96 protein-coding genes and 1 tRNA gene (1 of these 97 running past the window's edge) are annotated in these 115,343 nt (G+C 43.9%); 50 read left to right on the top strand and 47 right to left on the bottom strand.

Annotated elements, in window-relative coordinates:
- Positions 1–196 carry the 5' end (the start) of an NAD(P)-dependent oxidoreductase gene (locus EGI32_RS15765; protein WP_255156316.1) on the bottom strand. Its footprint begins 440 nt before the window's first position, so 196 of the gene's 636 nt are visible here — the first part of the coding sequence; its start codon is at positions 194–196; its stop codon lies beyond the left edge, outside the window.
- 377 nt (positions 197–573) lie between these two features.
- Between EGI32_RS15765 and EGI32_RS15760 the strand changes: the two genes are divergently transcribed.
- From EGI32_RS15760 to EGI32_RS15725, 8 genes are all read left to right on the top strand, one after another.
- Positions 574–2,004, top strand: coding sequence for an anthranilate synthase component I family protein (locus EGI32_RS15760; protein WP_255156315.1), 1,431 nt, complete (start codon positions 574–576; stop codon positions 2,002–2,004).
- 10 nt (positions 2,005–2,014) lie between these two features.
- Positions 2,015–2,584 (top strand): aminodeoxychorismate/anthranilate synthase component II, encoded by a 570-nt coding sequence (locus EGI32_RS15755; protein ID WP_255156314.1) that lies wholly within the window; start codon positions 2,015–2,017, stop codon positions 2,582–2,584.
- Positions 2,585–2,655: 71 nt separating this feature from the next.
- Entirely contained in the window at positions 2,656–3,645 is a 990-nt protein-coding gene (trpD, locus tag EGI32_RS15750) for an anthranilate phosphoribosyltransferase (RefSeq protein WP_255156313.1), read from the top strand.
- Positions 3,642–4,427 (top strand): indole-3-glycerol phosphate synthase TrpC, encoded by a 786-nt coding sequence (gene trpC / locus EGI32_RS15745; protein WP_255156312.1) that lies wholly within the window; start codon positions 3,642–3,644, stop codon positions 4,425–4,427. Before trpD ends, trpC begins: the two co-directional genes overlap by 4 nt.
- A 2-nt stretch (positions 4,428–4,429) precedes the next feature.
- Positions 4,430–5,059 (top strand): phosphoribosylanthranilate isomerase, encoded by a 630-nt coding sequence (locus EGI32_RS15740; protein WP_255156311.1) that lies wholly within the window; start codon positions 4,430–4,432, stop codon positions 5,057–5,059.
- Positions 5,060–5,211: 152 nt separating this feature from the next.
- Positions 5,212–6,411, top strand: a complete 1,200-nt coding sequence (gene trpB, locus EGI32_RS15735; RefSeq protein ID WP_255156310.1) for a tryptophan synthase subunit beta — start codon at positions 5,212–5,214, stop codon at positions 6,409–6,411.
- 7 nt (positions 6,412–6,418) lie between these two features.
- Entirely contained in the window at positions 6,419–7,192 is a 774-nt protein-coding gene (gene trpA, locus EGI32_RS15730; protein ID WP_255156309.1) for a tryptophan synthase subunit alpha, read from the top strand.
- A 78-nt stretch (positions 7,193–7,270) separates the two neighbouring features.
- Positions 7,271–8,389 carry a TlpA disulfide reductase family protein gene (locus EGI32_RS15725; RefSeq protein WP_255156308.1) on the top strand — a complete coding sequence of 373 codons (1,119 nt, stop codon included), beginning with the start codon at positions 7,271–7,273 and terminating at the stop codon, positions 8,387–8,389.
- Between the two features lie 241 nt (positions 8,390–8,630).
- Here the strand turns inward: EGI32_RS15725 and EGI32_RS15720 are convergent, their stop codons facing one another.
- A complete protein-coding gene (locus tag EGI32_RS15720; RefSeq protein WP_255156307.1) occupies positions 8,631–9,353 on the bottom strand; it encodes a pyridoxine 5'-phosphate synthase in 723 nt (240 codons plus the stop codon).
- Between the two features lie 118 nt (positions 9,354–9,471).
- On the opposite strand from EGI32_RS15720, the gene EGI32_RS15715 reads away from it, so the two are divergent.
- Genes EGI32_RS15715 through EGI32_RS15700 form a run of 4 tightly spaced genes read left to right on the top strand, consistent with a single transcriptional unit; the run spans position 9,472 to position 14,313 of the window.
- The gene (locus EGI32_RS15715) at positions 9,472–10,146 is read left to right on the top strand and encodes a response regulator transcription factor (RefSeq protein WP_255156306.1); all 675 of its coding nucleotides are present in this window, start codon (positions 9,472–9,474) and stop codon (positions 10,144–10,146) included.
- The gene (locus tag EGI32_RS15710) at positions 10,143–11,423 is read left to right on the top strand and encodes a HAMP domain-containing sensor histidine kinase (RefSeq protein ID WP_255156305.1); all 1,281 of its coding nucleotides are present in this window, start codon (positions 10,143–10,145) and stop codon (positions 11,421–11,423) included. The genes EGI32_RS15715 and EGI32_RS15710 overlap by 4 nt, the downstream gene beginning before the upstream one ends.
- A gap of 51 nt (positions 11,424–11,474) precedes the next feature.
- Complete coding sequence (locus EGI32_RS15705; protein WP_255156304.1) at positions 11,475–13,601, top strand: LTA synthase family protein; 2,127 nt, start codon at positions 11,475–11,477, stop codon at positions 13,599–13,601.
- A gap of 4 nt (positions 13,602–13,605) precedes the next feature.
- Positions 13,606–14,313, top strand: a complete 708-nt coding sequence (locus EGI32_RS15700; RefSeq protein WP_255156303.1) for a phosphatase PAP2 family protein — start codon at positions 13,606–13,608, stop codon at positions 14,311–14,313.
- Positions 14,314–14,427: 114 nt separating this feature from the next.
- Here EGI32_RS15700 and EGI32_RS15695 read toward each other — a convergent pair whose 3' ends face one another.
- Both EGI32_RS15695 and EGI32_RS15690 read right to left on the bottom strand, forming a co-directional pair.
- Positions 14,428–17,193 carry a sodium-translocating pyrophosphatase gene (locus EGI32_RS15695; protein WP_255156302.1) on the bottom strand — a complete coding sequence of 922 codons (2,766 nt, stop codon included), beginning with the start codon at positions 17,191–17,193 and terminating at the stop codon, positions 14,428–14,430.
- A gap of 299 nt (positions 17,194–17,492) precedes the next feature.
- Entirely contained in the window at positions 17,493–18,053 is a 561-nt protein-coding gene (locus EGI32_RS15690) for a PepSY-like domain-containing protein (protein ID WP_255156301.1), read from the bottom strand.
- A 126-nt stretch (positions 18,054–18,179) separates the two neighbouring features.
- On the opposite strand from EGI32_RS15690, the gene EGI32_RS15685 reads away from it, so the two are divergent.
- Positions 18,180–18,437, top strand: coding sequence for a hypothetical protein (locus EGI32_RS15685; protein ID WP_255156300.1), 258 nt, complete (start codon positions 18,180–18,182; stop codon positions 18,435–18,437).
- A 141-nt stretch (positions 18,438–18,578) separates the two neighbouring features.
- Here EGI32_RS15685 and EGI32_RS15680 read toward each other — a convergent pair whose 3' ends face one another.
- From EGI32_RS15680 to EGI32_RS15660, 5 genes are all read right to left on the bottom strand, one after another.
- On the bottom strand, positions 18,579–19,484 hold the full coding sequence (locus tag EGI32_RS15680) for a hypothetical protein (RefSeq protein WP_255156299.1): 906 nt from the start codon (positions 19,482–19,484) through the stop codon (positions 18,579–18,581).
- A gap of 130 nt (positions 19,485–19,614) precedes the next feature.
- Positions 19,615–20,940 carry a hypothetical protein gene (locus EGI32_RS15675; RefSeq protein ID WP_255156298.1) on the bottom strand — a complete coding sequence of 442 codons (1,326 nt, stop codon included), beginning with the start codon at positions 20,938–20,940 and terminating at the stop codon, positions 19,615–19,617.
- Between the two features lie 179 nt (positions 20,941–21,119).
- Positions 21,120–22,877: an OstA-like protein gene (locus EGI32_RS15670; RefSeq protein WP_255156297.1), complete on the bottom strand. Its 1,758-nt coding sequence runs from the start codon at positions 22,875–22,877 to the stop codon at positions 21,120–21,122.
- A gap of 107 nt (positions 22,878–22,984) precedes the next feature.
- On the bottom strand, positions 22,985–24,013 hold the full coding sequence (locus EGI32_RS15665) for an MlaD family protein (protein ID WP_255156296.1): 1,029 nt from the start codon (positions 24,011–24,013) through the stop codon (positions 22,985–22,987).
- A gap of 98 nt (positions 24,014–24,111) precedes the next feature.
- On the bottom strand, positions 24,112–25,068 hold the full coding sequence (locus tag EGI32_RS15660) for an N-acetylmuramoyl-L-alanine amidase (protein WP_255156295.1): 957 nt from the start codon (positions 25,066–25,068) through the stop codon (positions 24,112–24,114).
- Between the two features lie 291 nt (positions 25,069–25,359).
- On the opposite strand from EGI32_RS15660, the gene EGI32_RS15655 reads away from it, so the two are divergent.
- The gene (locus EGI32_RS15655; RefSeq protein ID WP_255156294.1) at positions 25,360–27,939 is read left to right on the top strand and encodes a putative LPS assembly protein LptD; all 2,580 of its coding nucleotides are present in this window, start codon (positions 25,360–25,362) and stop codon (positions 27,937–27,939) included.
- 105 nt (positions 27,940–28,044) lie between these two features.
- On the opposite strand, the gene EGI32_RS15650 is transcribed toward EGI32_RS15655, so the two are convergent.
- Together EGI32_RS15650 and ung are read right to left on the bottom strand one after the other, a co-directional pair.
- Positions 28,045–28,767, bottom strand: coding sequence for a 1-acyl-sn-glycerol-3-phosphate acyltransferase (locus EGI32_RS15650; protein ID WP_255156293.1), 723 nt, complete (start codon positions 28,765–28,767; stop codon positions 28,045–28,047).
- A gap of 82 nt (positions 28,768–28,849) precedes the next feature.
- On the bottom strand, positions 28,850–29,533 hold the full coding sequence (gene ung, locus EGI32_RS15645; RefSeq protein ID WP_255156292.1) for a uracil-DNA glycosylase: 684 nt from the start codon (positions 29,531–29,533) through the stop codon (positions 28,850–28,852).
- 189 nt (positions 29,534–29,722) lie between these two features.
- On the opposite strand from ung, the gene EGI32_RS15640 reads away from it, so the two are divergent.
- The 12 genes from EGI32_RS15640 (at position 29,723) to EGI32_RS15585 (ending at position 59,046) form a co-directional block, all read left to right on the top strand.
- Entirely contained in the window at positions 29,723–31,546 is a 1,824-nt protein-coding gene (locus EGI32_RS15640) for a glycoside hydrolase family 2 TIM barrel-domain containing protein (protein ID WP_255156291.1), read from the top strand.
- 103 nt (positions 31,547–31,649) lie between these two features.
- Positions 31,650–32,120 (top strand): DUF6265 family protein, encoded by a 471-nt coding sequence (locus EGI32_RS15635; RefSeq protein WP_255156290.1) that lies wholly within the window; start codon positions 31,650–31,652, stop codon positions 32,118–32,120.
- Positions 32,121–32,927: 807 nt separating this feature from the next.
- Entirely contained in the window at positions 32,928–35,042 is a 2,115-nt protein-coding gene (locus EGI32_RS15630) for a hypothetical protein (protein ID WP_255156289.1), read from the top strand.
- Between the two features lie 95 nt (positions 35,043–35,137).
- Positions 35,138–36,244 (top strand): hypothetical protein, encoded by a 1,107-nt coding sequence (locus EGI32_RS15625; RefSeq protein WP_255156288.1) that lies wholly within the window; start codon positions 35,138–35,140, stop codon positions 36,242–36,244.
- 20 nt (positions 36,245–36,264) lie between these two features.
- The gene (locus tag EGI32_RS15620; protein ID WP_255156287.1) at positions 36,265–44,892 is read left to right on the top strand and encodes a PA14 domain-containing protein; all 8,628 of its coding nucleotides are present in this window, start codon (positions 36,265–36,267) and stop codon (positions 44,890–44,892) included.
- Between the two features lie 47 nt (positions 44,893–44,939).
- Positions 44,940–45,662 carry a hypothetical protein gene (locus EGI32_RS15615; RefSeq protein WP_255156286.1) on the top strand — a complete coding sequence of 241 codons (723 nt, stop codon included), beginning with the start codon at positions 44,940–44,942 and terminating at the stop codon, positions 45,660–45,662.
- Positions 45,663–45,716: 54 nt separating this feature from the next.
- Positions 45,717–55,070, top strand: coding sequence for an RHS repeat domain-containing protein (locus EGI32_RS15610; protein WP_255156285.1), 9,354 nt, complete (start codon positions 45,717–45,719; stop codon positions 55,068–55,070).
- Between the two features lie 737 nt (positions 55,071–55,807).
- On the top strand, positions 55,808–56,446 hold the full coding sequence (locus EGI32_RS15605) for an RHS repeat-associated core domain-containing protein (RefSeq protein ID WP_255156335.1): 639 nt from the start codon (positions 55,808–55,810) through the stop codon (positions 56,444–56,446).
- A gap of 29 nt (positions 56,447–56,475) precedes the next feature.
- Positions 56,476–56,922 carry a hypothetical protein gene (locus EGI32_RS15600; protein ID WP_255156284.1) on the top strand — a complete coding sequence of 149 codons (447 nt, stop codon included), beginning with the start codon at positions 56,476–56,478 and terminating at the stop codon, positions 56,920–56,922.
- Positions 56,897–57,319, top strand: coding sequence for a hypothetical protein (locus tag EGI32_RS15595; protein WP_255156283.1), 423 nt, complete (start codon positions 56,897–56,899; stop codon positions 57,317–57,319). The genes EGI32_RS15600 and EGI32_RS15595 overlap by 26 nt, the downstream gene beginning before the upstream one ends.
- A gap of 280 nt (positions 57,320–57,599) precedes the next feature.
- The gene (locus EGI32_RS15590; protein ID WP_255156282.1) at positions 57,600–58,361 is read left to right on the top strand and encodes an RHS repeat-associated core domain-containing protein; all 762 of its coding nucleotides are present in this window, start codon (positions 57,600–57,602) and stop codon (positions 58,359–58,361) included.
- 322 nt (positions 58,362–58,683) lie between these two features.
- Positions 58,684–59,046 carry a hypothetical protein gene (locus EGI32_RS15585; protein ID WP_255156281.1) on the top strand — a complete coding sequence of 121 codons (363 nt, stop codon included), beginning with the start codon at positions 58,684–58,686 and terminating at the stop codon, positions 59,044–59,046.
- A gap of 197 nt (positions 59,047–59,243) precedes the next feature.
- On the opposite strand, the gene EGI32_RS15580 is transcribed toward EGI32_RS15585, so the two are convergent.
- Together EGI32_RS15580 and EGI32_RS15575 are read right to left on the bottom strand one after the other, a co-directional pair.
- Positions 59,244–59,600 (bottom strand): hypothetical protein, encoded by a 357-nt coding sequence (locus EGI32_RS15580; RefSeq protein ID WP_255156280.1) that lies wholly within the window; start codon positions 59,598–59,600, stop codon positions 59,244–59,246.
- Positions 59,597–60,745 (bottom strand): RHS repeat domain-containing protein, encoded by a 1,149-nt coding sequence (locus EGI32_RS15575; RefSeq protein WP_255156279.1) that lies wholly within the window; start codon positions 60,743–60,745, stop codon positions 59,597–59,599. Before EGI32_RS15575 ends, EGI32_RS15580 begins: the two co-directional genes overlap by 4 nt.
- Here EGI32_RS15575 and EGI32_RS15570 point away from each other — a divergent pair.
- On the top strand, positions 60,734–60,883 hold the full coding sequence (locus EGI32_RS15570) for a hypothetical protein (RefSeq protein ID WP_255156278.1): 150 nt from the start codon (positions 60,734–60,736) through the stop codon (positions 60,881–60,883). The two genes, EGI32_RS15575 and EGI32_RS15570, sit on opposite strands and share 12 nt — an antisense overlap.
- A gap of 35 nt (positions 60,884–60,918) precedes the next feature.
- Here EGI32_RS15570 and EGI32_RS15565 read toward each other — a convergent pair whose 3' ends face one another.
- From EGI32_RS15565 to EGI32_RS15545, 5 genes are all read right to left on the bottom strand, one after another.
- Entirely contained in the window at positions 60,919–61,170 is a 252-nt protein-coding gene (locus EGI32_RS15565; protein WP_255156336.1) for a hypothetical protein, read from the bottom strand.
- A 215-nt stretch (positions 61,171–61,385) separates the two neighbouring features.
- Positions 61,386–61,751, bottom strand: coding sequence for a hypothetical protein (locus EGI32_RS15560; RefSeq protein ID WP_255156277.1), 366 nt, complete (start codon positions 61,749–61,751; stop codon positions 61,386–61,388).
- Between the two features lie 22 nt (positions 61,752–61,773).
- On the bottom strand, positions 61,774–62,931 hold the full coding sequence (locus tag EGI32_RS15555; RefSeq protein ID WP_255156276.1) for an RHS repeat-associated core domain-containing protein: 1,158 nt from the start codon (positions 62,929–62,931) through the stop codon (positions 61,774–61,776).
- Positions 62,932–63,038: 107 nt separating this feature from the next.
- The gene (locus EGI32_RS15550) at positions 63,039–63,428 is read right to left on the bottom strand and encodes a hypothetical protein (RefSeq protein WP_255156275.1); all 390 of its coding nucleotides are present in this window, start codon (positions 63,426–63,428) and stop codon (positions 63,039–63,041) included.
- Between the two features lie 11 nt (positions 63,429–63,439).
- Positions 63,440–64,567, bottom strand: coding sequence for an RHS repeat-associated core domain-containing protein (locus EGI32_RS15545; RefSeq protein WP_255156334.1), 1,128 nt, complete (start codon positions 64,565–64,567; stop codon positions 63,440–63,442).
- Positions 64,568–64,654: 87 nt separating this feature from the next.
- Between EGI32_RS15545 and EGI32_RS15540 the strand changes: the two genes are divergently transcribed.
- The 3 genes from EGI32_RS15540 to EGI32_RS15530 all read left to right on the top strand — a co-directional run bounded on the left by EGI32_RS15540 (position 64,655) and on the right by EGI32_RS15530 (position 67,000).
- The gene (locus EGI32_RS15540; protein WP_255156274.1) at positions 64,655–65,728 is read left to right on the top strand and encodes a tyrosine-type recombinase/integrase; all 1,074 of its coding nucleotides are present in this window, start codon (positions 64,655–64,657) and stop codon (positions 65,726–65,728) included.
- An 834-nt stretch (positions 65,729–66,562) separates the two neighbouring features.
- Entirely contained in the window at positions 66,563–66,760 is a 198-nt protein-coding gene (locus tag EGI32_RS15535; RefSeq protein WP_255156273.1) for a hypothetical protein, read from the top strand.
- Positions 66,761–66,814: 54 nt separating this feature from the next.
- Positions 66,815–67,000 (top strand): hypothetical protein, encoded by a 186-nt coding sequence (locus tag EGI32_RS15530; RefSeq protein ID WP_255156272.1) that lies wholly within the window; start codon positions 66,815–66,817, stop codon positions 66,998–67,000.
- 97 nt (positions 67,001–67,097) lie between these two features.
- On the opposite strand, the gene EGI32_RS15525 is transcribed toward EGI32_RS15530, so the two are convergent.
- Genes EGI32_RS15525 through EGI32_RS15510 form a run of 4 tightly spaced genes read right to left on the bottom strand, consistent with a single transcriptional unit; the run spans position 67,098 to position 68,676 of the window.
- The gene (locus EGI32_RS15525) at positions 67,098–67,292 is read right to left on the bottom strand and encodes a hypothetical protein (protein WP_255156271.1); all 195 of its coding nucleotides are present in this window, start codon (positions 67,290–67,292) and stop codon (positions 67,098–67,100) included.
- A complete protein-coding gene (locus EGI32_RS15520) occupies positions 67,292–67,501 on the bottom strand; it encodes a hypothetical protein (protein WP_255156270.1) in 210 nt (69 codons plus the stop codon). Before EGI32_RS15520 ends, EGI32_RS15525 begins: the two co-directional genes overlap by 1 nt.
- 1 nt (position 67,502) lies before the next feature.
- A complete protein-coding gene (locus EGI32_RS15515; RefSeq protein ID WP_255156269.1) occupies positions 67,503–67,901 on the bottom strand; it encodes a DUF5675 family protein in 399 nt (132 codons plus the stop codon).
- A 19-nt stretch (positions 67,902–67,920) separates the two neighbouring features.
- Positions 67,921–68,676: a hypothetical protein gene (locus EGI32_RS15510; protein WP_255156268.1), complete on the bottom strand. Its 756-nt coding sequence runs from the start codon at positions 68,674–68,676 to the stop codon at positions 67,921–67,923.
- 138 nt (positions 68,677–68,814) lie between these two features.
- On the opposite strand from EGI32_RS15510, the gene EGI32_RS15505 reads away from it, so the two are divergent.
- Positions 68,815–69,018 (top strand): hypothetical protein, encoded by a 204-nt coding sequence (locus EGI32_RS15505; protein ID WP_255156267.1) that lies wholly within the window; start codon positions 68,815–68,817, stop codon positions 69,016–69,018.
- 63 nt (positions 69,019–69,081) lie between these two features.
- On the opposite strand, the gene EGI32_RS21420 is transcribed toward EGI32_RS15505, so the two are convergent.
- Together EGI32_RS21420 and EGI32_RS15495 are read right to left on the bottom strand one after the other, a co-directional pair.
- The gene (locus EGI32_RS21420) at positions 69,082–70,254 is read right to left on the bottom strand and encodes a site-specific integrase (protein ID WP_255156333.1); all 1,173 of its coding nucleotides are present in this window, start codon (positions 70,252–70,254) and stop codon (positions 69,082–69,084) included.
- Between the two features lie 294 nt (positions 70,255–70,548).
- Positions 70,549–70,622 (bottom strand) — tRNA-Arg (locus tag EGI32_RS15495).
- A gap of 221 nt (positions 70,623–70,843) precedes the next feature.
- On the opposite strand from EGI32_RS15495, the gene EGI32_RS15490 reads away from it, so the two are divergent.
- Positions 70,844–72,175, top strand: a complete 1,332-nt coding sequence (locus EGI32_RS15490; RefSeq protein WP_255156266.1) for an OmpA family protein — start codon at positions 70,844–70,846, stop codon at positions 72,173–72,175.
- A gap of 197 nt (positions 72,176–72,372) precedes the next feature.
- On the opposite strand, the gene mqnE is transcribed toward EGI32_RS15490, so the two are convergent.
- Complete coding sequence (gene mqnE, locus EGI32_RS15485; RefSeq protein ID WP_255156265.1) at positions 72,373–73,518, bottom strand: aminofutalosine synthase MqnE; 1,146 nt, start codon at positions 73,516–73,518, stop codon at positions 72,373–72,375.
- A gap of 172 nt (positions 73,519–73,690) precedes the next feature.
- On the opposite strand from mqnE, the gene EGI32_RS15480 reads away from it, so the two are divergent.
- Complete coding sequence (locus tag EGI32_RS15480; RefSeq protein ID WP_255156264.1) at positions 73,691–74,992, top strand: nucleoside permease; 1,302 nt, start codon at positions 73,691–73,693, stop codon at positions 74,990–74,992.
- 224 nt (positions 74,993–75,216) lie between these two features.
- Here the strand turns inward: EGI32_RS15480 and trxA are convergent, their stop codons facing one another.
- Together trxA and dnaE are read right to left on the bottom strand one after the other, a co-directional pair.
- On the bottom strand, positions 75,217–75,534 hold the full coding sequence (gene trxA / locus EGI32_RS15475) for a thioredoxin (protein ID WP_255156263.1): 318 nt from the start codon (positions 75,532–75,534) through the stop codon (positions 75,217–75,219).
- Positions 75,535–75,885: 351 nt separating this feature from the next.
- Positions 75,886–79,506 (bottom strand): DNA polymerase III subunit alpha, encoded by a 3,621-nt coding sequence (dnaE, locus tag EGI32_RS15470; protein WP_255156262.1) that lies wholly within the window; start codon positions 79,504–79,506, stop codon positions 75,886–75,888.
- Between the two features lie 395 nt (positions 79,507–79,901).
- Between dnaE and EGI32_RS15465 the strand changes: the two genes are divergently transcribed.
- On the top strand, positions 79,902–81,050 hold the full coding sequence (locus EGI32_RS15465) for a hypothetical protein (protein ID WP_255156261.1): 1,149 nt from the start codon (positions 79,902–79,904) through the stop codon (positions 81,048–81,050).
- 246 nt (positions 81,051–81,296) lie between these two features.
- Here the strand turns inward: EGI32_RS15465 and EGI32_RS15460 are convergent, their stop codons facing one another.
- Entirely contained in the window at positions 81,297–82,253 is a 957-nt protein-coding gene (locus EGI32_RS15460; RefSeq protein WP_255156260.1) for an NADP-dependent oxidoreductase, read from the bottom strand.
- 699 nt (positions 82,254–82,952) lie between these two features.
- Between EGI32_RS15460 and EGI32_RS15455 the strand changes: the two genes are divergently transcribed.
- Positions 82,953–83,456 carry a 2'-5' RNA ligase family protein gene (locus EGI32_RS15455; RefSeq protein WP_255156259.1) on the top strand — a complete coding sequence of 168 codons (504 nt, stop codon included), beginning with the start codon at positions 82,953–82,955 and terminating at the stop codon, positions 83,454–83,456.
- 55 nt (positions 83,457–83,511) lie between these two features.
- Here EGI32_RS15455 and EGI32_RS15450 read toward each other — a convergent pair whose 3' ends face one another.
- Entirely contained in the window at positions 83,512–83,814 is a 303-nt protein-coding gene (locus EGI32_RS15450; protein ID WP_255156258.1) for a hypothetical protein, read from the bottom strand.
- Between the two features lie 370 nt (positions 83,815–84,184).
- On the opposite strand from EGI32_RS15450, the gene EGI32_RS15445 reads away from it, so the two are divergent.
- Entirely contained in the window at positions 84,185–86,740 is a 2,556-nt protein-coding gene (locus EGI32_RS15445) for a family 20 glycosylhydrolase (RefSeq protein WP_255156257.1), read from the top strand.
- Positions 86,741–86,931: 191 nt separating this feature from the next.
- Here the strand turns inward: EGI32_RS15445 and EGI32_RS15440 are convergent, their stop codons facing one another.
- Positions 86,932–87,303, bottom strand: coding sequence for a response regulator (locus EGI32_RS15440; protein WP_255156256.1), 372 nt, complete (start codon positions 87,301–87,303; stop codon positions 86,932–86,934).
- A 358-nt stretch (positions 87,304–87,661) separates the two neighbouring features.
- On the opposite strand from EGI32_RS15440, the gene EGI32_RS15435 reads away from it, so the two are divergent.
- A complete protein-coding gene (locus EGI32_RS15435) occupies positions 87,662–87,913 on the top strand; it encodes a hypothetical protein (protein WP_255156255.1) in 252 nt (83 codons plus the stop codon).
- Positions 87,914–87,960: 47 nt separating this feature from the next.
- Here EGI32_RS15435 and EGI32_RS15430 read toward each other — a convergent pair whose 3' ends face one another.
- Positions 87,961–90,456, bottom strand: a complete 2,496-nt coding sequence (locus EGI32_RS15430; protein WP_255156254.1) for a beta-glucosidase — start codon at positions 90,454–90,456, stop codon at positions 87,961–87,963.
- Between the two features lie 215 nt (positions 90,457–90,671).
- Here EGI32_RS15430 and EGI32_RS15425 point away from each other — a divergent pair, with 215 nt between their 5' ends.
- From EGI32_RS15425 to nudK, 3 genes are read left to right on the top strand one after another with little or no spacing between them, the layout of a single operon-like run.
- Positions 90,672–92,852 carry a S9 family peptidase gene (locus EGI32_RS15425; protein ID WP_255156253.1) on the top strand — a complete coding sequence of 727 codons (2,181 nt, stop codon included), beginning with the start codon at positions 90,672–90,674 and terminating at the stop codon, positions 92,850–92,852.
- Between the two features lie 12 nt (positions 92,853–92,864).
- Positions 92,865–93,305, top strand: coding sequence for a hypothetical protein (locus EGI32_RS15420; protein WP_255156252.1), 441 nt, complete (start codon positions 92,865–92,867; stop codon positions 93,303–93,305).
- Between the two features lie 22 nt (positions 93,306–93,327).
- On the top strand, positions 93,328–93,906 hold the full coding sequence (nudK, locus tag EGI32_RS15415; protein ID WP_255156251.1) for a GDP-mannose pyrophosphatase NudK: 579 nt from the start codon (positions 93,328–93,330) through the stop codon (positions 93,904–93,906).
- Here nudK and EGI32_RS15410 read toward each other — a convergent pair.
- Positions 93,901–94,413, bottom strand: coding sequence for a DinB family protein (locus EGI32_RS15410; protein ID WP_255156250.1), 513 nt, complete (start codon positions 94,411–94,413; stop codon positions 93,901–93,903). The genes nudK and EGI32_RS15410 overlap by 6 nt on opposite strands.
- 198 nt (positions 94,414–94,611) lie before the next feature.
- On the opposite strand from EGI32_RS15410, the gene EGI32_RS15405 reads away from it, so the two are divergent.
- Complete coding sequence (locus EGI32_RS15405; RefSeq protein WP_255156249.1) at positions 94,612–95,079, top strand: peroxiredoxin; 468 nt, start codon at positions 94,612–94,614, stop codon at positions 95,077–95,079.
- A gap of 10 nt (positions 95,080–95,089) precedes the next feature.
- Complete coding sequence (locus EGI32_RS15400; protein WP_255156248.1) at positions 95,090–95,608, top strand: thioredoxin domain-containing protein; 519 nt, start codon at positions 95,090–95,092, stop codon at positions 95,606–95,608.
- Between the two features lie 206 nt (positions 95,609–95,814).
- Here EGI32_RS15400 and EGI32_RS15395 read toward each other — a convergent pair whose 3' ends face one another.
- Positions 95,815–96,456, bottom strand: a complete 642-nt coding sequence (locus EGI32_RS15395) for a trans-aconitate 2-methyltransferase (protein WP_255156247.1) — start codon at positions 96,454–96,456, stop codon at positions 95,815–95,817.
- A 126-nt stretch (positions 96,457–96,582) separates the two neighbouring features.
- Between EGI32_RS15395 and EGI32_RS15390 the strand changes: the two genes are divergently transcribed.
- Both EGI32_RS15390 and EGI32_RS15385 read left to right on the top strand, forming a co-directional pair.
- A complete protein-coding gene (locus EGI32_RS15390; RefSeq protein WP_255156246.1) occupies positions 96,583–97,044 on the top strand; it encodes a GNAT family N-acetyltransferase in 462 nt (153 codons plus the stop codon).
- 31 nt (positions 97,045–97,075) lie between these two features.
- Positions 97,076–97,759 carry a DUF1345 domain-containing protein gene (locus EGI32_RS15385; RefSeq protein WP_255156245.1) on the top strand — a complete coding sequence of 228 codons (684 nt, stop codon included), beginning with the start codon at positions 97,076–97,078 and terminating at the stop codon, positions 97,757–97,759.
- A gap of 6 nt (positions 97,760–97,765) precedes the next feature.
- Here EGI32_RS15385 and EGI32_RS15380 read toward each other — a convergent pair whose 3' ends face one another.
- The 6 genes from EGI32_RS15380 to EGI32_RS15355 all read right to left on the bottom strand — a co-directional run bounded on the left by EGI32_RS15380 (position 97,766) and on the right by EGI32_RS15355 (position 102,795).
- A complete protein-coding gene (locus EGI32_RS15380) occupies positions 97,766–98,587 on the bottom strand; it encodes a hypothetical protein (RefSeq protein WP_255156244.1) in 822 nt (273 codons plus the stop codon).
- A gap of 10 nt (positions 98,588–98,597) precedes the next feature.
- Complete coding sequence (locus EGI32_RS15375) at positions 98,598–99,083, bottom strand: DinB family protein (RefSeq protein WP_255156243.1); 486 nt, start codon at positions 99,081–99,083, stop codon at positions 98,598–98,600.
- Positions 99,084–99,221: 138 nt separating this feature from the next.
- Positions 99,222–99,986, bottom strand: coding sequence for an SDR family oxidoreductase (locus tag EGI32_RS15370; RefSeq protein ID WP_255156242.1), 765 nt, complete (start codon positions 99,984–99,986; stop codon positions 99,222–99,224).
- A gap of 9 nt (positions 99,987–99,995) precedes the next feature.
- A complete protein-coding gene (gene fabF, locus EGI32_RS15365) occupies positions 99,996–101,243 on the bottom strand; it encodes a beta-ketoacyl-ACP synthase II (RefSeq protein WP_255156241.1) in 1,248 nt (415 codons plus the stop codon).
- Positions 101,244–101,330: 87 nt separating this feature from the next.
- On the bottom strand, positions 101,331–102,167 hold the full coding sequence (locus EGI32_RS15360; RefSeq protein ID WP_255156240.1) for an oxidoreductase: 837 nt from the start codon (positions 102,165–102,167) through the stop codon (positions 101,331–101,333).
- 19 nt (positions 102,168–102,186) lie between these two features.
- Positions 102,187–102,795, bottom strand: coding sequence for a TetR/AcrR family transcriptional regulator (locus tag EGI32_RS15355; RefSeq protein ID WP_255156239.1), 609 nt, complete (start codon positions 102,793–102,795; stop codon positions 102,187–102,189).
- 189 nt (positions 102,796–102,984) lie between these two features.
- On the opposite strand from EGI32_RS15355, the gene EGI32_RS15350 reads away from it, so the two are divergent.
- Positions 102,985–103,311 carry a hypothetical protein gene (locus tag EGI32_RS15350; RefSeq protein ID WP_255156238.1) on the top strand — a complete coding sequence of 109 codons (327 nt, stop codon included), beginning with the start codon at positions 102,985–102,987 and terminating at the stop codon, positions 103,309–103,311.
- Positions 103,312–103,361: 50 nt separating this feature from the next.
- Positions 103,362–103,922 (top strand): AraC family transcriptional regulator, encoded by a 561-nt coding sequence (locus EGI32_RS15345; protein ID WP_255156237.1) that lies wholly within the window; start codon positions 103,362–103,364, stop codon positions 103,920–103,922.
- A gap of 5 nt (positions 103,923–103,927) precedes the next feature.
- Here the strand turns inward: EGI32_RS15345 and EGI32_RS15340 are convergent, their stop codons facing one another.
- Entirely contained in the window at positions 103,928–104,410 is a 483-nt protein-coding gene (locus EGI32_RS15340; protein WP_255156236.1) for a DoxX family protein, read from the bottom strand.
- Positions 104,411–104,591: 181 nt separating this feature from the next.
- On the opposite strand from EGI32_RS15340, the gene EGI32_RS15335 reads away from it, so the two are divergent.
- Positions 104,592–105,467, top strand: a complete 876-nt coding sequence (locus EGI32_RS15335) for a DnaJ C-terminal domain-containing protein (RefSeq protein WP_255156235.1) — start codon at positions 104,592–104,594, stop codon at positions 105,465–105,467.
- Between the two features lie 272 nt (positions 105,468–105,739).
- Here the strand turns inward: EGI32_RS15335 and EGI32_RS15330 are convergent, their stop codons facing one another.
- Both EGI32_RS15330 and EGI32_RS15325 read right to left on the bottom strand, forming a co-directional pair.
- Entirely contained in the window at positions 105,740–106,735 is a 996-nt protein-coding gene (locus EGI32_RS15330; protein WP_255156234.1) for an LLM class flavin-dependent oxidoreductase, read from the bottom strand.
- Positions 106,736–106,857: 122 nt separating this feature from the next.
- Positions 106,858–107,511, bottom strand: coding sequence for a hypothetical protein (locus tag EGI32_RS15325; RefSeq protein ID WP_255156233.1), 654 nt, complete (start codon positions 107,509–107,511; stop codon positions 106,858–106,860).
- 345 nt (positions 107,512–107,856) lie between these two features.
- Here EGI32_RS15325 and EGI32_RS15320 point away from each other — a divergent pair, with 345 nt between their 5' ends.
- Positions 107,857–108,696, top strand: a complete 840-nt coding sequence (locus tag EGI32_RS15320) for an NAD(P)H-hydrate dehydratase (RefSeq protein ID WP_255156232.1) — start codon at positions 107,857–107,859, stop codon at positions 108,694–108,696.
- Here the strand turns inward: EGI32_RS15320 and EGI32_RS15315 are convergent, their stop codons facing one another.
- The 5 genes from EGI32_RS15315 to EGI32_RS15295 all read right to left on the bottom strand — a co-directional run bounded on the left by EGI32_RS15315 (position 108,697) and on the right by EGI32_RS15295 (position 111,771).
- Positions 108,697–109,020, bottom strand: coding sequence for a DUF6526 family protein (locus EGI32_RS15315; RefSeq protein WP_255156231.1), 324 nt, complete (start codon positions 109,018–109,020; stop codon positions 108,697–108,699). It abuts the gene before it with no gap.
- A 7-nt stretch (positions 109,021–109,027) separates the two neighbouring features.
- Entirely contained in the window at positions 109,028–109,135 is a 108-nt protein-coding gene (locus tag EGI32_RS15310) for a DUF6526 family protein (protein ID WP_255156230.1), read from the bottom strand.
- 15 nt (positions 109,136–109,150) lie between these two features.
- A complete protein-coding gene (locus EGI32_RS15305; RefSeq protein WP_255156229.1) occupies positions 109,151–109,420 on the bottom strand; it encodes a hypothetical protein in 270 nt (89 codons plus the stop codon).
- 121 nt (positions 109,421–109,541) lie between these two features.
- Positions 109,542–109,928, bottom strand: a complete 387-nt coding sequence (locus EGI32_RS15300) for a PleD family two-component system response regulator (RefSeq protein WP_255156228.1) — start codon at positions 109,926–109,928, stop codon at positions 109,542–109,544.
- A 1,261-nt stretch (positions 109,929–111,189) separates the two neighbouring features.
- A complete protein-coding gene (locus EGI32_RS15295; protein ID WP_255156227.1) occupies positions 111,190–111,771 on the bottom strand; it encodes a DUF1543 domain-containing protein in 582 nt (193 codons plus the stop codon).
- A gap of 145 nt (positions 111,772–111,916) precedes the next feature.
- Between EGI32_RS15295 and EGI32_RS15290 the strand changes: the two genes are divergently transcribed.
- Positions 111,917–112,459 (top strand): GNAT family N-acetyltransferase, encoded by a 543-nt coding sequence (locus EGI32_RS15290; RefSeq protein ID WP_255156226.1) that lies wholly within the window; start codon positions 111,917–111,919, stop codon positions 112,457–112,459.
- A gap of 168 nt (positions 112,460–112,627) precedes the next feature.
- Positions 112,628–113,968 (top strand): DEAD/DEAH box helicase, encoded by a 1,341-nt coding sequence (locus EGI32_RS15285; protein ID WP_255156225.1) that lies wholly within the window; start codon positions 112,628–112,630, stop codon positions 113,966–113,968.
- Positions 113,969–115,343 lie beyond the last annotated feature (1,375 nt).

Raw genomic sequence — 115,343 nt, 5'->3', positions numbered from 1 at the left:
CGCTGCCGGCAATGGCATCGAACACCTGCTTTTCATCAAACAAAGCGCTCGTGATCAACTGCAGGTGCTCATTTTCGGGAAAACCTGAAGTATATACATTTCTGCCAAAAGCCCTCACCGTGTGCCCGTTGTGGAGAGCCTGCTTTACAAGATGTTTGCCTACGTGACCTGTGCTGCCGAAGATGGTTAGTATCATATATTCGAATGTAAAAGGATGTATACGTTTGTTTACGGGTTAAATGTATGCACAAAATCTGATAGAGTTCTGATGTGTAATTTAAATCTTCCTGTCAGTCAGCCTGAGCTTGTCGAAGGCATGTTTATTATCGGACCCGCCTTCGACAAGCCCAGGCTGACAGATAAGTTGTAGGCCAGGAGGCAAAATTTATTTTTTAATTCGATTATTCTGATTCATATTTGCATTACAAATGACAACTATTCATTCAAATAACAAAGCATGGTGGTGGGCAATCGAACAATGATTGTGTCATAACCGTATTTGTATAATTATAAGATACCAGGCCCCGACACAATTGTCGGGGCTTTTTGTTTTTGATCAATATAACAGGATTCATGAAAAAAATAACCTTCGTCACTTCGCATAAAAAGATGCTCGCCGACATATTCACTCCGGTCGGTATTTATCTCAGGCTCCGGGATAAGTTCAGGGATACCATCCTGCTGGAAAGCACCGATTTTCATGCCGGGGAAAATAACCTTTCCATTATCGGTATCAATGCGATCGGCGGTATAGAGATCACTGATGGCCGCTCTTTCGAATTCAAATTGCCTGGCAGGCAACCGGAAAAATTACAGATACAGCCGGGCGATGACCTGCCTGCCATCATGCAGGGATTCATGGATCGGTTTGAAGTGAAAGAGCCCGCTGCAAAGCCTGTCAACATCGCTCAGGGGATATTCGGTTATACCACTTATGATGCAGTGCAGTTTTTTGAAAATATAGTTTTTGATAAGAAAAAAATAAGCGGGCGTGAACACGAATTGATCCCCATGATGCGCTACCGTTTGTATCAATACGTGATCATCATCGATCATTTCAAGGATGAATTGTATCTCTGCGAAAACCATTTTGACCAGGTGGAAAGCGGTCTTGCCAATGTGGAAAGCATCATCCGCAGCAAGGATGTACCGGTGTTTCCTTTTGCATTGAAAAATGCAGAGACTTCCAATATAACCGATGAACAATACCGTGCGATGGTTCAAAAAGGAATTGATAGTTGTCATAGGGGCGATACCTTCCAGATCGTACTGAGCCGGCGTTTTCAGCAACAATTCACCGGCGATGAATTCAATGTTTACAGGTCTTTGCGCAGTATCAACCCGAGCCCTTATCTTTTTTATTTTGATTATGGCGATTATAAACTCACGGGCTCTTCTCCCGAAAGCCAGGTGATCATCGATAAGGAAAAAGTGATCGTACATCCGATCGCGGGTACATTCAAACGTTCGGGTGACGATGATATCGACAAGCAACTGGCCATTCAACTGGAAGCCGATGAAAAGGAAAATGCCGAGCATGTGATGCTGGTGGATCTTGCCCGCAACGACCTCAGCCGCGTAAGTACTGAAGTGGAAGTGACACAATTTAAAAAAGTGAATTATTTTTCGCATGTGATACATCTTGTAAGCGAAGTGCAGGGCAGGATCGGTAAAGAAAAAAATCCTTTCCGGATATTGGGAAGTACATTTCCCGCAGGTACATTAAGCGGAGCGCCGAAATACAAAGCGATGCAGCTCATCGATCAGCTCGAAAATACAGCCCGTGGATTTTATGGCGGCGCCATAGGTTTCATCGGTTTCAATGGCAATTGCAATCATGCCATCATGATCCGCACTTTTCTCAGCAAAAATAATACACTCACTTACCAGGCCGGCGCCGGTGTGGTGGTTTCCAGCAAACCCGAAAGTGAATTGCAGGAAGTGAACAATAAATTAGGTGCGTTGAAAAAAGCGATCAGCGCAGCGCAGGAAATTACTTTTTAAAATAATCGACGTGAAAATATTAGTCTTCGATAATTACGATTCTTTCACCTACAACCTGGTGCACCTGGTCGAAAAGATCATGCACCTCAAAGTAGATGTATACAGGAACGATGAGATCGCTTTGGAAAAAGTGAAAGCATATGATAAGATCATTTTATCTCCCGGTCCCGGTATACCATCCGAAGCCGGCATGCTGCTGGGGTTGATAAAGGAATATGCCTCCACCAAATCAATACTGGGCGTGTGTTTAGGCCATCAGGCAATTGGTGAAGCATTTGGAGGGAAACTTACCAACCTTTCTGCAGTATACCATGGCGTGGCTACGCCGATAAGCATCGACGCAGCAGAAAAAGAACTTTTCAGGTCGCTGCCGCAACAGATAACAGTCGGGCGTTATCATTCCTGGATCGTTGATGAACAGGGCTTTCCAAAGGAACTGGAAATAACTGCCCGGGATGACAATAATTATATCATGGCATTACAGCATAAAAAATTTGATGTACGTGGCATGCAGTTTCATCCTGAAAGCGTATTGACGCCGGATGGAGAGAAGATCATGAGGAACTGGCTGAAGCAATAGTTGACAGTTGATCATGGATGATCTATAATTCGTAGGAACTTTCCTGTGGCTCGTTCAAAAAAAAAATTATAATGAAAAAAATATTGAATTATTTATTCGAATACAAAAGCCTTTCCCGCCGGCAGGCGATGGAAGTGTTGATAAACATATCCAACGGGGTATATAACGATGCCGAAATTGCCTCCTTCATAACGGTATACCTTATGCGTACCGTGACGATCGATGAGTTGCATGGTTTCAAAGATGCATTGCTACAACTGGCATTGCCGGTAGATGTGAAAGGGCACGATGTGATGGATATTGTTGGCACAGGAGGTGATGGAAAAAATACATTCAATATTTCCACGCTGAGTTGTTTCATTGTAGCGGGAACAGGCAACAAAGTGGCCAAACATGGCAACTATGGCGCTTCTTCGATTAGTGGTTCATCGAATGTGATGGAACAGTTGGGGTATCGTTTTAGCAAAGATAGTACGGAATTGAACAGGCAATTGGATCAGGCCAACATCTGCTTTTTGCATGCGCCACTTTTCCATCCTGCATTGAAAGCGGTGGGTGGTATCCGCAAAAGCCTGGGGGTACGTACATTTTTTAATATGCTTGGCCCCATGGTAAATCCTGCATCTCCGGCCTATCAGCTTGTTGGGGTGTATAGTCCCGAAATGGCACGCATATACAATTATATGCTGCAGGAAGGCGATACGGCATTTACCATCATCCATAGTCTGGATGGATATGATGAAATATCTTTGACCGGCGATACCAAAGTGATCACCAACAAAGGCGAACAGGTGCTGAGTGCGGAAGCGATCGGCAAAAGAACGGTGACTGCCGCGGATATTCATGGAGGTAATTCGGTGGAAGAAGCCGCCGACATCTTTTTGAAGATCATTAAAGGGGAAGGCACCTGGGCCCAAAATGCTGTAGTGCTTGCCAATGCCGCGATGGCATTACAATGTACAGGGAAATATGATAATTATGAAACCTGCTACCAGCTTGCGGTGCAGAGCCTTGAAAGTGGTAAAGCGTATCAGAGTTTAAAAAACTTGACAGCAAAATGAAAAATATACTCGATGAAATAGTTGCTTATAAACGGGAAGAAGTGGAAGCACGAAGGACGCTTGTGCCTGAAAAGGAACTGATGCAATCCATCCATTTCGAACGTACCTGTATATCATTGAAAAATAATCTCCTGGAGGAAGGAGCAACCGGCATCATCGCTGAATTCAAAAGGCGTTCACCTTCCAAAGGATATATCCATCAATTTGCAGATGTGGCAAAAGTTACCGGAGATTATACTGTTCATGGAGCAAGTGGGTTGTCGGTTTTAACGGATCATCATTTTTTTGGCGGTAGTACAGAAGATCTTGCGGTGGCAAGAAACAATCATATTCCTATATTAAGAAAAGATTTCATGATCGATCCTTACCAGGTGCTGGCAGCGAAGGCGATGGGTGCAGATGTGATCTTATTGATAGCGGCATGCCTTACGAAGCAGGAAGTAAGATCGCTTGCCGGAACCGCAAAGCAGCTGGGAATGCAGGTTTTGCTGGAGTTACACGAAGAAGAAGAACTGGAACATCTGTGCGAAGAAATTGATATGGTAGGAATAAATAACCGAAGTTTAAAATCTTTTAAAGTTGATATAAACCGATCTTTGCAACTTGCGGAAGCATTGCCTTCCGGCATGATAAAAATTGCGGAAAGTGGGATCGATGATCCGGCCACCATCCGTATTTTCAGGGAAGCGGGTTATAAAGGTTTTCTCATCGGCGAACACTTTATGAAGGAGCAGGACCCGGGGGCGGCATTTGAAAGATTTGTGAAAAATATAAAAAAATAAATATGAACATTAAGGTTTGTGGTATCACCACATTGAAACAATTGCAGCAGCTGGATGGGTTGGATGTGGATTTTGCAGGACTGATCTTTTACAAACAATCTCCGCGATACGCCGGGAATAAACTGACGAAGGAAGAAATTTCAGGTGCCGACCTGGATATAAAAAAAGTAGGTGTTTTCGTAAATGAAGAATACGATGCAATAATGCAGACGGTGGAAGATTATGAACTGGATATCGTTCAACTGCATGGTGATGAAAGCCCGCACCTGTGCGAAAAGATATCAGCAGAGATCGAAGTGATCAAGGCTTTCAGGGTGGATGATAAGAGTGATAAGTCGATCGATTATATGATAGCTGAATACGATGAATTTTGTGACTATTACCTGTTTGATGCGGCCCATAAGGAATTGTTTGGCGGGAGCGGGGAAAAATTCGACTGGAAGAAAATAGCCGAAAGCAAAATTGAAAAACCGTTTTTCCTGAGCGGTGGCATTTCCCCAAAAGATGCGGCATTGGTAAAGAAATTCCGTCATCCCGATTTTTACGGAGTTGATATCAACAGCCAGTTTGAAAAAGAACCCGGAGTGAAGGACATGGCATTGGTATTACAATTTATTCACGGACTGAAATAAAAACAATGTATGATGTTAGATGTATGATGTATGATTTTTTTTCGATTTGTTGGTATTCTGATAAATTGTATAAATCATAATCCTGAAGATATCATACATCATAGATCATAGATCATACATCATACATAAAAAGATCTTCAATTACATCATATATGAAGAAAATCAATAGAACAAAGGATCTTTTAAATCCCGATAAACACGGCTATTACGGTGATTTTGGCGGAGCGTATGTTCCTGAAATGTTGTATCCGAATGTGGAGGAGCTGAAGGATAATTATCTTAAGCTGACTTCCACCAAAAAATTCAAAAAGGCATTTGATGCATTGCTGAAAGATTATGCAGGCAGGCCTACACCGTTATATTTTGCAAAAAATTTAAGCGAACAATACAATACGAATATTTATCTGAAGCGTGAAGACCTTTGCCATACCGGTGCTCACAAGATCAATAATACGATCGGGCAGGTATTGCTGGCGGAGGCCTTGGGTAAAAAACGGATCATCGCCGAAACAGGAGCAGGACAGCATGGAGTGGCTACGGCAACAGTTTGTGCATTGAAAGGCCTCGAATGTATCGTATACATGGGCGAAAAAGATATCGAACGGCAGGCGCCTAATGTTGCCAGGATGAAGATGCTTGGCGCCACAGTCATTCCCGCTACCAGCGGAAGTAAAACGCTGAAAGACGCTACCAATGAAGCTATCAGGGATTGGATCAACAATCCTTCCGATACCTATTATATCATCGGGAGCGTGGTGGGGCCGCATCCTTACCCTGATATGGTGGCAAGGTTTCAAAGTGTGATCAGTAAGGAAATGAAGAAACAATTGAAGAAAGTGACCGGCGATGAAAATCCTACACATATAGTTGCATGTGTTGGCGGCGGAAGCAATGCGGCCGGTGCTTTTTATCATTTTATCAATGAAAAAAAAGTGAAGCTGCTGGCGGTAGAAGCAGCCGGATGTGGTATCGGCAGCGGCAGATCTGCCGCTACCACTCAACTCGGTACTACCGGTATTCTTCATGGCAGCAAAAGCCTGCTCATGCAAACCACGGATGGCCAGGTTGTAGAGCCACACAGCATTTCAGCCGGTCTGGATTATCCGGGCATCGGCCCGTTACATGCTCAATTGTATACAAGCAGGCGTGCTGAGTTTTTGAGTGCTACAGATGAAGAAGCGCTGCAGGCTGCTTTTAATCTTGCCAGGAAAGAAGGTATCATACCGGCCCTGGAATCGGCACATGCACTGGCTATATTGAATAAAACTGAATTTAAAAAAGATGACATTGTTGTCGTGTGCCTGAGTGGAAGAGGAGATAAGGATCTCGCGGCTTACATGGATCATTTGTAGATATATCATGAATAAACTCGACCAATTATTTTTGCAGCGCCAGCGGCCTGTCCTGAACATGTATTGTACAGCGGGGTTCCCGTCGCTGGAGAGTACGACTGAAGTGATGCTTTCATTGCAACGGCACGGTGCCGATATCATTGAAGTGGGCATCCCTTACAGCGATCCTGTTGCCGATGGCCCGGTGATACAGCAAAGTAATATGCAGGCTTTGGCAAATGGGATTTCCATTCAAAAGATATTTGAGCAATTATACAAGACAAGGGATTCGATCAAAATTCCTGTGATCCTGATGGGATACCTGAACCCGGTTTTACAATATGGCATACGTCGCTTTTGTGAAGATGCAGAAGCTGCGGGTATTTCAGGCATCATTCTTCCTGACCTTCCGATGCATGAATATGAAACGCTTTATAAGGATGTTTTTAAAGAACATGGGCTACATGTGATCTTCCTCGTAACGCCAGTCACCAGCGAGCAACGAATCCGCAAGGCCGATAAACTCAGTGGTGGTTTTCTGTATGCGGTTTCTTCCTCTGCTACTACCGGTCAACAGACTTCTTTTGCTGAGCAGGAAGGCTATTTCAAAGGGTTGCAGGAAATGAAGTTAAAGAACCCCGTGTTGATTGGTTTCGGCATCAGGGACAAGGCTACATTCGATGCGGCTGCTAAGCATGCATCCGGCGCTATCATCGGCTCAGCGTACATCAAAGCCCTTCAATCGGCCACTGATATCGATACCGTCACAAGGGATTTTATAAATTCCATTAAGAATAATTGATATATAAAGCTGTTAATAATCTTTCCACAGCTGTAAAAACCGGGACAGAATTCTAAATTGCATCTTCAATAATCAATGATGAAAAAATATATATTCCTGCTACTTGTGATACCGGCGATCGGTTTTGCCCAGGTAAAAAAAACACCTGTAAAAGCTAAAAAAACGGTGGTAGCAAAAAAGGTGGTAAAAACTCCTTTAATTACAAAACTCACAAAACCTGCCGACGGATTCCTGATTGACGGAACGGTAGGGGGTTATCCCGATGGTACTCCGGTAACATTGCTGAATGGCAATAACGGAGCGCCTGAAGGCAATGCTGTTGTAACGAAAGGTAAATTCAGTTTCACCGGGCAGAGCATGTTCCCCGATTTTAAAGTGCTCACGTTTACCGGCGGCGCACCTTTCATCACGCTGTTCCTTGATAATAGTCTTGTTACTGTAAATGCAAAAAAAGATCAGTTGGAATCCGCTGTCATCAAGGGTTCTGCTTCTCATGATGATTTCACAAAATTCATGGGTATTTACAAACCATATGAAAAATTATTTATGGGTGAACCGGTGACAGATACCCTGGTAAAGAAAAATGCAGAACAGGCTTTCGCAAAGTTCATCCAGGATAATAAAGAATCCTACATCACGCCATTGGCGGTTTACCGTCACTACCAATTGACCGAAAGTGATTCGTTGCTGGAAGCGGATTTTAACAGTCTTGGCGTGATGCCCAAAAATTCTCCCATCGGCGGAATCATTGCAAAGCAGATTGCCGACAGCAAGAAGAACCCGATAGGTAAACCATTGGCTGATTTTTCACAGGCAGATACTTCAGGAAATCAGATCAGGCTTTCTTCTTTCAAAGGAAAATATGTATTGGTAGATTTCTGGGCAAGCTGGTGCCGTCCGTGCCGGATGGAAAATCCGAATGTGGTGAATGTTTATACAAAATTTAAGGATAAGAATTTTACCGTTCTGGGCGTTTCCCTTGATCAGGCAAAACCGGCCTGGCTGGATGCTATCAAAATGGATGGACTTACCTGGACACATGTGAGCGACCTGAAAGGCTGGGGAAATGAAGTGGCTCACCAGTTTGAGATCGTAAGCATTCCGCAGAATTTCTTACTAGATCCGCAGGGAAATGTGATCGCTAAAAACCTTCGCGGGCCTGCGTTGGAAAGCAAGCTCGCAAGTCTGATTAAGTAGAGCAGGGATCACAGATTTCAAAGGGATGAAGGGGATTACACAGATTATTTTGCTGGCGCAAAATTGAAATGCAGTTTATAAGAAGTTGAACTTCTATTGATCTTTCAATTTCTTATAAACTGCATTTCCGTTTTCTGCGAAGCAGAAAATAATCTGTGTAATCCCCTTCATCCCTTTGAAATCTGCGATTCTCTTTCGCTCAGTTCTTCGTTTATAATTCGTAATTCGTAATTTTTAATTCTTAATTGACTAAGCATCGTTTATACAACTGCACCGTATTCTCCAATCCCAGGTATATGGCATCGCAGATCAACGCATGCCCGATCGATACTTCCAGCAGGCCGGGAATATTCTTATGGAAATAAGCCAGGTTGTTCAGGTCTAAGTCATGTCCTGCATTGATACCTAACCCAAGCTGGTTGGCCCTTTCGGCGGCTTTTACATACGAAGCGATCGCTTCTTCATGATTTCCTTTGGTATATTTGGTAGCGTAACCTTCCGTGTATAACTCGATCCTGTCGGTACCTGCAGCCGCGGCGCCTTCTATCATTTTTATATCAGGATCCACAAAAATTGAAACCCTGATGCCGGCAGATCTGAACCGTTGGATCATTTTGGTAAGGTAATCTTTATGTGTGACCGTGTCCCAGCCATGATTGCTGGTGATCTGTCCCAGGGCATCAGGCACCAGCGTAACCTGTGCCGGCTGATTGTCCAGCACCAGTTGTACAAATTTATCTTCTGTGCAATTGCCCTCGATATTGAATTCGGTAGCGATCACTTTTTTCAGATCGAACACATCCTGGTAACGGATGTGTCGCTCATCAGGCCGCGGATGTACAGTGATGCCGTCGGCTCCAAAACGCTCAATGTCCAACGCGGATTTTACCAGGTCAGGATTGTTATGCCCACGGGAGTTGCGCAAAGTGGCGAGTTTGTTGACGTTGACGGAGAGTTTGGTCATGGGAGTTTATTTATGCAAAGATAATTAGAATGGATAATGTTATAATGGATAATGGGGTTCATATGCTTTGAACCATTATCCATTATTCTATTATCCATTATACCATTACCTTAGCATCATGAAGATCCTCATCATTGAAGATGAAAAAGCGCTGGCTGAAAGTATGGCGACATATTTATCGGCGGAGCAATATTTCTGCGAATTCGCGGAAACATTTGATGATGCGATGTACAAAGCGGAAACCTTTCATTACGATTGTATATTGCTCGATCTCATGCTTCCCGGTGGGGATGGTATGAAAATACTGGAAGCCCTGAAAGCCGATAATAAGGAAGATGGGGTGATCATCATTTCGGCCAAAGGCGCCCTGGAGGATAAGATCAGAGGATTACAGATCGGGGCCGATGATTATCTCTCGAAACCTTTTCATCTCCCCGAACTGGCGGCACGGATACATTCATTGATAAGGCGTAAGAGTTTTGGTAACAATAACCTTTTCCGGCAGAATGAATTGACGATCGATCTGCTGGCTAAAACCGTAACGGTAAATGATGCGAAAGTTGTCCTTACAAAAAAAGAATACGAACTGCTCCTGTATTTTATCAGCAACAAAAACAGGGTAGTGTCAAAGACAGCACTTGCGGAACATTTATCAGGAGATGTTGCGGGCATATTGGACAATTACGATTTTTTGTATGCACATATCAAAAATCTTAAAAAGAAATTGACAGAAGCAGGTGCTGATAATTATCTCAAAACAATTTATGGTACCGGTTATAAATGGCAATCATGATAAAACTACTCAACAGGCCATTAAAAGTGTTTACGCTGTATGCCCTTGTCATACTGGCTTGCAGCATACCTGTGTATTATTTCATCGCGGAATATATCTGGCTAAGCGAGCTTGACGAGCATAACAGAACGGTGAGTGGGCAGTTGAAAGAAAGCCTGCTGAGCCAGTCGCCAACGGATAGCCTGCTCGAACAGAACATCGCCTTCTGGAATAAATTGCAGCCTGTTTCCGATCTGAAGTTTGTACCTACAGTGAAGCCGGATAGCATTTACACATCGCTGCGTAAAAATAAATACATTGATGAGGAGGAGGAGAAGGATAGGTTTCGGGGCCTCGTTTCCTATGTTTCCATTCGTGATAAAAACCTGCAGGTCACTGTAGAATCGAACGTGGAGGAAACTCATGAAACGATCATCGCTATCACCATCATTACCATCCTGTTTTTTATTCTGCTGTTTACAGGATTTGTTTTTCTGAATAGAAGAATATCTGCGGGTTTGTGGAAACCTTTTTATAATACATTGGATACGGTGAAAGCATTTGAGCTGAACAAACAGGAAGAAGTTCAATTTAGCCAAACCAATATCATCGAATTCGCGGAACTCAATGCGAGCCTGGAAAAGCTGATCAGCAAGGACATCGCTGTATTCCGTGAACAAAAAGAATTTACAGAAAATGCTTCACATGAACTGCAAACCCCATTGGCCATCATTCAAAGTAAACTCGACCTGCTGATGCAGAGCGAATTATCTTCGGAGCAATCGAGGCTCATCGAGGATACGGAAAAAGCGCTCGGAAGAATTTCGCGGATCAACAGGAACCTTTTGTTGCTGGCAAAGATCGGCAACAACCAATTTGCCTCAACAGAAACGATAGACCTCAATGCATTGATTGAAGAGCAGGCTGGCATGTTATCTGACCATCTTTTTACCAAAAAAATCATCCTGGAAAGGGATCCTGAGGAAGTAGTGGAAGTGAATGCCAACAGGATACTGGTGGAAAGTATGATCAGCAACCTGCTCACAAATTCAATCAGGCACACGGCAAGCGACGGTCAGATTTTTATTAAACTTTCCAGCCAGTCCTTAATGGTTATCAATTCCGGTACAACCCCGCTGGAAAAGGAGAAGATGTTCAAACGATTCAGCAGCCTGTCTTCCGGGGTACAGGGTACAGGATTAGGATTGTCGATTGTACAGCAGATCTGCCGCCGGTATTCCTGGGAAGTGACTTACGAGTTTGAAAACGGGCATCACCAGTTTACAGTAGTGTTTTAATTCAGAATTTCTACAGAATCGATTGAAACCTTTACATTATATATATTGTAAATGGACCAATCAATTCTTCAAAAACATCGTTTTAGCCCGGTCGCGTGGCTGGCTATTTTTGCCGTCAGCATTTCGTTTATCACCAGGATTATCCTGTTATTTTCTTTCCGGAAAGATATTGATGCGGCCGCTGCTTCATTGATCTGTAGTTTCCCACTCGGGTTGTTATATGATATTGTGGCCGGTAGTTTCATCATTTTGCCATTTGTATTGCAACTCACATTTACCAGTAATTTTATTTATACAAAGCGGGGCAAATGGTTCGCGATAGCCTTCTTCATGGCATTCCTGGGTATTTTGTTATTTACCAATATCATCCCTAAAGATTTCAATAAAGACCTGCACAAAGGCCTTGTTTATTATGTGCTGTTAAGATTTATTATCTACCTTTTTCTGCTCACCCGTTCGGAGGCTTTTCGTTTTAAATGGCGTGCAAATGTGTTGAAAATATTCTTCTTCCTGGTAATATTTTTATTGTTGTTCAATGCGGTGAGCGAATGGTTTTTCTGGAACGAATTTTCATCGCGGTACAATTTCATCGCGGTAGATTATCTTGTATACACCAATGAAGTACTGGGAAATATCAAAGAATCTTACCCGGTTTACTGGCTCATTGGTATAGTGTTTTTATTAAGTGGCGTTTTATTTTGGTTCGTGCGAAAGCCAATACAGTCTTCAGTTACCAGCCCTTTGTATTTTGGTAAAAGATTATTGACCGGTTGTATACTTTTTCTCTTGCCTGTGCTGTCAGTATATTTTATCAATCCTCAATGGCAATATTTCAGTAAAAATAATTATGCTAATGAGCTGGCCGGAAACGGTGTATATGATTTTGTGCTGGCGTTTAAAAATAACGAACTCGATTATTACAGGTATTATAAAACGATCGATGACCGTGCTGCTTTCGGAATGGTGCGTGAGCAACTTGGTGGCAATGGAATAAGATTCACTTCCAATCAGCCATTCAGCATAGAAAGACAGATCAGTTATGAAGCGCCCGAAACCAGGATGAATGTGGTGCTCATCAGCGTGGAGAGCCTCAGTGCTTCTTTCATGAAAAGTTTTGGCAATAAGGATGGTATCACCCCATATCTCGATTCGCTGGCGGATAAAGGGATGTTATTTACCAACCTGTATGCCTCCGGAACCCGTACGGTACGTGGGCTTGAAGCATTGGCGCTTTCTATACCCCCTACACCCGGACAAAGCCTCGTAAAGCGACCTGCTAATGAAGGATTGTTTTCGATGGGGTCTGTGTTGAGATCGAAAGGATATACTACGCAATTCATTTATGGAGGCTACGGATATTTTGATAACATGAATTATTTTTTTGCCAACAATGGTTATGATGTGATCGACCGGACGGCGCTTTCAGCTAAGGAGATCCATTATTCCAACATCTGGGGTGTAGCCGATGAAGACCTGTTTACACTGGCTTTGCGCACGATGGACAAAAATGCCGCGATGGGCAAACCGTTCTTTTCGCAGGTGATGACGGTCTCTAATCACCGGCCTTACACATATCCCGAAAACAGGATCGATATTCCGCCTTCCTCCAAAAGCCGAAGTGGAGCTGTAAAATATACTGATTATGCTATTGGTGATTTTATAAAAAGAGCGTCTGCGAAGCCATGGTTTTCCAAAACGATCTTTGTCATAGTGGCCGATCATTGCGCTTCCAGCGCCGGTAGTAACGCATTGCCTGTAACGGGTTATCATATCCCCATGATCATTTATTCGCCGGCATTCATTCAACCTCAAAAAGTAGATGCATTGACGGCCCAGATCGATATAGCCCCAACGGTGCTCGGTTTGCTGCATTGTGATTATACCAGTAAATTTTTCGGGATAGATGTCTTAAATACATCCGTTGAGAAACAACGGGCTTTTATCAGCACCTACCAGGGATTGGGGTATTTGGCTGAAGGCAAGCTGGTAGTACAATCTCCGGTAAAGCAAATAAAGACATACGTGCCGGATATGATCAATGGTCACAATCTTGAAAACCCGGTACCGGACAGTATCATACAGCAGGCTATCGCCAACTACCAGGTGGCGGCATGGCTGATAAAACACCGGCAATACAAAGCGATCCCACAATTGTCGCCACTTCTTGGAAAAAAATAAATACATGTATAAATCAGCCATCAGGACAGGATTAGCCATTTTATTTTCAGCGAATCTTTTACAGGTTCATGCCCAACAACTGGACAGCCTCAAAAAGATAGGACCTCAGCGTTATTCATTTTCAACAAAACAATTGAAAGCGCCGGCCATGCTTATCATTGCGGGTATCGCCAGTAATGGGAAAGGGGAGGAAGCCATTAAAAATGAAGTCGAAGAACAGCGAAATGCATTGGTTCCGAAATTTCATACTACCATTGACAACTACCTGCAGTTTTCGCCTATCGTTGCCGCGTATGCATTGGATGCTGCCGGGGTAAAAAGCAAGACCGATATCGCCAATCGTTCGATGATCCTGCTGAAGGGCGAATTAGGTATGCTGGGCACAGTATTCCTGGTGAAATCGCTGACGCATACGTTGCGCCCTGATGGCTCTACGTATAATTCATTTCCATCGGGTCATACGGCACAGGCATTTGCTGCCGCAACATTTCTCAGCCAGGAATATAAAGACCGGTATCCATGGATGCCTTATGCTGCATACGGTGTAGCTTCATCTGTTGGCTTTTTGCGCATGGCGAATAACCGGCATTTTATCAGCGATGTGCTGGTGGGAGCCGGGATCGGGATACTCTCCATGAAGGCTTCGTACTGGACGCATCAATATAAATTCGGGAGGAAGAAGGAGCGGCTGGATAAGAAAATTGTGTTTTGACTTTTAATAGCGTATGACGGGTAATAAAGGGGAAATAAGGAATAAAAAATGAGGAATAAAAAAGTGGGCTCCATTCTTATGAAGCCCACTTTTTTATTCCTTATTTTTTATTCCTTATTTTTTCACCACTCTTACATCAATCCTTCTGTTCTGCGCTTTACATTCTTTGGTGTCGTTTGCTGCACATATCGGGAATTGCGGGCCGTAGCCTTCTGTAGCGATACGGTCTGCTGAAAGTCCGAGTTTAACCAACGCCGCTTTTGCCGCTTCAGCCCTTTCGTAACTGAGTTTTACATTCTGTGCGCTATCGCCGGTGTTATCCGTATAACCACCCAGCTTTACGTTCAAAGTGTTGTAAGCATTCAGCATTTCGTAGAGGTTCTTTACAGTCTGCTCAGAAGAAGCTTTCAGCTTGCTGCTACCGCTTTCGAAGTAAAGGTCTTCGAGTGTGAACCAGGTATTCTTTTCAAAAATAGAAGGATCTTCTACTTTTATTTTTTCGTTGAGTTTGTACAAAGCACTGTTTGAACCAAGAGATATCTTCGCGTCGTTTGGAAGATCAACAACTACAACATTTCCTGTGTTGTAAACATAATCCCCGTCAGCGTTTACGCTACCTGCTACAGTCTGGGTAGTGGTGGTGGTTTCGCCGTTGGCAACGATATCTTTATTGTTGCCGATGATCACATGGCCTTCGCCGCCTGCAGCCATTTTCTGCAGGGTTTCGATCTGCGCTTTCCTGTTTGCTTCGATCTTATCGTGGTGCAATTTAGCCAGGGTAGGAGCGATCACGAGGGAAACGATACTCATCAATTTGATGAGGATGTTCATAGAAGGACCTGAAGTATCTTTGAACGGATCACCTACGGTATCACCGGTTACAGATGCTTTGTGCGGTTCTGATTTCTTGTAATGCGTTTCACCATTTATCTCAACTCCTTTTTCAAAAGATTTTTTAGCATTATCCCATGCACCACCGGCGTTGTTCTGGAAGATACCCATCAACACACCAGATACGGTAGCGCCTGCAAGGAAACCACCCAGCACTTCGGGGCCGAAGATGAATCCGATGATGATAGGAGCAAGGATCGCGATAGCGCCCGGCAACATCATTTTCTTCAACGATGCTTCGGTAGAGATAGCTACGCATTTATCGTATTCAGGCTTGCCTGTACCTTCCATGATACCGGGAATCGTGCGGAACTGGCGGCGAACTTCTTCCACCATCGCCATGGCAGCTTCACCCACCGCTTTGATAGCGAGGGAAGAGAAGATGAACGGGATCATACCACCTACAAACAAACCAGCCAATACATCGGCGTGGTAAATATCAATACCATCAATTTTGGCGATACCCACGAAGGCCGCGAACAAAGCCAATGCAGTCAAAGCAGCAGAAGCGATCGCGAAACCTTTACCACTCGCCGCGGTAGTATTACCTACAGCATCCAGGATATCGGTTTTTTCACGTACATCAGCAGGCAATTCGCTCATTTCAGCGATACCGCCGGCATTATCAGCTATAGGGCCGAATGCGTCGATCGCCAACTGCATGGCAGTTGTAGCCATCATACCCGCGGCTGCGATAGCAACACCGTAAAGGCCTGCACAATAGTAAGAGCCATAAATACCACCAGCCAATACCAGGATAGGAAGCAAGGTGCTTTCCATACCTACCGCCAGCCCACCAATGATGTTGGTAGCGTGACCGGTAGCAGATTGGCGGATGATGCTCATTACAGGGCGTTTGCCCATGGCAGTGTAGTATTCAGTGATGATGCTCATCAATGCGCCTACAACCAATCCAACCATGATAGCGCCGAATACACCATTGCGGGTGAAATCGTGGCCGCGAAGGGTCATATGTTCTGGCATCAGGTATTGTACGAGGAAATAACAACCGATAGCGGTAAGGATCATAGAACCCCAGTTACCCATGTTGAGGGCTGTCTGCACCTTATGTGTGCTCAAACCAGCGGTTTCGCTGATACGAACAAAGAAAGTTCCGATGATGGAGAAAATGATACCCATAGAGGCGATCAGCATGGGCAAGAGGATCGGCGACATACCACCGAACGCATCTGTCATAGCATCTGTTTCCCTTCCAAGTACCATGGTAGCAAGAACGGTAGCCACATAAGAACCGAACAGATCGGCACCCATACCAGCTACGTCACCTACGTTATCACCTACATTATCCGCAATAGTTGCAGGATTACGTGGATCATCTTCTGGAATACCGGCTTCCACTTTACCCACCAGGTCAGCACCTACGTCGGCTGCTTTGGTGTAGATACCGCCACCCACACGGGCAAATAATGCGATAGATTCTGCTCCCAAAGAGAAACCAGTCAATATTTCGATGGTACGCTCCATTTCAACGCTGCTTACTGCGGCGCCATCGGCGAATACCATTTTAAGAATAATAAATAAACCACCCAGGCCAAGAACGGCCAGGCCTGCAACACCCATACCCATTACGCTGCCACCGGTAAATGAAACTGATAATGCTTTGCTGAGGCTGGTACGTGCAGCTTGTGCGGTACGCACGTTGGCTTTGGTGGCGATCTTCATACCAATGAAACCTGCCAGTGCGCTAAAAACCGCACCCAGTATGAATGCCAGGGCGATACTCCAGTGGCTGTTTGCATTGCTGTAACCCATCACGCCCAATAAAAGAGCCGCAACGATCACAAAATAAGCGAGGATCTTGTACTCCGCTTTCAAAAATGCCATGGCACCTTCTGCGATATAAGTACTGATCTCTTTCATGCGGGCATTTCCTGCATCCTGCTTCGAAACCCACGCATATTTAATAAATGTGTACAACAAGCCAACGATGCCCATTGCCGGGATGACGTAAATCAATGATTTGTCCATATAAGTAGTAGTCTATTTTTTGGACGGCAAAAATAGGGGAAAAGCGGCACAAATGCCAGTATTGCTTTAGGCATTTTTATATGAAATTCAGCAATTTCAGTGGAGAAAAGGGCAAAATGGGGAGATTTTTATACCAATTGGGCCGGATTTAAATAGAATGGATAATTTATTAATGGATAATGAGATAATGGTATAATGGATAATGTTTTCAAACCGAACATCTTCCCGTCAAAGAAAGTAATCACAGCTTGAAAGAATTATCCATTATCCATTATCCATTATACCATTATCCATTATAATTATTTTTCCTTGCGTTTGAACACTTCGCCATTTGGTAAAATTTTCAACTTGGCTTTTTTATCGCCATTTTTCAATTCGATCTCATACATATCCATATCCTTATCATTTTCCTTATCGATTTCCACGATGGTATAACCCGGATATTGTGCATTGATCGTTTTATTAACGGCATCGGGCAAATTGGCATTGCCGGTTACCCTCGTAGAGGTTTTTACCCATTCACCACGGTTGTTGTACCAGGCAGTATAATCGGCACCTTCGCTGTTGAAGACAGCATAATAATACTGGTCATCCATTTTCATGTCGTCTGATTCCACAGGCTCATACTTCATCCAGGTAGTTTTGGAAGCTTTCGGATATTTTTTTGCAAAGAGCAATTCTATGGTATCAGGTACCTGCTCAGCAGTCACTTCTGTTTTTACCCCTTCCTTATTGGCGTCTTTTGCTACTACGGCTACTGGTGTCTGTTCGGGGGTGGTTGTTTCCTTTTTTGAGTCGTTGCAGGCTATCAATGACAGTCCGGAAACGCTTACGATGGTTAAAAGCTGGAATATTTTCATAATAATTGTTTACATTCCTTCATAAAAATTTTGTGCCAAAGTTTGATTTATTAAATTATTGAGGTTTGGAGCAGTGCCAATGATTCTATATCTTAGTAATAGTTAAAAGACTAAATCAATTAAAAAATGAAAAAGTTCCTGATCGCACTATCTATGCTTCTCGCTACCGCAACCGTTTCTTTTGCGCAAACAGCGACTCCTTCGAAAACCACCGAAAAAAAGGGTTTTACCACAGCACCTGCAAAATCCTCTACGACAGAATCGTCAAAATTAAAAGCAGACGGCACGCCGGACAGACGTTTTAAAGCCAATAAAAAGTTGAAGAAAGACGGGACAGCAGATATGAGGTATAACGAGAATAAACTGAAGAAGATGAAGAATTAATTCATGGTATTTGTTCGAATAGCCCGTTTAATTGTAGAGCACTCTTCGCGGAAGAAGGCTGTCTGTCTCCTGATAAGTATTATGGATCATAGCTTGGGATTTAGCAGGTTGTCCTATAAACCTCAAGCTATGATCCATAAACTATTTAGTTACCACTATATCCAATATCTTCTTCCTATCCTTACTTTCCCACCTGAACCTCACTACATAATTTTTAGCCGGGGAAGTTTTTAACTTATAAGGAATTTTCAATACATAGTTCACAATACTGTTTTCCATCGAACCGCCAACTTTCTTCAGGAGTTTGTCGGCTGTTTTTACACTGTTCAGTTTTTCATCATACACCCAGAAAGTTTCAGTACCGCTCAATACTTCATCCATGCTGGTGCCTTCTATTCCAGGGATGTCGAGGCTGATGTAAGCCATTTTTGGGTTTACCCTGATAGAAGTATCGACTGTCACGTCAGCAGTTTTTATTTTCAGCATGCTGGTAATGGCAGGGGAGCCATCGGTTGTTTTTACAAAGACCGCAAGTTTCGAAACCTGCAATGGCTCACCGGGCCGGGCAATTGTTACAGGAAACTCCAGGCGCAACTGGTTCTTACTTTTCAGATCAAAAAAGCGTACCTGGATGGTAACGGATGGTTCGCTCCTGATGATATCGCTGCGAAGCCCGACTTTTACGATCAGTTCCTTGAAAGCCGCAGCAGGAAAGCCTTTGGCTTCATTGAAGTTGAATACATTTGGTGTTTTTGAAAGTACCGCTCCACCGGAAGATAACAAGGTGACTTCTGCTCCCGCGAAAAAATTACCAGCCGCCGGCGTGAAACCAACAGGCAACTGCAGCTTGATCTCTATTTCTTTATTCAAACCTACGCGATCGCTCAGCAGGTTGGAACCATCTACGTTCACATCGATATTTTTAGCCCAGATGCCTTCATTGAAATAGCGTATACCCGTTAACGGTAGTATGCCGTTTTTTTGTGCCTGCAGGATCTGCAGAAAAGTAAAGGAAACGAAAAAAAGACAAAGGAACCTTTTAAACATAGAGATTGGTTTTTTCTAAAGATAACAAGTCAATTAAGAATTAAAAATTAAAAATTAGTCATCGACGCGATAAATAATGTGGTTGCTTATTAAATCACATTGTATATTTCTGCGAAGATCTGCGGCAAATTTATGGTTCCGATGCTACAACGTCATAGGTGATCCGCACCAGGTTATTCTGTTTCATATCGGTGCTGATCATGAAGGAACGCCTGCGCTTTCCATCGATGATCTCCAGTATGGATGTGTTCGGCGCACTGGCGCCAAGGTTATCGGCGATGAATACGATATCGTTTTCTCCCGGCAACAATTTTACTTTTAAGAACTGTGGTTTCTTTTTTACGGCAAAACCTTTCACCAGCCAGTCGCCATTGATATTGAGCGAAATGCTGTCGCCGTCTTCCAGGGCATCATCCCAGATGGCCAGTGTTACTTCATGCGATTCCGTATGCACTTCATCGAGCAGTTTGGTGTTCCTTGATAATTCATCCGGCAATTTGCCTTTCTTCATATTGCGGATCGTTACAGGCGGAGTATTTATGACCGGTTTCAACGGATAATAATAAAGCTTCGCCACGATGAACGTTGCGGAAACATTTTCAGGGTTGGCAAAATTCATGATGAATTTATCTTTTCCGATCGTTACGGTCATTTTGCCGGTATTGGGTGGAACTTTTCCGTAATTGTCCGCAAAGAAAACCAGTATGTTCATACCGGTATCCAGGGTAATATTTGCCGATGGATTTTCGCGGCTGAGATCTGTACGGTCAATGATCATTTTATTGTTCAGCAACACAAAAACGGAGTCATTGTCGATTTTATTGTTATCTGCAAAACTGAGGTGGCCCTCATTGATATTGGTGTTCAGCGTATCCATGATGCCATGGTAAGAGTCGGAAAGATAGGGCGTGAGTATGTTGATCGTCCTGCTGCTGGGCCATGGGGTGGCATTCAGTTTGGTAAGGGTGATATTGCTTTCCCGCAAAAGGTCGCGGATGCGCATCGCTGTCATCCGTGTGCTGTCCGGGAAACCCAACAGTTCAGGCATGTCCACTCCGTATCTTTTGGAAACGATGCGGTTTGCGGTCAACACCTGCGTACCCAGTTTGTTTCGGCCGATATCAAAAGTGCCATTGAGAAAGATCGTCCAGCCACCAAGGCTGAAAGGCATTTCGCTCACCGGCGCTTTATCACGCCCGATGCCCAATTGGCTGTAACCCTTCTTTACCAACAGTATCTCATAGACGCCGGAAAAATTTCCATAATTGATAGTGAGCCGGGCAGGGTAGAGCAGGTTTTTTTCGGGTGAACCCACTTCAAGCCTGATCAGTAAAGGGGTGGTATCCGCACCGTCAGGATGATGGTCCATCTGCCAGGTGCCGATAAATTTATCTTCCTGCGAAAAGCAGGTGGAAGATAAAAGCGATAGCAGTATGAAAAGAAATAGTTTACTCAATTAGTGGTTGAAGGTTGAAAGTTGAAGGTTGATGGTTGAAGGTTGAAGGTTGAAGGTTGAAGGTTGAAGGTTGAAGGTTGATGGTTTTAAGTTGATAGAAATTTCAGCAAAGAAAGACACTTTCCTATGGAAAGAACTTTCAACCTTCAACATTGAACCTTGAACCTTCAACCTTTCTGTTACTCAAAAAGCTCCAGTTTGTTCTTCGGCCTCCGTTTATCCTGCCAGATAAATCCTTTCAGATATTTCTGTTCATTCGTTACAGTTCTGAGGGGAAACAAAGTGCCATCCACATTATTCACGAACTTGATCTTGTTGAGCTGTTTATTCACAAAATAAACATCGATCACATCCCCGCTGCTGCGGTTCATTCCCACATAAGCACTGTCATCATCCTGCGGATAAAACACACTTTCGGCAGGCGAACCTTTGATCCTGATATAATCAATGTTTCCTTCTGCAAAATAGGCATTGAGTGTGCGTCCGCCGACCTGATTGTACATCGCATCATTTTCCTTACTGATCACCAGCGCATTGAAAAATACGTTCAGTCGTTTGGGCTGCCTGTTCTGTGTGTAGAGGTACATCGTATCGCCGCTCACCTGCGTTTTATCATTCCAGAAAACCGGCGCCTGGAACAAACGGAATACCGAATCCTCCGTGCTGTAATACATGCTGTCACTCACCGCCTGCAACGAGTCGTTGAAGATGCGTACATGATGGAAACCGAGAAAATAACGGATGCTGTCCATCGAAGGTTTTTGCAGCGTATCTGTTTTGGCCAGATTCGAAAGGCTGTCGGCAGGTTTTACCGGCGATACAGTCCTGAGTGTATCGTTTTTAAAAACCGACAGCGTCTGCGCAGCGCCGGCAGTGTCTTTATGAATAAGATCTACGGCTATCGTGGATTTGAGTGTGTCTTTTTTAACAGTGGTAGTTCTAGTTTTCGTATCGTATTTGCGCAGGCCGGAGAATAACGTATCCGCTGCAACATAAGTGCTGTCGCCTTTATCATAAAAGATCATCACCGGTTTGCGGGTGGCGAGAAACGAATTTTCCTTCCGGTTTACTTCCTGCCTGCCGGCAATGACGGTCACTTTATTCACCGAGTCTACGAATTTTGCATTTCCTTCCGCGACAGCGATGCCGGTTTTATCATCCGAAAAAAGATTGTCCGCCGAAATGGAAGTATGCGATTTTGCATCGTTGATACCCGTGCGGTCGAAAAATCTCGCTTCGCCTGTTTCCAGGTTATAGATCCCGTTCTTCGTATTGATGATCGTTCCTTCTTTTGTCTTGATGCGGGTAGGGGAAATGAAATGCGCTTCTTTAAGCTGTGTATTGTAAAGCAGGCTGTCTGCCACGATATCGTATTTCGGATCGGTGAGGTGCACATATTTTTTGAAATACACATCCTTGGTATCGGAATAATAAACGGCATCCGAACTGGTCAGCACCGTTTTCCCATTTACCACCCGTCCGCCACCTTTGTAAGTGGCGATGCCCGTAGAAAGATTGTATTCGAGATCGTCGGTGAACAACTGGCCTTTACCATCAGTGAGCCGCACGCTCTTTTTGAGATAAGCGATCCTGTCTTTGCCGATGTATTTGAGGTATTGGGCGTAAGTGTGCACACTGTCGGCATCGTTGATATGTACATTTCCAAAAACTTCTGCCACACCGGTGAGCTGGTTCACCACTATGCTATCGCCGTATATATAGGTATTGCCCTGCTTCACTGCCGCGTTGCCCGCCAGGGTGATGAGGGTAGTGGAATCTTTCTGAAACTGGCGCATGCTTCTGCTGCCGGGTAAGATCTCGATGAGCCGTGTAGTATCCTGCGGGGCAGGAACAGCTATGGTGCCGTTTTGGGCATAACCAGCCGATGCCGCCAAAAGCAGCATCAGTACCAATAAATGTTTTAAAAGATTTCTCAACGTGTTGTAGATATAATTGCCACAAATACACGAATAAATGTAATATCATTATTCATATTTTATTCGTGCATTCGTGGCATTTTTTTCGGTCGAAAATATAGAAGTTGTTAGTTCTTAGGTACTTTCTCAATATAATAAGGTGAATTCAATGTATCGGGTGTAGGTACAACCAACGGATCACCTTTCGCTTTTTTACCGAATACTGATATGCTCACATACCTTTTCGGGTTTGTCCGGATATCATCCAGCAACAGGTTCAGCTTGTTGCCCGTAGAAGCCAGGTTCTGGTAAAGAGTGGGGTCGTTGATGAGCTTGCCCAATGTACCATCTTTACTATCCACCGTAGCCACAATTTTCTGTAGACTATTGATCGTACTGTCCAGGCTGTTAAGTGTTCTCTGCAGATCAAGCTGCGATAGTTTTGTGGTGGTTTTATCCAGGTTGGTCATCACGCTGGTTACTTTTTCATTATTGGCTGCAAGATTACCGGTGACAGAATTCATATTCTGCAGGGTTTTAGCCAGCGCCCCGGTTTCCGCGTTCAATAATTTTTCCAGGTAAGCCGTAGAAGTGATCATCGAATTGGAGATCGTTTTCAGGTTCTCGAATGTGGAGGCTATATTACCTTTTGTACGAGGATCGATTACAGAGTTGATATTGATGATCAGGGTATCTAGGGAGCTTACGGCTTTTTGTACTTCAAATAAAACAGGGTTTACCTTTTTCAGGATATCGTTGAAAACACCCGCATTTGCTTCTGTAAAGATGGAATCCCCGCTTTGCAGAAATGCTTTGGCATCGCCCAGCCTTATTTCCACGCTGGTGGTACCGATAGGGTTGGGCTTGATCATCGCCACCGAGTTGTTGGGGATGTTGATGTCCTTTGTAATATTGAATTCCACTTTTATACGGCTGATGTCCTTATCGGTGCTGATCTTGTACACCGTACCTACCTGCAGCCCGTTGATGATGACCGGGTTGGAATTCTGCAATCCCTGTACATTTCCGTAAACCCCGTACAGGGTTGTGCTTTTGCTGAATAATTTCTTGCCTTTCAAAAAATTGAATCCAAGTATCAGTAAGGTAACCGATACTACTGCTATAGCGCCTACTTTCGTCTCATTAGAAATTTTCACCTGTTATAGTTTTGATGATGATTTGGTTCGTACCTGTCGGTAATGATTGGTATTAACCAATTTGTTAGCCAAAATTAAGTTTTAGCCAAAAAAATTGCCTAGTTGGCAGATATTTTATCGTCTTCGAGGGCTTTTTTATATTTTATGACCGCTGTGGTGATGGCTTCGGCGAGTTCCTGCTGTCCTTTTTCACTGTTGAGGTAGCGTTCATCTTCGGGATTGTTAATAAAACCCGTCTCGATCAGTATCGCCGGCATATTTGTGGCCTGTAATACCCATATACCCGTCTGCCGCTGGTTCACACCGAGTGATTCGCGACCGGTTTCGGTAATTTCGTCGTTGACCATCTTAGCCAGCTTGCTGCTTTTTTCCTGGTACCTTTTGGCATATATCTGCGCCCTGATCCTGTCTTCCGGTTTGTTAGGGTCAAAAGTGGTATAAGCCGAATCCGAACTTGTTTCAATTTCAAAATCACCTTCTTCCTTCATGATCGCTTTCAGCTTGTCGGTGGTTTTATGTGCAGCGAATATCCACACACTCGTGCCTTTCCTTGTGAGCGGGAGTTTATAATATTCATACACCGGCTCGGTCACCTGGTAAGGAGTGGAATGTTTTTTCTTCTTTTTGCCTTTGCCGGTGTAAGTGATCTTGTAACGCGTTACTTCGCGGCTACCGATCTGGCGGCGGCCGGTTTTAAGCGGACCAGAATCGGCGTGTATACAAAGGAACAGGTCGCCATGCGCATCATTGGCAATATCAGCCTTTTCGCGTGGGTTCTGATAGATATCCGTGGTACGCGTAGCCACCACATTTACGTCGGGCATCTGTTTTTTCAACTCGGCAACCAGTTTTTTTGAAATGGCAAGCGTCACATCTTTTTCTTTCGACCGCAGAGAATTCTCATATTGCCCGGTAGCGCCCACATCTGTGCCTCCGTGGCCGGCATCGACAACAATGGTCTTTAATTTTTTTGTAGTTTGCGCAAAGGAAAGATGGTGTGAGGTAATAAAAAAACTAAATAAGGATAGAACGATCAGTCTTTTTTTATTCAACATATTTGTCCGGTATTTAATGGGTTTTGTTATAATTCAATAATTAACAATCAGTTTTATTATAATGGCTATTTTTGCACTTCAACACTTATGAGCAACAGAAACAAAGGTAAGGCAAAATATAGTTTAGCTTGGCTATGCGTACTGCTGTTTATAATATTAACTTATTGTAGCACAGGATTAAATAACAGATCCGCTAATTTTCACATTAGTTTAACTGCTAATGTAACAGATAGCCCCCCGGTGAAACAATTGCCGGTCAGGGATTCACCGCCGGTAAAAAATATTCTCCCCGTGGCTCCTCCAAAGGCCGATCCTTCAAAATTGCAGTCGGATACCTCGAAATTTTCCATCACTACTGCGGGTGATACCATTTACAAAAAAAATACTGTTGACAGTTTTTCCCTTTACAGGATATCCAAAGATTCGCTCAATGGACCAGTAGTGTACCATGCCGATGATTCGATGGTGCTGGATGTGCCTACCAAAAAAATGTACCTCTACGGAAAAACATCTTCCATTAAATATACAGACAACGAATTGGGCGCCCCGGAAATCGAATACGATCAGCAGACAGGACTGGTGCGTGCACACCTGGTGAGGGATAGTACCGGCAAAGTGATTTCTTTCGTTTCCTTCAACCAGCCCGATTTTAAAGCCGTGATGGACAGTATCGTGTTTGATATGCGAACGCTGAAAGGAATTACCAAAGGAACTTATACACAGCAGGGAGAAATATTTGTTTCGGGTAAAACCATCAAAAAAGTAGGGAAGGATGTATTCTATGCCCTCGATTCCAAATTCACCACCTGTAACCTCGATACACCGCACTTTGCATTTGTCAGCCATAAGATCAAATTCATTTCCCAAAAAATGGCTTTCAGCGGGCCGGTGCATCCGGAGTTTGAAGGGGTACCTGTTCCCATCGTATTGCCATTCGGTATTTACCCGCTGGCGCAGGGGAGGCATTCGGGTTTGCTGGCACCAACATTCGCGGCCAGCGATCAATACGGTATCTCCCTCGAACGATTGGGTTATTATAAAGTGATCAGCCCCAATTGGGATGTCATCACAACCGGAACTCTATATTCTTACGGAGGATGGGCGGTGAATGTAAATCCGCGGTACTACAAGCGGTATCATTACCAGGGAAACCTTTCGCTGGATATTCAAAAAACAAAACCGCTCGATCTGCCTTCCACCCGTACAGTATTCATCAACTGGTCGCATACGATGGATACGAAAGCAAGGCCGGGCGTGACTTTCACGGCCAGTGTGCGTGCAGGTAGCTCCAAATACAACCAACTGGTGCCGAATAATGCTACGCAGAATTTCACCAACCAGATGCAGTCTTCCATCGCTTATTCCAAAACATGGAAAGACAAGCCTTATAATGTCATCATCAGTGCCAACCATAGCCAGAATACCAACAGTGGTGTCATCAACCTCAATATCCCGGATGTAGCATTCAACCTGGTGACGCTTTATCCTTTCCGCAGGAAAAATGAAGATTTTATAGGAGAATACAAATGGTATGAAAATCTTGGAGTAGGGCTTACTACCAATACCAAGAGCCAGACTTTTTTTGTAGATACGGCCAAGCGTATCGTGCAGCAGATAAAAGACAACCTGCAGTGGGGTGCCAGCCACACGGTGCCGATCACACTTTCGCTTCCGCAGATGGGGGTGTTCCAGGTATCGCCGGGTATCAGCTATTCCGAAAGATGGTACATGGAGCAAACGTTCAGGACCTGGAATGATGTGCTGGACACGACGATCACTACGCGTAAGCAGGGTTTCTATACAGCCCGTGAAATGTCGTTCAGCCTCAGCGCTACCACCCGTATCTTCGGTATGTACAGTTTCAAAAAGAGCAGTAAGGTACAGGCCATCCGCCATGAGATACGGCCTTCCTTATCGATGAGTTACAAACCCGACATGGCAAAAGCCAGTTTCTACAAAACGAGGATCAACTCACTGAATGATTCCGATTACGTTTCCAAATATGAAAGAAGCATTTACGGTGCTTACAGCCGCGGGGAGTTTGGCGGGATGAGTTTCAGTATCGACAATAATATTTCAATGAAAGTGCGCAGTAAGAAAGACACCAGCAATGGCGGGCTGAAGAAGATCACCATCATCGATGGTTTGCGCCTCGATGGTTCGTACAACTTCCTGGCAGATTCGTTCCGGTTATCGCCGCTCACGTTATCTGCCCGCAGCAACCTTTTTGAAAAAATAAATCTTACAGCCGGTGCTACGTTCGATCCTTACCAGCGAAACGTTAACGGAAAGAGATTGGATAAACTGGTGTGGGCAAACAGGCCGTTATCGCTTGGTACACTTACTTCGGGAAGTGTGTCTTTGCAAAGCGGTTTCAAAGGGGGCGATAAATCAAAACAGACCAGTTCCGAACTCACCGATCAGAATACGCTACAGCAAAATGCAGGAGCCATCGGTATGCCGCTCAACGATTACGAACAGGAAGCGGCCTATATCCGCAACAATCCGGGTGAGTTCGTGGATTTCAGCATTCCGTGGAGCGTAGACTTTTCGTATTCATTACGTTTCGGCAGAAATTATATCGAAAGCAGCAACAAATCAACCGTCGATTTCAACCAGGACGTCACTTTCAACGGCTCGATCAACCTTACGCCAAAGTGGAAACTGGGGATGAACGGGTCTTTCAACATCACTCAAAAGCAACTGGGATTGCTCAGCATGTATCTCTCGAGGGAAATGCATTGCTGGCAGATGACCATCAACGTTTCCCGCTCCGACAGGCAGCGTTATTTTACCATCAACATCAGTCCAAAATCGCCCATGCTACGCGATCTGAAAGTGAACAGGACGAGGTATTTCATTGGGAACTAAAAGCTGACAACAGACTACGGACGACGGACAACAGGCCACAAACGATGGATCATTTATTTACAGCTAAGCGTTTCACTTCGATAAACTGTGTACGGTCGTCTGTCGTCATTTTGTATACTCATTCAGCATTACATGATACACTTTTTCCTTCAGCGCTTTCGCATCCAGTCCTTCAGGGGATACCGGCGGGAGAAAATCCATGCTCAGCCGGGTGGGCAAAAGATAAAATGATTGGTGTATCGGCATCGCTTTGGAAGTGCCTTTTATCACACAGGGTAATACCTTTTTTTGTGCATCTACAGAAAGTTTGAAGGCGCCATCGTAAAATTGTTTCAGCGGCTGATCCGTGCGGTTGCGGGTACCTTCCGGGTAAATACACATGTGCATTCCCATTCTCAGTACCTGCTTCATGGCTTCATAACTTTTTACCCTGCTTTGTTCACTTTTTCGATCGACCAGCACCGAACCTTTTGTGTAAAACAATCCGAACAGCGGTACTTTGGCGAACGATTTCTTGGCGATTGTCTTATTGGCGCCCGGTACATATGGTGCAGATAAAGGCACATCCAGCAATGCATTGTGATTGAACACTACCACATAATTTTCGCCCGGGGCGAAATTTTCCCTGCCGGAGATCTTCACCGGGCAGGCGATCAGCCGCAACCACACGTTCATCCAGATCCTTGATACATAGATGAAGTACCGCTGGCTTTTCAGCGGGTCTTTGATGAGGTAGGCTATCATCGAAGGAATAAATATCAACAGGAAAGTGCTGATAAAACTGATGATGCCCCAGAGTGCCCAGATGCGGGCGAAAATATTTCTCATATCTGTGATGTATGATCTATGATGTATGATCTATAAAGCATGTTCTAAAGATCATACATCATAGATCATACATCATAGATATTTAGGGTGTTAATAATTTCCAATCTATCGGTGCCAGTCCGTCTTTCATCAGCAATTCATTCGTTTTTGAAAAATGTTTCGATCCGAAGAAGCCTTTGTCGGCAGAAAAAGGAGAGGGGTGGGCTGCTTTCAGCACATGATGTTTTGTTTCGTCAATCAATGCCTGTTTTTCCTGGGCAAATTTTCCCCAGAGAAGAAATACCACATTTTCTTTTTTGTCGGAAATGGTCTGTATCACCGCATCGGTAAATTCGGCCCAGCCGTATTTGGCATGACTGAAAGGTTCGCCGGCTCTCACTGTCAGCGCAGCATTCAGCAGTAATACACCCTGTTGCGCCCATGAAGTAAGATTGCCGTAGCCCACCGGCATGTCAATACCGATATCTTTTTGTATCTCCTTGAAAATATTCACCAGCGATGGTGGTGGCTTGATGCCATTTTGCACAGAAAAGCTCAGGCCATGCGCCTGGTTGGGCCCGTGATAAGGATCCTGGCCGAGGATCACCACTTTCACTTTATCGAAAGGGGTTTGATTGAATGCATTAAATATGAGCGGCCCCGGTGGATAGATCGTTTTCTGTAAAGCCTTTTCCGTTTTCAGGAAAGTGACGATCTGTTGGAAATATGGCTTGCTGAATTCATCTTTCAAAACTTCTTTCCACGAGGGATGAATCTGAACGTCCATGCTGCTGTTGTTGATGATATAGATTGCAATATACAATTTTGGAACCACAGATATAAAACCACAGAGGAGTGGAGAGCACAGGGTTACACAGAGGCTAAGCATCGTTGTATTCACCTCGGTGTTATTCTGTGCTGCCTGTTTCTTTGTGGTTCAGATTTTTGTGTATATTGTCATGCTCAAAACTATCGCATGTCTTCTACAAAAATATTCAGCATTCTCAGCCTTGTCTTTTTCATTACCATAACGACAAACGCTCAGACGCCTTCTGCCTTACAAAATATTTACGGCAGAAATTCCATCTCCCTCAACGGCCGCTGGAACTACATCATAGATCCCTACGAAACCGGTTTTTATGATTACCGCCGGCAACCTTTCGATCAGTCAGCTTCCGGTAAAGGCGGTTATTACGACAACAGGAAACAGGTGAACAAAAGCGAGCTCATCGAGTACGATTTCGATCTTTCACCAACAATGAAGATCCCCGGCGACTGGAACTCACAGGCTGAAAGGCTGCAGCTCTATGAAGGCACTGTCTGGCTTCGGCGCAAATTTGTTGCTGCGCCAAAAGAAGGGAAAAAATACTTCCTTTATTTCGGGGCGGTCAATTATGAAGCGCAGGTTTATTTAAATGGTAAAAAGCTCGGCACACACAAAGGCGGTTTTACGCCGTTTCAATTTGAAGTGACCGGGCAGTTGAAACAAGGTGATAATGTGGTAGTGGTGAAAGCCGACAATACCCGCCATGCGGATGAGATACCAACGGTGAACACAGACTGGTGGAATTATGGCGGTATCACCCGCGATGTACTGTTGGTGGAATTGCCTTCAACTTACATAGCAGATTATAAGCTGCAGTTGGCAAAATCAACCCCTGGCAGCATTCAGGGGTATGTACAGCTATCTGCTGCCGGAAAACAAACGGTGACGGTACAGATAGCAGAAGCAGGTATTGCAAAAACGATCACGACAGACACATCAGGCAGGGCGTTAATAAATTTTCCTGTAAAAAAATTGCAGTACTGGTCGCCGGAAGATCCGAAGTTGTACGATGTGCGTATCACCGGTGCGGGTGACAGCATTTCAGACAGGATCGGTTTTCGTTCTATCGATACCAAAGGGCAGGATATACTGCTGAATGGCAAACCGGTTTTCTTAAGGGGCATCTCGATGCACGATGAAAATCCGCTGATCCCCGGCCGCCTCCGTGGTGAAGCCGATATGCGCATGCTGTTGCAATGGGCAAAAGAACTGGGTTGTAATTACGTGCGCCTGGCGCATTATCCGCACAGCGAACAAATGCTGAAACTGGCCGATGAAATGGGGCTGCTGGTTTGGGCCGAAGTGCCGGTGTACTGGACCATTTCATGGCAAAATCCCGCCACTTACCTCAACGCTCAACAACAGCTGACGGATCTTGTTACGAGAGATAAAAACCGGGCAAGCGTGATCGTGTGGTCGGTTGGAAACGAAACGCCCATCAGTGAACCACGAAATATTTTTATGGGTAAACTGGTGGCGCATGCCCGCTCACTCGATGATACCAGGCTCGTGGCAGCAGCGCTGGAAGTGCATCGCAAGGATAATATCATCGTGATAGAAGATCCGCTGGGCGACCAGATCGACCTGGTGAGTTTCAACGAATATGCGGGCTGGTATTTCAGCGACACCAAAGGGATGCTGGATTACAGGTTCGATGTGAAATTCAACAAACCGGTCATCATCACCGAATTTGGTGCGGATGCATTGGGCGGTTTTCATGCCGATGATGCCACCAGGTGGAGCGAAGAGTTTCAGGAGTTGCTGTACCAGAATCAATTCAAAATGCTGAGTGCGATTCCCGGCCTTCGCGGAATGACGCCATGGATACTGGTCGATTTTCGTTCGCCACGCCGTCCGCATCCTGTGTACCAGGATTTCTGGAACAGGAAAGGATTGATATCGGAAACAGGGAAGAAGAAGAAGGCGTTTTTTACGTTGAAGAATTATTATGATAGAATAAAAACTAAGTATTAAAAATTACGAATTACGAATTACGAATTACGAATTATGTTTTTTACATACCTCGTTTAGTGTCTTGGTGAAATGCTATCTTCAGTTAGCTGTTAAATTATCTCACATGAAAATAAAATTTTTAATTTTTGCTGTCAGCTCCATTTTATTCTGCAGTTCATTCATTTTTCGACTGGCCGCTCACAAAGCGGAATGGCTGGTTGGTACCTGGGTGAATCACCGGCACAACGGCGATATATACGAAAGCTGGATCAAGATCAATGATAACGAATTAGCAGGTAAAAGTTATAAGATAAAGGCAGGGGATACTGTTGTATTGGAAAAAGTGCAGCTGCTGCAGAAAGAAAATATTCTCTTTTTTATCCCTGTTGTTACAGGGCAAAATGACGGAAAGCCTGTAAGTTTCGAAGAAATTCAAGGCCAAGCCGGCGAACTTTTATTTGAAAATAAGGAACACGATTTTCCCCAGCGCATTTCTTACCGGTTGGTAAGGCCTGATTCTCTCGTGGCTGAAATTTCTGGAACCAGGGATGGGAAAACTTCTGTACAGACTTTTCCTATGAAGCGTGTACGCTAGACCGTTAGTTAAAGAATGGGGTCACTTTTTTACTGTCTGTCGGAACGCCCCCAGACCGGGATATCTTGTTTGGGCAAAATCAGGCGAAAACAGGGATGGTTTTGGAGGGGGAAAGAGAGTGCTGGCAGTGATTTATGGTAGGTGCTGATACAAAAAAACACTTACCCGGATGGTATAAGCGTCTGTTGAAAATACATTCATTTTTGTGACCCGGATTGGATTCGAACCAAAACACTATAACGCTTAAAATCAAATCTTTACCAGACAGTATTTTCCTATGTAACCGATTGTGTAACCGAACTAATTCATTTGATCCATTTTGAACTAAAACAAGGACTAAAGTGCATATGAAGATACAAAATAAGATGTTCTGTAGCGAGTATATCAAAATATTTATAGAATCAACTATACCCCTTCTAAAATACAGCAGAAAGTCAGATTACTCGCAGCCAGGTATCATGTTAGCATTGGTTTTGGAGTGTAAAGATCTTTCACGGGCAAAAACCATCTATTAAGAATACTTAGGCATTACTTGAATGTATTTAAATGTGTTATGAGTATTCCAAAAAGTTCAAGTCGTCCATTTTCTTGTTGTGTGTTAACTCTTATTGGTATAAACACCATAGTATTTATACGATTATCCTTGACGTTTTTGAATGGTAAAAAAAAATAATAAGTATAGGTTTTGTTGGATTGTAGAAAAATTGAGATATAGGGAAAATACGCAATTATCTTAGTGCTCTTCCATGTATTGAAAATACTATCTAAGTTTACTTAAAGCCACCCTTAAACTAACAAAACTAACGCATGAGCCACCTTAAGCTCATTTTTTTAACCCTCCTTATGAGTATGTTGAGCCATCAGGTGTTGGCTCAGAGAGATAGTGCTGTGATCAAAAACCAGATCAAAAAACTTATCCCTTCTTTTTCGCTCAAAGGTCAGACCCCCAAAGCAGAGCTGGTCACGTTCAATGGTGGAATTATCACCTATAACTGGAATTATCGCACCAACATAGATACACCTGTTGTAGAAAAAAATATTCAGCAACACTCGGCCACCGGCCACCTCAACTTTGGTATTGCGGGTATACCCTTCAGGGTGAGCTATCTTTTGCGCAGGAGCAATTCGCAATATTTTCGGGATATCAACGATGTGCAGGTGGTGTACGATGCATCGATGTACAGGAATGCCATGCAGCAGGAACTGCGCAAAAAGTTACTGGCACAAACGAAGCACTTAACGGATAATTTGCTCGAACTGCAGTATAAATTCAGCCTCGAAGATTTTAATAATAAATCGAATTTGCTGAATAATCCTATTACACTTCAGCGATTATTTGAAAGCAAAGAGATTTTAAACATCCCCACTCCCGATAGTCTTGCCGATAGCCTGGGTGCCAGGGTTATTGCCGGCCTGAAGCAGCAGGCAGATAGTTTCCTGCATCATTACGATTACCTGAAAAACGAACTGGACAGTGTGAAGTCTCAGAAAGAACAGGTAGAAAGGAAGTACCATGCAATGAAAGACAACATTGCCCGGTACAAAAATTTTATCAACGGCGATCACAGGATGTTGAGCACAAAGGCGCTTAAAGATTCCCTGAGGCAATATGGCAACATTGATGTGAAGCCCCCGTTTGCCTGGTCATTTCTCAACAACGTGCGCAACTTTAGCCTTGGTCGCACACAGCTGAATTACTCCGAACTTACCGGCAAAAATGTAAGTATCACGGGCATCAATGCAGAATATAATTCGTGGTACTACCTGGCTATAGCCGCGGGAACTGTCGATTATCGTTTTCGGGATTTTGTGATCAACCGGTTTAATAAAACTCCCCAGTACATGTATATGTTACGTGCCGGTGTAGGCCGTGTAGAAAAAAATCATATTATCCTCACAGCGTATGGAGGACGCAAACAGTTGTTTGCCTCCTCGCTCAGTGGCCCTGGCAGCAACTCGATCAATATCACAGGATTTGCTGCTGAAGTAAAATACCTGCTGGCTTCCAATGTGTGGGTGCAGGCGGAAGTGGCGCAATCTCTATCACCCGACTACAGGCTCAACCCGGCCACCAAACAAAAGTTCAGCATTACCGATAATTCCAACAAGGCATTGGCGGTAAAGATATTTGCGGCCTATCCAAAAACAAATACCCGGTTTGAAGGATCGTACAAATATGCCGGGGCAAACTTTCAATCGTTCAGCAGTTTTCAAACAAATTCCACCATCCGTGCCTGGAATGTAAAACTGGATCAGCATTTATTTCACCGGCACCTGAAACTGACCGCGGCATTAAAAACAAACGAATTTTCTAATCCTTATATATTGCAAAACTATAAGGCGAATACCACTTTCAAAAGTTTGCAGGCCACTTATCGTTCGCGAAAATTACCTATGATAAGTGTTGGGTATGTGCCCGTTTCGCAGCTTACACTGATTGATAATATGCTTGCCGAAAGCAGGTTTTACAGCTTCAATGGAACTATCAGCCATAGTTACAAATTAGCGAGGGCAATGGCCAGCACCACATTTACCTATAATAAATTTTACAACAACGATTCGGATACCTCCTTTGCTTATTACAATTCTAAAAATTATTATATCAACCAGGTACTCGATTTTAAAAACATGCTCATGAGCTGGTCAGTGTCTTACAGTGGCAGCACCCGCTACGATCTTACCACGTTGAACGGCTTTGTGAGTTTTGCGGTCGGCCGGGGAAGCAGGCTGGGAGCTGGTTTTAAAGTAAACAACTTTAACAATACAGAGTATAAAACCGGGCCTTACGGCAGTTATCAGTTCGATCTTAAACAGGTAGGCACTTTTAATATCGTGATAGAGCAAGGTTACCTGCCGGCCAATAACCAGCGCTTTTTGCGCAACGATATGATGAATGTAAGTTTTACAAGGCGGTTGCTGTAAAGCAAAAGCGGTGTCGCCGGGAGTGGGATCAACGGGCCCGGGCGGTCCGCAATAAAAATAGTTGGTACTCCATTGAATTTGAAAAATATGTACGCATGAAAAAAATTTTGTTAACGGGTCTGCTGCTTTGGTATAGCTTTTCTGTAGAAGCACAGGTATTGATCAACCTACAGATACCACAGGCCGGCCTTAACCTGAAAAGCCAGTTGTGGAATATGATGCTGGTAAACACAGCCACTACTTCTGCCGAAGTGAGGCTCGATATGGTGTTGATCGACGCGGGCACCGGTCAGTCAATACTCTCCGGGTCGAGCAGGCAATTTACCCTTGTGCCCGGTACTACCCAATTGCTGGCAAACCAGATCATACCCATTCAATACAACCTGTTGTCTCCGGGGTATGGAATAGATGTAAACCCGGATGGCTTCCTGCCGGTAGGGCTATACAACGTATGCTTCACCTTGCTCAAACGCAATGGCGAAGTGCTCGACAAACTGGCGGAAGATTGCGAACTGGTAGAAGTAGAGCCAGCCACTCCTCCTTTTTTAACCACCCCCGAAGATGAAGCGCAGATAGAAGAAGTGAGGCCATATTTCACCTGGGTGCCCCCTTCTCCTCTTTTTTTATTCAACAATCTTACTTACAGGCTCACGCTGGTAGAAGTATTGTCCACACAAAACCCCGCGGAGGCAGTACAGGATAATTTTCCTGTATTTACCCAGTCTTTTATCAACGGCCCATCACAGCAGTATCCATTTTCAATAGCGGCACTGGATACGGGTAAATTATATGCCTGGCAAGTAAAAGCGTTAAGCAACAACAACGCGGTTAGTAACAGCGAGGTTTTTTCCTTCCGCGTGGTAAGCCCGGGTACATCCGCTCCCGGCAGCAGGCTGTATGTGAAGCTGAGGAACGAAGATGAAATGCCTTTCACCATTTGTACCGGGGTATTGCAGTACGAGTTTGTGAATAATGAAAATTTCGCCGCCATCGAAATGGAGCTCCTGGATATTACCACAAAACTCATTCAAAAAGTTAGCCTGGAAAATAACCGGCAACCTGTTTCCTACGGGCAGAATTTTTTAAAGCTTGATCTCAGGGAGATCGCCGCTGTAAAAAACAATCATTTGTACCAGTTAAAAGTTCATGGTTCAAATGGTGCCATCAAAGCGGTAAAGTTCCTGTACAAAACATCCAACTAAGTTCCTTTTAAAATTAAGATATGCTGTATTCATTCGCTACCCGTTTTCAGAAGCCAATAGCCTGGACATTTTTTCTCATCTTTTACGCAGAGTTGGCCGCAGGCGCTCTGGTAAGGCCGGTGTATGATGCCCGATCGGGTAATTATACCGGAAGCCGGAATACCGGAATTAAAAAACAGTATTTTAATAATCCTGTTCAAAACATTGCTTCCGTTCCGGCAACTTCCCATACAACCGTTGCGGATGTTGATCCAGCCTCTTCAGTGGTTAAGGTAATGTCTTTGGCGAATGACAGCAATGTGCAACCCGGCAGTATGGATGATGGCCCCGGGCCGTCGCAGCCTGAAATGCAGTCCTTCAAAAGTATCGGAACAGATAATATGGTGGATCTGTTTAGCGGTGATTTCTCTTACAATATCCCCTTATTGGATGTAGGGGGTTATCCCATCAGCATCCACTACAACAGCGGCGTTACGATGGATCAGGAATCCAGCTGGGTGGGGCTTGGCTGGAATATCAACCCGGGAACGATCAACAGGAATGTTCGCGGTTTGCCCGATGATTTTGATGGTACCGATACCATCATCAAAGTGATGAACATGAAACCAAACAAAACCATCGGGGGCTCTGTAAGCAAAACCTGGGAGCTGTTTGCTAAAAAGGTAGATAAAAAGGTAAATGTTGGATTGGGCGGAAAATTTGGCGTCTTTCACAATAATTACAAAGGTTGGGGTGTAGAATATGGTATCAACTCATCCATGAGTACAGGGCTTTTTAGCCGGGGGCAATTTACGGCGGGGTTATCCATCGGCAACAACAATCAAACCGGGCTGGATGTATCTCCTTCATTCGGGGTATCGGTAAGAAGCAAAGGAGAAAAAGCAATCGGCCTTAGTACCAACATAGGCAGTAATTATAATTCCCGCACCGGCATATCTGCATTGCAGATAACCGGCGGGGTAAATTTTTCGAGGCAGGCAACCTACGATGGCCAGAGCGGCAGAGGACAAGTAGGGGTACACTTTCCTGCGGGTAGTATCACCTTCAGCAAGCCGGCATTTACTCCCACCATCAATATGCCCTACACCAGTGAAAGTTATTCGTATTCACTGTCACCCGGCAGGTACAGAAAGTTTCAACTGAAAACCTGGGCTACAATTTCTGCCTATACTTCAAAAAATTATATAGCACCGGAAGATACGGTACAGGTGTTGAAAGCATACGGATATAATCATTACCAGGATGCTGCGGATGCAGGCGATAGAGTATTACTCGATTTCAATCGCGATAAAGAAGTGCCTTACCGGGCCAATACCCCCAACATTGCTGTTCCTTCCTACACATACGATCTGTATTCCATATCGGGGGAAGGTATTGGCGGAAGTTTCAGGCCATACAGGGGCGATATAGGTTTTGTATTTGACCATACCAGCCGTACCAAATCAAAGTCAGGAAATTTTTCGCTGGAAGCCGGATATGGAACCTGGGCCGAAATAGGCGTGGATATTGAAAAAACAACCAACCAAACGGTAACCGGCCCATGGAAAACCGGTAATAATCTCTTAGCCTCTCAGATAAAATTCAGGCAGGAAGACAACACATTGGCCGAGCCGGTTTTTTTCCGTAACCCCGGTGAAAAAGTGAAAGCCGATTACAATTATTTACAGGCAGTGGGTGATACCGACCTGGTAAGTATAGCGCTCACAGGCATCAGCAGCAACAACGCCAGCGATCCGGTACTCAACAGCGCCCTCAACAAATATAAAAATCATATACCGGCCGGAACGGTACCGCTCAGTTTAAACAATTCGTATCGCAAAGAGCGCTCAAAACGCACCCAGGTCATCACTTATCTCAATGCCGACCTCGCCTCGCATTTTGCGCTGGATACCGTAATAAAAACCTATGATATCAACACCATACCGAGCCTTGGGTGCAACAGCAATTACCAGGTCATCAAAAGAAGCGAGGGGTACCGTAAACCCAACCATCTTTCGGAGATCAGCGTTTTAAACACAGATGGCCGTCGCTATATTTATGGAGTGCCCGCTTATAACACTACGCAGCGGGAAGTTTCTTTTGCGGTAAATAAAAATAACGGTGATATCAATACGGGCCTGGTAACTTATACTCCCGGCGATAATACCACTGCCAATGCGGTGGATGGGACCGATCAATTTTACAACAAGGAAATAACCCCTTCGTATGTACACTCTTTCATGCTCTCTTCTATTTTGTCGGCAGACTATGTAGACCTTACCGGCAATGGAATAACCGAAGATGATCAGGGGGATGCAGTCCGGTTCAATTATACAAGGGTTTATGGCGGCTCAGGAAACATTTTCAAATGGAGGGCGCCTTACCAGGCAAACACCGCTGCCTACAACGAAGGCCTGAAGTCGGATAAACGCGACGACAGGGGAAGTTATACCTATGGTGAAAAAGAAGTATGGTACCTCAACTCGCTGGAGTCTAAGAATATGATCGCCGCATTTGTGCTCGAAACCGATCCCGCTAAAGTGCGAAAAGATGCATTTGGCACCAATGGCGAGAACGGTGGAAAAGATGCCAGTCAGAAAGTGTATCAGTTGAAGGAGATCAACCTTTATTCGAAAGCAGATCTCATCAAATACGGACAGGCTAATGCCAAACCGATCAAGACGGTCCATTTTGAATATGATTATTCCTTATGTAAAGATCATCCTGGAGCGCAATCAACCGGGATAGGAAAACTCACGCTCCGTAAGATATGGTTCACGTACAACAAAAATGATAAAGGGGTACAAAATCCATACATCTTTCACTACGATAAAGATACTTTCGACGGCAGCGGAAACCTTACCGGCAACAATAGCCCTGCATACAACAATAAATCGTACGATCGCTGGGGCAATTACAAAGATGCCTCTGCCAACCAGACATCAATTCCCAATGCCGATTTTCCGTATGCTTCACAGAATGCCACTACAGCAAATACCAATGCAGCCGCATGGTCGCTCAACGAAATATTGCTTCCATCCGGCGGCAAAATGAAAATAACGTACGAGGCAGACGACTATGGATATGTTCAAAACCTTCGTGCCATGCAGATGATGGAAGTAGCCGGGTTTGGCAAACTCAGCACCGATGCTCCCCAAAATCAATTGTATACCAAAAATTCTACAGGGCTGATAAATCAGATCAGTTGTGATTATATTTTCATCAAAGTGCCCGACCAGGTAAATACAAATGCGGAATTGTATAGAAAATATCTCGAAGGTGTTAAAAAGATGTTCGTCAAATTCAGCATGAATGTAAAAACGGACGTATGGGGAGGCGGGAGCGAAAATGTACCTTGTTACTTCGATATAGAATCTTATGGTATCAAAGGTTCCCCTTCCGACAAGATCATCTGGATAAAACCAAAAGCGGTGGATGGAAAAAATGCCTTCCTGCTGGCAGCTACACAGTTCCTGAGAATGAACCTTTACTCTAAGGCTTACCCTTATTCCGAACCGGGCGACAATCTTTCTGCAGGGGAATTTTTTAAAGCGATCGGCACAGTGGCGGGCAATATTAAAAACGCCACTGCCGGATTCTACGATTATACCATTAGTGAAGGAAGGTGTAAAGAGATCAATTCAACTAAATCTTACGCCCGCCTGAACAATCCTTTTTATAAAAAATATGGTGGGGGCCACCGGGTTAAAAAAGTAGAGATCTTCGACAACTGGAAAGTAATGGCCGGTGTGGCTAATAATCTTACCGAATCTACTTATGGCCAGCAGTATGACTACACCACAGTTATCAAAAACGAATCAGGAAATGATATTACTATCAGCAGTGGTGTAGCCTCTTATGAGCCTATGATAGGTAGGGACGAAAATCCATTTACGGTGCCTTCCGATCCATACAAAGAACAAGTTGGACTGCTTGCGCCAACAGACTATTTTTATGTAGATGAGCCTGTGATGGAATCCTTTTACCCATCAGCAGGCGTAGGGTACAGTAAAGTGCGGGTGAGTAGTATACACACTCAGAATAAATCTGCCAACGGGGTTTCGGAAACGGAATTTTTTACATCGAAAGATTTTCCGGTGCAATCCGGAAATACGCAGCTTGTGGAAGGGCAAAGCCGGTATACTTATCAAAACCCCGCAACCAATAAGCTGAATTTCTTTAATTATAATCCCAGGAGTTATGTAACACTATCGCAGGGCTTTAAGGTGGAACTGAATGATATGAATGGAAAAGTGAAACGTACTGCTTCTTATGCACAAAACGATCTTAAAAATCCAATCAGTTACAGCATTAATTATTACCGCCTCGAAAACGACCGCCTCGCCAATCGTTTGTCCAGCAAAGTGGATATGGTCGACTCCGCCAATGGCATCATTTCAAAAGATGCGGAAATGGGTAAAGAAGTGGAGTTGATGGTTGATCTCCGTGAGCAGCTGTCCGTTACCACCAATTCCAGTAAGCAGTTAAATGTACTGGTTCAAAAAGTTAATAGCGTTCCGGGCTTTTTTATCCTGCCTATTCCGTTGATGTACCGCAAATCGGAAATAAACAGGTACCGCTCCGCGGCGGTTACCAAAGTGATCACCAGGTATGGTATTATTGATAGTGTGGTAGTGATGGACAAAGGCAGCAAAGTTACCACCCGCAACCTGGTATACGATAGTGAAACCGGAGAGCCTGTACTTACCCGTACCAACAATGAATTTGACGATCCCATCTACAACTTCAGCTATCCCGCACATTGGGCATACAGCGGTATGGCCTCCGCCTATAAAAATGTACAAAAAACTTTTACAGGCCAGCAGATAACGTATGGGGTTTTAAGGGACCGCTCTTTTGAAAAATACTTTGAAAGTGGCGATGAAATAATTTTGACAGAGCGGGCACCTGTAAAAAATACACTGGGTGTGATCCTTACCGGGCAGTATACCTATTCCCGCAGGAAGATATGGGCTATAGATGCGTCCAAAGGAATTGAACAGCACACCGGCATATATTTCATTGATGCCAATGGAGCACCTGTAACCACCATCAATAATATTAATTCATCCCTGCTGATCATACGTTCCGGAAAGCGTAACCTTACCAGCGTGGGGGCAGGAAGTATTACAGCAATGGCTGATCCTGTAAAACTGGTGAGCGGAAACTATAAGATTGTTTTCGATACAGGTAGCCATGTAATAGCGGCCGCTGCTGCCCGGTTTAAAGATATGTGGAGGGTGGATAGTACTGTCAGCCTGGTAGATACCTGTTACAAGGTGATAGATTCTGCCCGTGCGGTGCTGCCCATGAAAAGGGCTTCGTTATTGAAAAAGTGGACAATCGGTCCGGATGACAACCGGCCTTCTGTATATATGCCCACCAATATAGCAGCGGGAATGCACCAGATAGCCCGCAGGAGCAGGCTGCATGTGCTGACCATACATTCCATCCTGGATTTTGATATGACGGCGATCCCCGCCGGTGCAACCATTACCAACGCCAGCCTGCACATGAGTCCCATGCCGCTGAGAGACACTACCAATGGCCTTACATCACCTGAGAACTGGATTTACAATAATGGCGTGGATCCGGTCGGTGGCAATAATACCTACAGCAATTATAATGTGGGTGGGCAGCCGCATGTAAACGGTAACGCGTTAAATTTTTCCCGTGTGCTTACCAACTGGTCGCCGGCTACCATGTTGAGGGATGTGATAAGCCTTCCGCCAAACGACCCATCTTCGGTAACGGTAGGAAGTACTGCTACCGGCCAGAATTGCGATAATATAAATATTCCCGCCGCTCAATTCAAAAACCTGGTACAAAGCCTGAGCGATAACCGGGCTACCAGCTTTGGTATCCTGATGAAATTGACCAATTCTGATGTTAACAGCAGCAGGGTGAGCGAACGCCGCATGCAGAGTTTCAATTCCGGCTACCACGGACAATTATCTTCAGGCATCAACAATTGTTACAACTCTAAAGAAGGAGGGTTCGGGCCGCTCTTGATAGTGGATTATAAGTTTATAAAGGATACCTGTGTTCTTACCTGCAAACCATCTATCCGGCCCGAAGCGATCAACCCTTACAGGTTTGGGGTGTTGGGCAACTGGCAGATGGATAGGGCATATACTTACTACGACGCACGTAAAGAATCGGATGCCACCACAGAGACAAACATCCGCAGGGATGGCGAGATCAAAGACTTTCAACCGTACTGGCAGTTCAGCACCGGCACGCTCAAAAACAATAATGCCGATACAACTGTAAGGTGGGTGTGGAACAGCCAGCTGGAGCTGATCAACCGCAAAGGCGCAGAGCTTGAAAACAAAGATCCGCTCAACCGGTACAACAGTGTTCAATATGGGTACAACAAACAACTCCCTGTAGCCGTAGCACAAAACAGCAAAAGCCGGAATATGGTCTTTGATGGCTTTGAAGATTATGAATACAAGACCAGCTATTGCGAAGCCGAATGTCAGTACACCCAATGCCTGCCCGTGGTGTATGATCCCAAACTTAATAACTGCGATACGCTCAGTAATGCATTCTCTGCTTTTTCAGGTACATATAATGTATCAGCAATTCCGCCCGCGTATAATTCTGCGGGATGCGACACCACTACCTGGGGTTTCCCGCAGTGCCCTGTTGGTTACGGACAGGCCTATACATTTCAGTCCATGTTCGCCAACGGGCAGGTAGCTTATCCGGATAGTGGTGTAAATTTTCAGCAGTTCCAGTTGCAGTATAAAAGAACAATTTGTATTGCTACTCCCGCTGCCACGTATGAAGCCAGGTTCAAGGCGTTGCCAATCACCGGCCGTACACCGCTGCACGTATTTTTTACATTGCTGCTCACCGGTGGCAGGTCATTGGACGTTCGGGTGGGTATCGGAGGAGTTGGGGGATTGGCAGGCACCAGCGGATATGGATTTACTTCCCGCCCCGATCTTAATTTTAATTTCCTCAGCGGCTTCAATACGCTTAAAGTGGTGATGACGGCCACAGATACGGTAGAAGTATACGTCAATAATACGTTGCTGGGTAAAGTGGGTATGGCAGCGCCAGGCATTGCTTTATACAGAGGGCTTTCTGTGCCAACACTGCAGTTCAATGAATGTACAGCCCGCATCGACTGGGTAAAGTATTATGATGGTAACGGCCGTCTGGTGTTTGATGAACAGTTCAATTCCGGCTGCAGCACGTTTGCTTTGCCTAAACCAGAGTTTGATTGTTCGGCGCCTAAACCCGAGTGTGGAATGGCATTCGCCGATTATTTCAATAACCGGTTCAAAACAAATTTCACCTTGGCACAGGTGGGTAGTTTGTACAAACAATGTGGCATTTACATTGGCCCTTGTGGCGACTCATTGCCTTCCTGTACCTCATTTGATACCAGCATAGTAAAAGCTGCGGGCTTCGATCGTTTTGTTGATTTCACCAGAGGGGGAGGGGTACGTACCACTGCCCAGAAACACACCGGTAAATACAGCATCAAAGTAGCGGCAAACGCTACCGCGGGAAATACTGTAAAACTAGTTACACCACTGGCAGACGCAGGTTCGCAATCAATATCGATAAAAATTGATACTGTAAATGCGGGATACAATGTTGTTACCCCTAAAGGCACCGGGCTGCTTACGAGATATAATGTATTTCGTGCCGATCCGCTTTTTATCAATACTTGTATGCGGGCCTTTATAGCAACGCCCATCTGGAACTTAAATACACAATATGGCAATATCAATAAAGATTGGGGGGTAGGTGCTCCCAGGGATCTCGATCCGCTGCAATACTGCGCAACTGATTATTTCGGCGTAGAGTGGACGGGTAAGCTCCAGCCGGAATATACTGCTAAATACATGTTCCGGTTACAAAAAGGTGCAGATGATGTGGCGCAGTTGTATATCAATAACGCGGCAGTGAATTTTACCTTCAGTAACAACGAATGGAAAACGGATTCAATATCCCTTTCTTCCTGTGTATTGTACAACATTAAACTGGTATATACAGAATTTACAAAAGACGCGAAATGCAGGCTTTTATGGTCCAATCCTTTTGAGCCGGAAGCCACGGTAATACCGGTAAGGAATTTTTATTCGCCAACAATGTCTGCATCCGATTCTGCGGGCAGCTGCATGCCGGTAGGTAAATACCCTAAAATGAACCCGGTAAAACCTTCCAACATGATCAACCCGCTGTTTTCGCCTATCGCGGGTACACAGATGGTAGTGGGGGCATGGGTGAGGGAGTCCAATACATGTTATACCGGCTCGTACTCCAAATCCGGCATCGATGTAAGCTTCGGCAATTCATCAACCTTCTTCAGGCTACGCCCGTCAGGAAACATCATCGAAGGCTGGCAACGCATTGAAGGGGTCATCACTATTCCATCGGGCGCCACTTCCATGAACATTGGCCTGCGCTCCCTGGGCAGCACAGATGTATACTTCGATGATATCCGTCTTCATCCTTTCAACGCTACCATGAAATCCTTTGTCTACAATCCTTCCAACTTAAGGCTCATGGCAGAACTGGATGAAAACAACTACAGTAGTTTTTATGAATATGATGACGACGGAACACTGATAAGGGTAAAAAAAGAAACAGAACGCGGTATCAAAACGATACAGGAAACCCGTAGCGCTTTGATAAAAGAACCATAGTGATGGTAGGGGAAATTTAATTGTCTGGCATTTTAAAAATTAGCATAATGAAGAAATTTTTGGTGGTATTTACTTGGCTGGTTATCCTGTCGTTTACAGGAATAGCGCAAACAAATGTGATGGATAGCAATTCTCTGAAGGCTACCCTGGAGTTTACCAACATCCAGCTGGCATCGGCCGCTTACGATAATCAGCAGTTCGACATCAGTGTGATCAGTACTGATGGCACAGTGGCTGATACGCTGCTGGGGGTTTGCAGCATACAGGGCGAGAACTACAAAACAGAATTCGACAGTATCATTCAGCTGCAAAACAATTTCGTTAACCTCCAGGTGCATCTTAGCGGAAAGATACTGGTGGCATCACATCCTGCCCCCTTTACAAAACAATTGTTTAAAGGCAATGTGGATGAAGCCTCTTTTCAATCCATCAATGTAGGGTCTATGAGTATTGCTACAGTTGGGGCAGATAAACAATTGGTATTTACATTTCTGCCCGAATCGGAATTTGAAGAATATAAGGTGACCTATTACCCCGCCACGTACAGAGTTTCCGAAATCACCATGAAAACTAAACTGCCCGACGGCGCAGGAGGTTACACCCCCGGGGCCTATAATACCACCACCATGAAGCTGACAAATTTTACGGCCATTTCGCCGGGAACAAACCTGTTTGATACTTCACCTTATATCCTGGTTGATGGCAATACCCTGCAAAAACAGGCGGCCTACAATGACTATAATCTGGTAAACCTGATGGAAGCACAATAAATAATATAATACCTCATCGTATACAAGCCGTACACTGAACCTGAATATTTTTATATGAGATATTTTAAATCTAACATAGCCGTTTCACTCGCATGGGTGATATTCCTGATCTTCTCAGCCGCTCCTGCAAAAGCGATTGATGTCAGCGTTAAATCTTTGCCACTGTTCGGGAAGGATTCTACCTTGAAAGCTACGGCTACCATGTCTGTCTTCGACAGTGTACTGGTAGGCTCATCTGGCTGGAATGTAAGGAATGTAAAGAACCTGGTTACGTTTAAGATCGATGAATATTCCAATCGGACATTACCCGATTCTTTTAAGGTTTCGGTAATATATCAGATCGATTATAAAGTATGGCCCACTACATCGGTACTTACCCGGACAGATACACTCATCCTCACCTACAATAAAAACAACCCTTATACCAATAAGGTAGTAATTGTGTACCCCGGGGTATATAGCTCCACCCTTACAATTACTTCTGTGAATGCATTGTACGGAAGTATACCACTTGCATCATTCGAAAAAAGTATCATGATGGAAAGTGAGATTCAAAGCAGCCGCGATTTTACGGCATTTGATTGTAATACCCATGCGGTAAAAGCCATTTCCAAAAATTCAGATTATGTGGCTACGGATGGCGAACTCCAGGTGAGCTGGGCATCTGTACTGCAGGCCGACGAATATGATGTGGAATGGGCGGTAATAGATGATGCAGCGCTTCCTCAATACTATGCAACAGGAACAACAACGCCAGACCCCCTGAAGATTTTTGATGACAATGCAACCAGGGTAAGCCTGCCCGTGGATAAAGTAAGCTATAGGATACCGCTTCTGTACGAAAAAGGGACCATACTGTTTGTACGCGTAAGATCGGTACAGATATTGGCGGGCAACCAGCGGCGTGAAGCCAACTGGAGTTCTGCTTACAGCGGCGGTATGGAACGGTATGATATTACCGGCGGCCTGGCGCCAACGATGGATTGGCAGGCTACCACCAGTTATGCAGAAGAAGGAAAACGAAAATCGGTAGTACAGTTTTACGATGGCACATTAAGGTCGAGGCAGACGGTAACGAAAGACAACGTAAAAAATACAACAGTAGTAGCGGAAACCTATTACGACATGCAGGGAAGGCCGCAGATCCAGGTGTTGCCAAGCCCCACTATCAGCAGCCTGATAAAATTTACACCCAATTTTAATGTAAAAACTACCGGCGACGAATACACGAAAGACAGTTACGATAAATTGTTAGCAGACTATTGTAATACCGGTGCCGACAAAATGGGCACAGCCAGCGGGGCCGGCAAATATTATTCGCCTTCCAGCCCTGATGCTGATAAGGGTGCAAATAAATTCATACCCGACGCCAAAGGTTATCCTTTTACAGAAACCAAATATACACAGGATGCCACCGGAAGGATTTCGGAACAGGGGGGCGTAGGGGCATATCATCAGCTCGGCCTGGGGATATCCGGGGACGCCAGCTCCCAACTGCACCAGACAAAATACTACTACGGTTCTGCCGAACAGGAAGACCTCGATGCACTTTTCGGTACAGAAGTGGGTAATGTATCGCATTACAGCAAAAACATGGTAAGGGATGCCAACGGGCAACTGAGCATCAGTTATGTAGACATGCATGGCCGCACCATTGCAACTTCCCTGGCAGGCACACCCCTGAATACAAGCCTGGTAAACCTGAATTCAAACACCAGTACCTTTCAAACCCGCAACCTTTTAGGAGGGGGCAGTAATATCCAGTCGGATAAGTACACGGTGCAAAGTATGAAGTCGCTGCTCATCACAAAAGACGGGTCACATCATTTCAGCTATTCGTTGGCCGGCGACAGCCTGCAACTGAAAGATTGCGACAGCACAACTATTTGTTACGACTGCCAGTACGACCTTGAAATAACCATTACCGATGATTGCAATAACAGTAATATGCCAGGGGGAGTTCCATATGTAGCAAAAGTCAGCAACTTCACACTGGCCGATTTTTTAGCCCATCCTGATACCACCTGCAACACCCCATCAGGGATTATCTGGTCGGCCGATGTATCGCTGCCGGTAGGCTCATACATGATCACAAAAAAATTATCGGTCAACCGGCAGGCATTCGCGGCATACCGCGACTCCATATTCCTTCCGCATAATACCTGCAAAACGCTTCAGCAGTTCATAGACTCTGTGAGGGCCGCAGTGTTGAGCAACATCAGTTGTGAAACTACCTGCCAGGCCTGTACAGACAGTATCGGTACATGGGAATCGTACCGGTCTAAGTTCATGACAAAGCTGAATATTGCAGCCGCGGATTCTGCAGGGTACCGGCAGGCAGCCTACAATTCATACCTGCTGGAGAAATCCGCCTGCGAAGAAATTTGTGTAGGAACCACTACGGAAAACGAAACACTCTCACTCCTGCTGGAAGATGTGAGTGCACCTGCAGGGCAGTATGCCAATGATGCCAGTACAGCCATCGGTTCCCGATATGCGTGGTCTATGTTTTCACCTGATTTTGCCGCAGGCCCCAAACTTAAATACCAGGTGCCGGCAACAGCTTATGTGGATGCAGATGGCAATCCTTCAGTGGTCAATGGACAAAGCCCCGAAAACCTTACTCCGCAAGAATTCTCAGAAAATTTCCAGGATTCATGGGCGAAATCCCTTTTGCCCAAACACCCGGAATATCCAAGATATCTCCGGATGACTAAATTTAAAAATAGTTTTGCCTGGGATAAAGACTTTGAAAATACTACCACTTACGCGGCAGCTTATGCAAAAGGATATCTCAATCCCACCGGTAAGGCAACCGCTCCATTCATAAATTTTTCACCGGTAGTGACCGGGTATATCGATCCGTTCTACAAAATATGTCTTGATTCATTCTCCATTGCCAATAAAGTGGTAACGATGGAAAATTTTATGCAGGACATCAGCCTGGGAACAGTTACCGGCGGCATCAGCATCTGGAATATGGCCACCATTAGTGTAAAATGCGGGGATGACGATCCGGCTTGTAGCGCCACTTATTCCTCTTTGGCAAATGCATTCAGCAACACAATGTGTACTGCCGATCTTGACGCAGCCTGGGTAGCATTCCGCGATCAGTATCTCAATTACAAAAGCTCGTTACTGTATGAGATCGTAACCTTGAATGCAGGCATTTATCCGGCAATACCACTCAATAGCGGCGACGTGGATCACGCGTTGAGGATACTGTCGCCGGCTGATAAAGCCGCCGCTATCGCCTTGGGCAACGGGGCTTCCACTCCGTCTGGTTACATCAACGAAGCCAATACATTGATAGACGATCAGATAGCACAAGCTTGTGAAGGATATGCTGATCAATGGATGACCGAACTGGGAACCTGTAATTATACGGAACCTCAGAAAGCGGCGTTAAAAATTGAACTGATAAAAGTGTGTAAAGCCGGTGGGGATGTTGATCATCCAATGGGAGCCAGCACGGTAAGGCCTGGAAGTACTGTTACACCAAAAAGTTTTGAAGAAGTAATCGTGGCATTCAACCTGGCCAATGGCATTACTACAAATATTAACTGTAATGCAGATCTAATCAGCGCACCTCTCCCTTATGAAGCGCAGTTGATCCTTACCGGTGGCGATGAAGTTGTTACCGGCAGGCCGGATTCGTGTACCTGCACAAAGATCAGTGAATATTACTCCAAATATATTCAGCAGCCCAATGGCGCGACCTCTTTTTCGGCATATCTCAACCAACAATTACATGTGAGCTTGGCGGATAGTACCCTTGACCAACTGATGCAGCTCTGCAACCCTTTGTCTTCAACGGATTGCAATACGGTTACAACTCCGATCACCATTCCGCTGGCACTGCAGTGTGTAAAAGATCCTTGTATCAGTTGCACTCAGATGAAACAATACTACCGCGAGTTCAGGTATAAATATCCGGGTAGCATTGTGAACCTGGCAGACAGCATCAGCGATACACAGATAGCTGTAAACAAGCTGTTTCAAAATTATATGAACCACATTACAGGCTTCAATAAAACCGCCAGGGAGTACCTGCTGTTTATGAACGAATGCGGCCTGTCGACAGATGATGAAATCCCTGTTTCTACTATCACCTGTGCTCAGTTGCAGGAAGCATCACAGAATTATCCTGGCTACGTAAACCCTACCGTCGTGGATGGCGATGGCGTGCCGGTGGGCCTTTGGTCATTAACTACCTCCAACAATCCGAGAGATATCAGCGGATACAAATTCAAGGATTTCATAAGGGATGGTATGTTCAGTACCCCCGATTCTGTTACACTATATCCGGGTGATTTTGCTTTGTTTTCGGAACAGCAGTTATGTACAGGTCCGGAATTTTCAACCGAAGTAAGGGTGCGGACAAAACCAGGATTTGATCCGCTGGCGGCTCAGTGGTTGTTCGGTTTCCAGTTTGCTGGTGGAAGCAGAATTTTCCAGGCCATTTTTACAGCAAATAATGGAAGTGTTTGTGGTGCAAGAACTGTCACTCCGTCCGAAGGATTACTGGATGATCTTAATCATCCGGAATTATTATGGCCAATGCAAAACTGGACAACTGTAAAAATCGTATTCAAGAATCAACGGGGTTATATTTATATAAACGGGGTGCTCAAATACAGCAGGGCGTTCAACTACACGATCACGAGCCTCGATCACCTCTCATTGGGTGGTAGAGCGGATACGCCGATGGAATACGATTATGTAAGGTTCTACGACGCCTACGGCAACCTGATGTGGAATGAAAACTTTGATGGGCCAACAAAACTTGCGAGGCCTTCTTACAAATGGAAGTGCGACAAGCCAGCCTGCGACACCTCTTTCACCACCTACTTCAATAATTTGTTCAGCACGTCATATACCTATACTCAGATACTGCAGTTATATTCAGCCTGTGGTATCGATGGCAGCCCGTGCAATGCGCTTCCTTCCTGCCAGCAATTGAAAAACACCCTGGTTGGGTATACGCAAAGCATCAACGCACCTACGTTGGTAGATGGTTACGATGTTACTTCCTGGTCAAAAGGCATCGGTTATGTTCCCCGCGATCTTTCAGGGTATCATATTAAAGATTTTCTTGTCGACGGGATGCTCACAACACCCGATAGCGTAACGGTCTTTCCCGGAGATTTCAGTTTCATGAACTGGAGGACAATGTGTACAGGTAAAGAGTTTTCCTTTGAAACCGAAATGAGGGTGAAGCCGGGCATCGACCCTGTACCGACACAGGTAGGCATACAGTTCTGGCCCCTTCATACGAACGGTGCGGAATCTGCACAGATAGTGATATTTACAGGCAACAGTAACTGGACCGGCATACAGGGAAGTATGGTCGACACCAATGGGGTGGTGGTATCCAACTGGGAACTGAATAAGACATCTATGCATACTGTTTTCGATACCTTTAAGGTAGTGCGGGTCACGTTTAAAAATGACCGGCTATGGGTCTATGTGGATGGTGTGCTTAAAGCAGATTTTTATTATCCCGGAAAGTATATAGCAGGTTTGAAGTTTTTCTCGGTGTTCTCCTGGTATGATAAAGTAATGCAGTATAAGTACATGAAATTTTATGATAAGTATGGCACATTGGTTTTCAACGAAGAATTTAACGACCCAAGCAATTTCGAAAAAGTGCCTTATCAGTGGGTGTGTTCTAAACCTGATTGTTCGACTACATTCCCGGCTTACTTTAATGCTCAATACGGCACTTCGTATACCTATGAGCAAATAGCAGATCTGTACAAACGGGTATGTGGCGAAGATTTAGGCCTTTGTCCGCAAACACCGGGGCCAAAGCTTTGTGCCACGCCCGACAGCCTCCCTGCTTTCAATCCGCCATCCAAATGCGATCTCGCCATCAATGGCGCTACCGCCCTGGCTACCGATCTTTACAACGCTTATCGCGATTCGCTGGTAAGCAGTTTTGAAGACCGCTATCTGAAAAAATGCACCAACGTTTTCAACCGCGAAACTTTCACGGTTACAGACAGCACCAGTGAATATCATTATACACTTTATTATTACGACCAGGCCGGCAATCTTGTAAAGACAGTACCTCCCGAAGGAGTCAACCTTAGAAAGATGGATCATAAAATAACCTGGAGCGATTCGGTAAAAACAGCCCGCTCAGCAGGAACAGCTTTACTGATACAGCATGGACTTCCTACACGATACAGGTACAATACACTCAACCAGGTGGTATCTCAATCAACACCCGATGCCGGGGCCAGCAATTTCTGGTACGACAGGTTGGGAAGACTGGTAGTGTCGCAAAATGCACGGCAGAAAAACATCAATCCTTCGGGAGAAGAAAACAGGAGATTTAGTTACACACTCTATGACTACATCGGGCGTATCAACGAGGTAGGAGAATATGTAAATGTTACCTCCACCGGTATGTCGCAGTCGCTCAGCCGCAATGCAACCTCCTTAGGTTCCTGGCTTGGTACGTCTTACCTGAAACGTGAGGTTGTAACCACCACTTACGATGTACCTAATCCTGCATGGTATGGCATATCTTCCTCAGATGTCCCCGTAAATGCGGCGAATCTCAGGAACAGGGTAGCATTCACCCAGTATTATCCTGATGGTAGCCCTAACGGGGCAACTTACCGGCAGGCTACTTATTATAGTTATGATATCCACGGTAATGTAGATACCCTGATCCAGGATTATGGTACCGCCATTTATGGGGCGCCTTTCATCAATATGATGAATTACAATGGCATTCACAACAGGTTCAAAAAGATGGTGTACCAGTACGATCTTATCAGCGGCAAGGTCAACCATGTCGCTTATCAGCCCCAGTTCATTAAAAATGGATACCTCTATCGCCCCGCCGATGCGATGTATCACAAGTATGAATATGATGCCGAAAATCGTATCACAGCGGTACACACCAGTATCGATAGCCTGATCTGGGAAAAAGATGCCGCTTACGATTATTACAAACATGGTCCGCTGGCCCGTACTATACTGGGTGAGCAGCAAGTGCAGGGGGTAGACTATGCCTATACCATCCAGGGCTGGCTCAAAGGGGTAAACAGCAGCAGCCTTGCTGCCGATAAAGACATGGGGCTCGATGGCCTTACTACAAATGCTTCATCACGCTATGTAGCAAAAGATGCATATGGCTTCAGCCTTAATTATTTTGATGGCGATTACCAGAGTATTTATTCCGGTGCAGGTACTACCAGCATGCCACTGCATTCTATGGCTTCCGGCATTACAAATGGCCTGCCCAATGCCGCTTATCGTCCATTATACAATGGTAATATCAGCAGTATGGTGGTCAACATCGGGGCATTGTCCATACCGGATGTTTCCGGTACCGGCACTACCAATGGCGCCATCCTGTACAACTATACCTACGATCAACTCAACAGGCTCAAGGCCATGGACGCCTTCAAAGGCCTTACGGCTGCCAACAACAGCTGGTCGAACATCATCGGCCTGCGCAACTACCGCGAGAGGATAGGGTACGATGGCAACGGCAATATACTCACCTACAGCCGCTACGGCAACAACAACAGCCAGCAGCTGATGGACAGCCTTTCGTATTCGTACAACTATGAGGCATCGGGCCCGCTGGCGGGTAAACTTTCCAACAACCGCCTTCGCCGCGTGAGGGATTTTATGACCAATACCAGCGCGTACGACGAGTCGGACATAGCTACCGGTGTAAGTGATCTCGAAGATCAGTCGAACGCCGATAATTATACCTACGATGCCATCGGCAACCTGAAAAGTGACGCGAAGGAAAATATCACCCTCATCAACTGGAATGTATACGGCAAAATCACCGATATCAACTTTGGTTTCGTGGCCAATAAGAACAAAGCTATCTATTACCAATACGATGCAGCCGGTAACCGTATCAGCAAACAGGTAGAAAAGTATGGCGCTACTTCCGACGCTACCACCACCAGCACTTATACCTGGTACACCCGCGATGCCAGCGGCAATGTGATGGCGGTGTACAACTCCTCGGCCACGGGTACAGCCTTCCCTGCCACACTCGCACTTGGCGAACGTCACCTCTATGGCAGCAGTAGGCTGGGTATACTGTCCTTAACTGCCGATAGTAAAACTTTGCCGTTCAATGCTGCCGGTACCATTTATGGCAGTAACTTTATCCGCGGAAATAAGTTCTTTGAGTTGGGCAATCATTTGGGCAATGTGCTCGTTACTATATCAGATAAGAAGTTTGGTGTAGACGACGGCACTTACGATCCGGCGACCGGTGTTAAAACTAACAGCACCCCCGACAGCAAGATCGATTTCTATACAGCGGATGTAGTCACAGCAAATGACTATTATCCGTTCGGGATGCTGATGCCGGGGAGGAAGTTCGCGGAGAATAGTAAATACCGGTACGGGTTTAATGGGAAGGAAAACGATAGTGATATTAAGGGAGATGGGAATGCCTATAACTTTGGTGCTCGGATCCAAGATTCCAGATTGGGTGGTAGGTTTTTTTCAACGGATCCTATGGCAACGATAAACCCTGGTGAAAGTACTTACACATTCGCTGGAGATAACCCTATTGCTTTTACTGATTTCAATGGACTTTTTAAAATATCTCCTTATTTTGCCAATAAGTACCCCACACTCGCTAAAATTATAGAACACGTCTTGCCAACATATATTAATAATACTTCAGCGAGAGATTACTGGATTTATAAAATGGGTTTTGATGATCATCAGAGTGGTGTCTCTGCATGGGAAGAAATGCTGACATATGGAAAAGGGCCGTGGGTAACTCCTACAATGACAGAAGACGAGTTAACAAAATCTGGAGGATCTGTTGGAAAAGACTTATACCGTGGCAGATTCGGCAATGGAAGTGGAAATGAGTGGAGCCGGTCTGATGGTTTCCCAAATAACATTTCATTTGAAAGTTATAATTTAATAAATTTAGAATTAGCGCTGAAGGCTGGGAATGATGAAGAAGTTGCTTTCAATATGTTCAGATCAATGATTTTAATTATGCACGAAAGTGGACATTGGGCACGTTCAATGAAAGCGCACAAAGATAATATAACGGGTGGCCGAGCCGAGGACGGAGCTAAAGCAGAGTATGCAGTTTTCGGAATTCAGTTCAGTTATACTAATAATGTGAAAGATGGAGAAAATAGAGATGCAATGAGGGATGATTTAATCAGGCCGACTTCCAACGGCGCTAGAGCTTTATGGAAATTTACAACGGGAAAGACAGTAACAGAGTCATTGAAAAAACTTCCAAATACAGCAGGTCAAGAGGGGGATCCAGTATTGAAAGCAGCCCAGATTAAAGAGGGGAAGGTTTTTGTTCCTTCCTCAACAAAGACGACTGGTTCAGGCAAATCGTCAGGTTCGAGTGGAAATAAAAACAGAAACTATTCATATTAAGCAGGGGTTTAGTTTATTCAAATTCCATATTTTTTAATCATACTAAAGACATGTACAAACACTTAATCTATCTTACGCTATTTATCCCACTTACTTTAAGTTGTAAGAAAACAAAAGTAGAAGACCCTTTTGAGGTCGCTCTTAATTATTGTAATTGTGTCAAAAACCTAATGGCCACGTCCCGCGATTCATCAGTTAACATTTATGACTGCGAAGAAAAAGTTTTTTCGCAGAGTAGATTTATGGAAATCAGTACACAAGTAACTAGGGATCCAATCGGTACACGCTATTCAAAATCAACTATTGATAGTTCTAGACAGTTTTCTGACAAAGTTTTGCGAATAATTGATACAATGTGTATTAATAAATTGGATCATAATCGCATAAAGAAAAAACCACATATTCCTATATAATTCCCAGAGAAAGTCGCTTTAAGATGGCATAGTCCGCTCTATACATTTTGACTTAAAGATTTCCGACTACCCCTTTAATTTAGCAATCCATCTCTTCGCCCGCGTTGGTACTATTCCTCGTGAATCGCCGAGGCTTGGTCTCCTGCCCAGCCGCCCCATCTGAATAACATCCGTTAAGATACTGATGCCTTGTTTTAGTTCTTTGAGTTGAGCAATCATTTGGGAAATGTGCTAGTTACTATATCAGATAAGAGGTTTGGTGTAGACAACGGTACGTATGATCTGGCTACCGGAGTTTAGACAAACAGCACCCCCGACAGCAAGATCGACTTCTATACAGCCGATGTAGTTACAGCAAATGACTATTATCCGTTCGGGATGCTGATGCCGGGGAGGAAGTATTCAGTTGGAATTAAATATAGGTATGGGTTTAATGGACATGAAACATCCGATGAAATCAAAGCAGAGGGGAATAGTTATACTGCAGAATTTTGGGAATATGACCCTAGGTTGGGAAGGCGTTGGAATACGGATCCTGTTGAAAAAGAAGATGAAAGCCCATATGCTTGTTTTAGTAACAACCCAATCACTTTTATTGACCCAGATGGAGCCCGAGATACTGTTGCGACTTCTTTAGAGTCAAATCAATTTGCTGATGCAATAAAAATTGGATATAATGAAGTAGCTAACAACATTAAAGCGAAAAAATTATTTCATAATGAAATAGAGGTTAATAGAATGCTTGCAAGCGTAGAAGCTTCAGTAGATGAATATGCAAATTCGAATAGTTTGACGCTACAACAAGGACTAGAAATGCAAGGAGTAGCAAAATCTTATTTTAATCAATTCTTTGCTGTAGCGGATTGGAGTACTAACAGTTTAAAGGAATATCTGAAACCCTTAACAGCAACTCTCTTTCAAATGAATGGAAAATCGCAATTACTAATTATGCGATTGGATTAACTGCGTGGAAGTGGAAAGCATTTTGTAGTTTGGCCGAAAATACAGTTTATACAATCGCTGGCGCCGGATACGTAAGCGGCAGAAGCGTAGGTAAGGGACCCGTTGGGACAAGAATAAATTCCTCAAGGTCACAGCAAATTTCAAATGCATCATCTTTTACAAAAAATAGGCATGGTTTATTGACCGACGGACGATATACTGTTTCGAAGGAAGCGATGAAACCTCACGTTTATACTGGAAATGGCTACAAAAGTATTTTCTACAAAACAGTGAATGCAGAGGAAGTTGTTCTAAGGGCAGCTAGATTTGCTGATAAATACAAAATGTGGGTAGCTGATGGAAGTGGTGGATTTAAAGCAAAGGTACAAGCAAATGTAAATGTTGGGACTTTAGGTAATGGAAGAACAACAAACACTATTAATGTATACAGAAACTCAAATAATATATTACATGGATCACCTGGAACACCAAGATAAAAAGTTAGACTTAACAGATAAACTAATTTTTGCAAGTAATGTAGAAACATTATGGTCACTAAAGGATTTTTTTCTCGTATTAGAGTTTTTAAGGGATACGCATTTTACCGTATCATTTTGGGAAGATGAAGAAAATTGGGCTTCATTTGGCAAAGAGAATAAGGCAATAGGATATATTTGGCGTAAATATCCTTTAATAATTTATCAGGAAGATGCAGAATATAAACTTATCGACTTGTTTGCAGCCTTTCCCTTTATTATCAAGGAAGCTGTGAAAGATTTTTTGCAACCAAATTACTATATCGAACACGGAAAAGTCAAAGACTTAATTCCTTATTTTCCTAACATTACAAAATTTTCAATAAACGATTTGTGGTTCTATACAAACCCGACTTGATAATTGTAGTAGGAACATTGCGGTATATTGTTTTTAGTTCTAAAAAAAAGTTGAAATTATGAACAAAGCAAACATTCTCGAGCTCAAATATGTGATCAATACACTGATATGCAATTTTTGAGTCTGGCAAGCTCTGCCGTTTGGTCGTTTGATTGGGTTATGAAATCATTGGAAATGTCCAATATTTCTTCATGTAATTATATCTCATAATTATCCTCAATATCGTGCATTTATAACAAGTATTTGAATACATACATTATTTGGTTTCCATCCGTTCGGGATGCTGATGCAGGGTAGGAAGTTTTCGGGGGATAGTAAGTACAGGTATGGGTTTAACGGGAAGGAAAATGATAATGATGTAAAGGGGGACGGGAATCAGCAGGATTATGGGATGAGGGTGTATGATGGGAGGATTGGAAAATTCCTAAGCGTTGACCCGTTGCAACGAGATTACCCTGAATTAACAACGTATCAATTTGCGAGCAATACTCCGATCCAAGCAATAGATTTAGACGGTCTTGAAATGAGTTATTATACATTGATTCGTCCAGACCAAGGTAAGCCATACTTAAAATTTGAAAAAAACACTGATTTTACTGAAACTAAAACTTCATGGACACCGACGTGGGATAATTGGACTAAGACAACTTCTACTATCACAAGAAATCCACGTCATGAATATGTTGTAAAGGGAACAGTCATAGTTACATATGGTTTGGATGGAACTCAAAGCCAGGTTGCCCCTGCAACTTGGACCTTCTCATCTGAAGTTGATATGCGAAAGGCAGAAAATCATGGTGGGCCAGGTAATTATGGGGGATGGAGTTGGGCTAGTGCAGATAAATCTCTCCAGAGAGCGCTATTTATCAGTGCAAATAATATGTTGCAGGCTGAAGCAGAAACTCCAGGAGGGTTGGCTGGATTAGGGTCTAAATATTCTAAGACAAGCACGCCCGCGACTAAAACAAATAATATTACTACTGCTGCAAACAGTGGTAATGCTGAGGCTGCCAACGCTAATAATGCGGCAAACCTACGATAACCTATGATGGGCAAACCTATGAAATTAATGCTACGGTTCCTTACAAACGACCAAATAATGCTACTGTGCCAGCGCAAAGGCAGGCAGTGAACCAAATGAATGCATCTTGCGCTACATGTAAGACTATTTATGGTCCGTTCATTGCAGATCATAAAACTCCCTTAGCTATCGAGCATATTTCGACTGGTAAAATAGATTTGAAAAAAATGCGAAGTATAGAAACTGTACAGCCTCAATGCAAATCATGTTCCGATGCTCAGTCAGCGGCCGTACGGAAAGCAAGCCAACAGGCGAATAAATTTATTAAAAAGAATAACAAATAATGGATAATATTGAAAATGATTTTTTAATACGCCAAAAAAGCATTTGTGAAAAATATAATGCAGATTTTTTGATGTCACCTTTTAATAAATTAATTGGAGTGGCATTAAAGAGTTTCGAATCATTCACAATGCCAATCAATGGCTTGAGGCATCCAATTGAAAATATGCAATCAGCGAACTGGTATATATGGGCTGGAGAATATTCAGAGGATATTGATTTTTTTCAACCAGTTCACATAGAACATCTTTTACAGATATGCCCTAAAGCAATAAATTATTTAGGATTAGCTCCTGGGTGGAGATTTTTATTCGATAATAATTACGAAGATGTTTGGTTTGATGCAAATCTGTTAAATATTTGATACTCGCCTTGTGGTGCAAGATTTTCGTAGGATCTCCCTTCTGGCGAGTGTTCCGCAGGACCACTCGTGTCTCTCCAAGGTGGCAGGTCTGGAACACTACCATTTAGTGCCAACAATCTGGAAAGAATCAATAAAATTCTTCAATCGAGATGAGATTCAGCAGAGAAAACCTTAACGCTCTAAGTTTTCAATATATATTATACTGGTGAAAGTCCAACGGACTTAAAATGCGCAGCTTCCGTAAACAATTTAAAAATAATCTCGAACATTTTTAAACCTTCTTCATCACTTGGAGTTCGTGATGCAATAATTTTATACCACGCTTGATCGGTTCGATCCTTTAAATATTTTTTAGCAAATTTTCTAAACTCAAGTAAAAAATCCGCTACTATCATTCGGTCGGCAGGGGTTGACTTACTCATTTTATAACCAAAAGTTATAAAATGAATTTCTTTAACGGTTCTGACATCATGCAAACCCGGCCAAAGTATAATATCGTTTAGTAAAGATATTAAAGTTATTACTTGTTGATTTTCGCTTAATTTTTTTTTCATTTTTTCTTTGTCTTTGGAACAACTTTTTTTGCGGAGCTCAATAACTCTGCGCCTGAAACCATTTTGCCCTCCCGCGTCATGCCGGCAACTTCTTTAATATAGTCACTTTTCAACACACCATTATGAAAATTGTCGAATATTAATTCAGTATTATCTTTAAGCGTTACAACCGTTATGCTGTGAAAGCCATTATCCGAAAGTTGTTGTGTTGCAGTTCCTATCAATCCATCTTTTCCAATATTTATATCGAACCTTTCTACTGTAGCTCCTGCTTTAAGAAACAAGGGCTCAATAGTTTTACTAAATTGAGTGGCATACTCAACACACTTTCCAAATTTAGAAGCATATTTTAGTCCTTTTAATGCTCCATTGATTTCTTCTCCACCTGGAGTCATGAGCAATAGGATTTCAAATGTCAAAGCTCCCATAGCCTGTTTATTACCGGTTACAGCTTCGCGCACTAAATTACCAATTTCCTTTAGATCTTCCACTGAAGCTTTGCCGAAAGCTTTCATCAATGCTGCCCGCTTTTCTTCCTGCGCCTTAACAAAGGCAGGTCCCGGCGTTCCAACAGTTCCTCCCAGGCTTTCTGCCATTTTTTGTAAACTTTTTGGCAAATCCTTCAAGCCATGGATTGTTTTAATTGCCCTTTGTGAAAACCCTTTTTGAATCTCTTTATCAGTTGCCAATCCGCCAACGGGAAAAATTGCATATACAATAGGTTTCCACCATTCTTGTCCATCAAGATCAATACCATCAATCGGCCTGTTACTTGCGAATTGGTAAGGTGTTAGCATAGGGTAATAACTAGCAATAGGGTCTACACTCAAAAATTTCCCAATCCTCGGATCATATATCCTCATCCCATAATCCTGCTGATTCCCATCCCCCTTCACCTCATTATCCTTCTCCTTCCCATTAAACCCATTCCTGTACTTACTATCCCCCGCAAACTTCCTTCCCGGCATCAGCATCCCAAAGGGATAATAGTCATTTGCTGTAACCACATCCGCTGTGTAGAAGTCAATCTTACTGTCTGGGGTGCCATTTGTCTTCACCCCGGTAGCCGGATCGTAGGTACCATCATCCACCCCAAACTTCTTATCTGATATAGTAACGAGCACATTGCCCAAATGATTGCCCAACTCAAAGAACTTATTTCCGCGGATAAAGTTACTATTATAAATACTATCAAGCGGGCTGAAAGGAAGGTCTTTACTATCGGCCGGCAGAGCCAGCGGGCCCAGACGGCTGCTGCCATACAGGTGCCACTCGCAGCGTAAACGTACCTTTAAAATGTAAATAAATAGCAGGATTATTAATTAACCTGTAAACTTATTTTAGGACGAGACATCTCTTTCTCTGCTTCCAGCAACTTGATCTTTTTCTCCAGCTGGGAAATATATGTTTTGGGGGGAGCTTTCTTTTTCATGGGAGTTTTACTTTTCCAATCCAAAGTTTCATGTTTTCGCAACCATATCAAAACAGTACTTCGCCCTTGGATACCATGCTTCTGCTGAGATTGCTTATAGGTTAAAAGCCCTTTTTCTACCTCGTCTACAATCTGCAATTTAAAAGCAAGACTTTAATCTTTTTGAGTCCGCTTTAAATGATCGCTTTTTACTGTATTCATTTAATAAATTAACTTTTGTGTCAACTTATTTCAGGACGGAGGCAGCCCTTAAATTAAATAAGACGGTCAAATGACCGTCTTATTTTTACTAAAAATTATTTTAAATGCCAGTATTTACAATGCAAAAACAACAAATACACAATTCAGGAACACTACCACAGTTGCTCCTCTTCCAACAGTTTTCTTACAAGTTTGAAGTCCTCTATCGCACTCGGTATATCCTCGGATAAATCATCATGGAAAAATTCTTTAAAAAATTTTTCAGGCCAAAAAGCTATTTGACCACTTTTCAAAATTTTCAATTGCCAATATTTAGAAACTCTTGAATCAATGATTTCAAAAAGCACTAAAGGAGCATGTGCTATATGACCATAATCAGACACAATTTGCACATCGCATATTTGATTGCCAGACGCACCAACACTAATTGTAATACCAAAAACGAGATATTTTTTTAGCTCGGTGATATGAAAGTCGGAATTGGCATAACTTTTTGGAAGCAATTCTAATTGCGACAAAGTAAGTTTAGTAGTTAAACATCTAATGACCATATTGATTTTTTGTCTTTGGTTCTGGTTGTGATACGTTTCGATGCATTTTGGTTTTCATATTAGTTCTTTGTCCAGAAATTACATTTTCCTCCCAATGGGTTTCCATTGTTATATTATCAGGAGCAGTATGGCTCGAACTTCTTTTCTTCACCCAATCGGCTTCTTGACCCCAAAATTGTTTTGATAAGTCTCCGGCCTTTCTAAGCGGTGTACCACTTGAACCTCCCGCTATAACTTCGCCTGCTTCAGCCATCTGAGCCTCACTTGCCATTTTCTTATTTAGACTCACACCATTTGTAGTAAGTTTTGAGGCCCCTGACTCAGTTCTTATAACTGTACTCACTTCACCAACCACAGCTTCCTCTTGTGCCATTGCACGCACTCCAGCAACTGTCCCACCAGCTATCACCGCTCCGGTCGTAGCTGCAGAATAGGCAGCACTTGCATCACCAAAAGCGGCTGATAATATTGTGGCGGCACTTTCGCCACTGGCTGCGACCCAAGCAGTAATTTTCGAGATTACTGGGACTATTATAGGTAGACAAGCAACTAAAACTGTTCCGCTAAATGCAGCACCGCCAAACCCTCTTGCAATGGCAGCTCCTTGCTTAGCATCTATCTCATCTCGAGTTTCGAAGCGTTGCATGTGGGATTTATATAATGTGGTTAGGCCATTTACCACATGTGTCCTTAACTTGTCGGTTGCTCCATCATCATTTACTAAATAGAAATATTGTTGTTGCCCTTGTCCATCGTCCGCAACTATCCAAAGTCTTCCTGTTTTAGGATCGACAACTCCTTGTAGGGAAAACATGGTGTGAGTAATCTTGTCATAAACAAAATTGTAAATGGTTCCGCTCAGAAAAGCAGTTTGCGTGTCCCATTCCCCCACTTTCGATATTGGCTCTCCTCCATCCAAATCAACACAACGAATGACATCATTTCCACTAAACTGATAAGGCGAATAAAATGGATACTTAATCGTAAACGGATCTACACTCAAAAACTTCCCAATCCTCGGATCATATATCCTCATCCCATAATCCTGCTGATTACCTTCCCCCTTCACATCATTATCATTCTCCTTGCCGTTAAACCCATACCTATACTTACTATCCGCTGAAAACTTCCTTCCCGGCATCAGCATCCCGAACGGATGGAAACCAGTTGACATTATGTACTCAAAGAGCTCGTATAAATATAATCAATCGCTTACGGTGCAGAGGGCGGGGGGCTAGTGATAAGATAAAATAATCAATTTCCAACCTTTCTGAACGGAAGAAAGTAACTTTCACCATCTATTTTAATAAGTATATCAAATGGTTGTCTGTCAACTTTTCTCCCTATATTTTTTTGGGTTAAAAAGCCAGTACAATTTCCTTCCATATTATTAGACGATATGCTCCAAGTACCTTCGCATTCTTTAAGAAACGGATCTGCGCCTTCAAAACTGTAATGGCCCGTTGAATCTGAACGCAAAACTATCTTGATCCAATTGTATTTTTTCAAATATGGCTTAAGCTTATTATTACTTATTAAAGTTGTGTCAATTTGAAACGAGCCAATATATTGCTGCTTACATTCCTCATTTTTAACACATGAATAAAACATTACTGCACTAATAAAAATAATAACATATTTCATACACTTATATTTTAGTAATATATCGGCCCCAAACGAATATTGTCTATGTCTTCCATAACTTTCTCGTAGCTTAATTTTAGCCGATATGTTTGTGAAAAATTTGTAAATGGTTGGTCAATATTTATGGAATTATCCCGGTATAATGTCGGAGCAGCATCTGTGTGCCACCAGAAGTGTTTTCCTAAATCACCAGAAGCAACTGAGGTAACATTTGTTATTGTCATCACAATAGACTTTTCATCGGGGTTATATAAGACGGTTGCCATACTTGAGCCAACAAAGTTTGAAAGAGAGTTAAAGGATTGATGACCCACAAGATCCATTGCCTGCTCCATTCCTTGGTAACTAAAAGTATATATTGTTTTACTATTTGCCGGTTGCCCATCATGATACCATTGAAGAATAAAATCTTTGTAAGCTAGACCTCCTTCCAGATATTGACTAACGGTACCATTTTCTGAAAACACGATATTTTCTGGGATCTTTCCACTGATAAAGCCCCCTAACAAAACATTAACCCAAGCAGCTTCGCTGCCGCCCTCGCTTGCCGAGTAAAATGCCTGAGTAATATTTGTCACGTTTTTCGGACTTCTGCTGTCTTGCAAAATACTTCCTGGTTTTACCGGTTGAAGATTATTGTTCATTTTTTCAATTGCTTGTTCTCCACCGACCCGGGTGAAATTTAAGTCTCCGCCAGAGTTTTCATAAGCATTGATAATAGTTTCCCCGTGCCTATGTGATATTGTAGTATTGCCCAAAAATGGATACTCATTTTTCTTAGCCCAATTACCCTCTGATTGCGGCACTGGCAGTGGTGGCTCTGTTCCAGCTGCACTGGAAGGATTTTTGTCATTTGAGCTTTCCAATCCATCAACATCAATTGCAATAATGGGACTATTTGAACCGAATTGGTAAGGAGTGTAATAGGGGTATGTTTTTGTTAGAGGGTCTACGCTCAAGAATTTGGCAATTCTGGGATCATAAATTCTAAATCCATAATCCTGCTGATTCCCATCCCCCTTCACCTCATTATCATTTTCCTTCCCATTAAACCCGTACCGATATTTACTATTCGCCGAATACTTCCTCCCCGGCATCAGCATCCCGAACGGGTAATAGTCATTTGCTGTAAACCCAATACTGCGTTTGTTCTCAAAGATCTATGCTTCAACAAAATAGCACAAATTTGCTCAAATTCTCCATTTCATCATATTAAATTAACGCAAATGACAGCAAAAGAGTATCCGGTGATTCCCCTTTTTGAAACCTTCATTAAAGACAGCCTTAAGGGAAAGCGATTGAAAGCTGATGGCAGCAGGATAAAGAGGCAAACGATACACAATTATTCGTATGTGCTGGGTTATCTGACGGAGTTTGAAGAATACACCAAAACAAAGTTGAGGGTTAAGGTTTTTCGTTCGCAAAGTACCAGGGCTTTCAAGGCTGAAATAAAATACTGGAAAACATTCTACAGGCAGTTTACCCAGTTTTTATACAGTAAGAAGAAGTGTTTTGATAATTACGTGGGCTCTGTAATGAAAAATATCCGGGCTTTTTTCAATTACCTGAACCGCGAAATGGGGATCAAAACCGGTGATCATTATAAAAGTTTTTACGTTAACAAAGAAGATGTACCGATTGTTACCCTGCTGCCCGAACAATTACAATTTCTGATCAATGACGGCTCGTTCAATAACCGGCTTTCAGGTTCGTTGATGAAGGCTAAAAATATCTTCATTTTTGGATGCACGGTTGCACTACGGGTGTCGGATCTTTTTGCCCTGAAGTTCACCGACATGGAAAAGGTGGGGGGAGCATGGTATCTTCCTGTGAAGACCCAGAAAACTGGCAGCATAGTTCGCATTAAATTGCCCGCGTATGCGATGACTATCATCGAAACTTTCAGAGCTGCGTCAGGAAAGCGGGTTACGATCTTTCCCCCGATACCCCGTTACCGTTTCAATAATCAGTTAAAAGAAATCAGTTGCCTTGCCGGATGGACATCCTGCGTAGGAAAGCAAAGAAAAAAAAGGGGCGTTAAACATGAATTAACCCTCAGCAATAGAAACCATCAATACCGTTTCTGCGACCTGGTATCATCTCATACCATGCGCAGGACGGCCATCACAACTATGCTGATGTTGGGCATGAAGGAGCACGTTGTGAAACAGATAAGCGGTCACTCCGGTGATAGTAAATCATTTTACCGGTATATAAACCTGGTGCAATCTTACCTGGATAACGATATGGACATTGTATTTCAAAAATTATCCGATGACCAACAGCGAAAAATTGCCTGAAATAATCTATCAATAAAAATCCCAGAGCAACGTTGATTTTGAACACGTACTTGAATGCAAATGCCCCGCCAGCCCCGCCGCCCAGCCCGGTAAAATATCTTATTGCAAATTAGCTTTTACCCGGCTGGCCGTCCGTAGCTCACCCTACGGGATGGCTACGGCAAGGGCTGTCATGCCATTTGCGCATTTCGTACAGGCACCCTCGCGTCATCGTGCACATGACACCTTATGCCGTCGTTACCTAGGCATAAGATATCATGAGCACGCTGCCCCCTAAGCCGGATATATCACTGGATTTCTATCAGCTCATACTATTAAGCTTCCTTCATCGGCTACACGTTGATTTCAAGCCACATCTATTCGAATTACGCAACCAAGCCTTAGACTTTACATTTAATATTAGGGCTACATAAATGCAAAGTCACATTTCTGCTCATCTATAAATCTCTTTTAACAAATAGATTTCAACTCTAAAGCATCTGTGTAATCGTTTTAATCCTTCGTTGCGGACGTAGTCAGCAACATCTGTGATTCCAAAAGAAAAAATAAGATAAAAAAACAAAGCAAAGATAGCTGCCAGCACAAGTTTCATAAGCGGCGCATGCGCCATCGGGAGCCAAATTGTTCGGCATAAAATTTTGTCTCCTCTTTTCTACTTCCGTGGCTCACGATCAGCCTCTCAGTGAATTGAATATCCTACACCCAACCAATTTTATGTCCGCGTGCATTTTGGCTACGTTCACTGGCAGCTGACAGAAATGCTTTCTTTTTTTCCCTTTTTTCTTTTGGTTTCAGTTCCCATCACGAAGGAGGAGGAAGCACTAAAGCAAGTATATGAAGTTTCCTACAGTCCGCAGCTACTCCCCGGGGCACCTGGCTTCTGCCCATACTTTTTATATCCTGTCAAAAGGTAACAATTCAGGAAAGCCTGGGTTCCAGCCTTGGCGAAGTTCTTTCGAGGTTATCTGCGCAAGCCAGGAGGAGCACAATTTTTATTATTGGCTCACTAATATCCTTTTTTATGCGCAGTAATTTCATCCATACCATAAGGGATCAGTCATTCCATTTATTACAAAAGATGATCTGGTGAAGCTACTGCAGCAGACGGCGCCCAGCGTCAATGAGGATGCTATGGTAGCAGCCAGCCAAAAGTTAGCGTCATTGCTCCAGCTGGAAGAAGCACTTTATAAGCAATTGCATCTTATCGCAAGTCTCAAGCAAGGTCTCATTCATCAGGCATTTAAAATGCCGCCAGTAATCGCTGACGGCTAAAAATCTAAGCCCCTTCGCCCATTGCCACAATCACTTATTCACGCAAACAAAAAGGGGAAGCCTCTCAGCTTCCCCAGCATGCCCTCGGTCACCACAACTAGGGCAAGATTTTTTTTATTTTCCTGATTGCAAATTTCAGCCCTAGTGTAACACCAAAACTCACCACCGCACCAATAGCAGCCAGTAGGGTAGTCTTCAACAGATCAGCGCTGCTGATGTTTACCAATATGGTCAGCGTAGTGCCGCCTAATGTTCCAACCAGCGTACTGTTTGCAAAACTATGTGTCTGCATTACGGATCATTTTTTATCGTCACGTGGCTGGTAATACCCATTACACTTCCCGCCAGCACCACATAACTTGCAATGCTCGTCACCACCGCTGGTAGTGCAATCGGTGATACCAGTATCGCCCCGGCGCCTGCCACCACCGCTATCGCGATGTTGCGCAGTTTCCGGAAGAATTTCGGGGTAGGGGCTTTGACTCTTTCTTTTAGATTCATCTCAACGTGCTTTAATGGTTAAAAAAACTTGTTCATTTCGTTCGCGGGCTTCGTATACCATGGCTTTCAATTTCACAAAAGCCAGCCGCGATTGTAGGCCTAATCCTTCACCTTCTAAAATGGTAACCGGAGCGATACAGCCTTTCAATTCTTTGTTGGCATCATTAGCCGGGTGTATCAATATCAGCGATCTGTTCTCCACATTTTTCACCAGTATATGCCAGCCGAAGTTTGTGCTGTATCGTTTGGCAAGTTCATACCTCCCCTCAGGTATACACGACTTTCGCGGAGCATTGTCCAGATTTGATAGCTCTATCGTAAAGCATACCCCTTTGCCCCTATAGGTCAGCTCGCCATTCGTGCCTTCGGGATAGTAAGTTCTCACCAGCTCAAGTTCCATTTTTATAGGATTTTAAAGATTAAAGGCCCTGTACGTCCACCAGGCTAAGGCTGTTGTAGGCACTGTTTTTGAGTGAATACTGGCCACCATTTACTTCCTGGTAAAACATTACGCCCAATGCCAGAAACAGAGGACTTGTGCTGTTTGGTGTTACCGCATTTGCCAGGTTGATCACAGCAGTTGCCACGTTATCCAGCGGAAGGATGGCAGTTTCCTGCGTATCTACCGCATATGTCTCATTTTCGAAATCGATCTCAGCCCCCGCCGACACGATTTTGAAATGAGTCGCGCCACTCGGCGCAGCCACCATGTTCCCCGGAATGAAAGAAGGAATGTTCACTGAGATCGCACCAGTCACCCTGTCAATCGTCGGCACATACGGCGCAAAGAGGGTTGTTCCCAGTTTGCTGTTTTTGTTGAAGTCAAAGTCCTTCAGCAATTCCGCTTCCCCGTCAATCACGTTTCGCTGGCCTCTCGGGTTGGTGGCATCTGCCTGGATCACTTTCACCATCATCGCCAACAACCTGCTGGCCATGCGGTTGTCCGAAGTGTTCAGCAAAAGAGCCCGCAATGCTGTTCTCAAAATTTTGCCGGCCTTACCGGCGTTGCCAAATTCGGCACCATTCTCCCTGGTTCGTTGAAACCTCGGGTCATTCGCGATCCTTTCCCCGGAGATGGCGCTTTTCCCTTTCGCTAAAAATCCGTCCTGCGATTTGTAGAAGGTAATATCACCGATCGTCCCTTCCAGTTTCAGAATACCTTTCTGCTTTGCCATTTTCTGTTCTTTTAAATGAAATGTTTAAAAGCAACTACACCTAACAGTTAGTACTGCTATTTCATTACTTTTGTTATCACCACAACATTAAAATGAATTCTAAACCCCACAAAGGATCCGTTCCGTACGTGCAGCAATATGCAGGAAGTGATACCAAGGCGCATAGTGGTATATGCAAAAGATGTAATGAATATTACCGGCCGCAAGGAGCGTGCGGCCCGTAAACTCCTTGCCGATATCCGCAAAAAATACAAAAAGAAGAAAGGGGATTTTATCTCAGTTAAAGACTTCAGTAATTTCACCGGTCTTGATGAAACAACAATTGCCCCCTTTCTTGTATAGAGTAGATAAAGTCAGGTAAAAGCGTATGTAAAGCATAGCTAAAGCATTATGTACGCGTAATTATTAACCTGCTTTGTTCAGCCGGACCTTTCCGGCATTTTTCGCCATTTTCTTTTTAAGTTCATGCATGTCGCTGCTTATTTTTACATCAAGTACTTTGGCGTAGATTTGCGTAGTCTCAATTTTAGCATGACCGAGCATTTTACTTACGCTCTCTATCGGGACACCGTTAGTCAGAGTAATAACGGTTGCAAACGTGTGTCGGGCCATATGGAAGGTCAATGGCGTTGTGATATCACACAACTCTGCTATCTCCTTTAAATACGCATTAGTTTTCTGATTGCTCAACATTGGAAAAAGTTTCCGGGTATTATGGTTTTCGCCAGCATATTTTTGCAGGATTAATTGAGCTCCGGGTAACAATGGGATTTTTGAAGAGATGTCCGTTTTTTGACGGCTCGTGGAAATCCACTTACCTCCATCGATCCCTATCACAACGTTTTCAGCAGTGAGGTTGTAAAGGTCGATGTAGGAAAGGCCGGTGTAACAGCTGAAAATAAATATATCCTTGACTACTTCAAGCCTTGGCAGTTTTACATCCGTTACCATAATAATTTTGAGGTCTTCCTGGGTAAGAAATGTTCTCTTCGATTTTTTAATCGAAAATTTAAAATCGACGAACGGATCTGTGGACAGCCACTTTTTTGCAAGGCAATCGTGAACCACCTTCTTAAGTTTTTTTAGACTCATGGGATTGGTTGATGTATTGATTCCTTTCTCTGATTTTAAATAGAAATTGAAATCACTTATAAATTCAACATCAAAATCCTCGAGGGCAATATCGCTTAATTGAAATTTCCATTTGATAAACTCACGAACTTGAGTATACATCGTTTCATACCTGGTGCAGGTAACACTGGTGTAGTCTCTGCCCACTAATCTCCGGATGTCTTTGTTATGTTGGAGAATAACTTCCAGCAACAATCTTTTTCTCTCTGTAATTCCCCAATACCGATTTCTTAATTTCTCTGCGGTAACATTTGAATCAGTGGAAGTCAAATTATTAAAGCATGTAAGTAATTTCAACTTGATTTCTCCCAGCTGACTGTTCAAGTACTTGATTGCCTGACTTTTTCCTTCAACATATTGACCTTTCGAGTTCCAGTTAAAGGAGTTTGCGGTAAGTTTTGTTGAAATTTCGCGTCGTTTGCCGGCGATCGTAATCCTTGCGTAGATCGGGGAGATTTGCTCTACAGCATGATTTTTTCGTAGCCGAAAAGGATTGTTGGCAATTTTTATTTGTTCATGTGGTGACCTTTAAAATTTAAAAAAATTGTTAAGGCACCTCAATTCTTATTCAGTTTGATTGTATGGCTCGTAATTCGGTTACTAAAGTTATTAAAGGAGATGGTAACCGAATTGGTAACCGAATGAATTGACATAGAATGTATCAATTTCTCCCTTCCTAGACAAAAAAGACGCTTAACTACATTGATTTAAGCGTCTTTAATATAATTTGGATGATTTTTGTGACCCGGATTGGATTCGAACCAATGACCCTCAGCTTAGAAGGCTGATGCTCTATCCAGCTGAGCTACCGGGCCTCAGTTTTGGGGTGCAAATATAAAGGTATTTTTTCGAGGATGATTATTTTTTCTACAGTATTATATACTACATTTATTCCGCATAAAAAAATAAACTTATTTATATCTTTGTTAAAGAATTGCTTGATTGGTATGTAGTTAAATGTTACATTTGCCAAAAGCAAAGTAATTTAACTCTATAAAACACTTTAAAAGAAAAATTTAAATTAAAATTAGCGTTTATGAAACAAAAAATTGCGTTGGTACTAACGTTGGTGGCTTTTTCTCTTGGAGCGGCTGCACAAAGTGATAAATACGGCTCTGCCACGAAGGGGAGTGTTATAGGAATTCACTTTAATGCCCTTGACACAAAAACGCCATTGACATGGAAAAACTCTTCAACTTCAAGAACGTTTACTAAACTGAAAGAATTAGATTTCGGTTTTGGTGTTTCTTATTGGAAGGGGCTTACAAAAACGATCGATTTTTCTACCAAGTTCAATATGATGTTGCATGACTATGCTGCTGATGACAGGGGTGAATTTACAGATGATAAAGAAGTAGGTCTGGAATTGGAACCAACTTTGAACATCAGGCCTTATGGCGATAACAGCCTTGTTGCACCTTTCCTTACCGCAGGTATTGGTGGTGGTTACTACACCGGCAAATGGGGTGCTTATGTACCGGTTGGTGTTGGTGTTCAGTTGAACCTGCAGAGCATTACTTATTTGTTCGTACAAGCGCAATATCGTTTCACTTTAACTGATAAAGTATTAAAAGATAATTTATTCTACTCCCTGGGTGTTGCTCAGAGCCTGGGTAGCAAACAACCAAAAGTTGTTCCACCGCCGCCACCACCAGTTGTTCTGGATCGTGATGGAGATGGCGTTTTGGATGCTGATGACAAATGTCCTGATACTCCGGGTCTTGCTGCTTTGCAAGGTTGCCCTGATCGTGATGGTGATGGTATCGCTGATGGCGATGACAAATGCCCTGATGTAGCTGGTATCGCTAAATATCAAGGTTGTCCTATACCTGATACAGACGGTGATGGTATCAACGACGAAGAAGATAAATGCCCTACTGTTAAAGGTTTCGCACGTTATCAAGGTTGCCCTATCCCTGATACAGATGGTGATGGTGTAAACGACGAAGAAGATAAATGCCCTTCACGTCCTGGTCCTGCAAGCAACCAGGGTTGCCCTGAAATTGCTAAAGAAGTAATTGAAAAAATAAACTTCGCTGCTAAGAACGTATTCTTCGCAACAGGTAGCTACAAATTGCTGGCTAAGTCAAACAAATCTCTGGATGCAGTGGTTACGTTGTTGAATGCTGATCCGTCACTCTTCATCGATATCGATGGTCATACCGATTCTCAGGGTTCTGACGAAAGCAACCAGGTTCTTTCTGACAACCGTGCTGGTGCAGTTAAAAATTACCTTATCAGCAAAGGGATCGATGCAAGCCGTTTGAAATCTACAGGTTATGGTGAAACCAAACCAGTAGCTGACAACAAAACTGCTGCAGGCCGTGCTAAGAACAGGAGGACTGAAATGACTGTAAGGAACTTCTAATCTATATCGAAGTTTTGCTTCGATCAAAATAAACAAGCCCCGATAGAAATATCGGGGCTTTGTATTAAGCGGATTTTCAGTCGTCGACTCCCCTGAGTCGTCAACTCCCATGAGTCGTCGACTCATTACTTTCGGTTAAATAAAAAGCCCCGGGATTTCCCGGGGGGCTTTTGTGTAATATTCTAATTCAGGCTACATCATGCAAATACTTCCTCATTGCTATAATCCTTTATTTCATTGTAAACCGTATCCCGTTCTATCGGCTGCCTTTTCACCTGCCTGATCAGCGTCACCAGTTCTTCTGTGCTCATAGTAGGGGTCTGTTCTTCGCTGCCGGCCATGGAGTAGATCTTTGTAGAGTCATCGATCGTACCATCGATGTCGTTTACACCAAATGACAGGGAAAGCTGTGCATTCTGCCTGCCCAGCATCGGCCAGTAAGCCTTCAGGTGAGGGAAGTTGTCCATGTATATCCGGGCTATCGCGTACAGCCGCATGTCTTCGGTAATGGTGCTTTCAGGAACATCGCTCATATCATTGCCGCCATTGCGGAACTTAAGGGGAATGAACGTATTGAAGCCGCCTGTTTTATCCTGCAGGTCGCGGAGGCGACGCATATGATCGATGCGGTGTTCGTATTTTTCTATATGTCCGTATAGCATCGTGGCATTGGTGTTCATGCCCAGGTTGTGTGCTGCTTCATGTATCGCCAGCCAGCCATCGCCGGTAACTTTATCGGCCGCGATGATCTTTCGGATATCCGGGTGAAAAATTTCAGCACCTCCGCCGGGTAAGGATTGCAGACCGGCCTCGTTAAGCTGGCGCATACCTTCCTCTGTTGACACTTTGGCTTTGCGGAACATATAATCCAGTTCCACTGCAGTAAATCCTTTTACGTGAAGGTCGGGGCGATGTGCATGAATCTTTTGAATCAGCTCGATAAAATAAGCCATGTTCATTTTTGGATGAACACCACCTACGATATGCACTTCGGTGATCGGCTTGCCATCATAACTTTTCACGATATCCAGCATCTGGTCGATACTAAGTTCCCAGCCTTCTTCCTTATGAGCATACAGCCGGGAATAAGAGCAGAACTTGCAGCTGAACACACAAACGTTCGTTGGCTCGATATGAAAATTCCTATTGAAATACGTTTTGTCGCCATGCAACTTTTCACGGATGAAATTGGCCAGTCCACCTACAAACGCCAGGCTGCCTTTTTCGAATAACAGCAGGCATTCCTCGTCGGTGATCCGTTTTCCCTCCTTAACATGTTGGGCTATCTCTTTCAGGTCATTGCTGGTAGCGGTATCTATCAGGATATCTATTGAAGCACTCATCACAAAAATTTTGACAAATTTACGACAAGGTAGTGGATAATTGAATAGCGGATAATGGATAATACATTCGGACGGAAGATTTTAACAATGCCCGGAAGGTTTTCATTATCAATTATCCATTAATTAATTATCCATTAATCCGTATCTTCCACGTACAAAAAACTAACGCTGTATGAATATTAAGTTTAGGCTGACGATTATGAGCTTTCTCCAATTCTTCGTGTGGGGAGCCTGGTTAATTACCATCGGAACCTACTGTTTGAATGCCAAAGGATGGAGTTTCCCCCAGTTTGGCGCTATTTTCTCAACGCTGGCCCTGGCTTCACTTTTCATGCCAGCGCTAACCGGTATCATTGCCGATAAATGGGTAAATGCTGAAAAGCTTTATGGGGTTTTGCATATCCTGTATGGCGCAATACTCTTGTATGTTCCAAAGATCGACAACCCGGACACTTTGTACTATGTGATCTTTGGGGCGATGATCTGTTATATGCCCACTATTTCTTTATCAAACTCCATAGCCTACACCATCCTCAAAAGAAATAATTATGACGTGGTAAAGGTTTTTCCACCAATCAGGGTGTGGGGCACCATTGGTTTCATTGTGGCCATGTGGGTTACCAATCTTACGGGTAGCAAAGCTACAGCCAACCAATTCATCATCGGAGCAGTAGGAGCGCTTTTGCTCGGTATTTTTTCCTTTACCCTCCCTAAATGCCCTCCGGCCAAAAGCATTTCAAAAGATGCGGGAATTGCAGAACAATTGGGTTTAAAAGCTTTTAAACTTTTCGCAGATTACAAGACTGCTTTATTCTTCATCTTTTCGATGATGCTGGGGGCAGCGCTTCAGTTGACCAACATGTACGGCGATTCTTTTTTAAGCGGCTTTTCAGAACAACCGCAATATGCGGATTCTTTCGTGGTAAAATACTCCACCATCATCCTTTCTGTTTCACAGATGTCTGAAACGTTATTCATCCTCACGATTCCGTTTTTCCTGAAAAAATTCGGAATAAAAATGGTGATGGTGTTCGCAATGCTGGCTTGGGTATTAAGGTTCGGCCTTTTCGCCTACAGCGATCCATCCGCCACGGGTACAGCTTTGATAATACTGTCCTGTATCGTATACGGAATGGCATTTGACTTTTTCAATATCTCTGGTTCATTGTTCATTGAAACAACCACCGACAGCCGTATTCGTTCGAGCGCACAAGGTTTGTTTATGATGATGACAAACGGAGTAGGGGCATGGCTGGGAAGTGTGGTAAGCGGATATGTGATCGGCAAATATTTTGTAATGGCCAACGGAAGCCGCGACTGGCATGGCATCTGGCTGGCATTTGCCGGGTATGCTCTGGTAGTAGCAATCTTGTTCGTGTTATTGTTCAAACATAAACACGATCCGAATGCGATCCCTTCGGATCCGCATGGCGATGCAGCTCCCGAAACGCCCGTCATACCAGTATCAAGTTAATTTCACACAAAAGCACAAAGTTTAAATACAAAGGGGCAAAGAAAAATATTCTTTGCCCCTTTGCTATCTTAGCGTCTTTGCGTGAAGCCTTTATAAAAAATCCCCAACCTTCCGGCCGGGGATCTTATAAAACCCTCAAAACTTCAGTATTATTTTTTCAGGCCGAAAAAGTTTTTCAACCTTTTGAACCATTGAACTATTAAACTTTTTGAACTGTTATCTCCTCATTTGTGTGCTTCGATCTTCTTTACGAAGTTAGCTTTTGGCTGAGCACCTACCAGTTTATCTACCACTTCACCATTTTTTACAAAAAGGATAGCAGGGATGCTGGTAATGCCATAGTTCATTGAAACCTGCGGATTGTTGTCCACGTTTACTTTACCGATCTTCACGGTGCCTTCGTAATCTTTTGCAAGTTCTTCAATCACTGGTCCTATCGCACGACATGGTCCACACCATTCTGCCCAAAAATCAATTACTGTTAGTTTATCCGATTCCAGCACTTCAGTCTGGAAGTTTGAATCTGTTAATTCGAGTGCCATAATATTTATGTTTTAAAATGTGTTTCTTAATTGATGCTGGATGCTAGTTACTGGATAAGTTGGCCTTGTTTCCGGTTTTTAATTCCCAGTTATGTTTCTTGTATTGCAAATTTACATCCATTCCACATTCCATGCCCCGTTGACATATGCACAATCTATTTGTCAGTGTGAATAATATCGTATTTCGAAACGAATCACAGATTACAAAGACATTACATGGGCTGTTCTGTTATTAGTTAAAAATCTTAACTGACAGAGATTCAGTAATGGATTAATATGATTTCGCAGATAGCTCATAAACCTCGCCAATTCGTGTAATTAGTGGAATTCGCAAAATTGGTGTAATAAAAACTATGCTGTCATCACACTTACTTCCAGGTTCACATTCTCGTTAAGGAAAACCGCCATATCATCATTCATCGTAAAACCCTTTTCCAGCGTATACATACTCACTTTCAACTGCTGCACCGGATCGGTGATCTGGAACTTGATGGAAGACTTGCCCGGATGTTCCTTGACATTCGTATCAATGAAATCTACAAAACGGCTGTCGACATGCTGTGCAGCCACATCGATCACGATCTGTTTTGTCATGGTCGACTTCAGCGTTTCCAGCAGATGCAGCTTCGCGATCTTAAATTCATACTGATCACTGTTGAAACGGCTCTTGAACGAGCCCTCGATCATTACGATCATCCCTTTTTCGAGATAATTCGTGTATTTCACGTAATCTTCGCTCCAAAGCATGAATTCGGCTTTTCCACTGAAATCCTCCACATGCAGTATCCCAAAGTTTTTGCCCGTTTTTGTTAAACGGTGCTGCGCATCAATTACCAGTCCTGCCAGGCGGAAATTGGTGGCGGTAGGCGGAGTACCCGGAGCATTTTTGACCTCGGTAAACTGGGCCAGCGGAGTGATATTGTAATGCTTTAATTCAAATTTGAAATTGTCCAGCGGGTGGCCACTCATATACATACCCGTCACTTCCTTCTCAAAATCCAGTTGCTCTATCAATTGCCACGGCGGGCAAAGTGCCAGTTTGGGCGGCAGGATATCCGGCATCTGCAGATCACCGAAAAGGGTATTGCTGGTACTTTGAGAATTGCTCTGGTATACCTGCCCGAATTTCACGATCTTCTCCAGGTTCAGCACATCGCCAGGAGCGGTAAAGAAGTATTGGGCCCTGTGCATATCTTTAAAGCAATCGAAAGCGCCACTATAGATAAGACTTTCTAAACTCTTCTTACTCACTGCTCTAAGGCTAACCCGTTTTACCAGGTCAAAACAATCTATATACTTTCCGTGCTTGTTTCTTTCTTCGATAATATTTTCTATAGCGTTCTCTCCCACACCTTTGAGCCCGCTGAAGCCGAACCTGATCTCGCCCTTATCATTGACAGCAAAACCGTTCTGGCTTTCATTAATATCAGGCCCAAGTACCGTAATACCCATACGTTTACATTCTTCCATGAAAAAAGTGATCTTATCGATACTTCCGGCATGGTTCAATACCGCAGCCATATATTCGCTCGGGTAATGCGCTTTGATATAGGCCGTCTGGTACGCCACAAAAGCGTAACAGGTACTATGTGATTTGTTGAAGGCGTATTGTGCGAAAGCTTCCCAGTCTGTCCATATCTTTTCCAGCTTATTGGCCGGATGCCCCTTGGCAACAGCTCCCTCAATGAACTGAACTTTCATTTTATCTAGCACCGCTTTCTGCTTCTTACCCATTGCTTTACGCAAAATATCGGCATCCCCTTTGCTGAAGCCTGCCAGCTTCTGGCTGAGCAACATCACCTGTTCCTGGTATACGGTAATACCATAAGTATCCTGCAGATATTCTTCCATATCCGGAAGATCGTACTCTACAATTTCCCGCCCATGTTTGCGGGCAACGAACTGCGGGATATAAGCCATCGGTCCCGGGCGATAGAGGGCGTTCATGGCGATAAGATCGTCGAACTTATCCGGTTTCAGCTCGCGGAGATATTTCTGCATCCCCGGACTTTCAAACTGGAAAGTCGCGTTTGTATCACCTTTTTGATATAAAGCATACGTTTTTTCGTCATCCAGCGGGATATCGTCTATGGAGATATCTACATTATGGTTTTGTTTGATCAACCCAAGGGCTGTTTTCAAAATGCTCAGGGTCCTCAGACCCAGGAAGTCCATCTTGATTACACCGGCCTCCTCGATACTGTTTCCCTCGATCTGCGTCAGCCAAAGCTCTGATTCTTTACTGGTGGCAACCGGCAGCAATTCGGTCAGATCTTTAGGGGCAATGATGATAGCGGAGGCGTGGACACCGGTATTTCGTACCGATCCTTCTAATTTTACTGCTTCTTTTAATATCTTGGAATCCAGTCCATTACCATTGTATATCTCACGAAGTTTTTTAATATTCTCCGCATCTTCTCCCATCAAGCCTTCTTTCTCTTCCAGGCTTTTTTCCGTGCCCCCTTTGGCCTCTTTTATTGTCAGGGGCGCCAGTATCAGGCGTTTCAGGTTGATGCCCGGACGTTCCGGAACAAGCTTACTGATTGCCCGGCTTTCCGCAAGCGGGAGGTCCATTACGCGGCTTACATCGGCAATACTGCTTTTGGCAGCCATGGTACCATAGGTGATGATCTGCGCTACCTGGTTCTTTCCGTATTTCTGCACCACATAATCTATCACTTTCTGGCGTCCGTCATCATCAAAATCCGTATCGATATCGGGCATGCTCTTACGCTCGGGGTTCAAAAACCTTTCGAACAGGAGGTTGTACTTGATAGGATCGATATTGGTGATGCCGATACAATAGGCCACAGCACTTCCTGCTGCGGATCCACGGCCGGGGCCGATGAAAACGCCGATATCGCGGCCGTGCTTTATAAAATCGCTTACGATAAGGAAGTAACCGGCGAAACCCATTTTACGGATGATACCTAATTCAAATTGAAGCCGTTCTTCCTGCGCAGGGGTGAGTACGAGGTATCGTTCCTTGGCGCCTGTCCAGGTGAGGTGTTCCAGGTATTCATCCTGGGTCTTGAATGGAGGAGGTACTTCGAAAAACGGCAGCAGGATCTCTTTTTTCAGGTCGAGTACATCGATCTTACCGATGACTTCATTGGTATTATCGATGGCTTCCGGCAGATCGTGAAACACTTCACTCATCTGGTCGGTCGTTTTCAGGAAAAACTCATCGTTGGGGAAAGCGAAACGCTTGTTTTTGGCGTATACATCGTCATCGCTCATCATGCCCATCTTTTCGGTGCTTTGTTTTTCGCCGGTATTGATACAAAGCAGGATATCATGTGCATTGGCGTCTTCCTTATCCACGTAATGGCTATCGTTGCTGGCGATCACCTTCACATTATATTTTTTCGCGAAGCGAAGCAATACCTCGTTCACTTTTTCCTGGTCGGGGATGCCATGGCGCTGAAGTTCCACGTAATAATCTTCCTGGAAAATATTCAGCCACCATTTGAATTCATTTTCCCCTTCAGCTTCCCCTTTTTTGAGGATGGTCTGCGGTACCAGTGCACCAAGGCAGCAGGTAGTGGCAATCAGCCCTTTGTGGTATTTATGGATCAGGTCCTTATCGATACGGGGATACTTGCTGTACATGCCCTCGATATAACCGAGGCTGGTGAGTTTTACGAGGTTCTTATATCCTTCGTCGTTTTTTGCCAGTAAGATCTGGTGATTGCGGGGATCTTTTTCGTCTTTGCTGAAGGTTTTGCGGTGGCGGTCGGTGGTAATATAAAATTCACAGCCCACGACTGGTTTTACTTTCAGCGATCCATCCGCATTTTTGTGATTATACGCTTCTTTTACAAATTCAAAAACCCCGAACATGTTGCCGTGATCGCTGATGGCAAGCGCGGGCATATTGTCGGCAATGGCTTTTTTGTACAGGTTCTTGATAGAAGCGGCCCCATCCAAAAGGGAAAACTGGGTGTGTACGTGAAGATGGGAGAAATTCATTTGATGTATGATCTGAGATGTATGATGTATGATTTGATGTCTTCCGGATGGGAGTTCGATCCTTCACCGGACGAGCATACGAAATTCGTTAAAAAAGGGGAGAGGAAAATGTTATTTTATTAACAGGAGGGGAACAAGTTTTTGGGAAGAATTTAAAGTTTTTGAACCCGGCGGCAGGTCAACACTGCGGTGCACAGCATTTGGAATATATAATGGAAATAAAGGAAAAAAGGAGGGTTCTGCCATTTTTTGGTGTTTATGAGGAACAACGTAAGCCGGATAAAAGTTTCACATAAGCGAAAGAGGGGGCATCACATATTCACCCTCAAAGGTGATTGTTTGATAACTGGATATAACCGTCATTTGAATGTTGTTTCAACCCCAACATTCTGACAATGAAAATACTCATTCTGGCTCTCCTTTGTTTTTATAGCGGACAGGTCTTTGCCCAACCGGCAAATGATGAACCTTGTGGCGCCATAGACCTTTCTGTAACCCAGGGAGGTGCTGTCTGCACACCCTCTACCTTACTTTCCTGGACGGGCGCGACCGCCAGCGCCACCACACCTTTTCCTTCCTGCGGACAATGGAGTACCGGAAAAAGGGATGTATGGTATAAATTCAGCCTGCCGGCGAATGTGAACAAACTGAATATCAGGACGGCAGCGGGTACCGGCACTACCGACGCGATCATGGCAGTATATACAGCCGCTTCCTGCAGCGGGCCATTCACCCAGGTGGGCTGCAGCGACGATTTTGTTGCTGCCCTGCCGGGATTTGATTCATTAGCTGTTACCGGCGGACAAACCTTTTATCTGCGTATCTCGCAATATAATGCTACGAACCCCAATGGTGAATTAAGCATCTGCGTCACTTCCTTTTACATACCTGCTGCGGCAGATCCATTGAAAACAGTGGGGATAAACGTGGAATTTCCGCAGGCCAACCTGGATGTGAACGGAACTACCATATTAAGAAACGGGGTGCAACTGCTGGGAGGGAATCCCGGTGCCGGAAAAGTATTGACCAGCGACGCCGGGGGAAATGCCACCTGGCAACCGATCCCTTCCGCACCGGTTGTGGCACCGGTAGCATTTGCGGCTACCCTCGATTCGAGCCGTACGTTATTTTATAATGTGGATACAAAATTGCATTTCGGTGCATCCGCAAACGGCCCCGTGAGTTTTAACCCCGGTACAGTGTACAGTAATGCTACGGACGAATTTACAGCGCCTTCGGCAGGTATCTACGAATTTACTGTGCGGATGACATGCGTATTGGTTTCGGGAACACCGTATGGAGTGGAAGCCCATTTTGCCGTGAACGGAACTGCCGGTTATTCTTCTTTATTTGCTTTGCCACCATTTTCACCCGGGTCAATCGGTGTACATAGCGCAGTGCATACCGCTTTGTATAATCTTGCCGCGGGCGATAAGGTAACAGTATTTGCGAAGCTGAGTTCACAAAGTGTTTCCTCTGCCCAGATCACAAATTTTGCCGGGTCGTCCAATAATTCGATGTTCTGGGGACGCAAGGTCAATTAAGAATTAAGAATTAAGAATGGAGCGAAAGGGGATCGCAGATTTCAAAGGGATGAAGGGGATTGCACAGATTATTTTTACTTCGTAAAAACAGAAATGCAGTTTGTACCAGGTTGAATTTCCTGTACAAACTGCATTTTCGTTTTGCACCAGCAAAACAATCTGTGAAATCTTTTTTATCCCTTTGAAATCTGCGATCCCTTTTCGCTTCAATCTTCGCTCTGATTCGTAATTCGTAATTCGTAATTTTTAATCCGCGATTTGCAGCACTGCTTTCCCGTGCCCGATCTTTTTCCCTTTAGAGCCGTCTTTGGCAATGTTTCCGGCAATGGCTCTCCATGCTTCAGCAACTTCTTCCATCGGGTATACTTTTGCCACATCAATATGTAATATTCCTTCGTCGATGAGTACGGCCAGCTCGTTGAGGTCTTCGGTATTGGCCTTCATATTCATCATGATGGCAGAGACGCCGTGTTTTTTTGCTTCTTCCTCGTTGGGCGGCTGGCTGGTGGCCACCAGTTTTCCTCCTTCTTTCATTACAGCGTAAGAACGTTTTTGCGTTTCACCGCCAATAAGGTCCACTACAAGATCCACACCCTGCAACTGGTCTTCAAATTTATCGGTTTCGTAAGCGAATACTTTTTCCGCACCCATGCGGTGCAAAAAATCCGCATCCACGCCCGATGCGGTGGCCATAACATGAGCGCCGCCATTTTTGGCAAGCTGAACTGCATAGGCGCCTACCGCGCCGGCAGCACCATGTATCAATACAGTTTGTCCGGCTTTCAGGTGCCCGTGGAGAAATAAAGCCTGGTAGGCCGTAAGCGCTACCACCGGTACTGAAGCTGCCTGCACCCAATCGAGCGACCTTGGCTTGAGGGCGATGGCCGCTGATTCGGCGGCGAGATATTCAGCATAAGCAGCAAATTTTGCAGATTGTCCGTATACTTCATCACCCGCTTTAAAACCCGTCACGTTCTTCCCGACTTTTTCTATCACCCCGGCGAAATCGCTGCCGGGTATGAAGGGGAGTTCTACCGGCACCATTTTCTGCATCATGCCCGATGCCACTTTTATTTCATATTGATTGACCGAAGCTGCATACACTTTTACGAATACCTGGCTGTCTGTAATGGATGGCTGATCTGTTTCTTCTATTTTCAGGTTTTCTGGGCCGCCGAATTCATGTAATCTTATTGCTTTCATTGCTGATGGTTTTAATGTAAAATACAATGAAAACGGATGCGATAATCATGCCTGAATCAATTAAGAATTAAGAATTAAGAATGCGGATACTGCCCGCCCGGCTGAACGCCGTTCGGACGGATATGTTGGATGCTGGATGCTGGATGAATTTTGGAAATGCAGCCTACTAAATTTTAATGTTAAGAAATTTCAGGGAAATAATGCACTTCAATCATTGCAAACTACCAGCAGCCGGTGGGCTGTCAACAGCATCTGCCTTCGTGCACAAATGAAAAAAACCTTCTATGGAGAAGGTCTTTCATGAATGAAATTGGTTTCAGTGGTTCTTCTTAGGATGGTTTTTTCAAAGGAAGCAGATTTTAAAACGGTTTTTTTCTTCGGTTATTGGATAGTACAAATTTACATCACGGTATATTTACAAACTGTCGTTGCAAGTATTCTTTTAAGGTAGTGTTTTTTCTAAGAATTGATACAGGTCAAGTAATATGAGGGTTTTGAACGAAAAGAAATTGAGTTGGATCAATTTTAAAAAAAAGACTGTAGTGCCCGATAGTTTACTGTAGTGCTTTTTTTTACAAGGCCCGTACACTTTTTTTGTTGAATGTTTAAATAACCCCACAGCCGCGGGACCGGGTTTTGAACGAAGTGTTTATAAACAAATGTATGCGTATGAAAACGCATACTTACTTTTGAATACGGATGACATCAACCCCATTGATACTCACACTTACATTGGATCCCCCGGCGCAGGAGTACTTCGATGCGCTCCGTGATGAACATTTCCCCAAGCATTGTAATTACCTGAAAGCACATCTTACGTTGTTTCATCATTTACCATCCGATGATGAGCTGATAGGAAAAACGGTTGAAAAGTTTTGCAGCAGGCCTGCAATGATCCTGGGTGTCTCCGCAATAAAAAATATCGGGAATGGAGTGGCGTATGAGATCCTCTCGGATGAATTGCTTCAGTTGCATCACCGGTTACAGCGGGAGTTTGATCCTCACCTCATCTCGCAGGACCGGAAAAAATTGTGGCCGCATATTACCGTTCAAAACAAGGTGACGGCTTTCAAAGCAAAACAAACAGCCGGAAAACTACAGGGGAATTTCATGTCCTTTAACATCACGGCTACCGGTATACGAAGCTGGCTTTACCGGGGTGGGCCTTGGGAAGCAAAAGGGGAGTGGAAATTTAGATTGTAATTAATAATTAATAATGCGAGGCCTTCGCATAGAAGCGTGCAGCAAGATGTTTTGTTTATGGATCTTGTGCGGCCGAAACAGTTTCAGCAGGTATATTTTTCATTACTGCAACCGCATGTATCAATGCTTTCATAAATTCGAAAAAGTGGAGCATGCAATACCTTTCTTCCGGCAAATGTATATTTGGAAAATGATGGCTGGTAAGCGCCCCGGTAAATAAAAGCCATAGTTCCCTTTCCGCTTCATCGGGACTATATTCCTTAAAAAATTCTTCTACGATAGCTTTTGCATCATCCTTATTGGGGGTAGCTTTCAAAGTATAGAAGTGTTCCTGTATTTCGGCGGGCAACGTGTTCATTCGTTTTCAGTTTAAGATAAAAAGTACGGGCCAAACGTTTGAAATAAGGAGAATTAACGCAGCAGGGATTCATCCCGTTGGGATGGCTGCTTATCATCTCTGCGCTTTGATTTACCAGATTTCAGAACGAGATTTAAAGAGCAATAAAGATAGATTTTTTTTGTGGAAAGATGCCGGATGCCGGGTGCCGGAATAATTTTGGAAGTGCAGCTTATAAAATTGTACCCTTAAGTGATTTTGGGTGAGCGCTAAGATCGTACGAAACAGGCTGCCCGCAATGATGACGTTGCTCTGGTGTAGTATGAGCCAGTGGAAGCATTTGTTCGCTAAGAATTTTAAAACTTTATCTTCACAGAGAAATTTTTTTTACATGAAAAAAACGATCGCCGCAATTTTTTTGCTATTCTTTTTAGTGGGTGAAAATTTTTGTGCAACTGCACAAGTCAATAATTTTAATCCTGCCGACCTCTCAATTACTTTTGAAGCTGTTGCCAATGATTTTAATAATGGCGGACAGGCATTGCTGCTTTTTACTCTAAAGAACAATGGAAAGAAAATATTGCCTGCAACGGGTTGGAAAATATATTTTAATTCTAAAAGTGCCCTTCGTGTAAAAGATACTGCCGCAAAAGTGAAGATCGAACGGCAAAAAGCGAATCTCTTCTGTTTATTGCCAATAGCGGGTTCGGAAGCGATCACGCCCGGTAAAGGTCTTGCTGCTGAAATGTTGCTCGATGATAATCTTATCAATAAATCCGACTGTCCCGAGGGGTTTTATCTCGTGTGGGACGATCGGCCCCTTAAAGGATATGATATCAAAAATGTATCCGTAAAGCCAATAAAACTGAAAGCCATCGACGGCCGCGTGCAGAGCGATTATGCTGCTGTAATCTACCATCGTAACCTTCAAATAAACCGTGCTGTTAATGGCCCGTTGAGCAAAGTTTTTCCTACGCCGGTAAATTACGCCGAAGGACAGGGCAGTTTTATTTTGACGGGTGAAGCCGGCATAGAAACAGATGAAGCATTTGCTAAAGAAGCCGCATACTTATCTGTGGAAGCCGGTAAATTGCTCGGCAAAAAATTGTCTGTTGCTCCTGGCAATTCCGGAAAAAAAATCAGGCTGGTCAAAAAAGAAGGTTTTACGGATGAAGGGTACAACCTGGAGGTTTCGCAGGAAGGTATTACAATCGCCGCCGGCAGATCTGCCGGTATATTTTATGGTATACAATCCCTGAAAACCCTTTTGCCCGCTGCATCCTGGAGTAAATCAGCAGCATCTGTACCGGTGCCTTTTGTGGAGGTGAACGATGCGCCGAGGTTTGGCTACCGCGGTTTCATGATGGATGTGGCGCGGGATTTTCAAACAAAAGAAGAAGTGAAAAGGATACTCGATCTGATGTCGTTATTAAAGCTCAATACTTTCCATTTTCATATTACGGATGATGAAGGCTGGAGGCTTGAAATTAATGGCCTGCCTGAACTTACTTCTTTTGGCTCGCAACGCGGCCATTCGCTCGATGAAGCGAACCATCTGCCTTCAGCATATGGTTCAGGTGCCGATACGGGTAAATTATACGGAAGCGGATTTTATTCCCGCAAAGACTTCATCGAAATACTGCAGTATGCCAACGACCGGCATATACAGGTGATCCCGGAAATTGAAACTCCCGGTCATGCCCGGGCGGCTATCAAAGCGATGGATTTTCGCTACCGCAAATACATGGCTATAGGGAACCGGGAGGAAGCACTGAAATATTTTTTGCGGGATACCCTCGATGCTTCCGAATACACAACCCCACAGGCTTTTCACGATAATGTGATCAATGTGGCGCTGCCCTCCTGTTATACGTTCATCGGAAAAATAATTGAAGAAGTGGACATCCTTTACAAAGAGGCGGGGCTTCAGGTAAAGACGATCCATTTTGGTGGGGATGAAGTGCCGTCTGGAACATGGGAAAGATCGCCGGCCTGTAATGCACTGATAGCAGCCGATCCGGCGCTGGACAATACGAATGACCTCTGGTATTATTATCTTGGAAAAGTGAATAAATTATTGTCTGATAAAGGCATCGCTTTATCAGGTTGGGAAGAGATCGGTTTGCGTAAAACGGTTACCGATGGGCAAAATGTGATGATCCCCAATCCCGGGTTTACCGCCCATGATCTCAGGCTGTATGTGTGGAACAATATCGGCGGGAATGAAGATCTTGCGTACAAACTGGCCAATGCCGGGTACAAGATAGTGCTTACACCCGTAACAAATTTTTACCTCGATATGGTGTCTTATAAAACCTATGATGAGCCCGGATATTTCTGGGGTGGCATTACCGATATTTCAAAAACGTACGGCTTCATTCCTTTTGATCTTACAAAAAACCTGAAAGAGGATCATGAAGGAAACCCGGTAAAGCCGGGCGCTTTTGCACACAAACAACGATTGACTGATTACGGCAAAACAAATGTGCTGGGTATCCAGGCGGCTTTGTGGGCAGAAACCATCAAAGGTCCGCAGCAATTGGAATATATGTTGTTACCGCGATTGCTGGCGTTGGCCGAGCGGGCATGGCAAAAGGATCCGGCCTGGGCAAATGAAAAAGATTCCTCGTCTATGCGTAAGGGGTATAACGATGCCTGGTCATCTTTTGTCAGTATCACGGGCAACAGTTTATTGCCTATGCTCGATCGCTACAATGGTGGCTACAATTATCGTATCCCTCCGGCAGGCGCCATTGTATCGGATAATGCGGTGTTGGCCAATACACAATTTCCAGGTTTTGAAATCAGGTATACAGTGAATGGGGGAGACCCCACTTTCAAAAGCAACTTGTACCGTGCACCAATTACAGATAAAGGCCTTGTCAGGTTGAGGGTTTTCAATCGCGAAGGGCGGGCAGGTTATACAACGGTGATAGAAAATAAATGATGATCGCAGATTTCAAAGGGATGCAAGGGATTACACAGATTACTTTTTTACTTCGTAAAAAATGAAAATGCAGTTTGTAAGATTTCGCGATTACTTTATAAACTGCATTTCCATTTTGCGCCAGCAAAATAATCTGTGTAATCCCCTTCATCCCTTTGAAATCTGCGATCCCTTTCAACCTGGAAAAAAAATCACTGCCCGGTATTTTTTACCAATACATTTTCAATGGAAGTGGTCAGTTCCTGGAGGTCGAAAGGTTTTTCCAGCGCCGCCTCGGCTTTATATTTTTTGTATCCGGCAAGTTTGGTTGGGGAGGCGGAAATGAGGATGACAGGTATATGCTTGTAAGCAACGGTGTTTTTCAATTCAAGGCAAAGTTCGCGGCCATCGGCATCCCCAAGCTGTATATCCATCAGGATGGCATCGGGAAGCCTGCTTTTCAAAGAGTTCAGTAATTCTTCTTTTGTAACTACACCCTCCAATTCATGGCCGTTCATCCGGAGGATTATCCGGAATACATTAAGGATCTCTGAGTTGTCGTCCAGTGCTAATATATAGGCCATAGGTCAGTAGGTATTGGTAAGCGATACGGTGATCCGGGTTTCGCAAGATAATACTCAATATCCCTAAAGTCAAGGGTTTAACACGATTTCGTTCGGCTAAATTTTAAAAGTCCGCGTAACTATCAGCAAAAAAGTTTTTCGTTTTTTTTTGATGTGAACTTTTCGATGTGAACTTTTTCTGTGAACTCCGTATAAAATTTTTATTATTTCCACATTTTCAATCAGTTAACTTTGTGAACTTTTGAGGTAAAATGGCCATTTTACGTGTGAACTTTTACCATTTGTGAACTTTCTGTGAACCTGGGCATGCATTTTACAATGCTGGCATGGATTTTACCCTACAAATGAAAACATCCGTATGCAACATCCACAAAAAGATCCATCCATAGATCCATCTTCCCTTCCCGAAAAAACGTTTTCACAAAAAGAAGTTTTTCAACACAAGCAGCCTGCAGATTCGGGTAATCCGCTGGGAGATGAATACGAAATTCCCAAAGATGTCTGCCGCCTTAACGAAAAGGACGAAACTGCGAAAGAAGAAGGCCTGAATGAAGAAAGATCAGCAGGTGAAGCAGGAGCTTTTGAAGGATTTGAAGACCAGGGGAAATAAAAAACCTGATCCGCTATTTTTTACGATATGGATCAGGTTGAATTTTTTTAAAGTATTTCCACCGTTCCTGTGATGCGGACATCATTCGCGGCACGGGCTACCAATATTTTAAATATACCGGGATCGTAGCCGAATCCCTGCGCACCTTTGTAATAAGAAAAGGCAGCGGCATCCAGTTGTATCTTCACCGTTTTTGTTTCACCTTTTTTCAGAAAGACTTTCGAAAAACCTTTGAGTTCTTTGAAAGGCCTTAACACCGGGCATTTTTGCTGTTGCACATATACCTGCACCACATCGGCGCCATCATAGTTGCCTGTATTTTTTACATCTATCGAAACGGTTACCATCGGCTCACTCGTTTTACCTGTACCGCCTGTATTGCTGATGCGCAGGTTGCTATAAGTAAAATTGGTGTAGGACAATCCATAGCCGAAAGCGAACTGCGGCTTGATCCTGGAGCTATCCCAATAACGATACCCTACAAATAATCCTTCCTTATATTTTACCCGCAGGTCTTTGTTTTCATCATAATAACTGTTGAACACCGGGTTGTCTTTCCATTGTTTTTCAAAACTTGCCGGCAATTTTCCCGAAGGGTTCACTTTTCCGAATAATATTTCGGCGATGGCCGTTCCGCCTTCCTGTCCCGGGAACCACGCATGCAGCAACCCTTTCACGTTTTTGAGCCAGGGCTGCATGTTTACATTACCACCTGCATTCAATACCACCACCGTATTTTTATTGGCTTTCGCAATGGCATTTATCAATTCATCCTGCAAGGAAGGCAGGTTGAATGGCCGGTCGCCGCCTTCATGTTCGGTGCTTTCATTGAACCCCACGCATACGATGGCCGCATCTGCTTTTTTTGCGGCAGCAATGGCTTCCGAAAAATCGACCCCGGCAGGATACCATGCCAGCGAAATGATCGCGTCGCCGCCATTTTCAAAATACTCCAGCCTGATCCGGTATGTTTTTCCGGCTTCCAGTTTTATATCAGCATTGTTGATGGTAGCTGCATGGTCGTTCCAGTCATCGATCACCAGTTTATCGTCTATCCATAACCGGTAGCCATCATCACCTTTTACGGTAAAACGATAATGGTCGGTCTTTAACGGTTTTACAACACCCGTCCAGCGAACGGAAAAATTATCGGCCCCCAAACCAGTTACATCCGGATTTTCCTTCCAGTTGTGATCGGCAAATTCTTCCGTACGGGTTGCTACGACTTCTCCCTTTAATTCTTTCCCGTTAAAATATTCTGCTTTTAAGCCTTTTTCAGTAGCAGTTTCATTGGAAAAAAATGCAGATGCTTTCGCAGCATTTTCAACATTGCGGAAGCCGGGAACATATACCAGCTTTACTTTATCGCCGAGCAATTTTTGCAATCCCTGCATCACGGTCACCGAATGAAAAGGATCTGTCTGCGAACTTCCACCGCCGGTTACATACACATCCGCATTTGGCCCGATCACCGCCAGTGTTTTTATTTTAGTGGAAGAAAACGGTAAAGTATTCTTATCATTTTTCAATAATACCATTCCGTTGCGGGCCACTTCCAGCGCTACTTTATCGTTCTCCGGATTGTCTTCGGGAATGGATTTGTCGAGCTGTTCTTTGTCGTAAAACCCATAACGGAAAATGATGCGTAATATCCTGCTCACCTTATCATTGATGAGTGAAACCGGCAGGCTGCTATCGTTGATAGCGGGCATCAGCGTGGCTTTATTCATGAATTTTGCTGAAGGCATTTCAAGGTCAAGCCCGTTTTTTGCGGCAGCAACTCCATCATATACAGATTCCCAGTCGGACATCAGGATGCCGTCAAACTTCCAGTCGTTCTTTAATATATCCCGGTTGAGGTGGGCATTTTGCGTAGCATGTACCCCATTGACAAGATTGTAGCTGTTCATCACCGCACCCACATTGGCTTCCTGAACGGCCGCTTTGAAAGCGGGAAGATAAATTTCCTGCAATGTCCTTTCATCCATATCGGAACTCACATGATGGCGGTTCCATTCCTGGTTGTTGGCAGCAAAATGTTTTACCGTAGCCACCACATCCTGCGATTGCACCCCATCTATATAACTCACCGCGAGGCGGGAAGTGAGGAACGGGTCTTCGCCGAGGTATTCAAAATTTCTTCCGTTCATGGGGGCACGATAAATATTTACACCCGGCGCAAGCAGGATATGCACCCCGCGTGCTTTGGCATCCCTGCCAAGTGCACTGCCCAGTTGCCTTACCAGCGAAGTATCCCACGTGGCGGCACTCAGGATGGAAGCAGGGTATGCCACCGCTTTTCCGTACGTGCGTACACCCACCGGGCCGTCGGACATTTTGATCTTCGGTAAGCCAAGCCGCCCGATATCACGGATATAAAAGGCCTCCACACCGCCGATATAATCCAGTTTTTCATCCAGGGTCATTTCTGAAAGAAGGCTGGAAACCCTTTCCTCTACCGGCTTTTTGGGGTCTTTGTAAACCTGGGCAGAAACAGAAGCGCAAAAGAGTGACGCGGTAATGAGAAGCGGAATGATACGCATGGCAATTTTTTATTTAGAATATGGAATCAAACAAACGATACAGCCAAAGAAGTTGATTGAAATATCATTGTAATTTATACAATGAAAATTACATTTGAAAGAAAACTATGGCAAGTTTGCAACTTCCTGATTTGTGCGTGATAAACGACTAATTTTGCACTGCTGATCTTCAAACGACGCCTTCATAATTTTCAACATCTTTAAGCATTTAATTTATGAAGCATTCATCATTCAAATATTTTGCCGCGGGTATCCTGTTTTTCTTTTTGATCAACAATACCAGCGCACAAACCAATCGAAATATGGCAAACGACAATCATTATGCATGGCCGGAAAATGTGAAGCCCCCGGTGGCCGATAAAAAAGACAGGCAACTCATTGCGCACGGCGATACCCGCCAGGATCCCTATTACTGGATGAATGATTTTTTCAAAAAAGGGCCCGATAGTACAAAAGTGGTCGAGTACCTGCAAGCAGAAAACGCGTACTACGAAACAATGACAGCCGGAACGAATGCGCTGCAGGAAAAATTGTACGAGGAAATGAAGGGGCGTATCAAGGAAAAAGATGAGAGTGTACCGGTTTTCAAGAACGGTTATTATTATTACAGCCGTGTAGAACCGGGAAAGGATTATTATGTATACTGCCGCAAGAAGGGCGATCTGTCTGCAGCCGAGGAGGTTTTGCTGGATGTAAATAAAATGGCGGAAGGGCATAATTATTTTTCCGCTACCGGTTTCAGCGTAAGCAGGGATAACAAGCTGCTGGCTTATGGGGTGGATGTTTTGTCACGCAGGCAGTACAAGATATATATTAAAAATATCGAGACAGGGGAAATTTACAAAGATGAAATACCCAATACAGAAGGGAACCCTGTGTGGGCCAACGACAATAAAACACTTTTTTATACCTCCAAAAATCTCCTGACATTATTATCCGAAAAGATCAACCGGCATACGTTGGGTACAGATGCGGCAACGGATGTGACGGTGTATGAAGAAAAAGATCCGAGCAATTACATCGGGGTGAGCAAGACCAAATCTGACGAATACATCGTCATCAGTTCTTCCGCTACTTTGTCTTCGGAGAACCTGTACCTCGATGCCGGCCAACCACAGGACGCCTTTAAAGTTTTTCAGCCGAGGATGAAGGAAGTATTGTATTACATTGATCATGCAAACGGGCATTTTTATATCCAGACAAACCTGGATGCCAGGAATTTCCGGATCATGACGGCGGCAGAAGGAAAGACCGGTGTGGCCGACTGGAAAGAAATGGTAGCGCACAACAAGGATATCCTGATTGAAAATTTTGAACTGTTTAAAAATTTCATGGTCGTTTCTGAAAGAAAAAGCGGGCTTACACAGGTGCATGTGATCGACCTGCGCAACAACCAGGGCCATTATCTTGCTTTTGACGAACCATCATACACTGCGTCGGTGGCTTACACGCCGGAATATAATTCGGAAGTGGTACGTTTCAACTATACGTCGCTGATCACCCCCTCTTCGGTATATGATTATGATATGACGCACCGGACTAAAAAGCTGATGAAGCAGCAGGAAGTGGTGGGTGGTTATTCATCCACGGATTATGTGACCGAAAGATTATATGCTACCGCAACGGATGGAACGAGTATACCCATTTCGATCGTGTACAAAAAAGGATTTAAAAAAGATGGCAATAAACCCTTGCTTTTGTATGCCTATGGCAGCTACGGGATCAGCATGGACGCCACTTTCAACAGTGCACGCCTGAGCCTGCTCAACCGCGGATTTGCTTACGCGATCGCACATATCCGTGGCGGACAGGAAATGGGCAGGTATTGGTATGAGGATGGAAAGATGAAGAAAAAGATGAACACGTTCAACGATTTTATCAATTGCGCAGAATTTTTGATCGCTCAAAAATATACAGCCAAGGAACATCTGTATGCTTCAGGCGGCAGCGCCGGTGGATTGCTGATGGGAGCGGTAGTGAACCTCCGTCCGGATCTCTGGCATGGTATCATTGCAGCCGTTCCTTTTGTGGATGTGGTAACCACCATGAGCGATGCGAGCATACCGCTTACAACCAATGAGTATGATGAGTGGGGAAATCCGGCGGATAAAGACAGCTATTTTTACATGAAAAGTTATTCCCCTTACGATAATGTAACAAAAAAGGATTATCCCAATATGCTTGTCACCACGGGGCTTCATGATAGCCAGGTGCAATATTTTGAACCGGCGAAGTGGGTAGCACGGCTGCGTGATTTTAAAACCGACCATAATAAGATCTTCCTGTATACCAATATGGATGCAGGACATGGCGGGGCCAGCGGGAGGTTCAAAGTGCTGAAAGACAGGGCAAGGGAATATGCATTTTTATTATCGCTGGAAGGAATAAAAAATTAATCCTGCACATTGATGTCTTTTCTTTTAACGATTGAATCTCTTTTGCAGCGCATAGGTGATAATATCCAGCCTCAGCTTACCGGCAGTGTTTGTTTCTGGGGGCAATGGTTTGGAAAACCTAACGGTCACCTGTGTACGATTATTTCGGCAGCGTATGATGAAGCGTCGGGAGAATTGCGTTTGTCTTTTTCGGGCAATCAATTACTTTCTGTTTTTGAACCGGAAAATATCAGCATTGAAGATGACCTGTTGACCATCGGGGATGCGAGAAAAGTGCGGATGGAATGGCCGGATGCCGGTAAGGATGGCCGTTTGAAGAATCGGTTATATTATGAATTCAACAGGTTGGGTAAAAAAGTTACCGGGATATCAAATATACATTGGAGCAGTATAGATCAAACCAGCCTTTCGGTAAACAGGCCGGCTGTTTTGATGACACACTCATTATCTTGAATTAAGAAAAAAACAAGTAACAATGACAACTTCTGTAAAGATCCTCAACACCGAAATATTGTCCGACAACTGGTATGTGCTCAGGAAGATCTCGTACGAGTATTTGAAAAAAGACGGCACCAAACAGGTGCAAAGCCGCGAAGCCTACGACCGTGGCAATGGCGCGACGATCTTGTTGTACAATAAAACAACCGGCACTGTGATACTCACGCGGCAGTTTCGGCTCCCTACATTTGTCAATGGAAACGAATCGGGTTTGCTGATAGAATCCTGTGCCGGCCTGCTGGACAAGGATGATCCTGAAGATGCCATCCGCCGCGAAACGGAGGAGGAGACGGGTTATAAGATCACGGAAGTGCAGAAGATCTTTGAAGCCTATATGTCGCCGGGTTCGGTGACGGAGATCGTTTATTTTTTCATAGCGGCCTACGACAAAACCATGAAAGTGGCTGATGGCGGTGGTGTAGAGCATGAAGAAGAAAATATAGAAGTGCTGGAGATCCCATTTACACAGGCATTGGAAATGATCACTTCCGGCGGGATAAAAGATGGCAAAACGATCATGCTGCTGCAATACCTTCGCCTGCACGGAATATTATGACCTTGCCGCATCCAGTATTTTTACCGTTACCCTCAATTGGCCAAGGTGCCTCATGGTATGTTCGGCCGCATGCACCAGCAGGCCTATAACTGTGGATGGCAGCTGCTTCCGGCCGATGCCCCTGAATTCTGTAAGGGTTGATTCATCGGTGTTTTTTAATTGCAGCAGCGCTTGATCTACCTGGTCACTAAATCGTTTTACCAGCCCGGCCGCGTTCAGGGCGGGATTAGGCGAAACGTCTTCTTCCCGGAGTTGGGCTAACTGTTGCTCGGTAAGCATTTCACCACGTGCATAGGTAAAAACCCTGTCGAGCACACCCGAAAGGTACTGCAGGTGAAATCCCGGAGAAGCCACGCCGGCCGGACGTTCCCATAAGATATCGTCAGCCGGTTCGAGCGCCAGCAATTCTTCATTGGCCTGCAGCAGGGCATGCGCTACCGGTTGTAAAAGAGGCGGAATGCCGGGCAGCGGCCCCCTTTGCCAAACTTCAAGAGTAGTATCAGTCATGGTGTGGATATTAAAGAATACTCAAGTTACATTTTTCACGCCAGCAAACGCAGGCTGGTTGTATAGATCAACTATTCCGTTACCCCGATCGTGATTTATGGAGGGGAAGGCAATGCTGTCTGCCGTAATCTGTTTATCTTTATAATCACGACTTTCAATCGATCAATTTTCATTTTATATCATTAAATACTCACCAGGATGATTTTACAAAAAGGCGATGTTGCACCGGATTTCAAATTACATGCTACACCAGATCAGAAGCTGGCCCTGGAAGAACTGAAGGGGAAAAATGTAATACTGGCATTTTACCCTGCAGACTGGAGCCCTGTATGCAGCGACCAGATGGGGTTGTACAATGAAATGCGCAGTTTCTTTCATAAGTACAATGCAGAAGTGATCGGGATCTCGGTGGATAGCAAATGGTGTCATCTGGCATTTGAAGAGAACAGGAAAATAAAATTCCCGTTGCTTTCCGATTTCGAACCGAAAGGGGAAGTATCGAAATTGTACGGCGCTTACAACGAAACGGAAGGCCAGAGCAAACGTGCGTTGTTTGTGATCGATGAAGAGGGGATCATCCAATGGAGTTACATGGCACCGGATGGTATCAACCCGGGCGCTGATGGGATAGTGGAAGCTTTGGAAGAAATGAAGAAAAAATCTTAACGCATATTTTATGGCAAAATTAAAACCGGCAGTTTCCGATTACGATCAATCATTGGGCGACCCGTCATCAAAAACGGTACTGGTAGAGTTTGGCGATTACCAATGTCCGCATTGCGGGCATGCGCATCCGTTGATCAATCGTTTGTTAAAAGAAAGGGGTGATGATTTTCTTTTCGTGTTCCGCAATTTTCCTTTGCAGGAATCGCATCCCCAGGCCCTGATGGCTGCCCATGCGGCGGAGGCAGCGGCAAAACAAGGTAAATTCTGGGAGATGCACAACCTCATATTCGACCGCCAGAAAGATCTTGATGAAAGTATCTACGATGAATTTGCCGGAGAACTTGGACTCGATGCGGCGCAATTACGTGCCGATATGGATAGCGATGATATCCTCGAAAAAGTGGCGACTGATTTTGAAAGCGGTATCCGCAGCGGCGTTAACGGCACTCCTACTTTTTTCATCAACGGTGTTATCGCGGAATATGATACTACGTATGAATCGTTGTTGAGGCTGATTGATGGGGAGTAGGGGCTGGAGGCTGGCGAAAAATTTCATTAGAACTGTCATTGCGAGGAACGAAGCAATCTCTTGGAGTTTCTCAATAGAATGCGAAGAGATTGCTTCGTTCCTCGCAATAACATTACAATTAGGCAGCACTCTTGGATTTAGCATCATAACAAAAGGACATCCAGGTAAGTGGATGTCCTTGTCATTTGTAGCTATTTAAAACTATCTCAGTCTGAATGCTTCGGTTTCTTTGCAATGGCAATACTGTGCAATTCTTCAGACCCATCGTTTCTTTTGTAAGATTTGTGGATCAAATGAAGTATTTCAAAATTGTCTTTCTTCATCATTTCTTCTAAAACCTTCCATTCATGGTAATAAAAATATGTCCGGTCGCCCGTGCTGCCAGCTTTGTAGCCTGAATCTCCGGGGTTGCCTTCTACAAAGCTGATGTATAAAACGCCATTTTCATTCAGCAGGTTATTGCAATCTTTTACCAGCTGCCTGGTATCCGGAACGGAAAGATAGGGGATACAGAACCCCGCGACAATGCCATCAAATTTTTTTTCAATTTGCGAAATATCACGGCTGTCCATTACATAACAATGAGCCGAAGGATTATTTAGTTGCGCCAGGCCGATCATATTCGGGGAAATATCATTTGCATCTATCTTTAGCTCCGGCATTTTTTTCAGGAGGTACGCGGCAATATTTCCCGGCCCGCAGCCGATCTCCAATAAAGCAGCATGCGGCTCCAACTCATTACAGAAAAGATCATAGGTATCGTCATAAAGATCCAGGTGCATGAATTTTTCCTGGTAGAGCCCGGCTAGCTTATCCCAGGTTTCAAATGTCTCTTTGTACTTGTCCATGGCTTTCGATTTGCAGTTGAAAATTACACATTATTGGTGAGTTGATATACTGTAAGCCTGAGCTTTGAGGAAAGTAAATATTTCGTTGCTGCTTTTTGATTACTTTCATAACACAAAGAAAATTCAATGGAAGATGTCATCATAAGAAAAGCCGTTGTAGGGGATATGGAAACGCTGCTGAAATTTGAGCAGGGCGTGATAGGATCCGAGCGTCCCTTTGATCCAACATTAAAAACAGCCGATGCAAAATATTACGACCTGCCGAAAATGATCCATTCCGGTCACATTGAATTATTGGTTGCGGCCGTTGATGGAAAACCCATAGCCTCGGGTTATGCACGTATTGAAGCTTCCGAATTATTTCTGCAGCATACTCAACATGCTTATCTTGGATTCATGTACGTACTTCCGGAATACAGGGGAAGAGGGATCAATCGTTTGATGATCAACAGGCTGATGGAATGGGCGAAAGCCAAAGGCATTACCGAATTCCGGCTGGAAGTTTATTCCGGGAATTCCGCAGCCATCCGGGCTTATGAAAAAGTTGGGTTTGTCCGGCACATGATTGAAATGAGGCGTGGCGGATAAATTGTATGTATATATTTTAGAAAAATAATTTATGCCAAGAAAAAAAACGAAAGAACAAAACGGAAACCTTATCCTGCGGATGTATCCATTGGAACGTTTTATAATAAGCCTTGCCGTTGCAGGCCTCGCCGTCTTCTTCGCTTATAGTTCAGATAACGCTTTGTTCATCTGCATGATCGGCTGGATAGGGTTCTCAGCTTCTTTTCTCCTGATGAGCTGGATCATTTTTTTCAAACGTTCGGTGGGTGACATAAAAAATATCGCTTCCGGCGAAGATGGTAATAAGTTCTTCGTCACCATCATGGTGCTGTTTTCTTCTTTCGCGGGAATGTTCACCATTCTTTTACTCATGCTTTCAAAAGACAGTGCACAGGCTTATTTTTTACCCGTGGCCATCACCGGGATGCTGCTTTCCTGGGCAATGGTGCATACGGTGTTCACTTTTCATTACGCACACATGTATTATGATGTACCCGACAAGGGTGGTAAAAAAATAGCCGGCGGACTGGAGTTTCCAGGCGATGAAAAAGAACCGGATTATATAGATTTTGCCTATTTTTCTTTCGTCATCGGTTGCACATTCCAGGTTTCTGATGTGGAGATCAGCTCGCGGAAGATCCGGCGGCTGGTACTTCTTCACGGATTACTCTCTTTCGGGTTGAATACTTTCGTAGTGGCGCTCACAATCAATATCGTAGCCGGGCTTAAAAATTAATGGTGTTTATTTTTCAGCGACCTCGAAAGAAGACCTGGCATTGATGCCTTCAGCATATAGTGTGCTGACCTTATCTTCCAGCAACGCGGTGTATTTTTTGACCTGATCTTTCTTTTTCCATTTTTTGTAAAACTGAACAGTCACGTCATAAAAATCTATCAGCTGCTGCCAGTTTAATTTTGTTTGCGAAAGCATCAGTTCATTCTGCTGAACTACCTGTTCGGCATCCTTGTATTTTTTTGTACGGTAATAAATATTGATCAGCTGGTTGCGCACAATGAATATCCTCGAACTATCGACGTTATTCTTCCAATAGGCGAGTGCCTGGTTTGCATAGTACAACGATGAATCATACTGCGTCTGAAATTCAAAAACCCTTGAGAGGTCGAAGTAAGAAACGGCTACACCCGCGGGTTTACGTTTTTGCTGATATAAAGAGATGGCTTGAAATATCTCTTTTTTCCCTTCGGGAAATTGTCCGAGCCTTCCAAGCAGGTAGCCTTTGTATTTCCGGCTATTGGCTTCGTTGAGCGTATCGGCAGTGAGTTCCCAGATGTTGAGCGCTTTGTTGATATACGATAAGGCATTGCTATAATCATGTGATCTTTCGTCAAGCGCAAAGCCATTGTTTTGTACCTGGTAACCGATATCCCTGAATTCTTTTCCCTCTTTTTTGGTGAGGTTTCCTGCTTTTGCCTTGTTGGATAAAGCCGTGATCCTGCTGTCGAGATCCGGGGTGTTTTTTTGCTGTGCATGGATCACCATCGTTGTACAGCAAAAAAATATAAGTAGCAATGGTTTTAATGCGGCTGTAAATTTTTGTTTCATAACGCTGTCATCATTTAGTCTTAAGATAATTCATCTGTCCGAGATGGTAAGCCTGGTGATTGGTGCGGTTCAAAAGGATGTTGAGTTTGTTGCGGTGCGGTTCTTTGGCAAAATCCTCCGAAGAAACGGCCGAATGTTTTTCAAACCACCCTTCTGTTGAAAGTTCATCAACTGCTGTGCTTAATGCGCTGTTTATTTCTTCCCAGTATTTCCTCAGCGAAACGGTGTCGGGGATGCTGAGGCCAGCGCCATCAGGCGATTGCAAAAAAGGAAGGTCAAGTTCGGGATGAAGCCTTTCCCCAAATCCTAACAATACAAACAGGTTATCGTTCACAGCCGCCAGGTGTCCTAAAAGATACACACCCGAATTTCTACCGGGAGCGGTAGGCGTGGCCAGTTGCTCATCTGTAAGCGTATTCAAAAGTTCATCCACTCGTTTGTTGTGACTCTTCCAGGCGGTGATGGCCATTTGTATAAATAATTGCTGATTACCCATGAGTTTAAATTTTTGAAAGAACGGGGCTAAAGTTAAGAAGTAAAAATGAATGGGGGGATGTAATAAAACTAAAAACTGCTTTGCACAGTCAAAGTATTTTTCAGTAAATGATCAATGATACAGGCTGGAGCAGGAACTTCAGCGTGCAGCCAATATTTCTCTGCGCTGTGCATTCATCACTTCAAGGGCATTCTCCGGTGACGAAAGGTATAAACGATACATGTCTTCGGTATTGCCTGCACGTATCTCGTATTGATTTTTTTCGAAGGCATTCCACAGGGCTTCTGCCACCTGGGCCGGGGGAATTCCATTTGCTCCGCCGATCTCTGTTGAAAATTCTGTATTTACCAATGGTGGCATCAGTTCAAAAACCTTTACGGTAGACCTTTCCAGCGTCAGCCGCAATGACCTGGTGTAAGAATGCAACGCTGCTTTGCTCGCCGCGTAAGTTGGCAATGAAATGCCCGGCACGAAAGCTACAATAGAACTTACATTTACGATGGCGGCTTCCGGTTGTTTTTTCAGCAAAGGCAATAAAGCTTCATTCAATCTTAAAACAGAAAGAAAGTTGGTTTCAAATTCTTCAGCCGCTTTCTGGTAAGCATTCACGTCCTCAGTATCAAGATTATATACACTGGCTTTTCCTGCATTGTTGATAACGATGTTCAATGCCGGAAAATCTTTCCGGATCCTTGTTGTAAGGGCTTCTACAGAATCTTTATCGGTTACGTCGGATTGTATGGCTGTCACATTTTGAAGTTGCGCAGCTGCTTTCGCCAGGCGTTGTTCATCCCTTCCGGTAATGATGACATGGTTGCCTTTTTGTGAAAACAACCTGGCGATCTCAAATCCGATGCCGGCACTTCCGCCGGTGATCAGGATGGTGTTATTGATAGTGTTCATTTCAGTGATTTATGATTGATTGAACTTTTTGAAAATTGCGGTAGCGATATGGCCGCCAAAACCGAATGTATTACTCATCGCATAATTGACTTCCCTTTGCTGTGCCTTTCCCAGCGTGAATTCAAATTTGTCAGCAAACTCCGGCTCAACATTCACCGTGTTGATGGTAGGAGGGATGATGCCATGTATGATAGCCTTGATGCAGGCGATGGCTTCAATTGCACCGGCTGCGCCAAGGAGGTGGCCGGTACTGGATTTGGTAGCGCTGATCTGCATGTTTGGTTTTATACCGAAAACCCTTTCCACGGCTTTCAGTTCACTGGTATCCCCCTGTGAAGTAGAAGTGGCATGTACGTTCAGGTAATCGATATCTTTCGGTTCAATGCCGGCATCGGCGAGGGCTTCCTTCATTCCGAGAAAAGCGCCTTCTCCCTCAGGATGCGTACCGGTAAGATGATATGCATCTGCAGCCATGCCGCCACCGGCCACTTCGGCGAGGATGGTGGCATTGCGGCCCAGGGCCGATTCAAGGCTTTCGAGAATGATAGCGCCTGCACCTTCACCCATTACAAAACCATCGCGACTGATATCAAAAGGGCGGGAGGCGGTGGCGGGGCTGTCGTTCAGCGTAGACAAAGCACGCGATGCATTGAAGCCGCCAACGGAACTTTCATTGATGGCGGCTTCAGATCCGCCCGTGATGATCATATCGGCTTTGCCCCATTTTATATAATTGAATGCGTCTATCAACGCCGTATTGGAAGTGGCACAGGCCGATACCGTAGTGAAATTCACACCACGCAGGCCATATTTGATCGAGATCACGCCGGAAGCAATATCCACGATCATCTTAGGAATGAAGAACGGGCTGAAACGCGGGGTGCCATCACCTTTGGCAAACTCCATCAACTGCTCCTGGAAAGTTTGAATTCCTCCATTACCACTGCCCCAGATGACCCCGATGCGATTGCGGTTCAATGTTTCAAAATCAATGCCGGCCTGTTTTACCGCTTCGGCAACGGCCACCAGGGCGTATTGGGTGTAGGCATCGTATCTCTTGGCTTCATTTTTATCAATAAACTCCAGCGGGTCAAAACCCTTCAATTCGGCTGCAAATTTCGTCTTGAATTTACTGCTGTCAAATTTTGTGATCGGCGCAGCACCGCTTTTACCATTTATCAAAGATTCCCAGGTATCGTTCACATTATTGCCTAATGGCGATAAGGCGCCAAGTCCGGTGATAACTACTCTTTTCATGATCGTATTTTTAATTTTCTTTTCTATATACCAGTTGGTATATGAATGAATAAAATTTAATGGAACAATGTTCCATTAAATAATTTATTACGCTTTTGGCGAATCGGCACCCACGGTAGTTTCTTCCCAGGTGTCAAAATCTTTTTTCAATAATTCCAGTTTGTTGCGTGCCCCTTTGAGCGCAGCTGCTCCCAGAAGCAGTCGCAATGGCGGTTCTGCAGATTCTACTGCTTTTACGATCGCTATGGCGGCAAGCTTCGGATCACCGGGCTGGTTGCCGCTGTAACCACGGATGCTGTCTTTATTTGCACCGGCTGTGGCAGCGTAATCCTCAATCACGACCGGGCTGTTGTTAGCCGACCTTCCCGCCCAGTCTGTACGGAACCCGCTTGGGGCTACAATGGTTACTTTGATGCCAAGTGGGGCGGTTTCTTTCGCAAGTGCTTCAGATAAACCGTCGACTGCATATTTGGTGGCATTGTAAAAACCTACTGCCGGAAAACTTACCAGGCCGCCGATAGAAGCGATGTTTACAATATGCCCGCTCCTTTGTTTACGCATGGCTGGCAAAACTTCTTTCGTCATATTTGCCAGGCCGAAGAAATTTATTTCAAACATATTTCTCACCGCTTCATCTTCGCTTTCTTCTACAGCGCCGAAATAACCGATGCCGGCATTATTGACCAACACATCGATTCGGCCAAATTTATCCAACGCCTGCTGCACGGAAGTTTTGATTTCAGCAGGTTTTGTTACATCGAGTTTCAATGACAAAGCCGTTTCGGGAAACCCTTCCACGATGTCTTTTATATCTTCTGTTTTGCGGGCTGCAACCGCAACCGGGTAACCTTGTGCAAGAAGGTAAGTGGAGAGTTCCCTTCCAAACCCGGTGGAGCAACCTGTAATGAGCCAAACTTTTTTCATCTGTCGTTTTTTATGTGGATCAATTTTTTACCAATGAAATATTTTCGATCATATCTTCAACTGTCTTGAGGATGACTTCGAAGTTCTTTTTGTTTTTTGTAGCGCGGGCAACAAAGATACCACCTTCTATGAGTGCTATCACCGATAAAGCGAATTTTTCCATATCAACTGTCGGTACAAATTCTTTCGCCTTGATGCCTGCTGAAAGTATAGCCTGTATCTTTTTTTTCCATGCGGATAATTCTTCGCCCACTTTTTTTCGAAGTGGCTCATGGGTATCATCCGATTCAATGCCGGTATTCAACAACGGGCAACCACCTTCCATCAGCTCCAACGCATCTTTCTGGCAAAATATATGCGCATACACCATCAGTTTTTCTTTATAAGTAGGAGCAAGCGCCAGTTTTTCATCTTCGAATTTATTTTTCTTTTTTGCATTGTAGTCAAACACCGCCAGGGCCACCGATTCCTTATTTTCAAAATTACCATAAATGCTGCCCTTGGTAAGATTGGTAGCCGCAGTAAGATCCGACATGGAGGTACCGGCATAACCCTTCTTATTGAAGATGGCTGCCGTCTTTTCTATGATAAATTGCCTGGTCTCTTCTGAGCGTGGAACGAATTTCATTTTGCAAATATACCGATTGGTATATGAATGGGTATATTATTTTCAGCAAGCTATTGTTAAAAGTATCTGGCACTACGTAAATGCTTCATTTTCATATAAAAATTCTATAAAAGAATAGCGTAATTGTATAATGACGGAGAGGAAATTAGTTTATTACTTTGCATTGTTTTTTAATATCCAGGGGGAAATATGCATTCTGACCAATCTACTGCCGCTTTACAAAATTTTATTTCAGACTTTAATCTCATGGACGAATACGGGGTCGTGAGTTTTACAGGAACCATTCATCTGTTACGGGATGGCCACCTGAAAGTATTTGACAATAATGTACAGATCATTACCAGCAATCATCTTGATACGGTTTACATTATTTTTACTGAAAATGAGGAGCATCTCCCGGAAATGTTCGATCCGAGGTCGTACAATTTCAGTTATGCAAAAAGAGAAGGGCTCCGTATCACGCCGGTAGACGAATCGCGGAAAATGATCGTTTCGATTTATCCGCGGCCTGCTTAATTTTTGTATATTACAACAGATATTACCCATACAACCTTAATCGTACTGACATGAAATTGTATATCCGCAACATGGCTTGCCAAAGCTGTAAGATCGTTGTGAAAGATGAAATTGAAAAACTCGGCCTTCATCCCAAAAATGTGGAATTGGGCGAAGCGGAGGTAAAAGAAAAAGTGACTGTAGAGCAGCAAAAAAAACTCAACAGCGCCATCCGCAAAGCCGGGCTGGAACTGATCCAAAACAAAGAAGGTGTGCTGCTGGAAAAGATCCGTAAAGAAATACTGGAATATGTATACAATTCCGATGAAAAAATGCCGAAGAATTTTTCAAAATACCTCAGCCAGAAACTGAATTACAGCTATAGTTACCTGGCGAATTTTTTCTCGGCCATGCAGGCCAGTACTATTGAAAAATATATCATTTCCCTGAAGATCGAAAAGGCCAAAGAAATGATACTTTTCAATGAGTATACACTTACAGAAATAGCTTACCGGCTGAATTACAGCAGTGTGGCGCATCTTTCTTCACAGTTTAAAAAAGTGACGGGGCTTACACCTTCACATTTTAAAGCCTTAAAGAAAAAGAGGCGTATCGTGCTCCAGGATCTTTGATGGACTTACTGGAATAATTTTTTCGTGTGCCCCTGTTCCATTCCCGCTTTTGTGTACGACCTGAAAAATTCGTCAGCGGAGAGTGTGCCACTTCCTTTTATTACAAAAATTATAAGCAGGATCAATACGCCTATGGATAATATCAGTTCCGTATTGGAAAAACTCATGCCCGCTTTGCTGTTTACAAAAATGATCGCACCAACCACCACAGGAATATTGATCAGCGACATCCACCTGGTAAAAAGCCCGGTAGCGATAAATACGCCGCCCAGCAGGTTTATGTAAGTGATAATGAATGCGATGGCACGTGTGTTATTGCTGAACATTTCGATGCCGCCGCCACGGATCATTTCTTCCAATGCGGCCGAATCTTTGAAAAAAGTATAGCCTTTCCAGATAAGAATGAACCCCAGGATCACCCTGAAAATGGTAAGCCATTTTGGCTGCGGCGATTGTTTGCCTTGAGGAGGGGGTGTATCGTGTAACATGATTGTATGGTTTAATTGTTAATCAGCTGGCATTTATACCAGAAGAATCGTACCAAAAAAGCTTTTGGTAGCTTTTATTAAATTTTCGTTCCATACATCACAGCGGAAATTCCTCTTGTTTCCATGTAATTCCATCGTTTGGTGCCATAATTTTGTACATTGTATCAAGAAAAACTGAATTATGGACTTTGTAGATTATTATAAGATTTTAGGTATAAATAAAACAGCGACAGACGAAGAGATCAAAAAAGCGTACCGAAAAATGGCCAGGAAATTTCATCCTGATGTAAATCCCGATGACAAGGAAGCGCACAAAAAATTCCAGCAGGTAAATGAGGCCAATGAAGTGCTGAGTGATCCGGAGAAGCGCAAAAAATATGACAAATACGGGAAAGACTGGCAGCATGGGGAACAGTTTGAGCAGGCCCGCCGATCACAGCAACAGTCGCAGCCATTTGGCGGGGGATTTGAAGGTTTTGATGGCGGCGGTGGCTTTTCCGATTTCTTTGAATCGATGTTTGGCGGCGGCAGGCGACAGGCAAAACATCGCGGACAGGATTACAATGCCGAATTGAAATTATCCCTGACCGATGCTTTGCACACCCATCAGCAGACATTGACCGTAAACGGAAAGAACGTGCGCATCACCATTCCTGCCGGAATTGCCAACGGGCAGGTGATCAAACTCAAAGGTTATGGCGCTCCCGGTGTAAATGGCGGCCCCGCGGGTGACCTGTTCATCACGTTTTCCATATCAGAACCTTCCAATTTCCGCCGTACAGGAAACGACCTGCACACGATTGGCAAACTCGATCTGTTCACGGCAGTGCTGGGAGGCGAAACCATCATCGAAACGCTTACCGGGAAAATAAAAGTGAAAGTGGCTGCAGGCACGCAACCCGGCAGCAAAACCAGATTGAAGGGCAAAGGTTTCCCGGTGTATAAAAAAGAAGGGGAATTTGGTGACCTGTTTGTTACTTATGAAGTGGCATTGCCAATCCATCTTTCCGAAGAACAAAAGGAGCTTTTTCAAAAACTGAAGGCAATTACGAATTGACAATTACGAATTACGAGTGATCGAAGCGAAAAAGGATCGCAGATTTCAGAGGGATGAAGGTGATTACACAGATTGTTTTTACTTCGTAAAAACGAAAATGCAGTTTATAAATATTGGAACTTAATTAAGAGTTCTGGTATTTATAAACTGCATTTTAATTTACTGCGAAGCAGTGAATAATCTGTGGAATCCCCTTCATCCTTTTTTAATCTGCGATCCCTTATCGCTCATATCCTCGCTTCCATTCGTAATTCGTAATTGTCAATTCGTAATTACCTAAATGCTTCTGCGAGCAATTCAAAGCTCCTCTTCCTGTCATCCTTATTCGCGGTCATGGTGGATACGATGATCTCATCCACATCAAATTCTTCCGCCAGTCTGGTCAGTTGTTCTTTTACCTGTTCTTTGGTACCTGAAATCGTGCGGCCGCTATTATGCCTTATGCGTTCCAGTTCCGCAGGTGAAAATTCGTATTGCTGAATGACGGATTGTTCGGGAAATTTATCAAAGATCCCTTTATCAAATTGCAATAGAATATAATCCACATTCTTCCGCATTTCTTTGGCTTTTTCTTCCGTTTCTGCGCACAGTACGGAGATTGCCAGGATCACATGCGGTTTTTCAAATTGTGAAGATGGGGCGAAATCATTCCTGTAGATCTCGGCCACCTGCGGCGAAACTGTTCCGTTGATGAATTTCGCGATCACCAGTCCCAGCCCGAATTTAGCTGCAATGCTGCTGCTGCCACCACTGGAACTTAATATCCATTGCATAGGAATTGTCTGTGCCTGCGGAACTGCCAGTATCGGCCCGTATTTGGTGCCGGCGGTATCGCGGAAAAAATGCTGAAGATTGTCGAGTTGCGTGATGTAATTTTCTTCGCTGAATGTATTGGAAGGGTTGAGTAGGGAAGCGGAGATCCTGTCGCCACCGGGTGCACGCCCCATGCCTAAATCGATGCGGCCGGGGAAAAGCGTTTCAAGCATCCTGAAATTTTCGGCCACTTTAAAAGCACTATGGTTGGGCAACATGATGCCGCCCGAACCTATGCGCAATGTCTTCGTTTCATCCGCCAGCTTTACCATCAATACTTCCGGCGCCGATCCGGCAATGAAGGCCGAATTGTGATGCTCCGAAATCCAGATGCGGTTGAAGCCCAGTTTTTCCGCCAGTTTGGCTGTTTCAATGGTTTCCTGGATAGCTTCCGCCGCAGTAGCGCCTTCCCTCACTATCGACTGATCGAGTATGCTTAATTTTAACTTGCTCATGGCGCAAAGATACATCGAATTATTTCGATGTATCAGTTAAATTATCTTATTTTATTCACCAATCGGGGCTTGTTGATCTGCAAAAATCTGCGTGTATTCATCAGCCAACATCTGCGGAAAATCTATATCGTCCATTGATCATGCACAACCCCTACAAGATATGGTTTGCCCTCATATCGTTTGTACACCAGCCGCAAGACTACCCAATCCATCCCTCCCAGCTTTTTATCAAATCCTGAAAAATAGCTTTCTGTAAATTCGTGATCGGGATAAATTTTAGGAAGATTGTTGAGTGAATTGCCGCCACCGATCATTTTATTGAGCGATGTTTTTTCCGCATTTAAAAAGTCGGCATCATATACGAACCTCTGGAAATAACCGTCCACTGTCAGTTTTATGTCATCGCCGCTGCCATCATAACTTCCCCAGATCAGCTTTTTATTTTTTTGCGCCAGCAGTGAAGAAAATTCCGTTGCACTGAAATGATGATCGGTAGCCGTATCGATGCAGGCATAAGGGGAAAACCGGATGCCCTCTACGGGATGGATATAAGAAGAAAAACTTTTGTGATCCTTGTTTTGAAGAAGGGTAAGGATAGCTTTCGTGGTTTCCGTTATGGAAACGGGGGCTGTTTTCAAACTATCTGCCGGTGAAGGTTTTGCGCCAACGCTATCTTTTGTAACAGGAGCGGTGACATTTTTATTCTCTCTGGTTTTATTATCGTTGCAGGAATGCAAAAGGATGATGATTAAAATGACGGGCAGGCTGTTTTTCATGTTTTCTGTTTATACTTAAATATAACTAAAATATAAGTTTATCATTACCTTGCCGGCATGAAAAAATTCCTGAAATATTTTGTGCTGGTATTGGCGGCAGTTTATCTTTTGTTGCTGATTCCCGACAGTAATAAATCCGGCGACTTTGCGGAAAGAGGCAGCAGCTGAAATAGACGGTTTCATCAAAACCCATCAATATTTTCCACCGTACTGGCAGCTGGTGTCGCTTGCCAGGCAGGTTGCAAATAAATGAACAGTGGAATTGTACGGGATATTATGAATAACTTTCCTTTTTGTTTCTGAAATGAATAATACAGGCTCCGGAAACGATCTAAAAACAAAAAAATGGACCATCCTGTTTTACTTTCACCAGAGATCATTACTTCCCTGATCAAGCCGAGAGCTGCTGATTCGCATAAGGGAACGTACGGGCATGCCTTGCTGGTAGCCGGAAACAAGGGCAGGATGGGGGCCGCAGTGTTATGTGCGGAAGCCTGTCTGCGTGCCGGGACCGGACTGCTTACAGTGAACGTTCCCGAAACAGAAAGAGGTATTTTGCAGACAGCCGTGCCCGAAGCAATGCTGGTCTTTCGGGATGATGAACAGCTTGACCTGGAAGTTTTTTCCGCAGCGGGTATCGGGCCTGCATTGGGTACCGGCAATGGTTCATTGGAATTGCTTCACTATTATTTAAAAAATTTCAACAGGCCTTTGTTACTCGATGCGGATGCATTGAATCTTTTAGCTGCCAACAAAGACATCTGGCAATCCGTTCCATTCAATACAGTCATCACCCCGCACCCTAAAGAATTTGACCGGTTGTTTGGCGGATCCATGTCGTCGGAAGAACGTATGGAAAAAGCGATCCGGTTATCCGCGGAGCATCCCTGGGTGATCGTGTTGAAAGGCCACCAGACATTGATCGCTCATAACGGTAACGCTTACCTGAATACCACGGGTAATGCCGGGCTTGCCAAAGGTGGCTCGGGTGATATTTTAAGCGGAATGATCACTGCGTTACTGGCACAGGGATACCAACCTTTTGATGCCGCGAAGATCGGGGTATATCTGCACGGCCTGGCTGCAGACATCGCTTTGAACCATCAGAGTATGGAGAGTATGCTGGCGAGAGATGTGATCGCGGAGATCGGGCATGCATTCAAGATGGTGCTTAAAAAGTATTGATCAAACCCTCATGTCATCCGGTAGCCAATTGCGGATCGATCTTTTGATTGCATCCGGCGAAAGTTTTTCCCGGAGTGTTTTATCCAGCAATCCGGGCAATTCTTCATCAGATGCAAACCGTAATGCCGCTATCTGGCCGAAAGTCAATTCCCGTTCTACTGTTTCCAGACGTTTTCCCGTAAGTGAAAAATACCTGAAACGCATTTCCAGCCGTACGATCCTGTTCTGGCAGATCAATGCATAATGCTGCCGCATCATGAACGACGACCATCCTAAAAAAACAGCTATGGCTGAAATGATCAGCCATAGCCAGTTAATATTCAATTGTTGATTATATCCGTAATATCCCCGCGAAAAAAAGCAGGGTTACCAATGGATAAAAAACAAAATGATGCGCAGGATACCAGCGGATATGATTTTTATATTGCTGTTGAGCCATAAAATAAATTTAAATTCAGCGCTGATCTTCTTCAATGTTATCATTCGGAGCCTGGTGCATCAGGTCGTCAATATCTTTTTCCTCCAGTTCATTCACCGGTGCATCTGTTGCATGTGTGTGCACAAGATCATCCATATCCTGTTCCGTAGAAACGGTATCGGGTAATTCATCTTCTTTTTCATGCACCAGTTCATCCGGGTCTTTTTCTGTATTGATGTCCTCAACTTTTACTGCTTCAACCTCTAAGCCTGTTTTTACGCTTTCGTCAGTCTTTTTATTTTCCATAATGTTGTTTTAAATGGTTGCAGCTGATATTGGCCGTACCTGCATTCATACAAAAGCGCTGCCAAATATTGGCAGCGTACTTTATTATTTATAACGATCAGTACAGATGATCATTTATTTTTCAGGCGGCCTTTCCCATGATGCGGTCAACTTCCTGCATCACTTTTTCGGGAGTGAACGGTTTTTTGATATAACCGTTGGCGCCTGTTTCGCTGGCGATGTGTTCGAGGTCGGCATTAGCGGATAAGAGTATGACCGGGATCTGTGCGGTATACTCATGTTCTTTCAAGCGCCTGCAGAGTACCCGCCCGTCAATGCCGGGCATATGCACATCCAGTATGATCACATCGGGATGTGTGTAAAAAAGGTCTTCCCAGAATGTTTCGGCATTGCGACTTACTTCTACATCGTAACCTTTTGCCCTCATGGCCATATAAAAGAGCACCAGCATATCATCATCGTCATCTACCACCAGCAGGTTTAATTTTTTGGCTAAAACTTTTTTCATCGCAAAATCTTTTAATTAAATTCAGCACAACCACTTGCAACAACTTTGCCTGATTGTCAAAATGTTAATAAAATTCATTTTTAGTATCCGGGCAATTTATCGCCTGTGATCTGACACCGATCGCTAACAGTTCTCTCTTGTTTTAAAATAAATTTTTACGGGGCAGGCCAGGCCTGTCTTTTATGGAGTATGGTAGAATTAGGGTAGAGAAAAATGTTATACCGGCCATCCGGGATCGTTGCGCTAATATACAGCAAAAACTCACTTTTTTGATTTTTTCGGATCAGATGTTATAAACAGTATGTGTGTAAAGCAAATAACATAGGTGCAGCGGATATGTTGTTTAAAAGTAATAAGAGATTGTAGGCTAAATGGTTATATTATCTGGTGTCCAGGTTTTTGTAAGTGTACACCTTCATTCGTCAGTTTTACCGGCAATATCTTTCCATCGGCGCCGAAATGCATTTCCCCGATGCACGTAACGCGGTGACTGGGTGAAAGGTGAAAGGTGAATGGTGAATGGTGAATGGTGAATGGTGAATGGTGAATGGTGAATGGTGAATAGTGAATGGTGAATAGTGAAAGGTGAAAGCAGGTAAGTTTATAAGTAATTATAATACGGTGTAAAGTGTATTCAGGATGAGACAACCGTTGTCGAAGGCCTGAAACAAAAATCCTTTCCCCATAACATCTCCGGCCACACACTGATGAGACGTTACAGAGGAAAAGATAGTTTTCCACTTTTCAATTGCCGGGTGCACATTTATTCTACACTTCAGTTACGTAGGATGTATAGATAAATGCAGTGTTTTTTCCGAGGCGAAATTGCGGCAATTCAATCAAACAGCTGGTATGATAACAATGAACGGGGAGGTTTATTTAATGAACGGTTGGCTTTACGGATCCTTTAACATGAATGGATATTTAATTTAATTAACCGCTCTTAGAAATGTGCGATATCAATTTTAATCTTGCGAATGTATTTTCCCTTCGTGTGAACCATCAATGTTTGCAGAACGGCCTCATTTGCCGGGGTTTCGCCGCAGGCGAAATTTGTGCCGGATGCGTAGCATTATCCGGGACAAAACCGGCGAATACAGTCCCGCACAGTACTGTGGGGAGCGCAAACAATCGCCCCAACGGGCGTGGAGTAATAAAGAATTTCTGAAGATAAAACGTCACTATGGACTAAAGACTTAACTGCGGATTTTCGATTTTTTTTAATCCATTAAAAAATCTGATAGTACAACATATTACATAGTTAAGCCGAAAGATCCGTAAACTTCAAATATCCGAGATGAACAGGGTCTTCAATAACATCTGCGGTAGGTACTAACTGCAACGCATACCTGCTTTTCATTTCCAAAGGAAGGATATCCCTGATATTATACAGGTCATCCACGTCTAAACCGTATTTATCATCCACATGCGCAACGGCTTTGTAATGAAGATCGCTTTTGGGGAGGGTATTGTGTTTAAAAAAAACGTGTTTCATCGCCTGCCGCCGGGCAGCCCTGGTATCTTTTTCGGCAATGATCATTTTGTAATGAAACTCGTCAAATTCTCCTGCCCTGTAACCTCCAAGGTTTATAAAAAACAGGCTCATTTCATTTTCCGGTAGTTTCATATCCTGTGTTTTTTCTATGACTTTTACAAGAAAACCGTTCGCACAATTTACTTCCCGCCAGGCATCTATATGAATTTTTCCTTTCGCTTCCGGCCAATGATCGATCATATACGGTATGAGCTCTTTCAGGTTTTTTGCAATACCGAAGAAGATATCATGTTGCTCTGTAAAACGTCCTTTCACCCTGCAACCCAACAGGAGCATAAATAATTTCATAAAAAAGCATTTAAAAAAAGGTACTGTATTAAATAGAGTGCCAAAGATAAATATCAGCCTGTCCTGGAAATAATTATTAATTATTCATTATCAATTATTCATTCTAATTAAAGTTTACTTTCGCATAAAAATTTACCTGACGGGCATGATCAGACTAGAAAAATTCAGCGAAGAGGATTTTACACAATTAATCGGATGGATCAACAATGAGCGGTTGCTGATGAATTGGGCCGGTTCGCTGTTCTCCTATCCCCTTACACAAAGAAGCCTGGAATGGTATATCGATGACACGAATATCAAAGGCGTTTCCGATGCGTTCGTTTATCGTGCTGTGGAGGAAAAAACCGGGAATGTGGTGGGGCATATCTCTATCGGTGGGCTCAGCTGGAAGAACCGCTCGGCAAGGATCAGCCGTGTGTTTGTAAGCGAAAAAGGAAAAGGTTATTGCATCGCCATGATGAAAGAAGCCATCCGTATAGGTTTTGAAGAACTCGGGCTCCACCGTATCGGGCTCGGCGTTTACAGTGATAATATCGCTGCTGTAAAATGTTATGAAAAAGCAGGTATGCAACAGGAAGGATTGCAACGCGATGTATTGTTATACGAAGGCGAATTCTGGAGCATGATTGAAATGGGAATATTGGAGGATGACTGGAGGAGTTTAGTTGCAGGCCGGGATTTCCATTAGAACGGTCATTGCTGTAAGAGGTACGAAGCAATCTCTTCCATATTTGTCTACTCGAAGAGATTGCTTCGTGCCTGGCAATGACAGAGCCGTTGAGCATTCTGCTGTAACCAGCATCCAGTAACCAGTAACCAGCCCCCATTCCTTACCTTTGCCCAAAATCTTTCCACCATGAGCTTTCGTGATCTCAATATTTCCACACCATTACTCAATGCACTCGACGATCTTGGGTATCAAAATCCCACTACGATCCAGGAAAAGGCTTTTTCCGTGGTGATGTCCGGGGCCGACGTGTGTGGCATAGCGCAGACCGGTACAGGAAAAACGATCGCTTACCTCTTGCCCTGCCTGCGGCAATGGAAATTTACAAAGGACAAATCCCCGACTATTTTGATCGTGGTGCCTACCCGGGAACTGGTGGCGCAGGTGGTGGAAACGGTCAACAAACTCACTACTTATATGACCGTGGTGACGGTAGGGGTGTATGGGGGCGTAAATATCAATACCCAACGCCTTTCGGTGGAAGGAAAAGTGGACATACTGGTAGCAACGCCGGGGCGTTTATTCGATCTGGCGATGAACGGCTCATTGAAACTGAAAAATATTAAGACGCTGATCATCGATGAAGTGGATGAAATGCTGAATCTCGGTTTTCGCACACAGCTGAAAAATATCCTCGACCTTATCCCGGCCAAACGGCAAAACCTGTTGTTTTCGGCAACACTTACAGAAGAAGTGGAAGAACTCATTCACACATTCTTCAATAATCCCGTAAAAATAGAAGCGGCCCCATCCGGAACCCCGCTCGAAAATATTGAGCAACAGGCATATGAAGTCCCAAACTTCCATACCAAGGTAAACCTGCTGAAACACTTGCTGGCAAATGATCCGCAGATGACAAAAGTGTTGGTTTTTGCCGCCACAAAAAAACTGGCGGATCAACTTTTCGCGGAGCTGGAAACGTTATTCCCCGAATCTGCCGGGGTGATCCACAGCAATAAGGAACAGAATCATCGTTTCAATACGGTCAAACAATTCCAGGAAGGAAATTATCGCTTCATCATCGCTACAGACATTGTGGCCCGCGGTATCGATATTACCGAAGTAACCCATGTCATCAATTTCGATACTCCCGACATTCCTGAAAATTACATGCACCGCATCGGCCGTACCGGTCGTGCGAAGAAAAAAGGGATTGCCATCACATTTATTACAGAAAAAGAAAAGCCGCTGCAGCAAGCCATCGAAGAATTGATGGATTTTGCTATTCCGATAGCAGCATTACCTGCCGAAGTCGAAATTTCTACCGTGCTTACAGAAGACGAAATTCCGAAGGTCTACATGAAGGAAATACAGATCAAGCTTCCGAAGAAAGAAGATGTGGGGCCGGCATTTCATCCGAAATCGGCGAAGAACAGCAAGGTGAATTTTGTGATGAGCCGGAAAGACAGGATGATGAAAAAATATGGTAAACCCAAAACAAGGGGGCAGAAAAAGAAAGGACGTAATTGAGGAGATAAGGGGATAAGGGGATCACAGATTTCAGATTGATTAGGGGATTACACAGATTGTTTTTACTTCGTAAAAACGAAAATGCAGTTTTTGAAACGTTGACGATATCTTATAAACTGGATTTTCATTTTGCGCCAGCAAAATAATCCGTGTAATCGCCTGATCAGTCTGAAATCCGTGATCAAAAAACAAGTGGCAGAAGAAGGGACGATATTAATGCGATAAAAAGGATCACAGATTTTATAGGGATGAAGGGGATTACACAGATTTTTTCTGCTTCGCAGAAAACGAAATCCAGTTAGTAAAAAGTTCAATTAGTTTATAAACTACATTTTGATTTTGCGCCAGCAAAATAATCCGTGCGATCTCCTGATCAGTCTGAAATCCGTGATCAAAAAACAAGTGGCAGAAGAAGGGATAAGATTAATGAGATAGAAAAAGGATCACAGATTTTATAGGGATGAAGGGGATTACACAGATTTTTTCTGCTTCGCAGAAAACGAAATCCAGTTAGTAAAAAGTTCAATTAGTTTATAAACTACATTTTGATTTTGCGCCAGCAAAATAATCCGTGCGATCTCCTGATCAGTCTGAAATCCGTGATCAAAAAACAAGTGGCAGAAGAAGGGATAAGATTAATGAGATAGAAAAAGGATCACAGATTTTATAGGGATGAAGGGGATTACACAGATTTTTTCTGCTTCGCAGAAAACGAAATCCAGTTAGTAAAAAGTTCAATTAGTTTATAAACTACATTTTGATTTTGCGCCAGCAAAATAATCCGTGCGATCTCCTGATCAGTCTGAAATCCGTGATCAAAAAACAAGTGGCAGAAGAAGGGATAAGATTAATGAGATAGAAAAAGGATCACAGATTTTATAGGGATGAAGGGGATTACACAGATTTTTTCTGCTTCGCAGAAAACGAAATCCAGTTAGTAAAAAGTTCAATTAGTTTATAAACTACATTTTGATTTTGCGCCAGCAAAATAATCCGTGCGATCTCCTGATCAGTCTGAAATCCGTGATCAAAAAACAAGTGGCAGAAGAAGGGATAAGATTAATGAGATAGAAAAAGGATCACAGATTTTATAGGGATGAAGGGGATTACACAGATTTTTTCTGCTTCGCAGAAAACGAAATCCAGTTAGTAAAAAGTTCAATTAGTTTATAAACTACATTTTGATTTTGCGCCAGCAAAATAATCCGTGCGATCTCCTGATCAGTCTGAAATCCGTGATCAAAAAACAAGTGGCAGAAGAAGGGATAAGATTAATGAGATAGAAAAAGGATCACAGATTTTATAGGGATGAAGGGGATTACACAGATTTTTTCTGCTTCGCAGAAAACGAAATCCAGTTAGTAAAAAGTTCAAT

It is taken from the genome of Ferruginibacter sp. HRS2-29, assembly GCF_024343615.1.
Taxonomy (GTDB): domain Bacteria; phylum Bacteroidota; class Bacteroidia; order Chitinophagales; family Chitinophagaceae; genus Ferruginibacter.
Note: the sequence above shows the minus strand (reverse complement) of the source record. Positions and strands in the feature narration are given on the sequence as shown.

Excerpts from the sequence above, each read along its gene's own strand:
- EGI32_RS15760 (WP_255156315.1), top strand. The coding sequence starts at position 574 with ATGAAAAAAATAACCTTCGTCACTTCGCATAAAAAGATGCTCGCCGAC.
- trpD (WP_255156313.1), top strand. The coding sequence starts at position 2,656 with ATGAAAAAAATATTGAATTATTTATTCGAATACAAAAGCCTTTCCCGC.
- trpC (WP_255156312.1), top strand. The coding sequence starts at position 3,642 with ATGAAAAATATACTCGATGAAATAGTTGCTTATAAACGGGAAGAAGTG.
- EGI32_RS15740 (WP_255156311.1), top strand. The coding sequence starts at position 4,430 with ATGAACATTAAGGTTTGTGGTATCACCACATTGAAACAATTGCAGCAG.
- trpB (WP_255156310.1), top strand. The coding sequence starts at position 5,212 with ATGAAGAAAATCAATAGAACAAAGGATCTTTTAAATCCCGATAAACAC.
- trpA (WP_255156309.1), top strand. The coding sequence starts at position 6,419 with ATGAATAAACTCGACCAATTATTTTTGCAGCGCCAGCGGCCTGTCCTG.
- EGI32_RS15725 (WP_255156308.1), top strand. The coding sequence starts at position 7,271 with ATGAAAAAATATATATTCCTGCTACTTGTGATACCGGCGATCGGTTTT.
- EGI32_RS15720 (WP_255156307.1), bottom strand. The coding sequence starts at position 9,353 with ATGACCAAACTCTCCGTCAACGTCAACAAACTCGCCACTTTGCGCAAC.
- EGI32_RS15715 (WP_255156306.1), top strand. The coding sequence starts at position 9,472 with ATGAAGATCCTCATCATTGAAGATGAAAAAGCGCTGGCTGAAAGTATG.
- EGI32_RS15710 (WP_255156305.1), top strand. The coding sequence starts at position 10,143 with ATGATAAAACTACTCAACAGGCCATTAAAAGTGTTTACGCTGTATGCC.
- EGI32_RS15705 (WP_255156304.1), top strand. The coding sequence starts at position 11,475 with ATGGACCAATCAATTCTTCAAAAACATCGTTTTAGCCCGGTCGCGTGG.
- EGI32_RS15700 (WP_255156303.1), top strand. The coding sequence starts at position 13,606 with ATGTATAAATCAGCCATCAGGACAGGATTAGCCATTTTATTTTCAGCG.
- EGI32_RS15695 (WP_255156302.1), bottom strand. The coding sequence starts at position 17,193 with ATGGACAAATCATTGATTTACGTCATCCCGGCAATGGGCATCGTTGGC.
- EGI32_RS15690 (WP_255156301.1), bottom strand. The coding sequence starts at position 18,053 with ATGAAAATATTCCAGCTTTTAACCATCGTAAGCGTTTCCGGACTGTCA.
- EGI32_RS15685 (WP_255156300.1), top strand. The coding sequence starts at position 18,180 with ATGAAAAAGTTCCTGATCGCACTATCTATGCTTCTCGCTACCGCAACC.
- EGI32_RS15680 (WP_255156299.1), bottom strand. The coding sequence starts at position 19,484 with ATGTTTAAAAGGTTCCTTTGTCTTTTTTTCGTTTCCTTTACTTTTCTG.
- EGI32_RS15660 (WP_255156295.1), bottom strand. The coding sequence starts at position 25,068 with ATGTTGAATAAAAAAAGACTGATCGTTCTATCCTTATTTAGTTTTTTT.
- EGI32_RS15650 (WP_255156293.1), bottom strand. The coding sequence starts at position 28,767 with ATGAGAAATATTTTCGCCCGCATCTGGGCACTCTGGGGCATCATCAGT.
- ung (WP_255156292.1), bottom strand. The coding sequence starts at position 29,533 with ATGGACGTTCAGATTCATCCCTCGTGGAAAGAAGTTTTGAAAGATGAA.
- EGI32_RS15640 (WP_255156291.1), top strand. The coding sequence starts at position 29,723 with ATGTCTTCTACAAAAATATTCAGCATTCTCAGCCTTGTCTTTTTCATT.
- EGI32_RS15635 (WP_255156290.1), top strand. The coding sequence starts at position 31,650 with ATGAAAATAAAATTTTTAATTTTTGCTGTCAGCTCCATTTTATTCTGC.
- EGI32_RS15630 (WP_255156289.1), top strand. The coding sequence starts at position 32,928 with ATGAGCCACCTTAAGCTCATTTTTTTAACCCTCCTTATGAGTATGTTG.
- EGI32_RS15625 (WP_255156288.1), top strand. The coding sequence starts at position 35,138 with ATGAAAAAAATTTTGTTAACGGGTCTGCTGCTTTGGTATAGCTTTTCT.
- EGI32_RS15620 (WP_255156287.1), top strand. The coding sequence starts at position 36,265 with ATGCTGTATTCATTCGCTACCCGTTTTCAGAAGCCAATAGCCTGGACA.
- EGI32_RS15615 (WP_255156286.1), top strand. The coding sequence starts at position 44,940 with ATGAAGAAATTTTTGGTGGTATTTACTTGGCTGGTTATCCTGTCGTTT.
- EGI32_RS15610 (WP_255156285.1), top strand. The coding sequence starts at position 45,717 with ATGAGATATTTTAAATCTAACATAGCCGTTTCACTCGCATGGGTGATA.
- EGI32_RS15595 (WP_255156283.1), top strand. The coding sequence starts at position 56,897 with ATGGATCACCTGGAACACCAAGATAAAAAGTTAGACTTAACAGATAAA.
- EGI32_RS15590 (WP_255156282.1), top strand. The coding sequence starts at position 57,600 with ATGCTGATGCAGGGTAGGAAGTTTTCGGGGGATAGTAAGTACAGGTAT.
- EGI32_RS15585 (WP_255156281.1), top strand. The coding sequence starts at position 58,684 with ATGGATAATATTGAAAATGATTTTTTAATACGCCAAAAAAGCATTTGT.
- EGI32_RS15580 (WP_255156280.1), bottom strand. The coding sequence starts at position 59,600 with ATGAAAAAAAAATTAAGCGAAAATCAACAAGTAATAACTTTAATATCT.
- EGI32_RS15570 (WP_255156278.1), top strand. The coding sequence starts at position 60,734 with ATGATTGCCCAACTCAAAGAACTTATTTCCGCGGATAAAGTTACTATT.
- EGI32_RS15555 (WP_255156276.1), bottom strand. The coding sequence starts at position 62,931 with ATGCTGATGCCGGGAAGGAAGTTTTCAGCGGATAGTAAGTATAGGTAT.
- EGI32_RS15550 (WP_255156275.1), bottom strand. The coding sequence starts at position 63,428 with ATGAAATATGTTATTATTTTTATTAGTGCAGTAATGTTTTATTCATGT.
- EGI32_RS15540 (WP_255156274.1), top strand. The coding sequence starts at position 64,655 with ATGACAGCAAAAGAGTATCCGGTGATTCCCCTTTTTGAAACCTTCATT.
- EGI32_RS15535 (WP_255156273.1), top strand. The coding sequence starts at position 66,563 with ATGAAGTTTCCTACAGTCCGCAGCTACTCCCCGGGGCACCTGGCTTCT.
- EGI32_RS15525 (WP_255156271.1), bottom strand. The coding sequence starts at position 67,292 with ATGCAGACACATAGTTTTGCAAACAGTACGCTGGTTGGAACATTAGGC.
- EGI32_RS15520 (WP_255156270.1), bottom strand. The coding sequence starts at position 67,501 with ATGAATCTAAAAGAAAGAGTCAAAGCCCCTACCCCGAAATTCTTCCGG.
- EGI32_RS15515 (WP_255156269.1), bottom strand. The coding sequence starts at position 67,901 with ATGGAACTTGAGCTGGTGAGAACTTACTATCCCGAAGGCACGAATGGC.
- EGI32_RS15510 (WP_255156268.1), bottom strand. The coding sequence starts at position 68,676 with ATGGCAAAGCAGAAAGGTATTCTGAAACTGGAAGGGACGATCGGTGAT.
- EGI32_RS15505 (WP_255156267.1), top strand. The coding sequence starts at position 68,815 with ATGCAGGAAGTGATACCAAGGCGCATAGTGGTATATGCAAAAGATGTA.
- EGI32_RS15490 (WP_255156266.1), top strand. The coding sequence starts at position 70,844 with ATGAAACAAAAAATTGCGTTGGTACTAACGTTGGTGGCTTTTTCTCTT.
- mqnE (WP_255156265.1), bottom strand. The coding sequence starts at position 73,518 with ATGAGTGCTTCAATAGATATCCTGATAGATACCGCTACCAGCAATGAC.
- EGI32_RS15480 (WP_255156264.1), top strand. The coding sequence starts at position 73,691 with ATGAATATTAAGTTTAGGCTGACGATTATGAGCTTTCTCCAATTCTTC.
- trxA (WP_255156263.1), bottom strand. The coding sequence starts at position 75,534 with ATGGCACTCGAATTAACAGATTCAAACTTCCAGACTGAAGTGCTGGAA.
- dnaE (WP_255156262.1), bottom strand. The coding sequence starts at position 79,506 with ATGAATTTCTCCCATCTTCACGTACACACCCAGTTTTCCCTTTTGGAT.
- EGI32_RS15465 (WP_255156261.1), top strand. The coding sequence starts at position 79,902 with ATGAAAATACTCATTCTGGCTCTCCTTTGTTTTTATAGCGGACAGGTC.
- EGI32_RS15460 (WP_255156260.1), bottom strand. The coding sequence starts at position 82,253 with ATGAAAGCAATAAGATTACATGAATTCGGCGGCCCAGAAAACCTGAAA.
- EGI32_RS15455 (WP_255156259.1), top strand. The coding sequence starts at position 82,953 with ATGACATCAACCCCATTGATACTCACACTTACATTGGATCCCCCGGCG.
- EGI32_RS15450 (WP_255156258.1), bottom strand. The coding sequence starts at position 83,814 with ATGAACACGTTGCCCGCCGAAATACAGGAACACTTCTATACTTTGAAA.
- EGI32_RS15445 (WP_255156257.1), top strand. The coding sequence starts at position 84,185 with ATGAAAAAAACGATCGCCGCAATTTTTTTGCTATTCTTTTTAGTGGGT.
- EGI32_RS15440 (WP_255156256.1), bottom strand. The coding sequence starts at position 87,303 with ATGGCCTATATATTAGCACTGGACGACAACTCAGAGATCCTTAATGTA.
- EGI32_RS15435 (WP_255156255.1), top strand. The coding sequence starts at position 87,662 with ATGCAACATCCACAAAAAGATCCATCCATAGATCCATCTTCCCTTCCC.
- EGI32_RS15430 (WP_255156254.1), bottom strand. The coding sequence starts at position 90,456 with ATGCGTATCATTCCGCTTCTCATTACCGCGTCACTCTTTTGCGCTTCT.
- EGI32_RS15425 (WP_255156253.1), top strand. The coding sequence starts at position 90,672 with ATGAAGCATTCATCATTCAAATATTTTGCCGCGGGTATCCTGTTTTTC.
- EGI32_RS15420 (WP_255156252.1), top strand. The coding sequence starts at position 92,865 with ATGTCTTTTCTTTTAACGATTGAATCTCTTTTGCAGCGCATAGGTGAT.
- nudK (WP_255156251.1), top strand. The coding sequence starts at position 93,328 with ATGACAACTTCTGTAAAGATCCTCAACACCGAAATATTGTCCGACAAC.
- EGI32_RS15410 (WP_255156250.1), bottom strand. The coding sequence starts at position 94,413 with ATGACTGATACTACTCTTGAAGTTTGGCAAAGGGGGCCGCTGCCCGGC.
- EGI32_RS15405 (WP_255156249.1), top strand. The coding sequence starts at position 94,612 with ATGATTTTACAAAAAGGCGATGTTGCACCGGATTTCAAATTACATGCT.
- EGI32_RS15400 (WP_255156248.1), top strand. The coding sequence starts at position 95,090 with ATGGCAAAATTAAAACCGGCAGTTTCCGATTACGATCAATCATTGGGC.
- EGI32_RS15395 (WP_255156247.1), bottom strand. The coding sequence starts at position 96,456 with ATGGACAAGTACAAAGAGACATTTGAAACCTGGGATAAGCTAGCCGGG.
- EGI32_RS15390 (WP_255156246.1), top strand. The coding sequence starts at position 96,583 with ATGGAAGATGTCATCATAAGAAAAGCCGTTGTAGGGGATATGGAAACG.
- EGI32_RS15385 (WP_255156245.1), top strand. The coding sequence starts at position 97,076 with ATGCCAAGAAAAAAAACGAAAGAACAAAACGGAAACCTTATCCTGCGG.
- EGI32_RS15380 (WP_255156244.1), bottom strand. The coding sequence starts at position 98,587 with ATGAAACAAAAATTTACAGCCGCATTAAAACCATTGCTACTTATATTT.
- EGI32_RS15375 (WP_255156243.1), bottom strand. The coding sequence starts at position 99,083 with ATGGGTAATCAGCAATTATTTATACAAATGGCCATCACCGCCTGGAAG.
- EGI32_RS15370 (WP_255156242.1), bottom strand. The coding sequence starts at position 99,986 with ATGAACACTATCAATAACACCATCCTGATCACCGGCGGAAGTGCCGGC.
- fabF (WP_255156241.1), bottom strand. The coding sequence starts at position 101,243 with ATGAAAAGAGTAGTTATCACCGGACTTGGCGCCTTATCGCCATTAGGC.
- EGI32_RS15360 (WP_255156240.1), bottom strand. The coding sequence starts at position 102,167 with ATGAAAAAAGTTTGGCTCATTACAGGTTGCTCCACCGGGTTTGGAAGG.
- EGI32_RS15355 (WP_255156239.1), bottom strand. The coding sequence starts at position 102,795 with ATGAAATTCGTTCCACGCTCAGAAGAGACCAGGCAATTTATCATAGAA.
- EGI32_RS15350 (WP_255156238.1), top strand. The coding sequence starts at position 102,985 with ATGCATTCTGACCAATCTACTGCCGCTTTACAAAATTTTATTTCAGAC.
- EGI32_RS15345 (WP_255156237.1), top strand. The coding sequence starts at position 103,362 with ATGAAATTGTATATCCGCAACATGGCTTGCCAAAGCTGTAAGATCGTT.
- EGI32_RS15340 (WP_255156236.1), bottom strand. The coding sequence starts at position 104,410 with ATGTTACACGATACACCCCCTCCTCAAGGCAAACAATCGCCGCAGCCA.
- EGI32_RS15335 (WP_255156235.1), top strand. The coding sequence starts at position 104,592 with ATGGACTTTGTAGATTATTATAAGATTTTAGGTATAAATAAAACAGCG.
- EGI32_RS15330 (WP_255156234.1), bottom strand. The coding sequence starts at position 106,735 with ATGAGCAAGTTAAAATTAAGCATACTCGATCAGTCGATAGTGAGGGAA.
- EGI32_RS15325 (WP_255156233.1), bottom strand. The coding sequence starts at position 107,511 with ATGAAAAACAGCCTGCCCGTCATTTTAATCATCATCCTTTTGCATTCC.
- EGI32_RS15320 (WP_255156232.1), top strand. The coding sequence starts at position 107,857 with ATGGACCATCCTGTTTTACTTTCACCAGAGATCATTACTTCCCTGATC.
- EGI32_RS15310 (WP_255156230.1), bottom strand. The coding sequence starts at position 109,135 with ATGGCTCAACAGCAATATAAAAATCATATCCGCTGGTATCCTGCGCAT.
- EGI32_RS15305 (WP_255156229.1), bottom strand. The coding sequence starts at position 109,420 with ATGGAAAATAAAAAGACTGACGAAAGCGTAAAAACAGGCTTAGAGGTT.
- EGI32_RS15300 (WP_255156228.1), bottom strand. The coding sequence starts at position 109,928 with ATGAAAAAAGTTTTAGCCAAAAAATTAAACCTGCTGGTGGTAGATGAC.
- EGI32_RS15295 (WP_255156227.1), bottom strand. The coding sequence starts at position 111,771 with ATGAAATTATTTATGCTCCTGTTGGGTTGCAGGGTGAAAGGACGTTTT.
- EGI32_RS15290 (WP_255156226.1), top strand. The coding sequence starts at position 111,917 with ATGATCAGACTAGAAAAATTCAGCGAAGAGGATTTTACACAATTAATC.
- EGI32_RS15285 (WP_255156225.1), top strand. The coding sequence starts at position 112,628 with ATGAGCTTTCGTGATCTCAATATTTCCACACCATTACTCAATGCACTC.